At 43.2% G+C, this 97,469-nt stretch carries 83 protein-coding genes, 4 tRNA genes, 6 rRNA genes and 1 other RNA gene; 15 read left to right on the top strand and 79 right to left on the bottom strand.

Going from position 1 to position 97,469, the window contains the following annotated elements; genetic code table 11:
• Position 1 precedes the first annotated feature (1 nt).
• The 8 genes from I2C87_RS09340 to I2C87_RS09305 all read right to left on the bottom strand — a co-directional run bounded on the left by I2C87_RS09340 (position 2) and on the right by I2C87_RS09305 (position 7,991).
• Positions 2-74 (bottom strand) — tRNA-Val (locus I2C87_RS09340).
• Positions 75-201: 127 nt separating this feature from the next.
• Positions 202-317, bottom strand: a 5S ribosomal RNA gene (gene rrf / locus I2C87_RS09335).
• 80 nt (positions 318-397) lie between these two features.
• A 23S ribosomal RNA gene (locus I2C87_RS09330) occupies positions 398-3,296 on the bottom strand.
• A 129-nt stretch (positions 3,297-3,425) separates the two neighbouring features.
• Positions 3,426-3,498 (bottom strand) — tRNA-Ala (locus I2C87_RS09325).
• 53 nt (positions 3,499-3,551) lie between these two features.
• Positions 3,552-5,100 (bottom strand): 16S ribosomal RNA (locus I2C87_RS09320).
• Together the 16S, 23S and 5S rRNA genes with 2 tRNA genes alongside form the textbook arrangement of a ribosomal RNA operon.
• A gap of 291 nt (positions 5,101-5,391) precedes the next feature.
• Complete coding sequence (gene hpf, locus I2C87_RS09315; RefSeq protein WP_006596830.1) at positions 5,392-5,937, bottom strand: ribosome hibernation-promoting factor, HPF/YfiA family; 546 nt, start codon at positions 5,935-5,937, stop codon at positions 5,392-5,394.
• 87 nt (positions 5,938-6,024) lie between these two features.
• Entirely contained in the window at positions 6,025-6,630 is a 606-nt protein-coding gene (locus tag I2C87_RS09310) for a ComF family protein (protein ID WP_229046351.1), read from the bottom strand.
• Between the two features lie 62 nt (positions 6,631-6,692).
• Entirely contained in the window at positions 6,693-7,991 is a 1,299-nt protein-coding gene (locus I2C87_RS09305) for a DEAD/DEAH box helicase (protein ID WP_195324732.1), read from the bottom strand.
• 55 nt (positions 7,992-8,046) lie between these two features.
• Between I2C87_RS09305 and I2C87_RS09300 the strand changes: the two genes are divergently transcribed.
• Positions 8,047-8,679 (top strand): YigZ family protein, encoded by a 633-nt coding sequence (locus tag I2C87_RS09300; protein WP_135783395.1) that lies wholly within the window; start codon positions 8,047-8,049, stop codon positions 8,677-8,679.
• 91 nt (positions 8,680-8,770) lie between these two features.
• Positions 8,771-9,700, top strand: coding sequence for a cysteine synthase A (gene cysK / locus I2C87_RS09295; protein WP_125329919.1), 930 nt, complete (start codon positions 8,771-8,773; stop codon positions 9,698-9,700).
• A gap of 51 nt (positions 9,701-9,751) precedes the next feature.
• Here the strand turns inward: cysK and I2C87_RS09290 are convergent, their stop codons facing one another.
• The 13 genes from I2C87_RS09290 to I2C87_RS09230 form a co-directional block, all read right to left on the bottom strand.
• On the bottom strand, positions 9,752-10,120 hold the full coding sequence (locus I2C87_RS09290; RefSeq protein WP_048715304.1) for a S1 RNA-binding domain-containing protein: 369 nt from the start codon (positions 10,118-10,120) through the stop codon (positions 9,752-9,754).
• On the bottom strand, positions 10,117-11,523 hold the full coding sequence (locus I2C87_RS09285) for a Cof-type HAD-IIB family hydrolase (RefSeq protein ID WP_195324729.1): 1,407 nt from the start codon (positions 11,521-11,523) through the stop codon (positions 10,117-10,119). Before I2C87_RS09285 ends, I2C87_RS09290 begins: the two co-directional genes overlap by 4 nt.
• Before the next feature lie 44 nt (positions 11,524-11,567).
• On the bottom strand, positions 11,568-12,200 hold the full coding sequence (locus tag I2C87_RS09280; protein ID WP_195324727.1) for a response regulator transcription factor: 633 nt from the start codon (positions 12,198-12,200) through the stop codon (positions 11,568-11,570).
• Positions 12,178-13,197, bottom strand: coding sequence for a sensor histidine kinase (locus I2C87_RS09275; RefSeq protein ID WP_048691922.1), 1,020 nt, complete (start codon positions 13,195-13,197; stop codon positions 12,178-12,180). Before I2C87_RS09275 ends, I2C87_RS09280 begins: the two co-directional genes overlap by 23 nt.
• The gene (gene liaF / locus I2C87_RS09270; protein WP_048691924.1) at positions 13,194-13,889 is read right to left on the bottom strand and encodes a cell wall-active antibiotics response protein LiaF; all 696 of its coding nucleotides are present in this window, start codon (positions 13,887-13,889) and stop codon (positions 13,194-13,196) included. Before liaF ends, I2C87_RS09275 begins: the two co-directional genes overlap by 4 nt.
• Before the next feature lie 130 nt (positions 13,890-14,019).
• On the bottom strand, positions 14,020-15,891 hold the full coding sequence (gene pknB / locus I2C87_RS09265; RefSeq protein ID WP_195324725.1) for a Stk1 family PASTA domain-containing Ser/Thr kinase: 1,872 nt from the start codon (positions 15,889-15,891) through the stop codon (positions 14,020-14,022).
• Positions 15,888-16,628, bottom strand: a complete 741-nt coding sequence (locus tag I2C87_RS09260; RefSeq protein WP_048715296.1) for a Stp1/IreP family PP2C-type Ser/Thr phosphatase — start codon at positions 16,626-16,628, stop codon at positions 15,888-15,890. Before I2C87_RS09260 ends, pknB begins: the two co-directional genes overlap by 4 nt.
• 21 nt (positions 16,629-16,649) lie before the next feature.
• Positions 16,650-17,963 (bottom strand): 16S rRNA (cytosine(967)-C(5))-methyltransferase RsmB, encoded by a 1,314-nt coding sequence (gene rsmB, locus I2C87_RS09255; protein WP_048715294.1) that lies wholly within the window; start codon positions 17,961-17,963, stop codon positions 16,650-16,652.
• Positions 17,953-18,888: a methionyl-tRNA formyltransferase gene (fmt, locus tag I2C87_RS09250; RefSeq protein WP_195324723.1), complete on the bottom strand. Its 936-nt coding sequence runs from the start codon at positions 18,886-18,888 to the stop codon at positions 17,953-17,955. The genes rsmB and fmt overlap by 11 nt, the downstream gene beginning before the upstream one ends.
• Positions 18,889-18,899: 11 nt before the next feature.
• Positions 18,900-21,290, bottom strand: coding sequence for a primosomal protein N' (locus I2C87_RS09245; protein ID WP_195324721.1), 2,391 nt, complete (start codon positions 21,288-21,290; stop codon positions 18,900-18,902).
• 62 nt (positions 21,291-21,352) lie between these two features.
• Complete coding sequence (gene rpoZ / locus I2C87_RS09240; RefSeq protein ID WP_006596845.1) at positions 21,353-21,667, bottom strand: DNA-directed RNA polymerase subunit omega; 315 nt, start codon at positions 21,665-21,667, stop codon at positions 21,353-21,355.
• A gap of 28 nt (positions 21,668-21,695) precedes the next feature.
• Positions 21,696-22,325, bottom strand: a complete 630-nt coding sequence (gmk, locus tag I2C87_RS09235; RefSeq protein WP_006596846.1) for a guanylate kinase — start codon at positions 22,323-22,325, stop codon at positions 21,696-21,698.
• Positions 22,326-22,535: 210 nt separating this feature from the next.
• The gene (locus tag I2C87_RS09230) at positions 22,536-24,143 is read right to left on the bottom strand and encodes a ribonuclease Y (protein WP_048715288.1); all 1,608 of its coding nucleotides are present in this window, start codon (positions 24,141-24,143) and stop codon (positions 22,536-22,538) included.
• A gap of 270 nt (positions 24,144-24,413) precedes the next feature.
• On the opposite strand from I2C87_RS09230, the gene I2C87_RS09225 reads away from it, so the two are divergent.
• The gene (locus I2C87_RS09225; protein ID WP_006596848.1) at positions 24,414-24,896 is read left to right on the top strand and encodes an S-ribosylhomocysteine lyase; all 483 of its coding nucleotides are present in this window, start codon (positions 24,414-24,416) and stop codon (positions 24,894-24,896) included.
• Between the two features lie 44 nt (positions 24,897-24,940).
• On the opposite strand, the gene I2C87_RS09220 is transcribed toward I2C87_RS09225, so the two are convergent.
• The 5 genes from I2C87_RS09220 to I2C87_RS09200 all read right to left on the bottom strand — a co-directional run bounded on the left by I2C87_RS09220 (position 24,941) and on the right by I2C87_RS09200 (position 28,943).
• Positions 24,941-26,380: a cell division site-positioning protein MapZ family protein gene (locus I2C87_RS09220; protein WP_195324719.1), complete on the bottom strand. Its 1,440-nt coding sequence runs from the start codon at positions 26,378-26,380 to the stop codon at positions 24,941-24,943.
• Positions 26,377-27,549: a THUMP domain-containing class I SAM-dependent RNA methyltransferase gene (locus I2C87_RS09215; RefSeq protein ID WP_195324717.1), complete on the bottom strand. Its 1,173-nt coding sequence runs from the start codon at positions 27,547-27,549 to the stop codon at positions 26,377-26,379. Before I2C87_RS09215 ends, I2C87_RS09220 begins: the two co-directional genes overlap by 4 nt.
• Before the next feature lie 64 nt (positions 27,550-27,613).
• An RNA gene (rnpB, locus tag I2C87_RS09210) (RNase P RNA component class B) lies at positions 27,614-27,979 on the bottom strand.
• A 22-nt stretch (positions 27,980-28,001) separates the two neighbouring features.
• Positions 28,002-28,346: a cell division regulator GpsB gene (gene gpsB / locus I2C87_RS09205; RefSeq protein ID WP_006597079.1), complete on the bottom strand. Its 345-nt coding sequence runs from the start codon at positions 28,344-28,346 to the stop codon at positions 28,002-28,004.
• A 69-nt stretch (positions 28,347-28,415) separates the two neighbouring features.
• On the bottom strand, positions 28,416-28,943 hold the full coding sequence (locus I2C87_RS09200; RefSeq protein WP_195324691.1) for a DUF1273 domain-containing protein: 528 nt from the start codon (positions 28,941-28,943) through the stop codon (positions 28,416-28,418).
• Between the two features lie 66 nt (positions 28,944-29,009).
• Here I2C87_RS09200 and recU point away from each other — a divergent pair, with 66 nt between their 5' ends.
• Together recU and pbp1a are read left to right on the top strand one after the other, a co-directional pair.
• A complete protein-coding gene (gene recU, locus I2C87_RS09195) occupies positions 29,010-29,603 on the top strand; it encodes a Holliday junction resolvase RecU (protein ID WP_195324689.1) in 594 nt (197 codons plus the stop codon).
• Positions 29,604-31,721 (top strand): penicillin-binding protein PBP1A, encoded by a 2,118-nt coding sequence (gene pbp1a, locus I2C87_RS09190; RefSeq protein WP_195324687.1) that lies wholly within the window; start codon positions 29,604-29,606, stop codon positions 31,719-31,721.
• A 61-nt stretch (positions 31,722-31,782) separates the two neighbouring features.
• On the opposite strand, the gene pepC is transcribed toward pbp1a, so the two are convergent.
• The 31 genes from pepC to I2C87_RS09035 form a co-directional block, all read right to left on the bottom strand.
• The gene (gene pepC, locus I2C87_RS09185) at positions 31,783-33,120 is read right to left on the bottom strand and encodes an aminopeptidase C (protein WP_129270659.1); all 1,338 of its coding nucleotides are present in this window, start codon (positions 33,118-33,120) and stop codon (positions 31,783-31,785) included.
• Between the two features lie 68 nt (positions 33,121-33,188).
• Entirely contained in the window at positions 33,189-33,740 is a 552-nt protein-coding gene (locus I2C87_RS09180; protein ID WP_129270657.1) for a GNAT family N-acetyltransferase, read from the bottom strand.
• 56 nt (positions 33,741-33,796) lie between these two features.
• The gene (nadE, locus tag I2C87_RS09175) at positions 33,797-34,621 is read right to left on the bottom strand and encodes an ammonia-dependent NAD(+) synthetase (RefSeq protein WP_129270655.1); all 825 of its coding nucleotides are present in this window, start codon (positions 34,619-34,621) and stop codon (positions 33,797-33,799) included.
• Positions 34,618-36,075, bottom strand: coding sequence for a nicotinate phosphoribosyltransferase (locus I2C87_RS09170; RefSeq protein ID WP_129270653.1), 1,458 nt, complete (start codon positions 36,073-36,075; stop codon positions 34,618-34,620). Before I2C87_RS09170 ends, nadE begins: the two co-directional genes overlap by 4 nt.
• A gap of 200 nt (positions 36,076-36,275) precedes the next feature.
• Positions 36,276-37,190, bottom strand: coding sequence for a thioredoxin-disulfide reductase (gene trxB / locus I2C87_RS09165; RefSeq protein WP_120701199.1), 915 nt, complete (start codon positions 37,188-37,190; stop codon positions 36,276-36,278).
• Between the two features lie 58 nt (positions 37,191-37,248).
• Positions 37,249-37,476, bottom strand: a complete 228-nt coding sequence (locus tag I2C87_RS09160) for a DUF4059 family protein (protein WP_006596860.1) — start codon at positions 37,474-37,476, stop codon at positions 37,249-37,251.
• Positions 37,477-37,671: 195 nt separating this feature from the next.
• Complete coding sequence (locus I2C87_RS09155) at positions 37,672-38,415, bottom strand: amino acid ABC transporter ATP-binding protein (RefSeq protein WP_195324686.1); 744 nt, start codon at positions 38,413-38,415, stop codon at positions 37,672-37,674.
• Entirely contained in the window at positions 38,412-39,218 is an 807-nt protein-coding gene (locus I2C87_RS09150; RefSeq protein ID WP_129822843.1) for an amino acid ABC transporter permease, read from the bottom strand. Before I2C87_RS09150 ends, I2C87_RS09155 begins: the two co-directional genes overlap by 4 nt.
• Before the next feature lie 224 nt (positions 39,219-39,442).
• Positions 39,443-40,786, bottom strand: a complete 1,344-nt coding sequence (locus tag I2C87_RS09145; RefSeq protein WP_195324684.1) for a DEAD/DEAH box helicase — start codon at positions 40,784-40,786, stop codon at positions 39,443-39,445.
• Positions 40,787-40,912: 126 nt separating this feature from the next.
• Positions 40,913-41,914 (bottom strand): phospho-N-acetylmuramoyl-pentapeptide-transferase, encoded by a 1,002-nt coding sequence (mraY, locus tag I2C87_RS09140; RefSeq protein ID WP_195324682.1) that lies wholly within the window; start codon positions 41,912-41,914, stop codon positions 40,913-40,915.
• Position 41,915: 1 nt separating this feature from the next.
• A complete protein-coding gene (pbp2X, locus tag I2C87_RS09135; RefSeq protein ID WP_195324680.1) occupies positions 41,916-44,201 on the bottom strand; it encodes a penicillin-binding protein PBP2X in 2,286 nt (761 codons plus the stop codon).
• The gene (ftsL, locus tag I2C87_RS09130) at positions 44,194-44,529 is read right to left on the bottom strand and encodes a cell division protein FtsL (protein WP_125336187.1); all 336 of its coding nucleotides are present in this window, start codon (positions 44,527-44,529) and stop codon (positions 44,194-44,196) included. Before ftsL ends, pbp2X begins: the two co-directional genes overlap by 8 nt.
• Positions 44,530-44,541: 12 nt before the next feature.
• Complete coding sequence (gene rsmH / locus I2C87_RS09125) at positions 44,542-45,492, bottom strand: 16S rRNA (cytosine(1402)-N(4))-methyltransferase RsmH (protein WP_006596867.1); 951 nt, start codon at positions 45,490-45,492, stop codon at positions 44,542-44,544.
• A gap of 395 nt (positions 45,493-45,887) precedes the next feature.
• Complete coding sequence (locus tag I2C87_RS09120; RefSeq protein ID WP_023920274.1) at positions 45,888-46,145, bottom strand: DUF896 family protein; 258 nt, start codon at positions 46,143-46,145, stop codon at positions 45,888-45,890.
• A 33-nt stretch (positions 46,146-46,178) separates the two neighbouring features.
• A complete protein-coding gene (glyS, locus tag I2C87_RS09115) occupies positions 46,179-48,215 on the bottom strand; it encodes a glycine--tRNA ligase subunit beta (RefSeq protein ID WP_129270645.1) in 2,037 nt (678 codons plus the stop codon).
• Between the two features lie 208 nt (positions 48,216-48,423).
• The gene (gene glyQ, locus I2C87_RS09110) at positions 48,424-49,341 is read right to left on the bottom strand and encodes a glycine--tRNA ligase subunit alpha (RefSeq protein WP_000038760.1); all 918 of its coding nucleotides are present in this window, start codon (positions 49,339-49,341) and stop codon (positions 48,424-48,426) included.
• Positions 49,342-49,849: 508 nt separating this feature from the next.
• Positions 49,850-54,340, bottom strand: a complete 4,491-nt coding sequence (locus tag I2C87_RS09105; protein WP_125336185.1) for a S8 family serine peptidase — start codon at positions 54,338-54,340, stop codon at positions 49,850-49,852.
• 251 nt (positions 54,341-54,591) lie between these two features.
• Complete coding sequence (locus tag I2C87_RS09100; protein ID WP_048789458.1) at positions 54,592-55,434, bottom strand: aldo/keto reductase; 843 nt, start codon at positions 55,432-55,434, stop codon at positions 54,592-54,594.
• A 1-nt stretch (position 55,435) separates the two neighbouring features.
• Positions 55,436-55,663, bottom strand: coding sequence for a hypothetical protein (locus tag I2C87_RS09095; protein ID WP_006597076.1), 228 nt, complete (start codon positions 55,661-55,663; stop codon positions 55,436-55,438).
• Positions 55,664-55,840: 177 nt separating this feature from the next.
• Positions 55,841-56,992: an N-acetylglucosamine-6-phosphate deacetylase gene (gene nagA, locus I2C87_RS09090; protein ID WP_048789459.1), complete on the bottom strand. Its 1,152-nt coding sequence runs from the start codon at positions 56,990-56,992 to the stop codon at positions 55,841-55,843.
• A 455-nt stretch (positions 56,993-57,447) separates the two neighbouring features.
• Complete coding sequence (locus tag I2C87_RS09085) at positions 57,448-59,079, bottom strand: Na/Pi cotransporter family protein (RefSeq protein ID WP_195324678.1); 1,632 nt, start codon at positions 59,077-59,079, stop codon at positions 57,448-57,450.
• 144 nt (positions 59,080-59,223) lie between these two features.
• On the bottom strand, positions 59,224-59,574 hold the full coding sequence (rbfA, locus tag I2C87_RS09080; RefSeq protein ID WP_006596876.1) for a 30S ribosome-binding factor RbfA: 351 nt from the start codon (positions 59,572-59,574) through the stop codon (positions 59,224-59,226).
• A gap of 73 nt (positions 59,575-59,647) precedes the next feature.
• Positions 59,648-62,371, bottom strand: a complete 2,724-nt coding sequence (gene infB / locus I2C87_RS09075; RefSeq protein WP_195324676.1) for a translation initiation factor IF-2 — start codon at positions 62,369-62,371, stop codon at positions 59,648-59,650.
• A 16-nt stretch (positions 62,372-62,387) separates the two neighbouring features.
• Entirely contained in the window at positions 62,388-62,687 is a 300-nt protein-coding gene (locus tag I2C87_RS09070; protein WP_129270639.1) for a YlxQ-related RNA-binding protein, read from the bottom strand.
• Positions 62,680-62,976 (bottom strand): RNase P modulator RnpM, encoded by a 297-nt coding sequence (gene rnpM, locus I2C87_RS09065; RefSeq protein WP_006596879.1) that lies wholly within the window; start codon positions 62,974-62,976, stop codon positions 62,680-62,682. The genes I2C87_RS09070 and rnpM overlap by 8 nt, the downstream gene beginning before the upstream one ends.
• A 10-nt stretch (positions 62,977-62,986) precedes the next feature.
• The gene (nusA, locus tag I2C87_RS09060; protein ID WP_006596880.1) at positions 62,987-64,132 is read right to left on the bottom strand and encodes a transcription termination factor NusA; all 1,146 of its coding nucleotides are present in this window, start codon (positions 64,130-64,132) and stop codon (positions 62,987-62,989) included.
• Between the two features lie 45 nt (positions 64,133-64,177).
• Positions 64,178-64,666 carry a ribosome maturation factor RimP gene (rimP, locus tag I2C87_RS09055; protein WP_195324734.1) on the bottom strand — a complete coding sequence of 163 codons (489 nt, stop codon included), beginning with the start codon at positions 64,664-64,666 and terminating at the stop codon, positions 64,178-64,180.
• A gap of 164 nt (positions 64,667-64,830) precedes the next feature.
• On the bottom strand, positions 64,831-65,466 hold the full coding sequence (gene trmB / locus I2C87_RS09050) for a tRNA (guanosine(46)-N7)-methyltransferase TrmB (RefSeq protein WP_195324674.1): 636 nt from the start codon (positions 65,464-65,466) through the stop codon (positions 64,831-64,833).
• A complete protein-coding gene (gene ccrZ / locus I2C87_RS09045) occupies positions 65,463-66,257 on the bottom strand; it encodes a cell cycle regulator CcrZ (RefSeq protein WP_023022280.1) in 795 nt (264 codons plus the stop codon). Before ccrZ ends, trmB begins: the two co-directional genes overlap by 4 nt.
• Positions 66,258-66,297: 40 nt before the next feature.
• On the bottom strand, positions 66,298-67,353 hold the full coding sequence (locus tag I2C87_RS09040; protein ID WP_129270637.1) for an ABC transporter permease: 1,056 nt from the start codon (positions 67,351-67,353) through the stop codon (positions 66,298-66,300).
• Positions 67,350-68,081 carry an ABC transporter ATP-binding protein gene (locus I2C87_RS09035; protein WP_125336180.1) on the bottom strand — a complete coding sequence of 244 codons (732 nt, stop codon included), beginning with the start codon at positions 68,079-68,081 and terminating at the stop codon, positions 67,350-67,352. The genes I2C87_RS09040 and I2C87_RS09035 overlap by 4 nt, the downstream gene beginning before the upstream one ends.
• 67 nt (positions 68,082-68,148) lie before the next feature.
• Here I2C87_RS09035 and I2C87_RS09030 point away from each other — a divergent pair, with 67 nt between their 5' ends.
• Together I2C87_RS09030 and I2C87_RS09025 are read left to right on the top strand one after the other, a co-directional pair.
• Positions 68,149-68,562, top strand: coding sequence for an HIT family protein (locus I2C87_RS09030; RefSeq protein ID WP_126403819.1), 414 nt, complete (start codon positions 68,149-68,151; stop codon positions 68,560-68,562).
• A gap of 12 nt (positions 68,563-68,574) precedes the next feature.
• Positions 68,575-68,871 (top strand): hypothetical protein, encoded by a 297-nt coding sequence (locus I2C87_RS09025; RefSeq protein ID WP_129270635.1) that lies wholly within the window; start codon positions 68,575-68,577, stop codon positions 68,869-68,871.
• Between the two features lie 59 nt (positions 68,872-68,930).
• Here I2C87_RS09025 and brpA read toward each other — a convergent pair whose 3' ends face one another.
• The 4 genes from brpA to I2C87_RS09005 all read right to left on the bottom strand — a co-directional run bounded on the left by brpA (position 68,931) and on the right by I2C87_RS09005 (position 72,625).
• Positions 68,931-70,100 (bottom strand): biofilm formation/cell division transcriptional regulator BrpA, encoded by a 1,170-nt coding sequence (gene brpA, locus I2C87_RS09020; RefSeq protein WP_195324672.1) that lies wholly within the window; start codon positions 70,098-70,100, stop codon positions 68,931-68,933.
• A complete protein-coding gene (locus I2C87_RS09015) occupies positions 70,097-70,630 on the bottom strand; it encodes a GNAT family N-acetyltransferase (RefSeq protein ID WP_195324670.1) in 534 nt (177 codons plus the stop codon). The genes brpA and I2C87_RS09015 overlap by 4 nt, the downstream gene beginning before the upstream one ends.
• Positions 70,631-70,632: 2 nt before the next feature.
• Positions 70,633-71,082, bottom strand: coding sequence for a tRNA (adenosine(37)-N6)-threonylcarbamoyltransferase complex ATPase subunit type 1 TsaE (tsaE, locus tag I2C87_RS09010; protein ID WP_006596890.1), 450 nt, complete (start codon positions 71,080-71,082; stop codon positions 70,633-70,635).
• Positions 71,083-71,203: 121 nt separating this feature from the next.
• Positions 71,204-72,625, bottom strand: coding sequence for an NCS2 family permease (locus I2C87_RS09005; RefSeq protein WP_154854892.1), 1,422 nt, complete (start codon positions 72,623-72,625; stop codon positions 71,204-71,206).
• Between the two features lie 254 nt (positions 72,626-72,879).
• On the opposite strand from I2C87_RS09005, the gene I2C87_RS09000 reads away from it, so the two are divergent.
• The 7 genes from I2C87_RS09000 to serS all read left to right on the top strand — a co-directional run bounded on the left by I2C87_RS09000 (position 72,880) and on the right by serS (position 80,044).
• Positions 72,880-73,692 carry a Cof-type HAD-IIB family hydrolase gene (locus I2C87_RS09000; protein WP_154854896.1) on the top strand — a complete coding sequence of 271 codons (813 nt, stop codon included), beginning with the start codon at positions 72,880-72,882 and terminating at the stop codon, positions 73,690-73,692.
• A 287-nt stretch (positions 73,693-73,979) separates the two neighbouring features.
• Positions 73,980-75,002, top strand: coding sequence for an alcohol dehydrogenase AdhP (gene adhP / locus I2C87_RS08995; protein ID WP_129270625.1), 1,023 nt, complete (start codon positions 73,980-73,982; stop codon positions 75,000-75,002).
• Positions 75,003-75,349: 347 nt separating this feature from the next.
• On the top strand, positions 75,350-76,339 hold the full coding sequence (locus I2C87_RS08990; RefSeq protein ID WP_061564766.1) for a PTS sugar transporter subunit IIB: 990 nt from the start codon (positions 75,350-75,352) through the stop codon (positions 76,337-76,339).
• Positions 76,340-76,366: 27 nt separating this feature from the next.
• Positions 76,367-77,170, top strand: coding sequence for a PTS mannose/fructose/sorbose transporter subunit IIC (locus I2C87_RS08985; protein WP_061564765.1), 804 nt, complete (start codon positions 76,367-76,369; stop codon positions 77,168-77,170).
• A gap of 18 nt (positions 77,171-77,188) precedes the next feature.
• Positions 77,189-78,100 (top strand): PTS system mannose/fructose/sorbose family transporter subunit IID, encoded by a 912-nt coding sequence (locus I2C87_RS08980; RefSeq protein WP_006596896.1) that lies wholly within the window; start codon positions 77,189-77,191, stop codon positions 78,098-78,100.
• Between the two features lie 80 nt (positions 78,101-78,180).
• Positions 78,181-78,549: a DUF956 family protein gene (locus I2C87_RS08975; protein ID WP_061564764.1), complete on the top strand. Its 369-nt coding sequence runs from the start codon at positions 78,181-78,183 to the stop codon at positions 78,547-78,549.
• Between the two features lie 217 nt (positions 78,550-78,766).
• Positions 78,767-80,044 (top strand): serine--tRNA ligase, encoded by a 1,278-nt coding sequence (gene serS, locus I2C87_RS08970; protein WP_195324669.1) that lies wholly within the window; start codon positions 78,767-78,769, stop codon positions 80,042-80,044.
• A 42-nt stretch (positions 80,045-80,086) separates the two neighbouring features.
• Here serS and I2C87_RS08965 read toward each other — a convergent pair whose 3' ends face one another.
• From I2C87_RS08965 to I2C87_RS08905, 13 genes are all read right to left on the bottom strand, one after another.
• Positions 80,087-80,857 (bottom strand): acetyl-CoA carboxylase carboxyl transferase subunit alpha, encoded by a 771-nt coding sequence (locus I2C87_RS08965; protein ID WP_061564762.1) that lies wholly within the window; start codon positions 80,855-80,857, stop codon positions 80,087-80,089.
• Positions 80,857-81,717, bottom strand: coding sequence for an acetyl-CoA carboxylase, carboxyltransferase subunit beta (gene accD, locus I2C87_RS08960; RefSeq protein ID WP_061564761.1), 861 nt, complete (start codon positions 81,715-81,717; stop codon positions 80,857-80,859). The genes I2C87_RS08965 and accD overlap by 1 nt, the downstream gene beginning before the upstream one ends.
• Before the next feature lie 88 nt (positions 81,718-81,805).
• Positions 81,806-83,173: an acetyl-CoA carboxylase biotin carboxylase subunit gene (locus I2C87_RS08955; protein ID WP_195324668.1), complete on the bottom strand. Its 1,368-nt coding sequence runs from the start codon at positions 83,171-83,173 to the stop codon at positions 81,806-81,808.
• A 10-nt stretch (positions 83,174-83,183) separates the two neighbouring features.
• On the bottom strand, positions 83,184-83,606 hold the full coding sequence (fabZ, locus tag I2C87_RS08950) for a 3-hydroxyacyl-ACP dehydratase FabZ (RefSeq protein ID WP_006596902.1): 423 nt from the start codon (positions 83,604-83,606) through the stop codon (positions 83,184-83,186).
• Positions 83,603-84,091 (bottom strand): acetyl-CoA carboxylase biotin carboxyl carrier protein, encoded by a 489-nt coding sequence (accB, locus tag I2C87_RS08945; protein ID WP_061564759.1) that lies wholly within the window; start codon positions 84,089-84,091, stop codon positions 83,603-83,605. Before accB ends, fabZ begins: the two co-directional genes overlap by 4 nt.
• A 1-nt stretch (position 84,092) precedes the next feature.
• Positions 84,093-85,325, bottom strand: coding sequence for a beta-ketoacyl-ACP synthase II (fabF, locus tag I2C87_RS08940; RefSeq protein WP_061564758.1), 1,233 nt, complete (start codon positions 85,323-85,325; stop codon positions 84,093-84,095).
• Positions 85,326-85,343: 18 nt separating this feature from the next.
• The gene (gene fabG / locus I2C87_RS08935; protein WP_006596905.1) at positions 85,344-86,078 is read right to left on the bottom strand and encodes a 3-oxoacyl-[acyl-carrier-protein] reductase; all 735 of its coding nucleotides are present in this window, start codon (positions 86,076-86,078) and stop codon (positions 85,344-85,346) included.
• A 12-nt stretch (positions 86,079-86,090) separates the two neighbouring features.
• Positions 86,091-87,011: an ACP S-malonyltransferase gene (gene fabD / locus I2C87_RS08930; protein WP_023027705.1), complete on the bottom strand. Its 921-nt coding sequence runs from the start codon at positions 87,009-87,011 to the stop codon at positions 86,091-86,093.
• 24 nt (positions 87,012-87,035) lie between these two features.
• On the bottom strand, positions 87,036-88,001 hold the full coding sequence (gene fabK, locus I2C87_RS08925) for an enoyl-[acyl-carrier-protein] reductase FabK (protein WP_023027704.1): 966 nt from the start codon (positions 87,999-88,001) through the stop codon (positions 87,036-87,038).
• 110 nt (positions 88,002-88,111) lie between these two features.
• On the bottom strand, positions 88,112-88,336 hold the full coding sequence (locus I2C87_RS08920) for an acyl carrier protein (protein ID WP_195324667.1): 225 nt from the start codon (positions 88,334-88,336) through the stop codon (positions 88,112-88,114).
• A gap of 55 nt (positions 88,337-88,391) precedes the next feature.
• Positions 88,392-89,366, bottom strand: coding sequence for a beta-ketoacyl-ACP synthase III (locus tag I2C87_RS08915; RefSeq protein ID WP_123160937.1), 975 nt, complete (start codon positions 89,364-89,366; stop codon positions 88,392-88,394).
• Entirely contained in the window at positions 89,366-89,800 is a 435-nt protein-coding gene (locus I2C87_RS08910) for a MarR family winged helix-turn-helix transcriptional regulator (RefSeq protein WP_006597415.1), read from the bottom strand. The genes I2C87_RS08915 and I2C87_RS08910 overlap by 1 nt, the downstream gene beginning before the upstream one ends.
• Positions 89,801-89,898: 98 nt before the next feature.
• The gene (locus tag I2C87_RS08905) at positions 89,899-90,690 is read right to left on the bottom strand and encodes an enoyl-CoA hydratase (protein ID WP_195324666.1); all 792 of its coding nucleotides are present in this window, start codon (positions 90,688-90,690) and stop codon (positions 89,899-89,901) included.
• A gap of 213 nt (positions 90,691-90,903) precedes the next feature.
• On the opposite strand from I2C87_RS08905, the gene I2C87_RS08900 reads away from it, so the two are divergent.
• Positions 90,904-92,253 (top strand): aspartate kinase, encoded by a 1,350-nt coding sequence (locus I2C87_RS08900; RefSeq protein ID WP_195324665.1) that lies wholly within the window; start codon positions 90,904-90,906, stop codon positions 92,251-92,253.
• Between the two features lie 72 nt (positions 92,254-92,325).
• Here I2C87_RS08900 and I2C87_RS08895 read toward each other — a convergent pair.
• From I2C87_RS08895 to I2C87_RS08875, 5 genes are all read right to left on the bottom strand, one after another.
• Positions 92,326-92,399: transfer RNA gene (locus I2C87_RS08895), tRNA-Asn, on the bottom strand.
• 5 nt (positions 92,400-92,404) lie between these two features.
• Positions 92,405-92,520: ribosomal RNA gene (gene rrf / locus I2C87_RS08890) — 5S ribosomal RNA — on the bottom strand.
• A gap of 80 nt (positions 92,521-92,600) precedes the next feature.
• A 23S ribosomal RNA gene (locus I2C87_RS08885) occupies positions 92,601-95,499 on the bottom strand.
• 129 nt (positions 95,500-95,628) lie between these two features.
• Positions 95,629-95,701: transfer RNA gene (locus I2C87_RS08880), tRNA-Ala, on the bottom strand.
• Between the two features lie 53 nt (positions 95,702-95,754).
• A 16S ribosomal RNA gene (locus I2C87_RS08875) occupies positions 95,755-97,303 on the bottom strand.
• Positions 97,304-97,469: the final 166 nt, after the last annotated feature.

Raw genomic sequence — 97,469 nt, 5'->3', positions numbered from 1 at the left:
ATGGGAGTTAACGGGATCGAACCGCTGACCCTCTGCTTGTAAGGCAGATGCTCTCCCAGCTGAGCTAAACTCCCAAATGGTCGTTTAACTCACTGGACCCCTGTCGTGCACTGACTTACGTCAGTTTCGACAAAGTCGAACTTACGTTCTCCTTAGCTGAGCTAAACTCCCAAAAAAGGAAGTCTTTTAACTTCCTATCTTGCTAAGCGACTACCATATCTCACAGGGGGCAACCCCCAACTACTTCCGGCGTTCTAGGGCTTAACTTCTGTGTTCGGCATGGGTACAGGTGTATCTCCTAGGCTATCGTCACTTAACTCTGAATGATGAACATTCAAAATTGAATACCTATATTCTAACAAAAATCTAACCAGCTGTAAATATTCTCAGTTACTTTTTGGATAAGTCCTCGAGCTATTAGTATTAGTCCGCTCCATTGCTCACACAACTTCCACTCCTAACCTATCTACCTGATCTTCTCTCAGGGCTCTTACTAACATATAGTTATGGGAAATCTCATCTTGAGGTGGGTTTCACACTTAGATGCTTTCAGCGTTTATCCCTTCCCTACATAGCTACCCAGCGATGCCTCTGGCGAGACAACTGGTACACCAGCGGTAAGTCCACTCTGGTCCTCTCGTACTAGGAGCAGATCCTCTCAAATTTCCTACGCCCGCGACGGATAGGGACCGAACTGTCTCACGACGTTCTGAACCCAGCTCGCGTGCCGCTTTAATGGGCGAACAGCCCAACCCTTGGGACCGACTACAGCCCCAGGATGCGACGAGCCGACATCGAGGTGCCAAACCTCCCCGTCGATGTGAACTCTTGGGGGAGATAAGCCTGTTATCCCCAGGGTAGCTTTTATCCGTTGAGCGATGGCCCTTCCATACGGAACCACCGGATCACTAAGCCCGACTTTCGTCCCTGCTCGAGTTGTAGCTCTCGCAGTCAAGCTCCCTTATACCTTTACACTCTGCGAATGATTTCCACCCATTCTGAGGGAACCTTTGGGCGCCTCCGTTACCTTTTAGGAGGCGACCGCCCCAGTCAAACTGCCCGTCAGACACTGTCTCCGATAGGGATCACCTATCCGGGTTAGAGTGGCCATAACACAAGGGTAGTATCCCAACATCGCCTCCATCGAAACTGGCGTCCCGATCTCTATGGCTCCTACCTATCCTGTACATGTGGCACAGACACTCAATATCAAACTGCAGTAAAGCTCCATGGGGTCTTTCCGTCCTGTCGCGGGTAACCTGCATCTTCACAGGTACTAAAATTTCACCGAGTCTCTCGTTGAGACAGTGCCCAAATCATTACGCCTTTCGTGCGGGTCGGAACTTACCCGACAAGGAATTTCGCTACCTTAGGACCGTTATAGTTACGGCCGCCGTTTACTGGGGCTTCAATTCATACCTTCGCTTACGCTAAGCACTCCTCTTAACCTTCCAGCACCGGGCAGGCGTCACCCCCTATACATCATCTTACGATTTAGCAGAGAGCTGTGTTTTTGATAAACAGTTGCTTGGGCCTATTCACTGCGGCTGACCTAAGTCAGCACCCCTTCTCCCGAAGTTACGGGGTCATTTTGCCGAGTTCCTTAACGAGAGTTCTCTCGCTCACCTGAGGCTACTCGCCTCGACTACCTGTGTCGGTTTGCGGTACGGGTAGAGTATGTTTAACGCTAGAAGCTTTTCTTGGCAGTGTGACATCACTAACTTCGCTACTAAACTTCGCTCCCCATCACAGCTCAATGTTATAGAACTAAGCATTTAACTCAATTCACACCTCACTGCTTAGACGTGCACTTCCAATCGCACGCTTTAGTTAGCCTACTGCGTCCCTCCATCACTACATACTCTAGTACAGGAATATCAACCTGTTGTCCATCGGATACACCTTTCGGTCTCTCCTTAGGTCCCGACTAACCCAGGGCGGACGAGCCTTCCCCTGGAAACCTTAGTCTTACGGTGGACAGGATTCTCACCTGTCTTTCGCTACTCATACCGGCATTCTCACTTCTATGCGTTCCAGCACTCCTCACGGTATACCTTCTTCACACATAGAACGCTCTCCTACCATACCTATAAAGGTATCCACAGCTTCGGTAAATTGTTTTAGCCCCGGTACATTTTCGGCGCAGGGTCACTCGACTAGTGAGCTATTACGCACTCTTTGAATGAATAGCTGCTTCTAAGCTAACATCCTAGTTGTCTGTGCAACCCCACATCCTTTTCCACTTAACAATTATTTTGGGACCTTAGCTGGTGGTCTGGGCTGTTTCCCTTTCGACTACGGATCTTAGCACTCGCAGTCTGACTGCCGACCATAATTCATTGGCATTCGGAGTTTATCTGAGATTGGTAATCCGGGATGGACCCCTCACCCAAACAGTGCTCTACCTCCAAGAATCTTAATGTCGACGCTAGCCCTAAAGCTATTTCGGAGAGAACCAGCTATCTCCAAGTTCGTTTGGAATTTCTCCGCTACCCACAAGTCATCCAAGCACTTTTCAACGTGCCCTGGTTCGGTCCTCCAGTGCGTTTTACCGCACCTTCAACCTGCTCATGGGTAGGTCACATGGTTTCGGGTCTACGACATAATACTAAGACGCCCTATTCAGACTCGGTTTCCCTACGGCTCCGTCTCTTCAACTTAACCTCGCATCATATCGTAACTCGCCGGTTCATTCTACAAAAGGCACGCTCTCACCCATTAACGGGCTCGAACTTGTTGTAGGCACACGGTTTCAGGTTCTATTTCACTCCCCTCCCGGGGTGCTTTTCACCTTTCCCTCACGGTACTGGTTCACTATCGGTCACTAGGGAGTATTTAGGGTTGGGAGATGGTCCTCCCAGATTCCGACGAGATTCCACGTGTCTCGCCGTACTCAGGATACTGCTAGGTATAAAGACTATTTAAAATACGAGGCTATTACTCTCTTTGGCCTACCTTCCCAGGTAGTTCTTCTATAATCTTTAAGTCCACATTGCAGTCCTACAACCCCGAAGAGTAAACTCTTCGGTTTGCCCTCCTGCCGTTTCGCTCGCCGCTACTAAGGCAATCGCTTTTGCTTTCTCTTCCTGCAGCTACTTAGATGTTTCAGTTCACTGCGTCTTCCTCCTCATATCCTTAACAGATATGGGTAACAGGTATTACCTGCTGGGTTCCCCCATTCGGACATCCCCGGATCTAAGCTTACTTACAGCTCCCCGAGGCATTTCGTCGTTTGTCACGTCCTTCTTCGGCTCCTAGTGCCAAGGCATCCACCGTGCGCCCTTATTAACTTAACCTTATTAACCTAATTTCTTAAAAAATTAGAAAACTCATTAAATATTCACAGCGTTTTCGGTTTATTTTCTTGTTACTATTTGATATAGATATTCAATTTTCAATGTTCATCCTTGGTGATCTCTCACCAATGGAGCCTAGCGGGATCGAACCGCTGACCTCCTGCGTGCAAAGCAGGCGCTCTCCCAGCTGAGCTAAGGCCCCACAAGACCTCTCAAAACTAAACAAGACGAACGTGCAGGTTTCCTTATCCTTAGAAAGGAGGTGATCCAGCCGCACCTTCCGATACGGCTACCTTGTTACGACTTCACCCCAATCATCTATCCCACCTTAGGCGGCTGGCTCCTAAAAGGTTACCTCACCGACTTCGGGTGTTACAAACTCTCGTGGTGTGACGGGCGGTGTGTACAAGGCCCGGGAACGTATTCACCGCGGCGTGCTGATCCGCGATTACTAGCGATTCCGACTTCATGTAGGCGAGTTGCAGCCTACAATCCGAACTGAGACTGGCTTTAAGAGATTAGCTTGCCGTCACCGACTTGCGACTCGTTGTACCAGCCATTGTAGCACGTGTGTAGCCCAGGTCATAAGGGGCATGATGATTTGACGTCATCCCCACCTTCCTCCGGTTTATTACCGGCAGTCTCGCTAGAGTGCCCAACTGAATGATGGCAACTAACAATAGGGGTTGCGCTCGTTGCGGGACTTAACCCAACATCTCACGACACGAGCTGACGACAACCATGCACCACCTGTCACCTCTGTCCCGAAGGAAAGCTCTATCTCTAGAGCGGTCAGAGGGATGTCAAGACCTGGTAAGGTTCTTCGCGTTGCTTCGAATTAAACCACATGCTCCACCGCTTGTGCGGGCCCCCGTCAATTCCTTTGAGTTTCAACCTTGCGGTCGTACTCCCCAGGCGGAGTGCTTAATGCGTTAGCTGCGGCACTGAGTCCCGGAAAGGACCCAACACCTAGCACTCATCGTTTACGGCGTGGACTACCAGGGTATCTAATCCTGTTTGCTCCCCACGCTTTCGAGCCTCAGCGTCAGTTACAAGCCAGAGAGCCGCTTTCGCCACCGGTGTTCCTCCATATATCTACGCATTTCACCGCTACACATGGAATTCCACTCTCCCCTCTTGCACTCAAGTTAAACAGTTTCCAAAGCGTACTATGGTTAAGCCACAGCCTTTAACTTCAGACTTATCTAACCGCCTGCGCTCGCTTTACGCCCAATAAATCCGGATAACGCTCGGGACCTACGTATTACCGCGGCTGCTGGCCCGTAGTTAGCCGTCCCTTTCTGGTAAGATACCGTCACAGTGTGAACTTTCCACTCTCACACTCGTTCTTCTCTTACAACAGAGCTTTACGATCCGAAAACCTTCTTCACTCACGCGGCGTTGCTCGGTCAGACTTCCGTCCATTGCCGAAGATTCCCTACTGCTGCCTCCCGTAGGAGTCTGGGCCGTGTCTCAGTCCCAGTGTGGCCGATCACCCTCTCAGGTCGGCTATGTATCGTCGCCTTGGTGAGCCGTTACCTCACCAACTAGCTAATACAACGCAGGTCCATCTGGTAGTGGAGCAATTGCCCCTTTCAAGCAGATATCATGCAATATCTACTGTTATGCGGTATTAGCTATCGTTTCCAATAGTTATCCCCCGCTACCAGGCAGGTTACCTACGCGTTACTCACCCGTTCGCAACTCATCCGCTCGGTGCAAGCACCAAGCTTCAGCGTTCTACTTGCATGTATTAGGCACGCCGCCAGCGTTCATCCTGAGCCAGGATCAAACTCTCATTAAAATAATTGTTTGTCTTAAACTCATTCTGTCACTGACAGATTTATTGTTTTTTTCATTGTTCAGTACTACAACATCAGTTGTAGCGCCCTGCACATTGGTTCGTCTTGTTCAGTTTTCAAAGGTCTTTGTCGCTCTCGCGCGACAACTATATTAGTATATCACGACCATGAAAACTTGTCAATATCTTTTTTCTATTTTTTTAAATTTTTTTGTTTTTTATTTAGAAACTTTATCTTCCTTTAATATAGGAAAGCTCCTGTATGTTCTACAGGAGCTTTCTTATTGTATTAGCTTATTTTTCTTTGACTTCAAGAAGTCCTACATCTCCATCTTCACGACGGTAGATGACGTTTGTTGTGTTGTCTTCCACATCTTTGTAGATGAAGAAGTCATGTCCCAATAGTTCCATTTGTAGAATGGCTTCATCTAGTTCCATTGGTTCAATGTCAATCGTTTTTGTGCGGACAACTTTTTCAAGAGCAACGCTTTCCTCAACCAGAGCGTCTGTAAAGATTTTGCTGGTTGCAGATTTGCTACGATTTTTCTTTTCAATTTTTGTTTTATTCTTTCGAATTTGACGTTCAATCTTATCAACTACCAAGTCGATTGATCCATACATATCTTGAGAAACATCTTCTGCACGAAGTGTAATGGAACCAAGTGGAATCGTGACCTCAACTTTTGCAGTTTTTTCACGATAAACTTTTAGGTTTACGCGGGCATCCAATTCTTGCTCTGCTTGAAAATATTTTTCAATTTTTTCGAGTTTAGAAACGACGTAGTCGTGAATGGCTTCTGTTACTTCTAGGTTTTCACCACGGATACTATATTTAATCATATAAGTACCTTCTTTCTAAACGTTTTTCTTTTTATATCTATATTATAACGCTTTCATTTTGTTTTTGCAAATATATTTTTGAATATTCTATCTTGCTAATGAAAAAGATATTATTTCTTTCACCCCATTTACAATTAACATTTCTTTGGCTCTTTCGATTGTTGCTCCTGTTGTATAGATATCATCTACTATCACTATATTTTCAGGCCAGTTTTGATTTTCTAGCTCTATGCGTTCAAAGACTTGTTCTGCTTTCAATCTTTCCTTTTTATTTTTTTGTGATTGGGCCTTTGTATCCTTTTTTCTCAATAGGTCTTGATAGGAGATTCCCGCAGATTCTAAAATGGCGGTTACTTGATTAAAGCCTCTCTTCTCTTTCCTCTCATCGCTTAAAGGTATGGGAACTATGGTATAGCCTTTATATCTTTTTAGTTCCGCCTTCATTTCTTCAGCAAAGAGACAAGCTAACAATTGGTCACCTTGAAATTTATACCTTTGAAAATATTCCTTCATTTCTTCATTATAATAGTAAAGCGCTCTATGATTTACCTTCTTTCCTTTTCGTTTCCACTCTTGGCAATCTTCACAAAATGTCTCGGTGCTTTTTTTACAACAAGTCTTGCAACTAGCTTCACTAATTGGGTCAAACTTGTTTTTACAGTTGTCACACATTGTTGGATTATCCTTTTTCATTAGGATGAGGCTCTTTAAGGATTCTTGATTGAAAATCTCTTCATCACATAGCAAACAATTACTCAAAAACCTGCCTCCCGATTCATTTCTTTTATTTCTTTAATTGCTTGTGTCATCTCTTTGCTACTACCTTCTGCCAAGTATAGTAATTCCCCTGTGGGTCTTTCCATACTTCTTCCCACACGACCAGCGATTTGAACCAGAGCGCTCTTGGTAAACAATCGATGGTTGGCCTCAATCACGAACACGTCTACTTTAGGGAAGGTGACCCCCCGTTCAAGAATGGTCGTTGACACAAGGATGGTGATTTCTTGATTGCGAAATTTTTCTACCAGTTCCAACCTATTGTCCGTTTTTGAGGTTACCAGTTCGATGATCTCATTCTTGAAGGCCCTTCTTAATAGACTGAGGATTTTTTCTCCTAATTCGATTTCTGATACAAATAGGATCAGGGGGAAAGAGGTTTTCCGTTGTTTTTTTATTAGCTTGAGCAACTTCGTTGGCACTTGTTTCTTCTCTACTTTTTTACGTAGATCTTTTAACCATACTTTTTTAGGGACCACAAGAGGATTGCCATGAAAGCGTCTGGGTAGGCTAACGCGTTTTATCTCCTGTTTTTTGACTTTTTTATCCAATTCTTCTGTGGAGGTAGCCGTCAAATAGATGAGCTTCCCATTCTTGGTTACGGCATTTGAAACTGCATGATAGAGAACGGGGTTGTCAACAAAAGGAAAGGCATCGACTTCATCGATTATGAGGAGATCGAAAGCTTGATAAAATTTGAGTAGTTGATGAGTAGTGGATATGACAAGAGGCGTTCGAAAATAAGGATCTGAATCACCGTGCAACAAGGAGATGGGACAGGAAAAGTCCAGCGTCATCCGTTTATACAATTCAATACACACGTCAATCCTTGGTGTAGCAATGCATACACATGTCCCTTTTTTAATCATTTCCGCCACCACTTGGTACATCATTTCCGTTTTACCTGCTCCTGTTACCGCGTGTACCATCATTGGCTTGCTTTCTGTCAAGGATTGAACCAACTCCTGGGAAACCCGACTTTGAAAGGGAGTTAAGGTACCCTGCCATCTTAAGACTTCTTCTTGCGGAAAGGCTTGTTGGGGAAAGTAGTAGAGTGCTTGGTCACTCCTAACTCTTCCTAATTGAATACAGGCTCTACAATAGTAGCTTCCTATCTGTAGTTTCCATCTAGCCTTATCAATCTGGGTTCCGCACCGATTACAAATCAACGCCGTCTTTTCCTGCACTATAGCTGGTAGTTGCTGAGCCTGCTCAAGCAGGTCATCCTCCAGTTGGTCTTGGGTGAACAAACGTCCATAACAATCTTCAAGTTTCATACTTATATATTCGTAAAAGCTCGCAGTTTTAAGAGTTTTTTTGTAAAATAAATGTATGGAATACAAGACTTTTAAAGAGGACGGTCTCGTCCAAGAAGAAATTAAAAAATCCCGCTTTCTTTGCCATGTTAAACGAGTTTATACTGAAGAGGAAGCTCGCGACTTTATAGCCGCTATCAAGAAGGAACATTATAAGGCAACTCACAATTGTTCTGCTTTTGTCATTGGAGAGCAATTTGAAATTAAACGGACTAGTGACGATGGCGAACCTAGTGGGACTGCTGGCGTGCCCATGCTTGGTGTTTTAGAGAACCACGAACTGACCAATGTCTGTTGCGTTGTCACTCGTTATTTTGGAGGCATCAAGCTTGGAGCCGGTGGACTCATTCGCGCTTATGCTGGCAGTGTCGCACAAGCGGTGAAAGAAATCGGTCTCGTTGAGATCAAAGAGCAGGTTGGTCTAGGGATTAGCTTGACTTATCCCCAATACCAAGAGTTTGCGAACTTTTTATCCGCTCACCAATTAACAGAATACCAGACAGACTTCACCGATGCTGTCTTTAGTCTGATCTATGTAGATAAAGAGCAAAAAGAAAATGTGATTGCGGACCTGATTGATTTTTACCATGGAAAAGTCGAGATTAGTGATCAGGGATTAAAGGAAGTGGAAGTTCCCATCCAGCTATAAAAAAAGGCTATCGCCTCGATAGCTTTTTTATATTTTACAAACCTTCTTACTGGCGGTATACTGGATACACTAACAAAGGAGTGTATATCGTATGCCAATCTATCAAAATATTACAGAATTAATCGGAAAAACACCTATTGTAAAATTGAACCACCTAGTACCTGAAGGGGCTGCTGATGTCTATGTTAAATTAGAAGCCTTCAACCCTGGGTCATCTGTTAAAGACCGGATTGCTCTTAGCATGATTGAAAAAGCAGAACGAGATGGTCTTCTTCAACCCGGTTCTACTATCGTTGAAGCAACCAGTGGAAATACAGGAATTGGTTTGTCATGGGTCGGAGCTGCCAAAGGGTATAAAGTGGTCATCGTCATGCCTGAAACCATGAGTGTTGAACGTCGAAAAATCATTCAAGCTTATGGAGCAGAACTTGTCTTAACTCCAGGTAGTGAAGGAATGAAAGGAGCTATCGCTAAAGCAGAAGAAATCGCTGCAGAACGAAACGGTTTCCTTCCCCTCCAATTTAACAATAGCGCCAACCCAGAAGTCCATGAAGCAACAACAGGACAAGAAATTTTAGAAGCTTTTGGGCCAAATGGATTGGATGCTTACGTCAGTGGTGTTGGAACTGGTGGAACTATTTCAGGTGTTTCTCATGCCTTGAAAAAAGTCAACCCAGCTGTCCAAGTCTATGCAGTCGAAGCAGATGAATCAGCGATTCTTTCTGGTGAAAAACCTGGACCACACAAAATCCAAGGATTGTCAGCAGGTTTCATTCCAGAAACGTTGGATACCAATTCTTATGATGGCGTAATCCGCGTCACTTCTGAACAAGCTTTAGAATTAGGTCGCTACATTGGTGGAAAAGAAGGATTCTTAGTTGGAATTTCATCTGCCGCCGCTATCTATGCAGCAATTGAAGTCGCTAAAGAGCTTGGCGCTGGTAAAAAAGTCTTGGCTTTGGCACCGGATAATGGAGAACGTTACCTTTCAACTACCCTTTACGATTTTGATCAAGAATAAGAAAGAGGCTACGATGTAGCCTCTTTTCTTTCTATCTGCTGAAACAAATTCTTATTTTCCTTGACTAGTGTCACTCAAAAATTCTTTACTTTCTTTAATCCAAATAGGTAATTGTTTGGCTAAAGGAGTAAAACCGATCTTATGGCGATCATTTGAAAAACGATGATGGCGAAAATGCTTTCTGTTCCCAGCTTCTAAGGCTCGAAGGGACAAGCTAGCCTTCCCAGAGTATTCATCTATATCAATAACCTGAGTACAAACTTGATCCCCAATTTTTAAGATATCATGAATGTTGTCGATATATCCACTGCGGATTTCAGAAATATGGATCAAACCGGTTACCCCTGTCTCTAATTCAACAAAGGCTCCATAAGGTTGCAAGCCTGTCACAACACCCTTGAGTTTATCCCCGATTCTCATGCCTCTCCCTCAATGTCAATCGATTCCATGACCACGTCTTCTTTAGGTTTGTCCATGGCACCTGTCTCAACTGCCGCAATTGTATCCAATACTTGATAAGAAGCTTCATCCATCAACTGACCGAAAACTGTGTGACGACGGTCCAAATGAGGAGTCCCTCCTTCTTCTGCGTAAATTTCTGCAATAGCTTCAGGCCAACCACCACGGGCAATTTCCTTTTTAGAATAAGGAAGGTGTTGGTTTTGAACGATGAAGAATTGACTACCGTTGGTATTTGGACCGGCATTGGCCATGGATAACGCACCACGGATATTGTACAACTCTTCTGAGAATTCATCTTCAAAAGACTCTCCATAGATGGATTCTCCACCCATACCTGTTCCAGTTGGGTCCCCACCTTGGATCATGAAATCTTTAATGATGCGGTGGAAAATCACTCCATTGTAGTAGCCATCTTTTGCAAGTGCAATAAAATTTGCTACTGTTTTCGGAGCTTGTTCAGGGAAGAGACGAATCTTCATATCTCCATAGTTGGTATGAATCGTCGCAATTGGTCCTGTTTCTTGATCCATTTTTGTTTGTGGTAAGTGCAATTCTTTTTCAACCATTTTTAACTCCTCTAAGGCATGTAAGATGCCATCTTCTTCTAAATTTTTTGTGACATAATCTGCTTTAGCTTTTAATGCATCCTGGGCGTTTCCCATGGCAATCGCTAAACCAGCATAGTCAAATAGTTCTAAGTCGTTCAATCCATCCCCAAATGTTAAGACATTTTCTGGTTTGAATCCCAATTTTTCGACTACTTTTGAGACACCATGAGCTTTTGATTGCTGATCTAAGACAACATCTGATGAGATTGGGTGCCAGCGAACCAAACGCAATTTTTGCTCCAAATTCTCAGGTAGGGCATCAACTGTTTTACCAGTCTCGAAAGTCCACATCTGATAAATGGGATGTTTGGCAGCAAAATCGGGATCTACTGGTAGCTTTGGATAAATGGGGTCAATAGCCCGACTTATCTCTTCTGTCCGAGTCGAAAGAGCTGCTTGGTGATTCCCAACCAAACCATAATGAATCCCTACCTGCTTAGCCCAAGCAATAAAGTCCTGAACAAGTGGATTTGGTACCCTTTCTTCATAAATGACATGCTCCTTACAATCAATCACGTAGGAACCATTCAAAGTGACATAGAAATCAGGTTGGAGAGCCTTGATTTCTTCTGGCACTCCAAAAATCCCTCTTCCACTAGCAATAGCTGTGTAAATTCCTTTTTCTCGTAATTGAGAGAATACTCGGGTGACCGAAGCCGGAACATAGCCGGTCTCAACGTTTCGTAAGGTATCGTCAATATCAAAAAATACTATTTTAATCTTTTTTGCTTTGTAGCGTGTTTTTGCATCCATGTGGGTCTCCATTCAGTATGCTGTCTATTATAGCATGTTTTTGACTAAAAATCTTCCTGAGAAACCAAGTGATGCTGGAAGGCATAGACCACTGCCTGAGTACGGTCGCTCACTTCTAATTTTGACAAAATATTCGACACATGGGTCTTGACCGTTTTTAATGAAATGAATAACTCATCGGCAATCCGTTGATTTTCATATCCCTTGGTTAGCAAAGCCAAGATATCTCGTTCACGCGCGGTCAAGTCATCATGGAGTTCCACGTGGTTCTTCCGATACTCTACTTTTTGGCTGACCTCTGTCTCAATTGCTAACTCTCCCTGTTCCACCTTGCGAATACCCCGTAAAATTTCCTCTGCACTGGACGTTTTGAGCATGTAGCCCTTGGCACCCGCATCCAAGACAGGATAGATTTTTTCATTGTCCAAATAGGATGTTAGGATCAATATTTTTGCATCTGGCCACTCCTTTAGGATTGCAAGTGTCGCTTCAATCCCGGTCATATGGGGCATGACAATATCCATAATGATGACATCTGGTCGCTCTTGTAAGGCTAACTCTACACCTGCTTGACCATCACTGGCTTCTAGGACTTGATCAATCCCATCTTGCATACTTAAATAGCTTTTCAAGCCTAATCGGACCATTTCATGATCATCTACTAGTAATAATTTCATCATCTTCTCCTTCTACTAACGGCACTTTAATATCAATAGCCACTCCCTTTTTGGGACTGGTCAAAATCTTAATTCTTCCTGCCATGTCATCTACTCGATCCTGAATATTCTTCATACCGTAACTTAGTTCACCCAAAGATTCTGGATCAAACCCCACTCCATCATCTGCTAATTTGAGATGGAGAGATTGTTCTGTTTGCAACAGATAAACATCCAAGCGCTTCGCATGGGCATGTTTTAGTGTATTGCTCACTACTTCTTGTACAATTCGAAAAATATGCTCTTCAATAGTTTTTGGTAACTTTTGAACATCGTGTTCAAAATAAACTTCTAAATTACTCTTTTCTTGTAGTTCTCTAAAAATCACCTGAAGACCTTCTACCAAGTTTCGACCTTCTAATTCTGTCGGCCGCAGGTGTAATAAGAGAATCCGCAAATCATTTTGAGCGGTGTTTAGAATTTCTGTGACCCCCTTCAACTGTTGCCCTACTTTAGGGAGTTGAAGAACTTGATCCTGACTGGCTACACCAGACAAAATCATATTAGCTGCAAATAATTCTTGGCTCACCGTATCATGGAGATCTCGAGCAATTCGCCTGCGTTCTCTCTCCACAATCTCTTCTTCATTTTGCATGACTCGATTTTCTGTTCGTTGTAAATTTTCTGTCAGGCGTTTGAGCTTGCGATCCAAGCGTTGAAACTCTTCATTAATCTCTTTGTTTTCTCCGAGTTTTAGCTTCTTGCCTTCTAGCAAATTTCTCAGGTTTTTTTGGACGGTGTTCATGATTGTAAATTGAATCAATTTTATCAATAGAATCATCAAAATAGTCAGAGCAACCGTCAAGCCAAAGCCGATAAACAGAAAAGCACGCAGTTTGGATAAATCTTCCAATAGATAAGTCCACTGAAAGTCGAAAAGACCAAAAATAGAATGGATAATAACAGCTAGAATTAAGACCGTATAAAGGAAGATTAAAAGATAGTCTGTTCGTTTCATCCTCTGACGACCTCCACATCTCCTACAATCCCCGCAATAACAAGCTTCACTGTTCGATGGGAACTGCGATAATTTGGCGTCTCCATGCTAACTGTCTCATTTCTCAATTTCCTAGGTTTTTGAGAGAAGAGGCGCAATTCTCCATATAAGGTATTCACCTGCAAGCTCAGCTCCACATCCACCGGTAAAATAATTTTCGTATTGCCAAACATCTTTCTCATGATGATGACATTGTCATGATTCACAACAATCACTTCGTCTAAATGGATCGTATCCCGCCCCACTAAACGAGTAATCGTTAAATCACGAAAATGGCAGTTTACCTTTGAAAAATGATGCAGATCCCCAATCCAAGGCGTTTTCTCTTGTCGGATTTCTACATCTTCCTCATAATCTATCTTCACTTCTTCGTTTTCACGGTAAAAATAGGGATAAGCCACCAGCATGGCATAGACGACGGCAAACAAAAGCGCAGCGATGACATAAGGATTTAACATGACAATAAAAAACAGCAGAATGCTGGATGCCACTAAAAGAAAGTTACTCCGCTGTTTTCCGATGTAATAATATAATAGAAGCAAGCACAGAACCACGATTAGGACGATACGAGATATATTTCCCGCTAAAATAGTGATTGCAGCCATGGTGAGTAACAAAGCTTCGACAAACACAAACAATTGAATCTTCCACATAATTGAACCTCTCTATTCTATTTTATCAAAATTCTATAGGATTCGCTTCCGCCTCTAGAAGGATTCATTCCAACTCTCTCTTTACTAAAAAAACCAGACCAATGGGGTCTGGTTTTATAAGGTCATCATGTTAAGATTCTGGTTCAGTAGTAGCCGAAGGTTCCGTATTGGAATGGGATTCTACTGTTGTAGAGGTTGAACTTTCTGATGAACTACTTGAAGCTTTCGTGCTACTTGATGGTTCCGTCTTCGGTTCGTATACAGTCAAGACAATGCGAGTCTTTTTAATATCGATGCTCGATTGAGCTTCTGGAGTCTGACTCACAATATGACCTGGTAAGACTTCTACTCCGTCCGGCAGATGCGATGTAGTCTTCCGTTCAATATTTGCTTCCTTCACCCCGTAGATCTGAACGAGATTAGAGACAGCAAATTCATAATTAGAACCAACATAACTTGGTAACTCGATCGAATTACTTTCCTTCGATACTTTCAGAACAACCTTGGTATTAGAAGTCAAATCATATTTTTGACCAGCAGTAGGAGATTGCTCAAGCACAATTCCTGGCTCCACTTCATCGGTCTCGACTTCTTCAATCGAAATCAGCTTGCTAGACAGCTTATAGTTATTTTTCAGGTCATTTTCAGCATCTTCTCTAGACATTTTTATATAGTTCGGCATGTCAAAGGTGCTTGGTCCTTTCGAGACAACCAAATCAACCTTGCTGTTTTCTTTTTTCTGAGCTCCTGCATTTGGATTGGTACGGATTACATAACCCTCCAGCACCGAATCACTGTATTCTTCTTTTTCGTCTCCCACTTGAAGATCCTGATCTTCAATGATAGCACGCGCTTCTGCTACTGTTTTTCCAGATACATCCGGCACTGTTTTGTTGGCTGGACTCATATAAAGAAGAAAGGCAAAGGCAGCTAGTACCAAAGCTAGGGCGACAAACAAGACCTTGTAGCGCGTCCGCAAACGACGACGTGGCTTATTTTTTGGAGAAACTGGAGCTGTTCGATCCTCTGAAGCCACTGGTCGGTCCTCATGAACTGTAGGACGAGCCTCTGATGTTGGAAGTGGAGCCGGTTTTGGAACCACATTCACCTTTGGTAGGGTCTTAGTATCCGCTTTTGAAGCGTCATCAAAGACTAATTTTTTCTCATTACGGCGTTCATAAGATAGACAACTTGACAAGTCGACATACATTTCAGCTACCGACTTATAGCGATCGGATAGTTTCTTTGCTGTGGCCTTAATCACCACATTTTCCAAAGCCTGCGGAACATTTTTGTTCTCTTCAATGATGGACGGAAGTGGTTTTTGGAAATGTTGGAGCGCAATGGTCACTGCACTATCCCCATCATAAGGGATATGACCCGTCAGCATTTCGTAGAAAATGATCCCCATTGCATAGATATCACTTTGAATAGAAGCTTTCGATCCTCTGGCTTGCTCTGGTGATAAATAATGAACCGAACCCAACATAGAGTTGGTCTGGGTGAGACTGGTCTCTGCAAAGGCTACTGCAATCCCAAAGTCAGAAACCTTGGCATTTCCGTCCGATGTTAGAAGGACATTTTGAGGTTTCAAATCACGGTGAATAATGCCTTGCGTGTGCGCCAAGCGCATAGCAAGGAGGATTTGCCCCATCAAGCGAACAGCTTCTTCATTTGAGAGAGGGGCATTTTCTTTGATATAACGTTTCAAGTCCAAACCAGCGACATATTCCATCGCCAAGTATTGCTGGCCATCCTCTTCACCGATATCCGTGATCCGAACGATATTTGGATGATCCAAATCTGCCATCGCTTTGGCCTCTCGTTGAAAGCGTGCAACTGCAATTGGATCTGTTTGGTAATTGGTCCTCAGTACTTTAACTGCAACTTCTTCACCATCTAAGATTAAATCCCGAGCGAGGTAGACATCTGCCATCCCTCCACGCCCGATTTGACGGATTATCTTATATCGCCCGGCAAAAATTTTGCCGATTTGAATCATGCCACATCCTCCTCAGCAAAGTGAATCAGTACAACTGTAATATTGTCCAAACCGCCAGCATTATTCGCAAAGCGAACCAAGGTTTTTGCCTTTTCTTCAACCGATAAATCGCTGACAACGATATCACGGATTTCATCGCCAGAGATCATATTGGTTAATCCATCACTATTAATAACAATGAAATCTCCCGCTTCAACCGTAACCATACCAAAATCCGGTTGCAATTCATCTTTTTGTCCAATGGATTGGGTGATGATATTGCGTTGGGGATGATGAGCTGCCTCTTCTTCCGTAATCTGTCCGGCTTTGAGCAAGGCGTTTACTAAAGAATGGTCACTGGTTAATTGATGGTATTCCCCATTACGCACGAGTCCAATTCGGGAATCCCCTACATGCGCAAATAAGACTTGGTCATCAATAACGGCAACAGCTTCGAGAGTTGTTCCCATTCCTTTATGTTCTTCATCTTGACCAATGCGATGGATCTGCTGGTTTTCTTTTTCCAGATACTCCGCAAACCACTCTCTGACTTCGTTAATGGTGCTGATTTCAGTCGCTACCCAAGCAGCGCCGAGATCGGTAACAGCCATCTCGCTAGCAATATTACCAGCACGATGCCCCCCCATCCCGTCAGCTAGAAAAACCATGGATTTTCCCGCTTTATTTTTATATTGATTTGCATAGTCTTGGTTATTTGTCCGTCTTTGACCTACATCGGTTAAGATAGAAATTTCCATACTGTCCGTATCCTCCTGAGATTACGATATTCTTCGAAAACGACTAATAAAGAAACCGTCGCTTCCATACAATTCTGGTGTAATTAAAATACAGCCATCTTTCAGAATATCTTTTCGTTCATGATCTAATGGCACGAGTTCAAAATTTGGATGGGTTTTTAAAAACTGGTCAACCACATCAAAATTCTCTTCTCCTATAATTGTGCATGTACTGTAGACTATTATACCATCTTTCCGCACACTTTGACAAACTCCATCCAATATTTCCAATTGAATCGCCTGTAGAGACGCAAAGTCAGCATTATCTTTATTGTACTTGATATCTGGCTTACGGCGGATCAAACCAATCCCAGAGCAAGGTGCGTCTACCAAGATTTTATCAAAGGCATCCGCTCCAAAAGCTTCAAAGACCTGGCTGGCATCCAGTTTTTTTGTCTGAATTTTATCTGCAACTCCCAGACGTTCCGCGTTTTCCTGAATTAATTGGAGCTTATGATCGTACAAGTCCAAGGCTGTGATCTTCCCATCGACTAGATAAGAAGCTAGATGGGTGGTCTTGCCCCCAGGTGCTGCACAGGCATCTAATACCTGGTCTGATGGTTGGACCTCTAAAGCCGGAGCGACCAATTGACTGGTCTCATCTTGAATGGTTAATTTCCCTTGTTTGAAGTAATCAGAGCCCGCAAAATAGCCATTCTCCTTTACGAGGGCAGTTGAAGCCAATAAAGAATCCGAAGCCTGCAATTGCTCCTTGATGTCTTTTTTTTGATCCAGATCGACAACACGAACACTAGCCTTGTTGCGAACATAGAGACTCTCAAAAATCGCAATGGCCCGCTGTTCACCATACTCGTCCATCAACTTTTTCACCAACCAAACCGGAAGAGAATAGCGGATTGAAAGTCGTTTGTTGATTCGTTTAATCTGGTCAATTGATGGAAGCTCCTCTCGTAGCATTTTCCGTAAGAGAGCATTGACATATTTTTCACTCCCCTTCTTCCGTTGCTTGGCAAGCTCTACTGCTTCATGGACAACAGCATGGGGAGGAATTTTCTCCAGATAGACGAACTGATAGAGGCTCATCAATAAAAGATGATAGATCCAGGGATCTACTTGGTCCCGATCAGCGACAAAGTGCGATAGATACCATTCCAAGGTTAGTTTGCGTGAAACCGTCCCATAGACGATTTCGGTTACTAGACTTTTATCCACATCTGACAAGGTTGCCTTGCCCAAGGATTTTTTGAGGGCGATATTTGAAAAAGCACCGTCCTGGAAAATCTCTCCTAGAGTAGATAGGGCCACCCCTCGTGCAGTCTGCATCTTATTTACCAAATTGATCACCTACTTGCAGTTGTCGCCCCAAACCATTTAAGAAATCTCCGACAGCCATCTTGGGTTTACCAGCTGGCTGAACAAGGGTCAAGGCTAAGGCTCCCTCACCCGTCGCAACAACGATTTCATTTTTATGGAGAGCTAAAATTTCCCCTGGTTCTCCTTGACCTTCACACGGTTTTGCTTGGTATATCTTAAGGCGTTCACCCTTCCATAGGGTATGGGCAACTGGCCAAGGATACATGCCTCGAACTTGGTTAAAGAGTTCACGGTTGGTCCGTGTCCAATCCAGGCGTTCTTCTTCTGGCTTGATATTTGGAGAGAAGGTGACTTGTTGGGAATCCTGCGGTTGGGGCTTAAGCTCTCCCGCAAGGTAAGCTGGCAGAGTTTCTAAAAGAAGATCCCGGCCAACAAGAGCCAATTTCTCAAATAGGGTTCCCACATTGTCTTCCTCTAAAATAGGGATGGCGCGAGAAGAAATCATATCTCCAGCATCCATCTCTTTGACCATTTCCATGATGGTCACACCAGCTTCTTTATCCCCATTCATGATGGCATAATGAATAGGCGCTCCACCACGGTATTTTGGAAGAAGAGAAGCGTGCACGTTGACAGAAAACTTCATCGCCTCTAACAAACGACTCGGCAAAAACTGTCCAAAGGCTGCTGTGACAATCCCATCTGCTCCCAAAGCCAATAAGTCTTCTAGTTCTTGGCTTCCAGATAGTTTCTCCGGCTGGTAGATTGGCAAGCCCGCTTCTAAAGCCGCTTCTTTTACTGGTGTCATTCGAATTTCTTTTTTACGACCAACTGCTCGATCTGGTTGGGTCACAACGGCTAGAATCTCATAGCGTTCATCAGAAATCAAGCCTTTTAAGACTGTAGCTGAGAAATCAGGCGTTCCCATAAATAGTATTTTTGTCATTTTTTCTCCTTCTACATAAAACTTTGCGGTTCATTGTCAATGCTGACTCGAAGATCTTGATTTTCCCGCTCTTGAGTATAGTCCAAAATCTGATTTAAAACCTGTGGTAAGTGGTCTTCAAACCGGTACTTCAACAGAATCTGGTAATGGAATAGATTATGCGTACGAGCAATCGGTTTTGGCGTTGGTCCCAAGATTTGGACTTGGTCCGATAGCCCTGCTTTCAACAGGTCCATCACCTGATAAGCTTTTTTAACCACGACCTCTTCTTGTTTGTGAGAGAGGGTCAAACCTACCGTGTAATAATAAGGTGGATAACCCAACTGATGACGCACCTTCATTTCATAGGCATAAAACCCTTCATAATCTTGGCGTTTTGCGTATTCAATGGCATAATGATGAGGATTATAGGTCTGGATTAGAACCTGTCCTTCTTTATCCGCACGACCGGCTCGTCCTGCCACCTGGGTTAACAGTTGGAAGGTCCGCTCTGACGAGCGAAAATCAGGCAAATTTAGGGCTGTATCAGCATTGAGGACACCGACTAGCGTTACATTGGGGAAATCCAAGCCCTTGGCAATCATCTGGGTCCCCAGTAAAATATCCGCTTGCCCTTGACCAAACTGGTCCAACAAGGCCTCGTGACTCCCTTTTTTCCGAGTAGTATCAACGTCCATCCGCAGAATACGAGCCTCGGGGAAAATTTCTTGTAGCTCATCGTAGGCCTTCTGGGTCCCCGTCCCGTAATAACGAATCGATCGACTTTGGCAATTAGGGCAGACTGTTGGGATGCCCTTGTGGTAATTACAATAATGGCAATCCATCGTCTTGGTATCCATGTGAAGGGTCAAGGAGATATCACAATTCGGACAGGTATCTACCTGACCGCACTCCCGACACATAACAAAGCTGGAATAACCCCGGCGATTGAGCATGAGGACGACTTGCTCTTTTCGTTGCAGACGTTCTGCTATCGCTTCCAGCAACTTAGGCGTATAGGTTCCGGATTCTTGCTGGCCAATATAATCCCTGAAATCAATCACTTCCACCTCTGGAATACGGGCAAGAGGATTGGCTCGTTGGGTCAATTGAAGAAATTCATAGACTCCTTTTCCTGCACGGGCTCGTGTTTCTAGACTAGGTGTCGCCGACCCCAAGACCAAAACAGCCTGGTGATACTGAGCTCGTAGTAAGGCCACTTCACGCGCATGGTAGCGAGGATTGCTATCTTGTTTATAGGTAGCCTCATGTTCTTCATCGATAATAATGGCCCCTAGGTTCTTCAGAGGTGCAAAGATAGCAGACCGCGCTCCTACGACCACTTGAGCTTCTCCACGTTCAACACGTCTCCACTCATCGTATTTTTCACCGTTGGATAGACCTGAATGAAGGATGGCCACTCGATCCCCAAAGCGAGAAATGAAGCGATCCGTCACTTGAGGCGTCAAGGAAATTTCGGGAACCAACATAATAGCTGTTTTTCCCTTTTCTAGCACCTCTTGGATGATTTGGAGATAAACCTCTGTCTTCCCACTTCCTGTCACTCCTTCTAGCAAAAAAGGTTTGGAAGGTTGCCCTATTTTGCTGGTTACCGCTTGAACGGCTCGTTCTTGTTCAGCATTTAAAACCAAGGCCTCTGTCGACTCTTTGTCTTTAAAGTAGGCAGCCGCACGATTGACTTCTTTCTCAAAAATCAGTAAGGCTCCCTGATCGATGAAATAGTTCACAACTGGACGAGAGAATTCCGCCAATAAATCACTCAAAGGCGCATCCACTTCTTGACCTTGGACAAAGTCTCGCAAGGCCAAGCGCTTTTTGGCATTCTTGGCGATTTCCAAATTTTCAAGTAGGTGATGATTTACTCGATACCATTTTTCTGTTTTGATATGTTTACGATCCACTGCTTGGTATTCTACTTCCAACTCTCCTTTACGAGTCAGTCGCATCATTCGTGCTTGTGCATCAATATCCAAAGAAGAAAAGGCCAAGCTGGTCGCTGTTCCAAAAATGTCTTCTCGATCCTCTGGCGATAACAATTCTGTCGGATGGAGAATTTTGTCATAGGAAGAATTTAAAACACTCGGTAGCATGGCTTTCAAGAGGGTGATTTTGTAGGCAAAAACCGTCTTTCGCAACTGATCTGCCAGCCAAAATTGCTCCTCTCCTAGAACTGGTTGGTAGTCTAAGACCTCCACGATACTTTTCAATTCTTGGTCTTGAGCTGCTGGAGTGGTCTGTTCAAGGCCAACCACAATCCCTTGAATGAGCCGATTTCCCTTTCCAAAGGGAACATGCACCCGCATTCCTTTTTCCAAGAACGGAGAAAACTCTTCTGGTACTTGGTAACTATAGGGTTTGTCTGTTTGCATCAAGGGAACATCAACGATAACTTGTGCCAGCATGCTTTCACCTCCTTCCTGTCCTAGCGCTAAATAGCAAAAAATAAGATTGAGCGAACCCAACCTTAAATTTTTTCACCATCTTCTTTTTCTTTCGCGATTTGTTCTTTAATTTTACGCTCTTCTTCTTCTTTACGCAAGCGTTCTGCTTCGATTCGACGACGAACAGCTTCACGCTTAGCTTCTGGATCTGGGTGAATCACCACATTTCCTGATTCAATCTCTTCCAAGGCACGCAAGGTAGATTTTACTGATTGAAATTCTTGAGTAGGAGTTGCACCACTCTCTAACTCATGAGCTCGTTTGGCTTCAAGAATAACCAAAGAGTATTTTGACGGTACTTTATCCAACAATGTGTCAATGGATGGTTTTAACATCATAATCTTTTTACCTAATTCCTATTCTAAATTATCGTACCACTTGAGTGGCTTTGGGAAGCATTTCTTGGTAGTGTCCAATGACCCGATCAACACGGAAATGTTCTGCCTCAATCACACGTTTAACACGTTCTGCAGCCAAAGGTACTTGATCGTTGACAATGGCATAATCGTACTCACGCATGAGGGCAATTTCTTCTTTTGCTTTTTCAATCCGCTGGGCAATGACTTCCGCACTGTCTGTGCCACGTCCAACCAGACGGTCTTGCAATTCATCCAAATCTGGAGGAGTTAAGAAAATAAAGACGGCATCTGGTACCTTTTTCTTGACCTGCAAAGCCCCTTGAACCTCGATTTCAAGGAAAACATCGATCCCTTTATCGAGGGTTTCGTTCACATAGGTCAAGGGAGTCCCATAGTAATTGCCAACATATTCAGCATATTCGAGCATTTGACCTTGACGAATCAATTCCTCAAATTCTTCACGTGTCCGGAAGAAATAATCTACTCCGTCCACTTCACCTGGACGTTGTGCACGTGTTGTCATCGATACTGAGTATTGAAATTGATTATCTGAGCTTTCAAAAATCTCACGTCTAACCGTTCCTTTCCCAACACCTGAGGGCCCTGAGAAAACGATTAATAATCCTCGATCCGCCATTTTGTCTCCTTCGCTGTCTTTCTATCTAGTGTAACAAAAATAGAAAGATTTTTCAACAGATTTTTCCTTGAGGCAATGCCCTAACCACTTCTCTACCAATGAACCATTTCATCTGTGCCACCCCATTTTTAACACGACTCACAAAAAAATAGCCAACTAAGGTTGTTCCACCTTCGCTGACTATCTTTTATATATGGCTTTTAACAAGCTCTATTTTGCATAATCAATAGCACGTAATTCACGAATAACGGTTACCTTGATGTTACCAGGGTACTCCAAGTTGGACTCAATCTTCTCACGGATATCATGAGCCAAGATGGTCAACTTATCATCCTTGACTTCTTCAGGGCTGACCATAATTCGAATTTCACGACCTGCTTGCAAGGCAAAGCTGGTCTTAACTCCCTCAAAGCCATTTGCAATTTCTTCAAGGTCTTGCAGGCGTTTGATGTAGCTTTCAAGAGACTCGCTCCGGGCACCTGGACGCGCTGCACTCAAGGCATCCGCTGCTGCAACAATAACTGCGATGACGCTTTCTGGTTCAACATCACCATGGTGACTAGCAATCGTATTGACAACAACTGGATGCTCTTTGTATTTACGAGCTAATTCAGTACCAATTTCTACGTGGCTACCTTCTACCTCACGGTCGATGGCTTTACCAATATCATGAAGGAAACCAGCTCGACGAGCCAAGGTAGCATTTTCACCAAGCTCACTAGCAATAATACCAGATAACTTAGCAACCTCAATGGAGTGACGCAAGACGTTCTGTCCATAAGAAGTTCTGAATTGCAAGCGTCCCATAATCTTCATCAAATCAGGATGTAGATTTGGTGCGCCAATTTCATAGGCTGCTGCTTCACCATATTCACGAATCCGTTGGTCAATTTCCAAACGGTTCTTCTCTACCAACTCTTCAATCCGAGCTGGATGGATGCGACCATCTTTCAAGAGACTTTCCATGGTCATTCGTGCGATTTCCCGACGAATCGGATCAAATGCAGACAGGGTGACTACTTCTGGAGTGTCATCAATAATCACATCCACACCTGTCAAGCTTTCGAAGGTTCGGATATTTCGACCTTCGCGACCAATAATCCGGCCCTTCATTCCATCATCTGGTAAATGAACCGTTGAGTTGGTCTGTTCTGCCACAAAATCCCCAGCCATCCGTTGCATGGCTTGAACCAGGATATCTTTTGCAACTTTATCTGAACGTTCTTTCACTTCCACTTCTGCTTCTCGAATTCGAGTCGCAATCTCTTTGGAAAGTCGTTCTTCTGTTTGCGTTAAGATAATATCACGTGCTTCCGATTGAGTCAGAGAAGCAATTTTTTCTAATTCTTCTTCTTTCTTCTTTTCTAGCTCATGTAATTGTTCTTCACGCGCATCAATGTGTTTAGTTCTATCTGAAAGACTTTGCTCTTTTTGTTCAAGAGCTTGCTCTTTGCTCGTAAGATTGTCATCTTTGCGATCAAGATTATTCGAACGTTCCGCTAAGCGGGTTTCTAATTGTTTTAATTCTTGACGCTCTGACTTAAACTCAGCATCGACTTCTTCTCGATATTTTCTGGCTTCTTCCTTTGCCTCCAAAAGTGCTTCTTTTTTAAGTGAACTAGACTCGTGCTTAGCTTCTTTCAAAATCAAATCAGCTTCGCGCTCTGCCTGTCCACGTAAATTCGTTGCTTCTTGTTCAGCATTTAAAAGAGTAAGTTCTGCAGCCTCTTTCGATGCTTTCATCTTGACTGAGATCCCTACATATCCAATGACTAAACCAATGATTGCGGCAAAAACAATTGCAATTCCAAATTCCATGTTTTTACCCCTAATCTAATGAATAGTTGAATTAAAAAATTCTTTATTATTTTATCATATTTTTACAAAATTAACAAACAAATTTTCTAGCGAAAACTAATCTATTTCTGCTATTATTCTAATGCTTCTTTCCCTTGATTCTAACGGGAAAACACCCTAAAAACAAGCTTCTGAATCTTATTTCAACGGCTACTTGCCTCTCTCTTCTCTTATGTTTTCATCCACTGACAATTGTGCTATAATCAAGAAAAAAGAAATTGAGGAAGATACATGACGAAAGAAGTTATTGTGGAAAGTTTTGAATTGGACCATACTGCTGTAAAAGCCCCTTACGTCCGCCTAATCGGAGAGGAAACTGGACCAAAAGGAGATGTCATCTCAAACTACGATATCCGCTTGGTTCAACCAAATGAAGACTCTATCCCGACTGCTGGTTTACATACAATTGAGCATCTATTAGCTATGTTGATCCGTAAACGCATTGATGGCATGATCGATTGTTCCCCATTTGGGTGTCGTACTGGATTTCATATGATTATGTGGGGACAGCACGATCCAAAAACCATTGCACAAGTCATTAAATCCTCCCTAGAGGAAATTGCTGAAGCGACTAGCTGGGAAGACGTCCCAGGAACGACGATTGAATCTTGCGGAAACTATAAAGATCACAGCCTCTTTTCTGCCAAAGAGTGGTGCAAATTGATTCTCGAACAAGGTATTTCTGACGATCCATTTACACGTCATATCGTATAAAAAAACAAAAGACTTCTCTTTCAAAGAGAAGTCTTTTTTAATTCTTAATAATCCAATGCATCGGAATGGCCTTTTCCGTTTCCGACAAAGTAGCCTGTTTTAGCATTGATACTAAACAAATAAGTTCCATCTGGCTTAAAGAGGTTGTAATAACCATTGCCGTTGATGATATTCACGCGTTCCAAGATGTATTGATCTCCAACGATATGACCACGTTCCCGAGCAATCTTCAGAACTTTCTCCAAAATACCAGGGTTAAAGGTCCATGCAGGATTGTTTACATCGTCAAGCGCTGCTTGGTTGTATGGCACTCGGCTCAAGTTTCGTTGAAGAGGCACACCGGTACTTTGAAGACCGAAGCCAGAATAACCTGGATTCACTCCGCCTGTCGTGTTGCCTTCAGTAGCTGGGGCTGGAGTCGGAGCTGGACTGATAACCGTTCCAGAAGAAGCTACACTTCCTCCGGTAGCACTGCCTCCACCATCTGTCACAGGTGCTGGAGTGGCAACTTGTTGTGATCGTCCTTGAGCTGCAGCATCTTTCAACAATTGGTTCAACTGTGTATTAGCTGTTGACGCATCTGAAAAGACTGCATCACTCTTTACCTGCGCCTTGGTATCAATGGCCCCATCCTTAATAACTGGGCTGGTAAACTGAGAGTTTACTGTTTGAATAGCAGAAACCTGCTTCACCAATTCATCGTATTTACTCTTGGCTGCATCGTATTCCTTGGTATCTTTCAATTTTTCTAAACTAGCTTTTAGTTTTTCCAAATTACCAAAAGAATCATTTTTCAACTTCGTCTGCGTGTCATCTGTAAAGAAAGCTGCATACTGATCGTTAAAATCCTTCAGCAAAGCCTCTGTATTCGCGCTCGTTGAGGAAGAAGAACTAGAGGACTTCTTGCTAGATGAGCTAGTAGAAGAGACCACTGTCGTTTCCCCTTTAGACTGGTTACGGATCCATTGATAAGACAACCAACTAGCCGTAGCAACTGCTGTCAGAGCTAAAGCTGAAAACAAAATTGGTTTGACCCGGCTTTTTTTCGGTTCTTCAGGAATCTCAATTTCTTCATCCACATATGGTTCTGTTGGCTCTGGACCAAACTTAATTTTTGCAGGGCGTTCCCCAGGAATTGGATCTGGAATGCGAGTAGACGCGCCTTCTTTTTGACCTGCTTCAGCCGGTACTGCTTCTTTCACTGGCTCTTCACTTGGAATCGGGTCCGCCGCATCCACAGTGGCTGCTTCCTCTGCCTCAGCCAACATTTCCTTTTGCATGACGATGGTATCAAACTTGTGAGCTTCGATTTCGTCACGGTGCTGTTTGATGTATTTATCAAGGACATTGTCTGTTTCCTTGACGCCTGCTTCGATTTCTTCAGCTTTGCGGTTCGCTTGGCCAATCGTCATCTCTTTGGCGTCCTTAAAATCAAGAACTGACTCTGCCTCTTGGCCCAACTGCTGTTTATCTTCTTTTGTCATATGTTTCCTTTCTCACTAGTCGCTTGTCGACGTACTCGTTCCCCAAAGAACTGATACAAGTCAACCTTTAAGGTTCCGTTATATAATTTTCGTTTTTTATCTGCTTGTCGCCCAAATTTTTTCTCAAAATTTTCATCGCTGGTCAGGATAAATTTGCTCCAAGTCTTCAAAGGCTCAAAGACCTCTCCCATCTCAGCGTACAATTTTGTCACCCCTGCATCATCGGATAAGCGTTCACCATACGGTGGATTGGAGATAATGACCCCATTGATCTTATCCGAGCGCAAATCTTGCACCCGCATTTGCTTAAAGGTGATATCGCTCGCAACTCCAGCTTTTTGAGCATTTTCTTTGGCAATCTCAACCATCCGCGCATCGATATCGGTTCCCATGATGTCTAGGACAATGTCCCGATTGATTTTTTTACTAGCCTCTGTGCGAACTTCTTGAATCAGTCGATTATCCACCCAATTCCACTCTTCAAATGAGAAGGTCCGTCTCAAGCCTGGCGCTATCTGGCGAGCCATCATCGCTGCTTCGATACAGAAGGTCCCTGATCCACAAGTCGGATCAACCAAGGGCTTATCTGGATACCAATTAGAAAGTTGAAGAATGGCTGCCGCCATATTTTCCTTAATGGGTGCGCCCCCTTTTTCCGTCCGATAACCACGTTTGAAAAGGCTGCTACCAGTGGTATCGATTAGAATAGTCGCTTGGTCCTTCAAGATGGAAACTTCAATTTTAAATTCCGGTCCATTTTCAATCAATGGAACGCCTTCCGGGCGGGCATAGTGTTTTTGCAACTTTTTAACAACAGCCTTTTTTGAAATCGCTTGTACACTCGGTTCGTTATGCAGTTTGGATTTGACACATTTTGCTTTGGAGATGGGGAAACGCGCTCCTAAAGGGAGGTATTGGTCCCAATCCAAGGCAAAAACTCCTTGAAAAAGTTCTTCAAAGGTACGAGCAGGAAAGGATCCTACGACGATCTTGATTCGGTCTGCAGCCCGCAACCAAAGATTGGTTTCGATGATTGCACGAACATCGCCTTTGAAACGGACTCGTCCATTTTCCACTTGGCAATCGTAGCTGAGCTCTCGTAATTCACGCCCAACCACTGCTTCTAATCCAGCAGCAACTGTCGCAATTAATTCAAATTGTTTTTTCATTTGTTCCTCATTGTTTAAAAAAGGAGGTTGAGATTTCTCTCCCCCTCACCACCTATATGCAATTTTCTATAAGCCATGTTTTGTTCCAGAAATGACTAGGTACCATTTCCTTCGATAATCATCTGTCTACTGTTTCCAGTCAGAATGCAATGTTCGTTTCCATGCATCCCATGCCCCGACCAAAGTTTGGGTTGCTAGCTTGAGGGGTTTACCGCGTTCCACTTTTTAGGTTTCCCTAAAAACTACGTCACTGTGGCACTTTCAGAGCTAGTAGAACTTATCCTAAGACTTAGCCCGTTCGCTCGCCGTAACTTGAAAATCAAGTCCCTAGGCTTATGGATTCACCTAGCACAAACACTACAGGCATCACAGCCTGTGCTAGCATGGACTTTCCTCATGAGAGAAAGCTCTCACGCGATTATCCAAAAATTGCACGATTCATCTTTTATGTCTTAAAAATCACGATCTACGACTTGTTTCCCGAAGACTTCTTTTTCAAGACGATTTAAGCGTTTCAAAATATCGAAGTTTGTCGTAGTAGTGACCTGAGGAAACTCATGCTTTGGAGCAGATTCAGGAACTGATGGACTCGGAGTTGCTTGGCTCGTTTTCTTCGCTAATTCTTCACGGAGCCGAGCATTTTCTTCTTTCAATTCCTTCACTAAGGCAGCATAGGTTTCATAGTCTTTGATGACATCATCCAAAAACTCATTTACCTCAACTTTACTAAATCCACGAACTTCTTTTTTGAAATCTTGATCAAAAATATCTTTCGCAGTAAAAATAATACTTGCCATCATTCTCTCCGTTCTAGTTAATCATAATCATTATATAAAAAATGAGGAGCAAAAATCAAGGTAAATCACTTATTTTTCGTAAATTTTTTCTGCTACTTCATTTAAGTCATCAAAGTTTAATCTTTTGACCTGATACTGATCCATTTCTAGCATCATTTTGTAAAGATATTTGAGATTTGTTTCGTGTTCTGGATCGTAAAATAAATAAGCGCCATCTGTATTTTCTAACAAAAATGTATTGTATTCTTTAAATTGGCCTGGCTGGCTATAAGAGGGATAGGCATACTTGACAAAATCAACCTGCTTAAAGCGACTAAGGAGTTCTTGGTTGGCCTCATTCCAGTTCTCTCCTTGGTTTTCAAACATAAAAATCGTGGCCAACTGTATCTCGTATTCTTTTCTTAATTCCTGGGCAACCTCCAAGGCCCAGGCTTCAAAACCTAGATTACCCGTAAAAATCAGCCACTTGACCCCCTCTTCCAAAAAACGGACTAAATCCCTGCGAATCGCCTCTTTAATAATGGGAAGTCTAGGGTCCTTTGTTGTCAGAATTCCCAATTCAAATGCCTTGTATCCTGTAATCAGTAAACTATTCATTATTTCCCCTCCCTTCTTCATTTTGTGATATAATAGAGTGATGTAATTGTACCAATAAGGAGAATTATGGTCAACTATCCTCACAAACTTAGCAAGAAATCTTCTTCGCCCATCCAGAGGAAGCAAAGTGTAAACTTTGCCAATCGGGGGATGACATTTGAAAAAATGATTAATGAGAGCAATCAGTACTACCTTTCTAGAGGGCTAGCGGTGATTCATAAAAAGCCGACACCCATCCAGATTGTAAAGGTGGACTATCCTCATCGCAGTCGGGCAAAGATTGTGGAAGCTTATTTTCGCCAGGCGTCTACCACAGACTATTCTGGTATTTATAAAGGACACTACATTGATTTTGAAGCAAAAGAGACCCAGCAGAAACAATCCATGCCGATGAAGAACTTTCATCAGCACCAGATTGATCACATGGCTGCGGTCGTCCAACAGGGAGGAATTTGTTTTGTGCTCTTGCATTTTGCAAAGCTCAATGAGACTTATCTACTGCCCGCTCCTTCCTTAATAGACTTTTACAACATCGATCACGGCAGTAAATCTATGCCATTGACCTATATACAGGAAAATGGTTATCGTATCGAGACAGATTGCCTTCCAAGCGTCCCTTATCTCGATATTATCGAACAGAATCTACTAGGCGGTAATTAAATGAACAAACAAACAGTTATCCAGTGGTTAAAATATGCAGCGATTGCGGCTATTTCCTTATTTTTCCTTTTACTTATTCTGGGTGGATTGATATTTGGATACTATGCCTCAAAAGCACCGACTCTTTCTGAGAAAGACCTCATCGCAACGACTTCCAGTAAAATCTATGACAATCAAAACAATCTGATTGCCGACTTGGGTGCTGAAAAACGAATCAACGTAAAAACAAATGAAATCCCAACCGACTTGGTCAATGCGATTGTGGCGATTGAAGACCACCGCTTTTTCAACCACAGAGGGGTCGACTTTATTCGTATTGGAGGAGCCTTCTTCAGTAACCTCCGAGGAGGTCGCCAAGGGGGATCTACTCTTACACAGCAATTGATCAAGCTCACTTACTTCTCTACTTCTTCGTCCGACCAAACCCTATCTCGGAAAATCCAAGAAGCTTGGCTTGCGACACAATTAGAACAAAAAGCCACTAAACAAGAGATTTTGACCTACTACATCAACAAAGTCTACATGTCTAACGGAAACTACGGAATGCAAACAGCTGCTCGTAGCTACTATGCAAAAGACTTGAAGGACCTTTCTCTGCCACAAGTGGCCCTATTGGCCGGAATGCCTCAGGCACCCAACCAATACGACCCTTATACCAATCCGGAAGCTGCACTCCAACGCCGTAATCTGGTTCTTAAAGAAATGTTGGACATGAAGTCCATTACAAACGAACAGTACGAAAGTGCCGTCAATACACCTGTTACAGATGGTTTACAAAGTCTGACAGGCTCAAGCAACTATCCTGCTTATATGGATAACTACCTTAAAGAAGTCATCCAACAAGTCGAAGAAGAGACAGGCTACAATGTCTTGACAACTGGTATGGATGTCTACACCAACGTCGATACCGCAGCTCAAAAACGTCTATGGGATATTTACAACTCTGACGAATATGTCAATTATCCAGATAATGAATTGCAAGTTGCTTCTACTATCATCGACGTGACAAACGGAAAAGTCATTGCTCAGTTGGGATCCCGTCATCAATCATCTAATGTATCCTTCGGTACCAACCAAGCTGTCGAAACGAACCGAGATTGGGGTTCTACAATGAAACCTATCTCAGATTATGCTCCCGCGATTGAACATGAAGAATATAGCTCCACTGGAGTAACCATTCCTGATACACCTTACAACTTCCCTGGTACAAATACGCAAATTTATAACTGGGATAGACAATACTATGGTAATATCAGCATGGTCTATGCTCTCCAACAATCCCGTAACGTTACTGCGGTCCGGGCCCTTGAAAAAGTTGGTTTGAAGAAGGCTAAGAAATTCTTGAGCAGCATCGGAATCGATTATCCAGAAATGGTATATGCAAATGCCATCTCAAGTAATACCAGCGACTCTAGCAACAAATACGGGGCTAGCAGTGAGAAAATGGCCGCTGCTTATGCAACCTTCGCAAATGGCGGTACCTATTACAAGCCACAATATGTGAATCGGGTTGTCTTTAGCGATGGTACAACGAAGAACTTTGAAACCTCTGGAACACGAGTGATGAAAGAAGCCACAGCTTACATGATGACAGATATGTTGAAATCAGTTATCACAGCTGGTTTAGGATACAATGCAAATATCTCTGGTCTTTATCACGCTGGTAAAACAGGTACCTCTAACTATGCCGACAACGAATTAAAAAAACTGACCAAAGACTACAATTACTCAAGTATTGTGACACCTGATGAATCGTTTGTGGGTTACACCACGCAATATTCTATGGCTGTATGGACAGGATATACCAATCGCTTGACTCCAGTCCTAGATGATGGAATCAAAGTCGCGACGGATGTCTACAAACAAATGATGCTGTATTTGTATGAGCAATACGGATCAGGTAGCGAAGACTGGACCCAACCAAGTGGCGTATACCGTAGCGGTTCCTACCTCTATCTTAATAATGGTAAGAACAACTACAATTACTACTATTATGAGCCAAGCTATACAGCTGAAGAAACGAGCGAATCAACAGAAGACAGCTCAAGTTCATCTAGCTCAGAAGAGAATTCTCAACACACAGAATCATCTTCTAAAGAGAATGAGCAAAATCACTAATTAGACCACACTATATTAATAAAACACGATTGTTCTTAAACAATCGTGTTTTTTATGTATATTATTTAGAAGCCAAAGCCCCCATTGGATCCCAAGGAGCTAGGACAATCGGTTCTGCCTCATAAGCAGCCAATTCTTCCGCCGTCAACAGTTCCTTGCGGACGACGATTTGGTAGGTGTATTCGTCCATCCAAGCGTCAGAAGCTACAAAGTAGCCATCTGTTCCGACTTTCTCTCCCCAAGAATTTTCAACCTTCCATTTAAGAGGACGTCCAGCTTCGTCCAAATCTACACCAGTCAAGACCATGGCATGGGTCATGAGACTTTCCGCATAATCCAAACGCCCTGCCTTATCTTGAGTCAGCTGGATATCCATTCCCGCTTCAAAATCGTAGACATCTATCGCAAGGATTCCAGCTTTCCGGTTGCTGACTTGGCCGACATCTGATCCAAACCAAACAGTTTCCCCAGCTTTCATTTGGGCAATGGCCAATTCTTTCAAGCGCTCCATCGGAACGTTGAGGTAGCGAACTTCCCGGCTACCGACCACATTCCCCAGCATCTCAACCGTATAGGACTGGCCATAAGGCTTGTCTGCCGTTGGCGCATTGATAACAGAAACGTAGTCCTCCAACTGAAGATCCACATATTTTTTGTAAAAACTTTGAGGTGTCAAGCCAGACTCTGTGTGGAAGTTATTGTCCTTATCGCGATAAGAGAAACTAAATGTACGAGGGGGCAAGCCCAGTGACATAGCTAAGAAATTAAAGATTTCTTGGAGGAGCTCTTCTTTCTTGCTTTGAACCGTTACTTGATCTGCTCCACTCGCAAGCAATTCGCGTAGGATCTGCGCATCTTGACGCAACAATTTGTTTAAGTAGGTATTGAGCTCCCGGCTATTGCTAGATGAGATAGATTCTGGATAGACAGACTTGGGTACAACCCCATATTTTTCAAAAAGGGAAACGACCATATCCCATTGACCACCATCTTGTTGAGGGGTTTGAAGGAGGAAGGCCACCTTGCGGCTGGTCAAATCCTGGTCCGCTGTCGCAATGATTTGTTCCAAGAACCAGTTGGATTTTTCGTACTTGTCCCAGAAGAAGGTATGAGCTTGAGACAACTCAAAATCCTCTAATTGGAAGCTGGCAATCATTTTATGACGGAAGGTATTCAGAGCCGCAAACATCCAGCAACGACCTGAAGCTTTCTGGTCCGTCACCTTGTCCTTGGTTAAATCAAGAGAAAAGACGGGTGTATTTTCAACTGCACTTTTGCGTGTCTCTAAAGCTGCATGAATCCCATTGTGGGTGATGGCATTTTCAAGAGCCACAAATTTCACATTTGCTTGGTAATTCGCATAGAGTTGATCTGTAAATTCTTGTGTTAATTCTGACATAAGATTCTCCTTTGTAAAGCTACTTACCATTATAGACCATTGGCTAAAATCTTCAAGTAAAAATTGTTTTAAAGGTCAGAAGAATGGATAGTGTAGATTATTTGATCTCCGACATAGCCTTTTCTGGCAACAGCATTTGGGAGAGTAGCTAGATATTGCATCCCAGCTTTTTCCATAACCCTTCCCGAAGCAGGGTTCAAACTGACATACTTGGCCTGAATTTCCTTGAATCCCACCTCTACCAACAAAAAGTGTAAAACAGTCTGGAGGGCTTCTGTCATCAGACCTTGACCCCAGAAGTTCTTCCCTAGAATATAGCCGACTTCACACAGTTCTTTTTGTGGATTCTGAGAAACGACACTGATATCACCTATCACTTGTGTGGGATCATCTTTCTTGCAAATCGCCCATTTGTATGTGTTTTCCTCTTGGTAATGAAGGAGCCATCTCTCAATTGAAGCTTGAGTCACTTGAGGATTTGTATGGGGATCCCAAGTCACATATTTAAGATTATCTCTATCAGACGCCCAATTTTCAAACATTGCCTTTGCATCCTCTACAACAAAGCGTCTTAATAATAAACGCTTGGTCTCCAATTCAATAGAACCTAATTTCCTCATCCTCTTTCCTCCTTTCCTGTTTTAAAAAAGTCGGCTCAACCGACTTTTCTTTCCTATCAACGCCAAAAGGTGTCAAATACCGTAATCGGTAGATGACGTTTGTGTTGGCCTTTGTGCCACCAGTTTTCAATGGTTGCTTGGGCTTCCGGGCTAACTGATTTCCCTTCTAGGTAGTCATCAATTTCTGCATAGGTCACCCCAAGAGCTACTTCGTCAGCGATACCTGGCTTCTCCTCTTCCAAATCCGCAATCGGTACCTTCTCATACAAGGCTGGATCAGCTCCCAGTGCCTGAAGCAACTGCTTGCCTTGGCGCTTGTTAAGGCGGTAGAGAGGCAGAATATCGGCTCCGCCATCTCCAAACTTGGTAAAGAATCCAGTGATGTTTTCGGCTGCATGGTCTGTCCCAATGACGGCTCCACTATAGGCACCTGCCAAGGCATACTGAGCAATCATCCGGCTCCGTGCCTTGATATTGCCCTTGTTAAAGTCTGAGACATCCGTTCCTGTCGCTTCGACAGCACGCTCCATGGCATCGACCGATTCCTTGATGTTCACGACCAGGCTGACGTCTGGCTGGATGAAGGCCAAGGCCTTTTGGGCATCTGCTTCATCCGCTTGGACACCGTAGGGCAAGCGGACTGCAACAAACTGATAACTGGCATCTCCAGTCTCTGCCCGCATTTCCTCCATGGCTAATTGAGCCAGGCGACCCGCTAGGGTCGAGTCCTGACCTCCTGAAATTCCTAAGACAAAGGTCTTTAGAAAAGGATGTTTTTGCAGGTAATCCTTCAAAAAATCAATCGACCGGCGAATCTCTTCTTGAGGATCAATGACTGGTTTGACCCCTAATTGGGCAATAATGTCTTCTTGTAGGCTCATTCTTCTTCACCTCCCAAGGCTTTCTGACGCATCTGATCAATGAGGTCCATCTTATCTTGCCAAACATCCTTGGCCAAGTCCACTGGATAATGTTGTGGATTGAGGACACGTTTGTACTCATCCCAGAGCTTGTCAAATTCCTTCCGAGCATAGGCTTGGATATCCATCAAAGCTGGCAATTCGTAGACTTGTTCCCCATCTTTGAAAATATCGACCAAGAGCGGGATGGCGTCAAAATCACGAACCGTCTTCTTGATATAGGTATAGGTCGGATGGAACATTTTGATTTCTGTCAGTTCATTGACATCCACTCCATCGTAAGTAATGTAATCCCCTTCAGATTTGCCTTTTTCCCGACTGGTAATACGCCAAACTTGCTTCTTCCCTGGGGTTGAAACTTTTTCAGCATTGTTAGACAGCTTGATGGTATTTCGCATTTGACCATTTTCGTCTTCGATAGCAACAATCTTATAGACTGCTCCGAGGGCTGGTTGATCATAGGCCGTAATCAACTTGGTTCCGACACCCCAAACATCAATTTTAGCCTTTTGCATCTTCAAGTTGAGGATGGTGTTCTCATCCAAATCATTTGAAGCATAGATCTTCGCTTCTGTGAAACCAGCTTCATCCAACTGCTGGCGAACCTTTTTCGAGATGTAGGCAATATCTCCTGAGTCAATCCGGACACCTAGGAAATTAATGCGATCGCCCATCTCACGCGCTACCTGAATCGCAGCTGGAACTCCGATGCGTAACGTATCATAGGTATCCACTAGGAAGACACAGTTGCGATGGGTCTCAGCATAGGCCTTGAAGGCTTTATAATCATCGCCATAGACCTGCACCAAGGCATGGGCATGTGTCCCAAGGACAGGGATGTCAAAGAGTTTTCCTGCACGTACGTTACTGGTCCCGCTAGCGCCTCCAATAACGGCTGCACGGGTTCCCCAAATAGCCGCATCCATTTCGTGCGCTCTACGAGTTCCGAACTCCATCAAAGGTTCGTCTTCGATCACAGCCTTGATCCGAGCGGCTTTTGTAGCAATCAAGGTTTGGAAATTGACAATATTGAGGAGGGCCGTTTCGACCAATTGACACTGGGCTAGCGGTCCTTCTACTTGAACAATCGGCTCATTGGCAAAGACCAGGTCCCCTTCTTTAGCAGAACGAACGGTCAATTCCATTTTGAAATTTTTCAAGTAATCCAGGAAGGCTCCTTCGTAGCCTAAGGATTCTAAGTAGGCAATATCCGACTCTGAAAAATGTAGATTCTTCAAATAGTTGACAATGCGCTCAAGACCTGCAAAGACGGCATAGCCATTTTTAAAAGGTTGCTGGCGGAAATAGGCTTCGAAGACCGCCTTTTTATTGTGGATGCCTTGTTCAAAGTAAACCTGCATCATATTGATTTGATACAAATCAGTATGGAGAGTTAAACTATCATCTGGGTACATGTTTGATCCCTCTTCTTTTTTCTTACGTCATGGCACCAGTCACGCTCTGTCAACTGGCACAGTCCAAAATAATTTTAAACACATTATAGCACATTTTAAGCAGGACCACATGAGTTTAATCCGGGCTAAGCCTCATTTTTTATCGTAAAAAAAAGGGATCTTCGCCTCTTTCCATCAGACGAACATCCCTTTCTTCTCTCTTATTCTTCGTGTTCAGTAATATATTTATAAGCTTCTTGACCGGCGACAGCGCCATCTCCAACAGCTGTGGTGACCTGACGAAGATCTTTTTGGCGGACATCTCCAACCGCAAAGACACCCGGCACGGAGGTCTTCATATGATCATCAGTGATCACCCAACCTTGATCGTCTAGAATACCGAGGTCTTTGGCAAAGTCACTGACAGGATCCAAGCCCACATAGATAAAGACACCACCAGCTGCTTGCTCGCGAACCTCACCAGTTTGAACATCTTTTAAGACCAGACTGGTCACACGGTTGTCCCCTTTGATCTCTTCGACCACTGTATTCCAAGCAAAGTGAATCTTTTCATTGGCAAAAGCTCGGTCTTGAAGAACTTTTTGGGCACGTAGGGCATCGCGTCGATGAACAATGGTAACAGACTTAGCAAACTGAGTCAGGAAGATTGCCTCTTCAACCGCAGAATCTCCTCCACCAACAACCATGAGGTCTTCATCTCGGAAGAAGGCGCCATCACAGACAGCGCAATAAGAAACCCCACGACTATTTAATTCTTCTTCACCTGGAACTCCCAACAAGCGATGGTTAGAACCAGTCGCAATAATAACGGTCTTGGCTTGAAGGAGACCATCATCTGTCGTAATCTCCTTGTAGTTTCCTTGATCCACAATGTTTTCAGCTCTGCCGAACAAGTGTTCCACTCCTAAAGCTTCTAGAGGTTCGAACATCTTTTCAGCCAATTCAGGACCACTGATGTTGGCATAGCCTGGATAATTTTCAATGTCAGACGTGTTGTTCATCTGTCCGCCAGGAATTCCTGCTTCTAACAAGGCAACCTTGAGATTGCTGCGGGCTGCATACAAGGCTGCGGTCATTCCCGCAGGTCCTGCGCCGATAATCAGTGTATCATACATAAGCTTCTCCTTTTGTTGTAACTATCTTGATTCTAACTCCAATTCAATCATTTTGCAATTATCTTGCTCGAAGAATAAACAGAACTCCAATGACTGCAAAGGTAAGAACTGGAATTGTCATAATATCAATCAATAAAATATCATAGAGGTGTAACTGGCGTTCCTTAGCTGTTTTATCCGTCTTACGAGCCGCTCGCAAGCCTATCCAAATAGCTGAAGCAACCAACACCCCAATTGAAGTGATGATTAGGCTCTCGATATAGAGAGATAGCAATTGGTTTAACATAAGATCTCCTTAGTATCCAAGATTGGAATGAGGGGACGAGGTGCCGATTCGTTTCGTTCACTATTGGATCAAGTTGAAACTTCTATCTTCGCGGAAAAATGAACTACTACTATTCATCTTTTCCTGAGGCACCTACTCAAAGAAAAATCCGAGTCTGAAACATCGCGTTCCAGACTCGAGCTCTTATATATTATATCAAACAAATGTTCGTTTGTAACTAGCAAAGAATTCTTTTGTCCGCTCTTCTTTAGGAGCTTTCATGATCTCTTCTGGAGTCCCAGATTCAATAATTTTCCCCTTGTCTAGGAACAAGACCTTGTCTGCCACTTGGGAAACAAAGCTCATATCATGGCTAACCAGAATCATGGTTTGACCTGCCTGAGCTGCTGCTGCGATGGCTTTTTCTACCTCTCCGACCAATTCCGGATCGAGGGCTGAAGTTGGCTCATCCAATAAGAGGACTTCTGGCTTCATGGCTAGGGCACGTGCCAAGGCCACCCGCTGTTTCTGCCCTCCTGACAAATGACGAGGGTAATGGGTTTCGCGGTCCGACAGACCGACTTTTGCGAGTTCTTCTTTGGCAATCTTGGTCGCTTCCTGGTCGGATAAGCCTTTGACGACGATCAGTCCTTCCTTGACATTGTCCAAAGCAGTCTTGCGACTGAAAAGATTAAACTGTTGAAAGACCATAGCTAGCTTTCTTCGAAGGGTCAGGATCTCGTCCTTACTGATGGTTTCAAAGTCTACCTTTTCCCCATTGATCTCAATACTGCCACTATCCGGAGCTTCCAGATAGTTCAAGCTTCTCAAGAAGGTTGATTTCCCAGCTCCAGAAGAACCGATCAAGGCAACGACTTCCCCTTTTTGAACTTCCAGATCGAGATGGTCTAGGACCATTTGACCGGAAAAAGATTTTGATAATTGTGAAATCCGAATCATGCTGCTCGTTCCTCCTCTTGCAAGGTTTGGGTAACAACTTTTGGATCTTTGATAGAGAGTACCTGTTCGATCCAACGTCCCAATTGTTCAATCAAAATATTAATGGCCCAGTAGATCAATGAAACAGAGATAAAGCGCTCGAAGTAGCGACTGTCATTCCCCGACATAATCTTGGCTTGGGCAAAAATTTCCAAAACACCTGCATAAAAGGCCAGGGAAGTCCCCTTGGTCAAACCAATCAAAGAGTTGATCAAGGTCGGAGTCGCAACCACGGCTGCATTTGGAATAATAATCCGACGATAAACTTGAGCATTGGTCATGCCGAGACTCTTCGCTGCTTCGATTTCACCCGCATCAACAGATAAAATTGCTGCCCGAATGGTCTCACTGGCATAGGCTGCCTCATTGAAGGCAAAGGCTACAATGACAAATAAATGGGCTGGCACATCGTTGATATTAAAGGCTGTCCCATATTGTTGGTTAATGGCCTTCAATAGGAGCGGGATTCCATAGTAGGTCAGCATCAACTGGACCAAAATTGGTGTCCCTCTTAAAAAACTCACAAACAAGGCTTGGATCGGGTAGAGGATTTTTACCCGATTGATCTTGACAATGGCAAACAATAGAGCTAGCAATAAACCAAAAAAGGCTCCTGCCAAGGTTAACAAAATCGTATTTGGAAGCTCTTTTAAAATTCCGGGAATAGCTTCAAAAACGACGCGTAGGTTAAAGATTTCTCCTTCTGGTATCCATTTTAAAAACTCTTCGTACCAGCCAGATGCCAGATAAGTAGTTGTAAACATCTTCGTTACTTCCTCCCTCGATAATGAATCATTCTATCATATTTACAGTTAAAATGCTGAGTTTTGCTACTGATCGTTCGTAAATCATGCTTCAGGTCTGATGTGATAACAAGCAAGCATCTCCCCTAAGAGCAAAAAAATAGACTATCTATAGATAGTCTGTCACAAAATAAATCAGCGACCAAATAGTTAATTTTTATGGAAATCTTTAAATTTCTTTATCACTAAAAGGTTTGGCGTTTCGCCTTTCTTTCTGCTCGACCTCGAGCACGATTCTCAGCTCGCTTGGCTTTGCGACGTTTCTCGTCCACAGCCCATTTGATTTTTTTCTTGTAGCCTGGTTTGATTTTTTTCTTTTTCTTCTTGACCAAGCCGATCATCTCAATGTCAAGTTTTTCTTGGCGTTTTTCACGATTAGCCCGGCGATCCCGGTCATAGGTATCTTCGATAGCTCCAGCCTTCAAGACCTTAGGGACAAACTGGATGCCCAATTTTTCAAGCTCCCGAATGTCTGAGTCATCACTCGGTTGATAGAGGGTGATGGCTGTACCAGGAAGACCATTCCGACCAGTCCGGCCAACGCGGTGAACAAAGAAGGATAAGTCCTGTGGAATGGCATCGTTAATGACATGACTGACCCCTTCAATATCAATCCCACGCGCTGCCAAGTCCGTCGCCACGATATATTCAAAATCCAGATTTTTGACTTGGTTCATGATTCGCTTGCGCTCCCGTGGAGGAACCCCCCCATGGATTTTAGCGACCTTGAGCCCCTTCTCTACTAGAAAAGCATGCAAATCGTCCGCTCTGTCCTTGGTATTCACAAAAATCATTGCCAAATAAGGTTGAAGAGCCTGGGTTAGTTGATAGACTTGCTCATTCTTATCTCGCCCTTTTGTCGATACCAACCAGTTATCAATGGTGTCCGAGATCACCGTTTTGGTTTTGATCTGCTCCATGACAGGGTTAGACAAATATTTCTTCAAGAAGGGTTGTAACTTTTGCGGAATCGTAGCAGAGAAGACCAAAAACTGAAGCTTCTTTGGAAGACTGGATGCAATCTTGTCTACAGTCGTCAAAAAGCCCATATCGAGAGTCATATCAGCCTCATCGACCACAAAGGTATGGGCCTTATGAATGGCTAAATCTCCAGAGGCAACCAAATCATAGATGCGTCCTGGTGTCCCAATCACGATATGCGGTTGAGCCACTTGGAGCTTATCAATCTGACGAGCCTTATCAGTTCCGCCAACATAGTTGGCAATCCGAATTTCCTTTTCACAGTGGCTAGCAATCTGACGAGCCGCGTGGTAAATCTGTGTGGCCAATTCCCGACTAGGTGCTGTGATGACCACTTCGACATTACTACTATCCTCATTTAAGGTTTGAAAAATTGGTAAGAGGAAAGTATGGGTCTTCCCTGATCCTGTTTTGGATTCACCGACCAAATCTCGACCTGCTAAAACAATCGGGATGAGTTTTTCTTGAACTTCTGTCGCTTCGATAAAATTAATCTCTTTTAAGGCCTCTTGGATATAGTCCTTAAACTTAAAATCTGTAAATTTCATTCTCTTATCCTTTCATCATCTCTATTATTATATCAGAAAAGTTCTCTTACCGCTCTTCTTTTGAACAGCAATTCCCAGCTAGCAAAAAAGGCTGAGATAGCATCCCAACCTATTATTTTCAATGATTTATGAATTGATCAAAAAGTAGATCAAGAGGGTCAAGGCACTCATCCCAGCACCGAGACTCCAAAGAAAGGCATCGACCTTCCACTCAGACCATTTAGGTCCATTACCAGACAGACCACCCAATTCTAAATGGTGATGGAAAGGCGTCATGCGGAAAATCCGACGTCCTTCCCCTGTCCGTTTCTTGGTCCATTTGAAATAGGACACCTGGAGCATGACAGAGCTAGTCTCAAAGACGTAGACAATCCCAATCAAGAGCAAGGTCCACTCTACGTGGAGAGCCATGGATAGAGTCGCAAGCATCCCACCTAGGGCTAGGCTTCCAACATCTCCCATGAAAATCTTGGCCGGCTTGTGGTTGTATACGAAGAAACCTAATAGAGCTCCAATCATACTAATCGTTACAAAAAGGATATCGATTCGTCTTTGCCAAACAGCGATGATGGAATAAGCGATCAAGCTGATGGTTACCGAAATACTTGCCAAGCCATCAATCCCGTCCGTTAAGTTGACTGCATTTGAAAAACCAACCAACCAGAACAAGGCAAAGACAATATAGAAATGTCCCAAATAGACATCCCAACCAAAGACATTGAGAAGACTACCAGCTCCATGGCGTTCAGAGAAGAGATAGAAAATGATTCCACCCACCAATTGCAGGGCTAATTTTTGCTTGGGATTCAAGCCTTCATTGATCTTACGAAAGACCTTCAAGAAGTCATCCAAGAAACCGACGATTCCATACAAGACCAAAATAAAGAGGATCAATTGAACAGGACGCGTAAAGTTCCCAGTTAGGAAGCTAAAGACAAGGGTGACAAAGACTGAAGTGATCAAGAAGACCACTCCCCCCATAGTAGGAGTACCTGCTTTGGCTTTGTGTTGCTTCACATCTTCGTGCATTTGTTGGCCCGAAATATGGGCCCGTTGATAGAAACGGATAAAGGCAGGAATGCCAATAACCGTTAGAATAAATGATACTACTAGGGTAGCAAGTAACATATCAATCTCCTAATGTAATTGTTATTTTCTTCGTCTTCTTTAAAGCAGTTTCTACTTTGACGTTTTGTTTGCTCACACGAGAACCGTCCCCTTTATAGGTGATCTCAATGCCCGTCCATTCCGCAAATTTATCAACATTTTCCTTGGTCCAGCCATACATATCCGGAACTGAATCCAAGTCATCTGTTAATAATAACACTTGCTCATTTGCCTTTAATTTCGTTCCTGCTGATACAGACATCTTTTTAATATTCTTTCCAGTTCCTAGGACGACAGGCTGGATCAGATTGCGACGCAGTTCATCTGCGAAGCCACCTGGGCTGATGGTCTGCTTCAACTTCAATTCTTTCGACAAGGATTCTGCCGACGGCATCTTATAGGTGTCCTCTTTCGTGACCCCATCCAAGGCTTTGGTTTCAGTTACTAGATTCAACTCATCCTTCAAAGCAACCGCATCTTCCAAGACTGGATTGACCAGTTCTTGCCAGCTCTTTGGACTAAAGCTGACTTCAGGCTGTTGAACTGTCACATACATAATAAAATCTGGGTCTTCAGCAGGTGTCATGACAACAATCGAGTAGATATTATCATTTTCGCCTTCCAAGTAGCCATTAGCTGTCGCAATTTGGGCTGTCCCTGATTTAACAGCAACATTTTGTCCAGCTACTTGGATAATGGGACCATCCGATGAATAGAGGGTACCAAATTGAGGATCAGTCCCTACCGTAATCATGTAATTACGGGTCTGTTGGGCAACTGAAGCGGGTACTGGATTGCCGACAATCTCTCTTTGTGATTTACGAGCAGTTTCATGCTTGCCGTCGTAGATCGCACTGATAAATTTAGGCTCCAACATTTCCCCATCATTTGCAATGGCAGAAAATGCACGTAACATCTGCGTTTGGGTCACCGAAATCCCTTGACCGAAGGAAGACATGGCTTGAGTGACATAGTTATCACCTGGTAGGCCTCCAAAACCTTCGTCCCCCATTCCAAAACGTGTAGGAAGTCCGAACTTAAAGAGTTTGAGGTAATTCATCCAGACATTATTGCCCATCTTCTGTTCAAGCTTGGTCATCCCAATGTTACTTGAATAGGCAAAACCTTGGGCAATATTCATATAGCGACCTTCAGACAGCCCCATATTGACATCCCAGTCTTTGATGGTCGCGTCTTTTACTTGCAACTCGTTATTGTAATATACCTCGTTATAGGCTGGGAAAGTCCCATGATCAATCGCCGCAGCCAAGGTCATGACCTTCATAGTCGAACCTGGTTCATATTGATCCTGGTAAAGAATCGTGTTCCAGGTTCTCAGATTCTTAATATCCAAGCCTTCTTTGGTATCTGCATTATAGGTTGGACGTTGTGTCGTTGCAAGGATTTCCCCTGTTTTGGCACTGACCAACGTCGCACTGACATATTTACCTTTTACCTTTTCTTGGAAAACATCCATTCGCGTTTCGAGATAGGTTTGAAGTTCCGCAGAAAGGGTTGTGTATACATCCTTCCCATCTTCTGTCTTCACGGCAACCTTATCTGATCCTGGCACAATATTTCCGTTGCGATCCTTTTCATAGGTCACCACTCCATCCTGACCACCCAGGATCCGATCCAAGGATTTTTCTATTCCCGTTGTTCCCTGCAGGGTTTTATTGCCTTCTTTATCTTCTATCAATTGAGCTTGACCGATAAATTGAGAGGCAAAGGTCCCATTTTTATAACTCCGGTTTGGACTCGTCGTAAAATCAACACCTTTAATGTTGGCAGCTTCTAGTTCACTCCGGATAGCATCCATATTGCTATAGCTGATATCATTCCCCGCTGCACCAAAAGAAACTTGGTTGAGCTTCTTCTGAGACAGTTGTTGGACGACATAGTCTTTTTCCATGCCCAAATAACGATTAAAAACGTCCGCTACTTGGTTGTATTGACTTTCTTCAACGTATAAAACTTCACCTTTTGCCGATTTATAGGTTTTGTCGATGATCGCATAAACATTATAAGTCGTCGCATCCTCAGCAATAACAGCTCCATTTCGGTCATAAATTGTTCCTCGTTTGGCTGGAACAATCTCTGTTTTCTGATGGACTTGATGGGATAACTCAGATAAATTTTTTCCGAATTTGCTATCTGTGCCTATGATAACTGCAAAATTAATGAGAAATATGAAGAAAACAAGAATGGAAAGCAAACTTAAATTCTTAGCTACTTGCCGACGATTTTGGTCTGGAAGTTTCCTTTTTTTAAGGGAATAACGAATGATTTTCTTTTTTAATTTACTCATCGCTACTTGAACTCACCACTTTTCGATTTTCTTTTTGGAGGGTCATCCCCTGAGAACTAGCTAACTTAGACAAGCGTTCATATCGAGTCAACTCATTGACTTCTTGCCGGATATCTTCTAGTTCAGTCTCTTTTGTTTTTAGTTCCGTATTGAGGTTTGTCAAATCGCTTTGCACTTGTAGAATCCGCGTCTGAATAAAAATAATACTGACAGCGAGAATAATCCCTGTTAGGACAATCGAGCCATAAAAAGCTTTTTCTACTCTGGTAAAGCGACGAATACGATCTTGCAACTGACTGCCCCGAGATCGTAATGGTTGATCTGCCATGTTTATTTCCTCTTACTTATGAATTTTTCGAGCAACCCGCAATTTTGCAGAATGAGCTCGGTTGTTCTTCTCTAACTCTTCTTGGCTTGGAAGAATCGGTTTTCGAGAGACTAATTCCATTTTTGGTTTTAAGTCCTCTGGGATGAAAGGCAAGCCCTTCGGTACTTCTACTGTAGAAGCTTCTTTAAACAATTGTTTGGTCAAACGATCTTCCAAGGAATGAAAGGTAATGACTGAAATACGACCACCAACTGCCAACAAATCCATGGCCTGCTGGATTGATTCATCCGCCGCTCCCAATTCATCGTTGACTTCAATTCGAATCGCCTGGAAAATTTGTTTGGCTGGATGCCCCTTTTTCTTTAGTTCCTTAGCCGGTTTTGCCGATTTGATGATTTCAGCCAATTCTGTCGTCGTTTCAATCGGTTTTACCGCACGCGCTTGTTCGATCTTTCTAGCAATTTGCTTGGAAAACTTATCTTCCCCATACTTGAAAAAGATTCGGACTAGATCGTGGTAATCATAGTTGTTGACCACGTCATAAGCCGTCAAAGAGGCTTCTTGATTCATCCGCATGTCCAAGGGAGCATCTTTTTTATAAGAAAAACCGCGAGACCGCTCATCTAACTGGGGACTAGAAACTCCTAAATCATAACAGATTCCATCAATCTCATTGACTCCCAATTCTTGGAGACGCGCTTGAAGATTCCGGAAATTGTCTTTGATGAAGGTTACCATGCCCTTTTCAACATAAGGAGCTAATCGTTTCTCCGCATTATCAATCGCATGCTGATCCTGGTCAAAAGCATATAAATGCCCTTTTTCACTTAATTGACTTAATAAATATTCGCTATGGCCAGCTCCACCTAGAGTGGCATCCACATAGATTCCATCTGGCTTTACATCCAGCATATCAATCGTTTCATGGAGCAAGACCGTTACATGATGAAATTCTTTACTCATATCCTATCTATTTTACCACAAATCTGACCAGGATGCACTTGAGATTCTCTTCTCTATCTGCTCATCATTTTCGGATAAAAAGTTCCCATTCTTCAAAAGCTCATCCTATCAACCAATAGACCGAGAGAAGCAAATTGTGATACAATAACTCTATGAAAGATAAGAAATACCTCCTCCTTGGCCTGCTAGTGGCCGATCTAATTGCAGTCTACTTTTTCCTACGCACCCCTGTCCCTTGGATTTTTTGGACAGCAGCCTTCGTTCTTGCCATCTCTATTTGGATATTTAAAAATCAATGGAAAAACTACAAAAATAGAGATAAGGATTCAGAGTAGCCCATATAGAACAAGAAAACTCGATCAGTTCAACTTCTGATCGAGTTTTCTATTATCTATTTATGAATTGGGATCATCCAAACTGCGGCCGTGCAAACCTTTCTCTCGTTGTACTTGGCGTAGTTTCTCAGGTGTCACATCGTTACCTTCTTCGTCCACCACTTTAATTCCTTCGATATGGTGACGAACCGAACGACGATAACCTTCAATGTATTCTTCACGAAGTTTTGCTTGCTCCACTTCTTCTTCTGGAGTCAACCCTTCTGTTTTTTTCTTTTTAGCAAGCTCATTGATTCGAGCGATTTTTTCAGGTGTCATAATAAGACCTACTTTCTACCTTTTACCAGGTACTTATTTTGTGTTCAATTGGTTGAAGGCTGCAACAGCGTTAGCTTTCGCTACAAGACCTGCAAGAAGGGCCAAACGGTTGTTTTTAACAGCCTCATCTTCTGCCATCACCATAGTATTGTCAAAGAAGGCATCAATGACTGGGCTAAGAGCAAAGAGTTGAGTCAATTTGTCACTAGCTGCACCAGTCAATTCAAGCTCTTCAATTGCTTTAGCAAGAGCTTTTTCTTGATCATTTTCAAAGAGACTGGCATCGACCGCTACTGAAGCATCTGCTTTTTCTGCCAAGTTGAAAGCACGTGAGAGGGATTCAACAGCTGCCTTGTAACCATCGGTCTTCGTAGCTTCTGAGAGAGCGTCAGCTACTTCCAACATATCTGCCACGACAAAGTTTGAACCAGCAAGAACAGCGTCTTTGATATCTTTTGCTGTGCGTCCCATCATCTTGTCCACACGCGCCTTGATGAAGTTGAGCACTTCTGCTTGATTATCATAAGAAAGGCTATCAAATGAAAGAGCGTAAAGGCTGTCAATCAACTCATCCATAGGGATATGCCAGCCAAAGGCATCCAAGATACGGACAATCCCTTGTGTTGCACGACGAAGCGCATAAGGGTCATTGGAACCTGATGGAATCAAGCCTACTGAGAAGAAGGAAAGGAGGGTATCCAATTTATCTGCAAGGGCAAGGATGGCACCAACCTTAGTCTCTGGAAGGGCTCCGTCTGCTGAATCAGGAAGGTAGTGCTCACGGATAGCTGTCGCTACCGCAGCATCTTCACCAGCAAGGAGGGCGTATTTTTCACCCATGATTCCTTGCAATTCATCGAACTCTCCGACCATACCCGTCAAGAGGTCAAATTTGTAGATTTCAGCTGCACGAGCGACGGCTGCCGTTTCTTCAGCTGTCAAACCAGCTTGCTCAGCTAGTGACGCTGCAATGACACCAGCACGCGCCATGTGTTCTGAAAGAGAACCAATTTTTTCATGGAAGGTCACGTGTGCCAATTTAGCAACCAGGTCTTCAATCTTAAGTTTTTGGTCTTCACGCCAGAAGAATTCACCATCTTCGAGACGTGCCACCAAGACTTTTTCATTTCCTCGAACGACATTTTCCAAGTGCTCAGCGTTACCATTACGGACGGAGATGAAGTTTGGTTTCAGCTGACCATCAAGGTCACGTACAACAAAGTAACGTTGGTGTGTTTCCATTGATGTCACCAAAACCTCTTCTGGAACGTCCAAATATTTAGTGTCAAAACTTCCCATAAAGGCAGTTGGGTATTCGACCAAGTTCAAGACTTCATTCAAAAGGCCTTCTTCGATTTGAACTTGAACACCTTGTTCTGCTTCGATAGCCTTGATTTGCTCACGAATCATGTTTTCACGTTCTTTGCTATCCGCAATCACGTAAACGGTACGAAGGTCTTCTTCATAAGAATCCGCATTGGCAATTTCCACTTCATGTCCAAGGAAACGGTGTCCACGACTCACACGTCCTGACTGGATATCCAAGAAATCAAGGTCAAGCGCTTCATCACCCAAAAGAACGATCAAGGTGTGAACTGGGCGAATGTATTCAAAGGTGTTGTTAGCCCAGTGCATGCTAACAGGGAAGGTCATTGAAGCAAGCACTTCTGGAAGGCCAGCCAAGACTTCTTTGGCAGGTTTTCCAGCTTCGTGCTTCGTAACATAAACGTACTCTTCCCCTTTGACTTCACGGAATTCGATATCGTCAACCGTCAAACCTTTCCCACGGACGAATCCTTGAGCCGCTTTTGAGAAGTTTCCATCTGCATCCAAGGCGATTTTCTTAGAAGGTCCTTTAAAATCTTCAGTCAAATCCGTTTGTTGATCCGCCAAACCAATGACACGGACAGCCAAACGGCGTGGCGTTGAGAAGGTTTGAATGCTTTCGTATGAAAGACGGTTGTCATCCAAGAAGGCTGCCATTTTCTCACCAAGTTGTTTTTCACTTGGTGTGACAACGTAGGCTGGTAACTCTTCAAGTCCAAGTTCTACTAATAAGTTTTTTGTCATGTTTTTTCTCCGAAAAATATCTTTTTTTCCAGTTTGCCTTATGTGATTGGCACGCAAGCAACCGACTTCGTCGTTTCATTGCTAAAATTGGAGCCTAAAGTCTCCAATTTTGCCTGGTATCGTTAGAGAAACTAACGATACCTTTATCACTGCGACAACTGGTCCTGTAGGATTGCTCTATCAGTCAATCCCATCTAATACGCTCTCTTTATTCTTCCTCTTCTGCTAGGAGTTTTGCGCGTGTGGCTTCGTCAAGAAGTGGGTAACCAAGTTTTTTACGTTCTGCGACGAAGGTTTTGGCTACAACACGGGCCAAGTTACGGATACGGGCAATGTATCCGGCACGTTCTGTAACGGATACTGCTCCACGAGCATCAAGCAAGTTGAAGGTATGTGAACATTTCAAAACGTAGTCATAGGCTGGGTGAACAAGGCCCAATTCCAAAGCACGCCCTGCTTCTTTTTCAAATTTTTCGAAGTTTTCAAGAAGCATATCTTGATCAGAAACTTCAAAGCTGTATTTTGAGTGCTCGTATTCTGGTTGAAGGAAGATTTCTCCGTATTTAACACCTGGAGCCCACTCGATATCATAGACTGAGTCTACTTCTTGGATGTAAGAAGCTAAACGCTCCAACCCATAAGTGACCTCAGCGGTAACAGGACCAGTTGCCAAACCACCAACTTGTTGGAAATAAGTGAACTGAGTGATTTCCATACCGTCAAGCCAAACTTCCCAACCAAGACCAGCCGAACCAGTTGATGGGTTTTCCCAGTTATCTTCAACGAAACGAATATCGTGTTCCAATGGGTTGATGCCCAATTTTTCCAAAGACTCGAGGTAGAGTTCTTGGATATTTGAAGGCGATGGTTTCATGACCACTTGGAATTGGTGGTGTTGGTAAAGACGGTTTGGGTTTTCCCCGTAACGTCCATCAGCTGGACGACGTGATGGCTCCACATAAGCCGCGTTCCATGGCTCAGGACCGATGGCACGGAGGAAGGTATAAGGACTCATGGTTCCCGCACCCTTCTCGTTATCATAAGCCTGCATCAGCATACAACCCTGGTCATTCCAGTATTGTTGCAAAGTAAGGATGATTTCCTGGAAAGTCAATTTTTTAGACATGTTTTACTCCTTTTTTCTATAATTTCTTGCGACACGAGTCTGCCTCGTCGATTATACGAGGCAAGACGAGTTAGTACTGCGTCTAGCTCAGGCGCCCTAGTGCTGAGCGTGGGGCAGTCCGACTGTAAGGAGGTCTCTGCCACTAACGCAGTGGAAGGTTAGTTTTTTAGACATCTTCTTCTCCTTTTTATAATTTCTTGCGACTTTGGATACAAAAAAACCGTGTCTTTGCTCCTAAGTCAAGTGACCTAGGGGCGTCAAAAACGCGGTTCCACCCTAATTTATTACTTCATTTTATTCTACTGTACTCAGCTATCTACTGAGAGAAAGCGCCACTTGCTTATCTTGTTCTGCTTGGCTTTCACTATCCCAAGCTCGCTAAAAAAACGCCATAAGCCTTTCTTTCTTGACTAGTATTATAGCAGATTTCTACTCTAGTGTAAACCAAAAACAAGTCCGAAACAGGTGTTTCAGACTTGTTGCAAATCCTTTCAAAGAAAGGTGACTGTTATGGGCGTTTTACAACCTTTGGTTTTTTCCCATTTAATTTTTTCTTAGCAGCTTTAACCTCAGCTAATACCGCCTTGACTTCCTGTTGACTGGCACCAGGATTAGCCAGTACAGCTTGAGCGCGGATAAAGGCTTGTAGGTAGTTTACCTTCACCTTATCTGCTGCATAGATAAACTTCGCATTCTTAGCTTGGAACTGGAGTTCTGCCGCAATCAATTTCTTCAGACTTGAAAAATCAGTTGTTTTTCCATTTAACTGTTGATCAGCCGCCTGGTAGTTCGCAAGTGCTTGGTTGATTTGCTCTTGTGTCACACCTTCACGGACGAGCAAGAGAGCCAATGCCTTAAAGCTTTGGTCAAAGGCACGTCGAGCGGAATCCTTAGCGTTGGCATAGCGACCTGTTTTTGAGGTTACATCATAGGCAGCAATGGCTGATTTTAGCGCTGTAAAATCAGACTCTTTTCCATCTAATTGACTCGTAACCAATCCAAGATTTGAAAAGATTTGGTTAACTTCTGCTTGTGATAACTTAGCCGCAAGAGCTTTCTGAGCTTCTTGATAAGCTGCATCATAGGCTAAACGTTTTTCACTCGTTGCATTAAAGTACTGAGGAGTGCTGGTCAAGTTAGCTTGTTGAGCCAACAATTGCAACAATTGGGTCTTAATGACTACAGAAAGTTTTGCGAGATTGTTTTGGTCTGCTAGAACGGTCACAGTCGGTGCATCCTCAAACAACTCATAACCTGTTGGTAGACTGACTGAAATCGTGTATGTTCCAACTGGGACATCTTTTCCAAAAGCATTCTTGCCATAGCGTTGAACTGGAAGAACAAAGGTTTCACCAGCTTGATTTTTCAAGACAACTGGTGTTGTTCTTGGTACTGCTTGATCAAAGACCAGGCTCAAAGGTGCAGTGACAATCTCTTTGGCCAAGAATTCGATGGTCTTAAAGCTGTCCTCTGCAGTGATTTCAAATTTCTGAGTTCGTTGGCTGACAAGTTTCAGATCTGATTTGTCATAGGCAAAGAGTTCTGCCACATAGCTACCAAACTTAAGGAAATTGATTTCTTTCCCTTTGTCTAAGTTGACATACTGTCCTTGATCATCCTTGATACGGTAGACAAAATCGGTATCTAATTCTTTATGTGTATCGGCATCTAGGACTGACACCTTAATCCGGCCACTATCTTCACTACCAGCAAAATCAGCAAGAGAAGCAAAATCGCGGTTTCCAGCGTAGTCTTCTACCACATAGTAAAGTAAGTCTTTACTGATTCCTTCTGGAAGAGTATAGCCACCATCTTCATTTGCCGTTAAATAGACACGGTTTTCAAAGCGACTAGTCTTCCCTAGGGCATCTTTCCCCTCCTTAACCAGGGTTCCTTCTTCATCAAAGGCCTTGACATAGAAGACTTGCTCTCGTAAGATTCCACCATTGCCAACATCTTTTGTTTTACGAGCATAGAAGGTTTCTACCCCATCCTTCTTGGTCGTATAACCTGAAGTCAAGATTGGTTTTTGGGTGTCAATTTGGAGATTAAAGCGAACAACTTGCTCCTCTGCTCCTGGAACGGCTGGCGTATAGCGAACTTCATAGACATAGTGGCCATCCGCTACCTTTTCACCCTTGGCATCCGTTCCTTCCCAAGCCGTATTGTCGACTAGATAAGATCGTTTCCCACGTCCGTCAAAATAATTCTTACGAGCAGAGAAAGATCCTGTACTTGACCAAATTGGATTAGCAAATGCTTGATCATCTGCCTTGTAGACAGCTGCTTTCATATTTTTTAGGTTTCGCAAGACGACTGCACGATACTGCACGTAATCTTTGTTCCCATCTCCATCTGGAGAAATAGCCAGACGGACATTTCCATCGGCATCCAAATGGAGGACGTTCAAACCTTCTGGTGTTTCCACTGTTCCAAGAACGATTGGGCTTCGTTCTGCTGTTTCCTTCTTAGCAGTCGTATAGAGCACATCATTCGCGTTTGAAACTAAAGAGGTGACGTTCGCATTGGATGGCACGTGTTTGGTTTCTGGAACATCATAGTAGAATCCTGATTTCCCTTCTCTTACCAAGTTGTAGATTGGTTTTTCAACCGCAGGGATATCTTGGAAAGAACCACGGAAGCCCATAAATGGAATGCTAACCACATCGCCATCATCTGCTGGATCCACAAAGCGAACAAATCCTTCTAGGAAGTAACCGTTCGGCATCAATTTAGTCAATTCTTCTGCAAACTTAGATGCATCGACAGTCACCGTCACTGTCTGACTACTATGGGCTTTTACAGTGACATTTGGCCATACAGTCTCTGTTAATTTCCGTGGCTTCAAGGTAAAGTGATCGTCTTTTACATCGTCGGTAGTGGTATTCACAATCATCTTCAACTCTCTATCAGTATCAGAAATATTATGAACAGTCACATCAAAACTGAATCGATCTTCCACATTACCAAGAGTTACGCTTGGGTAAGCATCTTCATTCGTTACATATAAATCTGTTGAGACGGCTGCAGCAGTATCTACAATCCCTGCCCCTTGTTGACGTACCGAAGTGTAGGCGCCCGTTTCTTTGTTGAAGTGCGGTTTTGCAGTTGACATGATCAAGGCCTTAACCGTTGCAGATAGCTCCTCTGGTGAAAGTTCTGGATGATGAGCTTGGAGGTATTCCTTCACCAAAGCTGATACCCCAGCCACATGAGGAGAGGCCATACTGGTTCCGCTGATACTGCCATAGCTATTATCATTTAGTGAAGAGAAGATCGATCCACCAGGTGCTGTGACATCCGGTTTTAATTGTCCATCCGTTGAGACTCCCCAACTAGAGAATTCAGACATCTTCCCAGCATCAGGGTTTGGACGGTTATCCAGACTACCATCAAAGACTATCTTGTAGTCTTTGTCTTTGATCGCTTCTCCATACCGCTTAGAAATAAATACCGCAGGAATCTTTCTCGCATCGCCTTCGAGACCCATTTTGACATTTGCACCTTCGACACTGTTATAAATGAGGGCGCCAATCGCTCCTTTTTTATAGACATTAGCGACCTTATCTGAGAAGGTGATTTCGCCACGTTTGATGAGGGCAACTTTACCAGTCAAATCGAGACCTTCTAAATCACTCTCACGCCCCAAACCAGCATCCACATAGTCATATTCTTTCCCATTTTCGAAATTGGCATCTGTTTCAGCTGCTGTATAGGTAAATTTCCCTTTATCCAAGTCGGCATTGTCTTCCAAACCACGCACTGTAAAGACTTCTTCTGTTACGAATGAATCATTTACTGAGGCAACTGAAATAGACTCTTCTACGGTTGAAGGACTACCCACGACTCCATAATCAGGGTTTTCAGCACTTGGGTTGTTATAACCGTATCCATAAGTATTGCTATTACCTGCCGCGATGACGACACTAACCCCTTTGGCGCGTGCTCGTTGAATCGCTTCTCTGACAGCAGGACTAGCATTCACTGTAGATCCTGTCCCAGATCCTAAACTCATATTAATGACATCGGCTCCCAATGCCACTGCGTCATCAATCGCTTTTACATAGACAACATCGCTGGTGGATCCACTACGATCAGAGAAAACCCGCATAAACATCACTTGGGCTTCTGGAGCAACTCCATATACGTAGTTGCCATCCCCAGCTTTTTTGTCAGGGTTCCCAGTCGCAATCCCTGTTACGTGCATACCGTGTGAATCATGGTCTTTTTCTTTGATATTGTCATCTCCATCCATATAATCATAGGCAAAGACGACCTTATCGTTGTACCATTTTCCGTAGTCAATTCCCGCTGCTTTTTTGGCAGCTTCTAATTCTGTTTGATTTTTGAATTTCCCTTTTGTAGGGTCTGAAATCCGCAATACTTCGTGGTAGACATCTAAACCAGAGTCAATGACCGCAACAACAGTCCCTTCACCCTTGTACCCTTTTTCCCAAGTTTGGGGCACATTAATAATCGTATTGCTGCTAATACTTAATGGTTTATCTTCAGCTTTCTTTTCGGTTCTTGCTTCCGTTACAGGTTTAGCCTCACTCTTCTCCTCTGTTGAAGAAGGTTTTGCTTCTGTTTTTTCCTGTCCTTCGGATGTTTTTTCTGCAGTTTTTTCTTCGGTTTTAGTTACGACTTCCGCTTGCTTTTCAGTAGCTTGAGCCTCTGTTTTTGCTTCCTGCGCAAGGACTTGGCTGTCTGATTCGACAGATGGAGTTGTTGCCCCTTTGTCTGAGGAAGCTAGCTCGTCAACAACTTTACCATTTTCAACTACTGAGCCTGTAGTCTGCTCACTTGCCTGATTCGTTACAGGAGACGCAGACTCACTTGGCGATATTGGATTTGCTTCTGCAGATGCAACGACTGCAGTCTCAGGCTGTTTCGCTTCATCAGCACTTACATTCCCTGCTCCAAAGACAAGAACAGATCCTAACAGCACCGATGCAACACCAAACTTATATTTTCTCAATGAGAAACGCTGTTTACTCATAAAATTCCCCCTATATACTAAATTATTCTTATTATACTCCTAATTTTTCAGAAAATTCACTCAACATTAACTTTGTTATCAAATTGTAATATTCCCGTACAATATCTTTAATTAGTTGTTTTTTGTTTGCTTTTTAATGGTTTTGATATCCAAATATTTAGATATTTAAAACAAATCATTCGTTTTTCATCTCGTTACACAAAAAAAGACAGTAAGAGCAAATTCTCACTGTCTATTAAAAACAAACAATCCTAAAAGTCTTTGGTATCTGGATTCGGTGCTCCTGCCTCTACTGGGATCTTCCGAAGAAGGTCACAATCTTCTGGGGATAATGCAATCGCAGAGCATTGTAGGTTACTTGCAATGCGTTCAGGAGTCACTGACTTGGGCAGAGGTAAAAATCCTTCTGCTAGACTCCAGGCCAACAGAAGCTGGGCTGGTGTCACGTCATACTGTTTAGCCAATGTAAGGACTGTCTCATTTTGAAACAACTCTCCTTGGCCAAATGGCCCCCAAGCTTCCAATAAAATTCCTTTATCACGACAATAACGGACTACTTCCTCTTGATAGACTCCAGGGGCCAAGCGAATCTGATTGACTGCCGGAAGAACTTTTGCACTCTCCAACAAAGCATCCAGGTGATGGGGCAGGAAGTTACTCACACCAATAGAGCGAATCTTTCCTTTTGCCTGCATATCTTCCATGGCTCTCCAAACCTCACGATTCCGTTCTTTCCAGGCCTCATTTTCTCGGTGAGTCACAGGATTCGGCCAGTGGATGAGGTACAAATCGATATAATCTAGTCCCAATTTGTGCAAAGATTCTTCTAGACCATTGACAGCATCCTCATAGGTGTGACGATTATTCCACAACTTGGTCGTTACAAAAAGCTCATCTCTTGGAATACCACTATCTTTGATAGCCTTTCCGATGCTTTCTTCATTTTGATAGATGGCTGCCGTATCAATATGGCGATAGCCCGCTTCTAAGGCTGCTTTTACTGCTTGATAAGCTTCCTCGCCATCTTTCGCCTTCCAAGTACCAAAACCAAGTACAGGAATGTGGCGTCCGTCATTTAGTTTGTAACTCTTCATCTTATTTCCCGTCACTTTCCTTTGTTTTTTCACCAGACTTAGAAGTCTTCGCATTCAAGCGCAACTTTGGCTTAAAGATATTTTCCTTCGGTTGCACCATCGATTTACTAAAAAAGGCATAGAGTAAAAAGGCACTACCTGCCACTAAAATGACGGGACTACGGCGCAACATACCGTAGATAAAGAAAAACAAGCCCATCAATAAAAAACGTACGTTTATCTTATTCATAAAACTACCTCGCGATTCAATTACTTTCATTATACCATGTATCAGAGCAAAGAGACAAATGGCTAGATCAAGGAATCCTATTCAAATAAGCTGAGACTTTCATCTCAGCTTATGGGATACATTCAATTTTTAGTTTGGCGAAAGCAAGCGATTCGTAGTTGAACCTCTTTTTCACCATTAAGCTTCAAATCGTTTTTGACCGTCTAAGAAGGTTGCTACCAACTCTAAATCTTTATCCAATACAATAAAGTCAGCGTCATACCCTTCACGGATTTGGCCACAGACATCATCAATATGGACAGATTTAGCAGGGTTGAGACTCGCCATCATGACCGCTTCATGAGGATTGGCAATGCCCCACTCAACAACATTCTTCAATCCATCTTTAAGCTTCAAGATCGAACCAGCCAGATTCCCTGTCGATTTCAAACGGGCTGTTCCATTTTCTACGACAACAGGGAATTCACCCAACATGTAGTCGCCATCTTCCAAGCCACCAGCTGTCATACAGTCGGTGATCAAGGCGATATTTTCCACTCCTTTTTGTTTGAGAAGGATGTCGCAGGCTTTTGGATCAACGTGATGGCCATCACAGATTAACTCTGCATAAGTATGAGGAAGTTGGTACATAGCCCCAACCATTCCCAACTCACGGTGCGTCAAACCGCGCATTCCGTTATAGGCATGCACCCAGACACTAGCCCCAGCATCCACTGCTTTTTTAGCTTCGTCAAAGGTTGCATTGGAGTGACCAAGCGCAACCGTTACCCCTTCTCCTGTCACTGTGCGGACAAAGTCTTCGACACCATCTCGCTCAGGAGCAAGGGCAATTTTATTGAGCAAGCCGTTGGCTACTTTTTGCCATGCACGGAATTCATCCATTCGAGGATCTTTCATGTAGGCTGGATTTTGTGCCCCTTTGTACTTCTCTGTAAAGTAAGGTCCTTCAAAGTAAATGCCACGAATCTTAGCACCAGATGCTTCTTGGTAGCGTGCTCCAATGTTTTCAGTTACTGCCAATAATTGCTCATAAGAAGAGGTCAAGGTTGTTGGCAAAAAGCTAGTGACCCCTGTGCTCAAGAGACCCTCACTCATAGTATGAAGAGTTCCCTCGATGTTGTTGTCCATAACATCAACTCCACCAAATCCATGGATGTGCGTATCGACCAAACCAGGAGCAATACTATAGCCTGTATAGTCCAAAACAGTAGCTCCCTCTGGTAGCTGATCTACATGTTTCCCAAATTTGCCATCAACTATTTCTAGATATCCTCCCTTACGAATACCATGGGGATAAAAGAATTGATCTGCTTGTATATAAGTTGTCATGGTGATTTCCTTTCTTTTTCTACCGATATATTCATACACATTATAATCCTTTGTACTGTATTTGTAAATGGTCTAGACCTATTTTATTTAAATATATTAATATTTCCTATAAATACGATAAAAAATCCAGTTTTTTTGAGCTGGATTTTAGATTGCATATAAAGTCTTCTTTAAAACTTTCCTTAGGTGAGTACGGACGTTAGGTGAAATTATCCAGTGGATGATTTCAGCAATCCAGGAAGTTCCATGACTTAGTTTTGAACCTACAGTTTCAAAACTCCCGAGTGGCTGAAACTTTAGCGTTTCAGCCACTTTTCTCACAGCGGAAAGTTATAAATTTGCTTAATTAATTAAAAATACAAATTATTTTTTTGAAAAAATTTTCTAGCTATTTTATGAAAAAAGTTTGTCTACATTCTAAAATCCAGTCCTAAAGAACTGGATTTTTCGTTTTTTTAGATCTGCTCTAATTGTACCTTCTCTGCTAAATTCATGGCATGGTCTGCGACACGTGTATAGTGAGAGATGATATCAATAAAGTTGACACCTGCTTGAGGTGTACACTCGCCCTTGTTCAGACGAGAAATATGTGTCTTCCGCAATTTCTTTTCGAGCTTTTCAATCGCCTGATGGCGCTGTTCCAACTCTGCGGCCAACTCTTGACTATCTTCTTCTACACTTCTAAGAGCATCTTTGACAAACGTCGCAGTTTGTTGGTAGATATCTTCTAATTCAGCCAAGGCATTGTCAGAAAAGACAACTTTCTTCCGAATGAGATAATCCGTCAAGTTGATCAAGGCTTCTGCGTGATCTCCAATCCGCTCCAAATCTCGAGAGGAATCCAAAATATTGGTCAAGGATTCGCTTTCTTTTGGACTCAAAGCTTCACTGGACAAGCGGATCAAGTATTTGGTCAACTGATCATCGATGGTATTAATCGCTTCTTCTGTTTTATGACCTTTTTCAGCCAACTTTTCTTCTTGATTCAAAATATAGCGATAAGATAAATCAAAAATCTTTTCAGCATAAGCTCCTAAGTGCAAGAGTTCTTTTTTGGCATTTCCCAAGGCAATCGAAGGAGCTTGAGTAATCAGATTTTCATCCAAGTAAAGTGGCTCGTATTTGACCACTTCATCCTCACCAGGAATCAATTTCGTCACAAAGTAAGCCAACGCCCCAATGAATGGGAATTGAACGATGGTGTTGGTCACATTAAAAGCACCATGTGAAAAGGCAATCGTCATCTCAGGTGAGAGATGCAACTGAGCTTGGAAGAACTCAACCATACTTGTAAATGGTCCCAACAAGATAATACAAAGAATGGTCCCGATGACATTAAATAAGACGTGGGTCGCTGCAACCCGTTTGGCAGAAACATTGGCTCCCATGGCAGCGATGATAACAGTGAGGGTTGTTCCGATATTATCTCCAAATAAGACCGGTAGGGCTCCCTTCAGATCTAAAAATCCTCCTGAGTAGAGACCTTGCAGAATTCCAATGGTTGCTGACGAAGCCTGGATCAAAACAGTAATAATGGCTCCAGCCAGCACTCCGAGGATTGGATTCTTTCCAAGGGTTACCATATATTGGCTAAATTCTGGTAACTCCTTCAAAGGACTCATCCCTGCACTGATGAGGTTTAAGGCATAAAAGATCCCCCCAACCCCAAATAAGATTCGACCGATGTTATTCGCCATCCGATTCTTGGTAAAGAAGAGACAGACTGTACCGACAAACATAATCGGTAAGGCATAAGTTCCCAACTTGAAACCAATGATGAAGGAAGTGACCGTCGTCCCGATATTGGCCCCCATGATGATCCCAATTGCTTGGCGTAGGGTTAAGAGGCCGGCACTTACTAATCCAACCGTAATAACAGTTACCCCTGTACTAGACTGGATAAGGGCAGTCACGACAATCCCTACGAGCACTCCTAGAAATGGATTACTGGTATATTTGTCGATATAGTAACGAAGGCGATCCCCTGCAGCCTGCTGCAAGCCATCACCCATGGTTTTGATACTATATAAAAATAGTCCCAAACCACCTAAGAAGTTAAATAAAATGTTCTGCCAATCAATGGACATTCCTTTTCCTCCATCATCATTCGATAAAAGTTTACTCACTCTATTTTAAAACATCCACCCCTTCGGCACAAGGTTTTTTTGAAATTTCTTCTGAATTTCGCCATAAAAAAACGATAGACTCTACAGAATCTATCGTTTTGTTCATTATTTTTTATCAAGATCGCGTAACATTTGATCAATTTTGTTTCCATATTCAATGGATTCATCTTTGACAAAGGTTAAATCTGGAATTTTGTACAATTTTAAATTCCGACCTAATTCGCGCTTGATGGTTCCTGTTGCTTTTTCCAGCCCTGTCTGAGCCTTTTGATTATCTGAAGCCAGATCACTCATAATCGAATAGTAAACCTTGGCCATCGACAAATCGCCTAGCATTTGAACATCCGTAATGGTGACGCCTTGGACACGCGGATCACGAACTTTCTTTTGCAAAATTTCGTTAACTTCCCGCTTGATTTCCATACCGACTCGGTCTGTCCGAAAATGACTTGCCATAGGAACTCCTTTCTGCTCTGTCTTTAAAAACTAGGAAACAGGAGATTTCTTACCTTCCTTCCTAGTTAACAGTTTATTTTTTAATTTCTTCCATGATGTAAGCTTCGATGGTATCATCAGTCTTGATATCATTGTAGCCTTCGATCATCAATCCACCTTCGCGACCGTTGGTCACTTCTTTGACATCATCTTTATAATGTTTCAAGCTAGCAAGAGCTCCATCATAAATGACGACACCGTCACGAATGACACGAACTTTGGAGTCACGAGTGACCTTACCACTGAGGACCATAAATCCACCGATAGTACCCACTTTAGAGACCTTAAAGGTTTCACGGATAACTGCTTCCCCGATGACTTTCTCTTCGAATTCAGGATCCAACATTCCCTTCATGGCATCTTCCATTTCTTCAATCACTTTGTAGATGATTGAGTGAAGACGGATTTCTACCTCATCAGCTTCTGCTTGCTGACGTGCTTGAGGCGTAGGGCGGACGTTAAATCCAATGATGAAGGCATTTGAAGCTTCTGCAAGGGTGACGTCTGATTCGTTGATGGCACCAACTGCTGAGTGAACGATGGTCACTTTCACACCTTCCACCTCAATCTTTTGAAGGGAAGCAGCAAGGGCTTCAACCGATCCTTGAACATCGGCCTTGATGATGACATTAACGGATTTCACTTCGCCAGCCTTCAAGGTATCAAAGAGATTTTCAAGGCTGACACGGTTGGTTGCTTGACGTTGTTTCATCAGCGCACGTTTCGCACGTTCTTCACCGGCTGCACGCGCAGATTTTTCATCTTCATAAACCGCAAAATGGTCACCCGCCATTGGTGCTTCATTCAAACCAGTGATAGAAACTGGAGTAGATGGTCCAGCTGCTTTCACACGACGGCCAAGGTCATTGGTCATGGCACGGACACGTCCGAAAGTATTACCAACAACGATTGGGTCTTGGACATTCAAGGTACCTTGTTGAACCAGAAGGGTTGCAACCGCACCTTTACCTTTATCCAAACGCGCTTCGATAACCGTACCGATGGCACGAACAGTTGGATCTGCCTTGAGTTCTTGGATTTCAGCCACAAGAAGGACCGTTTCCAAAAGTTCATCGATATTTTGGTTGAACTTGGCAGAAATTTCTACAAACTCAGAATCTCCACCCCAAGCTGTTGACATAACTCCATGCTCTGCCAATTCACCAATCACACGTTCTGGGTTGGCACCTGGTTTATCAATCTTGTTAATAGCTACGATGATTGGAACGTTCGCTGCTTTTGAATGGTTGATGGCTTCGATGGTCTGTGGCATCACCCCGTCATCTGCTGCTACAACCAAGATGGTAATATCCGTAACAGAGGCACCACGCGCCCGCATAGAAGTAAAGGCCGCGTGTCCAGGTGTATCCAAGAAGGTAATCTTCTTGCCATTTTCCACGATTTGGTAAGCACCGATATGCTGGGTGATTCCTCCCGCTTCACCTGTTGCTACACGTGAATTACGAAGGGTATCCAAAAGGGTTGTTTTACCATGGTCAACGTGTCCCATGATAGTGACAACTGGTGGGCGTTCTACCAACTCATCTGGGTTCAAATAACCATCTTCAACGAAGAAGCGTTCGATATCCGCATTGTCCACTTCAACCTTTTTCTTGGCTTCAATTCCATAATCTACTAACAGAAGTTCAATGGTATCACCATCCAAGGATTGGTTTTGTGTCGCCATCACTCCCATCATGAAGAGTTTCTTAACGATTTCCGCAGGCTCACGCTTAATCCGTTTTGCGATTTCCGCAACCGTCATTCCATCTGTGTACTCAAGCTCACTTGGCAACTCATGGAATTTACGCTCTGTTACTGGTTTTGGAGCTTCATTGCGGTTATTCTTTCCTTTTTTATTCTTTTTGTTGTTGTTCCAGTTACTATTTCTTTGATTTCTCACTTGGTTTTGACTACTTCGATTCTTTTGTTGTTTTCTTGGACCATCTTCTTCGCGATCAAAATCTTCACGTTTTTTGTCTGGTCTAGCTTGCTTTTTCCGACGTGTATCAACTGCTGCAGGACTTGGAGCCGCTACCGGAGTTGCCTTCACTGCTTCTGCCTTTGGTTGTGGAGCAACAACTTCAGTCGTAACTGCCTCTTCGCGCTTACGACGTTGTTGACGGTCTTGCTCTACCTTGGCTGCCTGGTTTTGCTTGTAGCGTTCTTCACTACCACGTGCATATTCTGCATTTTGCTCTGCCTTTAATGCTGCCGCACGGGCTTTGAAGTCAATCTTCGGTGCGCCATTTACAGGATTTGGACGTCCTTGACCGTTTCCAGCTTGGTCACGGCGACGATCATTCCCTTGGTTCCGGCGGTCATTTCCTTGATTTTTTCGCTCATTACGATTTTGGAAACGTTCCCCATCCCGACGGTCGTTTTGTTGTTTCTTAGGTCGATTTCCTTGTTGTTGACGACGTTCCGCCTGCTCTTTTGCACGGGCTTCGCGTTCCGCCTTGAAATTACGACTCTTTGGCTTCACAACAGGTGCTGCCGCTGTTTCCGTTGTCTTTTCTGGTTGGTTTGCAACAGGTTCTTTTGCAACCGATGCAGCTTTTACTTGTTTTTCTTCCGTCACTTTAGGAGTTTGGGGCGCCTTTGATGCAAAACTATTGACCAAACGCTCAACCGCTTCACCTTCGATACTAGAAGCGTGACTCTTTACCTCCAACCCTAATTCTTTGGCCCGTGTGACGACTTCTTTACTTTCCTTGCCTAGTTCTTTGGCAATCTCATACAATCTTTTCTTAGACAATTGCTGTCCTCCTCTTCTATTCCATAAGAGACCTCATTTTCTTTGAAAATCCAGCATCTGTCACGGCCGCTACCTTTCGTGAGCGACCAATGGCAGTACTTAATTCTAGTGTTGAAAACACGGTTAATACCGGAATGCCATAATAGTGGCATTTATCTGTGATTTTTTTGGTAAGATTGGGAGCTGCATCATCTGCTAGAAAGACCAAACGAGCCTTTCCTTCTTGAATAGACTTGATGACCAACTCTTCTCCGGAGATGATTTTCCCTGCTCGCTGAGCCAATCCCAATAAATTACTGACTTTTTGCTTATTCAAGGCCTAACTCTCTTCTTTTCACCTTATGATCCACATAAGCAATCAATTCGTCGTAGAAAGCTTCATCCACTTCCATGCTAAAGCTGCGATTGAAGACTTTCTTCTTCTTGGCTTGAAGTGCTTCCTCGTTATCGAGCTTGATATAAGCACCACGACCATTTGCTTTCCCAGTTGGATCGATAAAAACTTGACCTTCTTTATTTTTTACGATTCGCAAGAGATCTCGTTTATCGATGACCTCATTTGAAACGACAGACTTGCGTAAAGGGATTTTTCTTGTTTTTACCATGATTCCCTCCCTATTCGTCTACAGAATTCAAATCACTTTCTACTTCTTCAAAAGCAGGTTCTTGACTTGCTTCCATTTCTTCGTACTCACTAGCTGATTTGATATCAATCCGGTAGCCAGTTAAGTGAGCCGCCAAGCGCACGTTTTGACCACGACGACCGATTGCAAGAGATAGCTTGCTATCTGGTACTACCACAAGGGCATGCTTGCTGTCTTCTTCATCAAAGATGACTTGATCGACCTCAGCAGGCGCGATGGCATTGTAGATAAATTCTGCTGGATCTGGTACCCACTCAATGACATCAATGTTTTCTTCTGTTGGGACCATACGATCCAATTTCTGATCATAACGAGCTGGGTGGAACTTGCTAGTAATCTTTTTGATATTCGATCCACCACGACCAACGATGGTTCCAATCGCATCTACGTTTGGATTATGGCTACGAACAGCCACCTTGGTCCGGTCTCCAGCTTCACGCGCCACGCTCATGATTTCAACGGTTCCATCATAGACTTCAGGGATTTCTTGTTCCATCAAACGTTTGATCATTTCTGGATGGCTACGACTTACGAAAACGTTGACCCCACGAGGATTGTCTTCTACTTTGTAGACAAATACTTCGATGCGATCATGAGATTGGAAGACTTCACCCGGGATTTGGTCTTGTTTAGACAATTGAGCTTCGATAGACCCTAAATTTACATAGATAAAGCGATTATCAAAACGCTCAACCGTTCCACTCATAATTTCATTTTCATGTTCTTTATAAGTGTTGTAGGTAATCGCACGAGTTTGCTTGCGCATTTTTTCCATGATGGTTTGTTTGGCAGACTGGGCTGCGACACGACCAAACTCAGCAGGTGCTTCTTCAAATTTGATTTTGTCTCCCAATTCATAGGCAGAGCTAATCGCAAGAGCATCTTTCAAGCTAATTTCTAACCGGCTATCAAATACTTCATCCACTACTTCACGAACAGTATAAACGCGGAAGTCACCAGTCTTTTCATTAAATTCGATAGCCGCACTTTCTGCTTGACCATACCGTCTCCGATAAGCCGAACGCAATGATTCTGTGACAGCTTCAATGATATCTTCTTTTTTGATTCCTTTGTCTTCTTCCAAGATGCGAAAAGCATCTAGCATTTCTTTACTCATTCTTTTCTTGCTCTTAGGCTACTAAGAGCCTTCCTTTCTTTTCTGCTATAGTTTGACAGCTAGTCTTGCTTTTGAGACAAGACTATAGGGGATTTCAATGGTTTTCTTTCTGGTTTTGTCCATGTATTCCATGGTCAATTGGTCATCTTCGAACTTAAGGAGTGTTCCTTCAATGACCTTTTGTTTGTCAACTGCCTTGTACAAGCTGACATGGATATATTTACCCAGAGCTTTTTCCACTGCATCTTTGGTTTTTAAGGGACGCTCCAAACCAGGACTCGTCACTTCTAGGAAGTACTGTTCTGGGAATGGATCTGGTTGAATCTGATCCAACAGAGGACTAATCACTTCTGTTAAATCTGCTGTATCATTCAGGGTAATACCACCTGGCTTATCAACAAAGATACTTAGAACATAATCTCCTCCCATCTTTCCATATTCCACATCCACCAATTCAAATGGAGCTTGGATGGCTGGTTGAAGAATTTCTGTTACTAATTCAACAATTGTTGCGATAGGACAACACCTCCTCACAGACAAGAGGCGAAGATATGTCTTCGCCTCTCCTTTTCTATTCGTTTTAAACATTCTAGCACAAGTTCCGTCAAAATGCAAGAATTTCGCCTTCCTCATTCATCCAGCTTTTATCCAAAAGAAAAACGCCTCCTTTTCAGGAGACGTCAATCCTTAACTAGACTTTAAAATTGTGCTTCAACCCGATAAATGACCTGACCCTTACTTGAGAATTTCTTTTCATATTCGGTCATGACATTTCCCTCAAAATCACTAGCATGAAGATCTAGCCAGACACCCTTCAAGGTCATTCCATACTGAGAAAAACTCACCAAACTGTATTCAAAGAGTCCTCGATTGTCCGTCTTGAAATGAATCTCACCATGCTTTGGCAAAATCTGTTTGAAGGTATCTAAGAAACTCTTGTAGGTTAGACGACGTTTTTCATGGCGTTTCTTCGGCCAAGGATCTGAAAAATTGAGATACAATTGATCAATCTCACCGTCTTCAAAGTAATTGGTCAAGCTATCCCCGTCTACCCAAAGCAACTTGATATTGGGAACGTTAGCTTCTAACACCTTATCCAAAGCATAACTTAATACTGATTTTTGAATATCAATCCCGATATAGTTAATGTCTGGATTTTGTTTTGCCATTCCAGTGATAAAAGCTCCTTTACCACTTCCCACTTCAATATGAATAGGATGGTCATTTCCAAAAATCTCATGCCACTTCCCTTTGGCTTCTTCTGGCTTCAAAATGACATATTGCGGATTGGCTTCTAATAATTCGGTTGCACCTTTACGGTTTCTAACTCTCATGCTTCCTTCCCATATTTTGACCGGAAATTACGCAAGGCATAAATTTCCCGGTTCACATTCTCTAAATCATTGTTTTCATAGTATTTTACAATCTGACAAAGGAAAGAGTATTGACCAAACCAGTACAATTTACCAAATACAGTTTCATTGTACTTATAGCCGTAATAGACCAACCAATCCTGCCACTGGGAATCTGGAATGTAGTGACTTAAAACATGAGCCACATCCATCATCCGATCTGTTAAGCGGACAGAATCCCAATCAACCAAGTAGATAAATCCACTGTCCGTCTCAATCCAGTTACTGTGGCGTACATCTCCATGAACAATGGTCGCATAATCCTCTCGAAAAGCTGGAACAGTCTGTCGTAAACTCTTTAATACAGATTGCAAATAATTGTTTTGACGCAAAGCAATTGGCAACTGACTGCTCAAAGAATTCAATAAATCCAATGGCGATTCAGCTGTGTAGCCCAACTTTCTCAATTGCGTCATCAAGGGGCGTGAACGGTGCAAACGAGTCAGGATATGAACCACTTGCTTTTTCCCCATCCCATTTGGAGTTAAAATTTCTCCATTTAACCATTCTTGTGCGCTCATCACATTTCCGTCAGGTAAGCGTCGGCTCCATAAGAGTTGTGGAGCAATTTGTTCTTTAGCTAACCCTGCTAATATTGGAGTCGTATTCATTTTGACAAATACTTTCCCCCCATCCGGATAAGTCCCCATAAAGGCTTTTCCGCTTTTACCAGCAATTGGGGTTAACGTTAGCTCTTTTTCGTTCGAGTCCATCTCTTCCTCCGTAAAAAGTTTCCCATCTATTTTACTAATTTTAAAGCGTTTCGTCAACTAATCGTCTCACCTTGAAAGGTGCATAACCATAGGCTAAAAAGGCTGTGAAAGCTAGCAAGGCTAGGACGAGAATTTTCTCTTCAAAGACCAGTAATCCCAGTCCTCCCTCGACAAGAACCACAAACAAAGTCACCGATTGAACTGTTTGAAGAAGCCCTCGTGTTTTAGCACTGATTTCCAAGGGGAAGAGTCGCGTTAAATATTGATAGTCAAAGGCCTTGTAGAGTCCGAGCAATTGAAAAACAAGTAAATAATTCAAGAGCCCCGCGACGGCTACTGCTACTAGCGTTTGCGGGATGAAGACAAAGACAGCGATTGCTATTCCTAATAGACGCAGACTCATGGAAAACAGATCTCCATTTCTGAGATAAGAACGGAGATACAGGTTGTTCCAAGTCTTGAAACTGACTTTCGGAACCATGCTTGTTAGTCTGTCTAAGTAGGCCCGCCGTTTCACGCTATTCGTCATTCCTTTTACTGTGGTAAAAAGGGCGAAAAATCTTAGAATCCTTTGCTTTCTCTGGTTTTCTAGCTCTACGATTCGCTTCCAATCAAGACCCGCCTGGTTATAGAATCTTTTCCCCTTCCCTTGAAAAACAAGAACCTTCAACAAGAAGAGAATAGCCAAATAAACCACTACAATGGTCAAAGACAGTCCTAAAGCCAAAGCCAAAGGGACAAATAGAACAAGCACAAGGGTTTGTACAATTCCCCAGAAAATAGTCGCTCGTAAGATCTGTTGGTTCAAATAGCCTTTCAATTGCTCTTCTTTTGCCAGAAGGAAAATCATGTCTGGCTTCTCAAAATAGGTTGCGATGGAACCAATTGGAAGCAGGAGCAAAGGAGCAAGGGCAAGTACAAGGAGGAGAAGGCTCTTATCTTCTGGTAGGGAGCGCAAAAATTGACTGTACTGAACCGCTAAAAAGCCCAGAAAGATCAGGAGAAAGAGGACAAAGTGATCATTAAACACATAGCGAGAATATTTTAAGCACTGATTGCGAAAGGTCGTCTTCCTCTTTTGTAAAACTTCAATCATCGGTCAGCCTCTTTTGTTAGTGCAAGGTAAATTTCATTCAAATCGGCATCTGCCATTCCAAATTCTGTCCGCAAATCCTCTAAAGTCCCCTGAGCACGGACCTGTCCCTTATGGAGGATGACAAAGGCATCACACATTTTTTCAGCAGAATCCAGAACATGGGTACTCATTAAAATAGATTTCCCCTTCTCTTTTTCCACCTTCAATAATTGAATTAAATCTGAGATCGCAACTGGATCCAAGCCTAAGAAAGGCTCATCGACAATAAACAAACTTGGATCAACAGCAAAGGCACAAATAATCATGACCTTTTGTTTCATCCCCTTAGAAAAATGGACAGGAAACCAATCCAATTTTTCCTCTAGTCGAAATTGCTTCAAGAGAGGAGTCACACGCGCAAAAACCGCTTCCTGATCTAAGTCATAGGCCATCGCCACTGTCTCAATATGCTCACGCAGGGTTAACTCTTCATAAAGGCTCGGTGTTTCAGGAATATAACCAATTTTTTGGCGATAAGCACTTGGAGAAGTAGCTAAAGTCAAACCATCAATCCGGATTTCGCCAGCATAGGGACGTAATAGACCTATAATTTCATTAATGGTCGTTGATTTCCCTGCTCCATTCAAGCCAATCAATCCAATCAATTGACCATCGCCAACCTCAAAACTAACATCTTTTAAGACAGGGATATTGACATAGCCTCCTGTCAGGTTTTTTATTTCTAACATATTTTCTGAGCTTTCTGGTATAATGTTCTTATATTATAACAAAATCTAGCGAAATTGAGGTACATTTATGGTTTCGGATTGTATTTTTTGTAAGATTGTTGCCGGAGAAATTCCTGCTTCTAAGGTCTACGAAGATGACCATTTTCTTGCTTTTTTAGATATCTCACAGGTCACTCCAGGCCATACCCTTGTGATTCCAAAAAAACACGCCCGTAATCTATTGGAGATGACACCAGATGAAACGGCTGCCCTTTTTAACATCGTTTCAAGAGTCACCAAAAAAGTGGAAAGTGCTACACAGCCTCAAGGAATGAATATCATTAGTAACATGGAAGAAATTGCGGGTCAGTCTGTCTTCCACACCCACGTGCATATTCTTCCACGCTACTCTCAAGAGGACGACCTAAAGATTGATTTCATTGCCCACGAACCTGATTTTGACCGCCTTGCCCAATTAGCCAAGGATATCTCAAACCATTAAAAGGAGCTTACTATGAAATTAAGAGATCTATTTTGGTTTGCGACTGGAGCAACCATCAGCTATCAACTTGTTAAACATCGCGAACCACTGAAAAATGAATTCAACGAAACCAAACAACTCACGGATGGAATTCAATCAAACTTTTCTAAAATCAAAAAAAACATTGAAATCATTCAGGAGCAAAGAGTCCTTTTAAATCAATTACTGGAAGACTTCTCCTATAAAGCAAGGATCTTCTCTCAGCAAGCCAATGCTTCTGTAGAACAAATCCAAACTATTTGGTCTGAGAAATCCAATGATCATGAATAAGCAAAAAAGGTTTTGAGATAGTCGTCTCAAAACCTTTTTATTTTTAAAAGTATTTGACTTTAGTTTCCTCCAGCACCAGCTACCGTTGTATCCGTATAAGCTGGCACTGTCGGTTGGTTTGGCGTAACTGCTTCTGAGCTTACAGAAGTTTCTGGAACATAGGAAGGATCATAATATCCTCCACCAGTATCCTGGCTCGCCTCTACTGGACTTTCACCACTTTCTGATGAAACGCTTCCCCCAGTTTCGTCGCCATCCAATAGAACGGCACTTGTTTTGAGCTTGCTTACAGGTGATAAGCCCAGACTTTTACGCAGGATATTCTGCATCTTCAACAGGTGTTCTGAAGTAACGATTTGGTAACTTCCACCATCCGCTAGGGTGGCATCTTCCCCTTTCAACTGTTCCATACGGATGTTCTTCAAGGCATCTCGATACCCCATCAACTGCATCAAGCTATTCGTATCCAAGGAGATATTGGTCTGCATATTATCACTAACTGCTTCAATAATTCCTTGATAGTTGCTCAGACCATCCAAAGTCAATACTTTCTTGATGATCTTTTCGATGACTTCCCGTTGGCGTTTTTGACGGCCATAGTCTCCTTCTGGATCTTGGTAACGCATCCGTGAGTATACCAAGGCTTGCTCTCCATCAATCTCTTGACGACCTGGTGGAATTTTCGCTGTGTATTCCGGTTCATTTTCTTCAATCGAAATATCAAAATCAAATGGATTGTTTACCGTGATACCGCCGACCTTATCAACCAGTTGGACCAGGCCTTTCATATTGATCATCGCATAACGGTCGATATGAATATTCATCAAATCTTGGATGGTTTTAATGGCCAATTCTGCTCCACCTTGAGCATAAGCCGCATTTAGCTTAGCTTGTACAGTTTCTCCATCTTGCGTAATATTGGTCAAGATATCCCGTTCCAAACTCATAATCGTTGTTTCACGCGTCTGTGGATTCACTGTCACGAGAATCATGGTATCACTATTCCCTACCCACTGATCCTCTCTTGAGCCTGATCCAGTATCGACCCCCATGAGCAAGATGGTCATTGGTTTGTTTTCTGCGATGACATTGTTTTCATCGCCAATCCCTTTATAAGTCTTACTCAACGAATTTGTCGACTGATTGAGGATGGTTAGCCCATAGGCTCCAAGCCCGATTGTCGTTACGGCCAACAAACTAAAAAACATTAATAGAATTTTTTTAATCATAGATTCTGTCCATCTATCAGTTTGCCCATTAGGTAAACATCCAGATATTCCCCTTCCTTGTATACGCCCCTCTTGCGGAGACCTTCAATTTCAAATCCTAGCGTTTGGTAGAGATGGATGGCCCGTTCATTTCGAACTTGGACACTGAGGTCTAATTTCCGAAGGAGGTTAGTACCTTCTGCCCATACGATTCCTTCTTCTAGGAGAATACGACCCAAGCCTTTATTCCAATAAGCCTTTCGAACAACGATAAAGAGATCTCCAATATGACGCAAGGCCCTATTTTGATCCGCCGCAATATTTAAGACGCCTACCAAATCCTCACCCAAGTATAACAAAAGACATAATTGGTTGTCTGTTTGTGCTTGTGTTTCAGCAAAGATTTCTAACTCTTGCTTGGTCATCCCAAGCCCTTCTGGAGCCAAGGTCATAAAATCCGATTCAGTCGCCACATCTTTAAAAAAGTCAAGTAAGTGTTGCGCATCCGAAGCCTCAGCCTCTTTTAAAAAGAGATCCAATACCTGTTCCATCTTCAAGCTCCTACAGAAGTTAGAAATGAGTCCTTTAATTGTTCTGCACGTTCACCGACAGCTGACAAGCGTATCTCACGTCCGTCGCCGTCCTTGAGCAGTTCAACCTTTAAATATCCAGCAGGAAGACTGGTCTCTAGCAGTTCGCCCCACTCAATAACGGTCACCCCTTCACCAAATAAAAAGTCATCCAAATCAATCGAATCTGGATCGTCTCCAATACGATAGACATCCAGGTGATACAAGGGCAAGCGACCTTCATATTCTCTCACAATGGTATAAGTGGGACTTTTAATCATCTGACGAATATCCAACCCTTGAGCTAGGCCTTTTGTAAAGGTTGTTTTCCCAGCCCCCAGATCCCCTGTCAGAATCACGACATCCTGTTTTTCTAACCGTTGACCCAACTGTTTTCCAAGGGCCATCAACTCTTGTTCATTTTGACTTTTCATTGCTCCATTATACCAAAAATAATTGATTCTTGCCCACTATTTTTAGTCGATTACCTTCAGCCTCACCTGAGACAATCAAAAAAGCTTGGACGATTTGTCCAAGCTTTCTTCTATGTTCATTCTAGTGCAAGGCCATACTGATAAAGTTCAGAATAAACAAGGCATCTAGAATCCAAATCATACTGTGAACCTCTTTGGCTTCACCTTTGACAAGTTTAGTTACTGTATAAGTAATAAAACCTGCTGCAATCCCATTTGTGATGGAATAACTGAATCCCATAAAGATAGAGGTAAAGAAGGCTGGTACAGCTTCTGCCATATCATCCCAATGGATGTTTTTCAAGCTACTCAACATCATGATCCCAACGATGATCAAAATCGGTGCTGTCGCTGCTGTCGGTACAATAGCAAGAAGGGGACTAAAAATACTTGACACTGCAAAACAGAGGGCTACGACAAGGGCTGTCAAACCAGTCCGTCCACCAGCTCCGATACCCGCAGCTGACTCAACATAAGTCGTTACATTCGAAGTACCTGCAATAGCACCAACAGATGTCGCTACGAGGTCTGAATAAAGGGCTTTATCCAATTTAGCGGATTGATGATTTTCACCATTTGTGGCAACAATACCAACTTTTTCACCAGTTCCAATCAAGGTACCAATCGTATCAAAGATATCTGTCAAGGAGAATGCCAAGATGGCCATCAAGGTTTCAGGAAGACGAGAAGTATTGGTAATCAAAGAACCTAATCCTTCTGAACCAAGTGCAGCTCCAAAAATTTTGCCAAGATCATTGACAGCTGCTCCAAGATGGGTACTACCAAAGTCAATCGTTGAAAGATCAACAATTCCAAACACAATACCGAGGATTGTTGTCGTAAGGATAGAAAGGATAATTCCTCCTTTAATGCCCTTGATGACAAAGAAAACAGTAATGGCTAAGCCAGCCAAGGCAAGGAGGACTGTCGGACTATTGAAACTAACAAGTCCTGGGACCGCTGCAGAATTTGCTGTAATCGCTGCATTCGCTTTGTCAGCCCCTTCTCCTGCCACCGTATAGGTATGCGGATCAATCGAAAACTTCAACAAGCCAGCATTTTTAATTCCGACATAGGCCAAGAAAATTCCGATACCAGCTGAGATAGCTGAACGCAAAGCATTTGGAATGGACTCAATAATCATTTTCCGAACATTGGTTAATGTGATAATCAATGAAATTAGTCCGCAAATAAAGACCATTCCCAAGGCTTCTTTCCAAGAATAGCCCATCCCAAATACCACTGTAAAGGTAAAGAAGGCGTTCAAGCCCATCCCTGGTGCTTGGGCATAAGGCAGATTCGCATAGAAAGCCATCATGAGAGTCCCAACGACTGAACCAATAATGGTTGCTAGAAATACTCCTTGAGCAGGCATTCCTGTTTGGGAAAGCATTTGAGGGTTTACAAACAAGATATAAGACATGGCAAAGAAGGTCGTTAAACCAGCTAATACCTCTGTACGAACCGTCGTTCCGTGTTCAGATAGTTTGAAAAACTTATCCATTTTTCCAATAAACTCCTTAAAAAAAAATAAATCTGCTCGCGACTCAATCACGAACAATACCAATATTTTATCAAATATTATTCACTTTTACAAGAGATTCATCTGGACAATCTTTCGTGTCATATCATCTTCTATCCGAAAGACTGAAATTTTCCTGTTTATCTGGTATAATGGTAGCATTCTTCTTAAAATATGGCACTTCTATACTCCTCATTTAGAGTAAGATAAACCATACAAATGAAAGGAATCTTCCTATGAATAAAAAACTAATCGCTGTCGATTTAGATGGCACCTTATTAAATTCTGAAAGCAAATTATCGCCTTATACGATTGACACCATCCAGAAAGTCAGTGAACAAGGTCACCGGGTCATTATTACAACTGGGCGTCCCTATCGAATGGCAGATCACATCTATAAGGAATTGGGATTGGAAAGTCCCATGATTAACTTTAACGGCGCTCTCACTCATATTCCAAATAAAAAATGGTCGAAAGAACTATCCATGACCCTTGATAAAAAATACCTCCTAGATATGGTCGAGAGAGAAAATGACATCCAGGCAGACTTTATTGCAGGAGAGTATCGCAATAAGTTCTATGTCACCCACACCTACCACCATACGATTGATCCCGCCTTATTTGGGGTTTCTAAAATCTCCTCCAAAACAAAATTCGAAGCTCGTAAAGTTACCGAAAACCCAAACGCCATCCTCTTTCAAACACGCGCTGAAGACAAGTATGCTTTAGCCGAAGAAATGCGTGACTACTACCATCATGAGTTGGAAATCAATAGTTGGGGCGGTCCCCTCAACATTCTGGAATGTGCTCCAAAAGGCGTCAATAAGGCCTTTGCCCTCAACTATCTCCTCGAGACTTACGGACTTGATCAGAAAGATCTGATTGCCTTTGGAGACGAACAAAACGATACAGACATGTTGGCTTTCGCAGGAACTGGTTATGCAATGAAAAACGCCAATCCTGTCCTCCTCCCCTATGCCGATAAACAAACAGAGTATACAAACGATCAGGACGGCGTTGCTCGTCAACTAGAAAAACTCTTCCTATAAATAGAGAATCGCTTGAATCACCTTTTACAAGAAAGGATTCAAGCTTTTTGTTTTCTCAAACATACGGAACCTTATTGGGGCCTTTCCTGAAAACAATTTAACTGGTTAAGTTTATTTTCAGAAAATTTTCTATGTAAACGCTTGCTGACTGATAAAGTTTGTGATAAAATTAACATAACAAAAATAAAAAAGGAGCCTAGCTCATTTCATACGATAATGATTCAAGTGATGTTACTTCTCGTTTTATTACCGTCTCTAATCCAACTAAGCTCTTGAGGAGGAAAACTATGAAAGCTGTTGTTGTAAATCCAGAAGGTACTGGTGTTGAAATCGTTGCAAACAAGGAGATGCGCCCATTGGAAACAGGGGAAGCACTTGTTCAAATCGAATACTGTGGTGTCTGCCACACGGACTTGCACGTTGCTCACGGAGACTTCGGTAAAGTTCCAGGCCGTGTTCTTGGACATGAAGGAATCGGAATTGTTAAAGAACTTGCTCCAGATGTCAAGAGCCTCAAAGTTGGTGACCGCGTCAGTGTTGCTTGGTTCTTCGAAGGATGTGGCACTTGTGAATACTGTACAACTGGTCGCGAAACCCTTTGCCGTACTGTAAAAAATGCTGGTTACTCTGTTGATGGAGGAATGGCTGAACAATGTATCGTTACTGCAGACTACGCAGTGAAAGTGCCAGAAGGATTAGATCCAGCCCAAGCTTCTTCTATTACCTGTGCCGGTGTTACAACCTACAAAGCTATCAAAGAAGCCAAAGCTGAACCAGGCCAATGGATCGTTATCTATGGAGCTGGTGGCTTGGGTAACTTGGCTGTTCAATATGCCAAGAAAGTCTTCAACGCTCATGTCATCGCTGTTGATATCAACAATGATAAACTCGAATTGGCCAAAGAAGTTGGGGCAGACTTTGTCATTAATGGTCGTGAAGTCGAAGATGTTCCAGGATTGATCAAAGAAAAAACAAATGGTGGAGCTCACTCTGCTGTCGTAACAGCCGTTTCTAAAGTAGCTTTCAACCAAGCAGTAGATTCTGTTCGTGCAGGTGGCCGCGTGATCGCAGTTGGTCTTCCTTCTGAAATGATGGACCTCAGCATTGTAAAAACAGTATTAGATGGTATCCAAGTCATCGGTTCTCTTGTAGGAACTCGTAAAGACTTGGAAGAAGCCTTCCAATTTGGAGCAGAAGGCTTGGTCGTTCCAGTCGTTCAAAAACGTCCAGTAGAAGATGCTGTCAAAGTCTTTGACGAAATGGAAGCCGGAACCATTCAAGGACGTATGGTACTTGACTTCACCAACTAATCAACTCAACCTATTAGACCAGCCCAAATGGGCTGGTCTTTTTTAGTTTCTCACAAACAGGACCTGCAAGGGGTTGCTATATTTTTATTTTACCTATTAGAACCTACTACTACTCTTTTCAGAAAACATAGAATCCCCTTCATTCCCCTCTTGTCAAGGAATTCCAAAGGATTTTCGAATTTAACAGCTAGATATAGATGTTAACAATTTAATATATCAAGACCTCTCTTTTTCCTTTAATTTAGTACTGAAAAATTGACTTTATCATGAAAACGTTTTATAATAGATAAGCTTAAAGTTTTCTTAAACTGAAAGTCAAACAAATTTTATAAGGAGGAATGTCAATAATGAGTATTGGTATCATTATTGCTAGCCACGGTGAATTTGCAGCTGGAATCCACCAATCCGGCTCGATGATCTTTGGGGATCAAGAGAAAGTTCAAGTGGTTACGTTCATGCCAAGTGAAGGCCCAGATGATCTCTATGCTAAATTCAATGCTGCTGTTGCCGCATTTGATGCAGAAGATGAAGTCTTGGTTTTGGCTGACCTTTGGAGTGGTTCTCCATTTAACCAAGCGAGTCGCGTTATGGGAGAAAATCCAGATCGTAAATTTGCGATCATCACTGGATTGAACCTGCCGATGTTGATTCAAGCTTATACAGAGCGTTTAATGGATGCAACTGCTGGCGTTGATCAAGTTGCTGCAAACATCATCAAAGAATCTAAAGATGGAATCAAAGCTCTTCCAGAAGAATTGAATCCAGTCGAAGAAGCAAGCACTGCTTCAGTTGCTCCTGTTGCCCAAGCCGCTATTCCAGAAGGAACAGTGATCGGTGACGGAAAACTCAAAATTAACCTTGCCCGCTTAGATACTCGTCTACTTCACGGACAAGTCGCAACTGCTTGGACACCTGATTCAAAAGCGGATCGAATTATCGTAGCTTCAGACTCAGTTGCCAAAGATGAGCTCCGTAAAGAGTTGATCAAGCAAGCAGCACCGAATGGTGTGAAAGCAAACGTTGTCCCAATTCAAAAATTGATCGACGTTGCAAAAGATCCACGCTTTGGTGAAACACATGCTTTGATCTTGTTTGAAACACCTCAAGATGCCCTTCGTGCCATCGAGGGTGGTGTTCCGATTAAAACCTTGAACGTTGGTTCAATGGCCCACTCAACTGGTAAAACCATGGTTAACAATGTCTTGTCAATGGACAAAGAGGATGTGGCTACATTTGAAAAAATGCGTGATCTTGGAGTGGAATTTGATGTCCGTAAAGTACCAAATGACTCTAAGAAAGATTTGTTTGACTTAATTAACAAAGCTAACGTTCAATAACCGATTACTTACGAAAGGATTTTAAACATGTCTATTATTTCTATGGTATTAGTGGTCGTTGTTGCCTTCTTAGCAGGTCTTGAAGGTATCCTTGACCAATTCCAATTCCACCAACCACTTGTTGCTTGTACCTTAATCGGTTTGGTAACAGGTAACTTGACTGCCGGTGTTATGCTTGGTGGTTCCCTTCAATTACTTGCACTTGGCTGGGCCAACATTGGTGCCGCAGTTGCACCCGACGCTGCTCTTGCATCAGTCGCTGCTGCCATCATCATGGTACTTGGGGGAGACTTCAGTGCAAAAGGAATCGCTGTGGCTCAAGGTGTAGCTATTCCACTTGCAGTTGCTGGTCTTTTCTTGACCATGATCGTCCGTACTCTCTCCGTTGGTTTGGTCCACACTGCCGATGCTGCTGCTAAAAAAGGTGATATCAAAGGCGTAGAACGCGCTCACTTTGTAGCCCTTCTCCTTCAAGGTCTTCGTATCGCCATTCCTGCAGCCCTTCTTTTGATGATCCCTGCTGACACTGTTAAAGGTGCTCTTGAAGCGATGCCTGCTTGGTTGTCAGACGGTATGCAAATCGGTGGTGGTATGGTCGTAGCCGTTGGTTACGCCATGGTTATCAACATGATGGCAAGCCGTGAAGTTTGGCCATTCTTTGCTATTGGTTTTGCTCTTGCTGCCGTTAGCCAATTGACCTTGATTGCTCTTGGTGCAATTGGTGTTGCACTTGCCTTGATCTACCTTTCTCTCTCTAAGAAAGGTGGCAATGGAGGTGGCGGAGTTGCTACTTCTAATGACCCAATCGGCGATATCCTTGAAGACTATTAAGAAAGGTGTGACACTATCATGACTGAAAAATTACAATTATCTAAATCAGATCGTCAAAAAGTTTGGTGGCGTTCAACCTTCTTGCAAGGTTCTTGGAACTATGAACGGATGCAAAACTTGGGTTGGGCTTACTCATTGATCCCAGCTATCAAAAAACTTTACACGAAGAAAGAAGACCAAGCGGCTGCTCTTGAGCGTCACATGGAGTTCTTCAACACTCACCCATACGTAGCTGCTCCAATCATCGGGGTAACTCTTGCCCTTGAAGAAGAAAAAGCAAATGGCGCTGCGATTGATGATGCCGCTATCCAAGGGGTTAAGATTGGTATGATGGGACCTTTGGCGGGTATCGGAGATCCTGTCTTCTGGTTTACAGTTCGTCCAATCCTTGGAGCACTTGGTGCATCTCTTGCCTTGACTGGTAATATCCTTGGTCCACTTATCTTCTTCTTTGCTTGGAATGCGATTCGTATGTCCTTCTTGTGGTACACCCAAGAACTTGGATACAAAGCAGGTTCTGAAATTACCAAAGATATGTCTGGTGGGATCTTGCAAGACATCACTAAAGGAGCTTCTATCCTCGGGATGTTCATCCTTGCTGTCTTGGTAGAACGTTGGGTATCTATTAAATTCATCTTTAATGTTTCTTCTGTCAAATTAGACGACAAAGCTTATATCCACTGGGATAAACTTCCTGAAGGATACAAGGGTATCCAAGAAGCCTTCGCTCAAGTTGGTTCAGGTCTATCTCAAACACCTGAAAAAGTTACGACTTTCCAACAAAACTTGGATTCATTGATTCCTGGTTTGATGGGATTGCTTCTTACTTTCGCTTGTATGTGGTTGCTTAAGAAGAAAGTATCTCCAATCACTATCATCATCGCCCTCTTTGTAATCGGTGTCTTGGCACACGTTGCTGGCTTGATGTAAGCAAAGATCAACAAAAAAGAAGGTTTCGACCTTCTTTTTATTATGGTATAATGAAATGAACATTGTTACAGGAGGATCACATGGCGCAATCACAGAATAAAACCGTGGAATTCCATACCACTGGTGTCTCTTATCTAGGTGTTGGTGGAAAGGTTGGAAAAATGTTAGTTGGAGATGTGGCTTTTGAATTTTACGCAGATGCTAATGTAGAAGACTACGTCCAAATTCCCTGGAAAGAAATCGAACAGATTGGAGCCAACGTATCCGGGCGTAAAATTAGCCGCCATTTTGAAATTTACACCAAGGAAAGTAAGTTCCTCTTTGCTTCTAAAGACTCGGGTAAAATCTTAAAAATTGCCCGTCAACACCTTGGAAATGATAAAATTGTCAAGCTACCGACCTTGATCCAAACCATCGCAGCTAAAATTAAAAATCTATTTGCAAAATAGCTCCTTTTCTTGTATAATAAACGAAAACGGATAAGTAAATTAAAGAAATCTTTCAGAAAGTCTGCGGTTGCTGCGAGCAGATAGAAATCTTAATTGAAATTCTACCGTTTAGTTAAAATACAATATCGAATCAAGTGCACACCTGTGAAGTTGGATGGAACCGTGGCTCTGCCACTCCAACACTCTGACAGGTGTGTTTTTTGTTAAAGGAGAAGCTATGTTAGATATTAAACGGATTCGTACAGACTTTGATGCAGTTGCTGAAAAATTAGCGACACGCGGTGTAGATGCTGCCATCTTGAACGAAATGAAAGAAATCGATGCCAAGCGTCGTGACATCTTGGTCAAAGTAGAAGGCCTCAAGGCTGAGCGTAACACAGTATCTGCTGAAATTGCCCAAGCCAAACGCAACAAAGAAAATGCAGATGATAAGATTGCTGCCATGCAAACTCTTTCTGCAGAAGTCAAAGCACTCGATGCAGAATTGGCAGAAATCGATGCGAAATTGACAGAATTTACTACAACCCTTCCAAACATTCCTGCTGATAGTGTACCTGTTGGAGCAGATGAGGATGACAACGTAGAAGTTCGCCGTTGGGGAACTCCTCGCGAGTTTGACTTCGAACCAAAAGCTCACTGGGACCTTGGAGAAGACTTAGACATCCTTGACTGGGAACGTGGTGGTAAAGTCACTGGCGCTCGTTTCCTCTTCTACAAGGGGCTTGGAGCTCGCTTAGAACGTGCTATCTACAATTTTATGTTGGATGAGCATGGCAAGGAAGGATACACAGAAGTCATCACACCTTACATGGTCAACCACGATTCTATGTTTGGTACTGGTCAATATCCAAAGTTCAAGGAAGATACTTTTGAACTCAGCGACACCAACTATGTCTTGATTCCAACTGCCGAAGTGCCTCTGACCAACTACTACCGTGACGAAATCATCGATGGCAAGGATCTCCCAATCTACTTTACTGCCATGAGCCCTTCTTTCCGTTCAGAAGCAGGTTCTGCTGGTCGTGACACTCGTGGTTTGATCCGTTTACACCAATTCCATAAGGTAGAAATGGTCAAATTTGCCAAACCGGAAGAATCATATGAAGAATTGGAAAAGATGACAGCCAACGCTGAAAACATCCTTCAAAAACTCAACCTTCCATATCGCGTAGTTGCTCTTTCTACAGGAGACATGGGCTTCTCAGCTGCTAAGACTTACGACTTGGAAGTATGGATCCCAGCACAAAATACCTATCGTGAAATCTCAAGCTGTTCAAATACGGAAGATTTCCAAGCACGTCGTGCCCAAATCCGCTATCGTGATGAAGCTGACGGTAAGGTTAAACTTCTTCACACCTTGAATGGTTCTGGATTGGCTGTTGGACGTACAGTGGCAGCTATTCTTGAAAACTATCAAAACGAAGATGGTTCTGTAACTATTCCTGAAGTCCTTCGTCCATACATAGGTGGCGCTGAAGTCATCGCACCAAAATAAAGTTTTAAAAAACTGAGTCTTGCAAATTGCAAGCTCAGTTTTTTAATATTTACGAAAACGTTGGTAACGTTGCTCTAGAAGTTCTTCGAGAGGCAAGGCTTGTAGCTCCTTCAATTCTGCTTGGATTTCCTTCTTCACTTGAGCTAGTAATTCGCCATTGGAAAAACCATGCTCCGGAATCACCTTGTCCACAATGTCCATATTCAACAACTCATGCGAAGTAATCTTCATCAATTCAGCTGCTTCCATGGCACGGCTTCCGTCTTTCCAAAGAATAGAAGCAAACCCTTCTGGACTCAAGACTGCATAGATGGAGTTCTCCAGCATCCAGACCTTATCTGCTACACCAAGAGCTAGGGCACCACCTGAGCCACCTTCTCCGATGATAATCGCGATAATCGGAACTTTTAAATCACTCATTTCCATGAGGTTGCGGGCAATAGCCTCACCCTGTCCCCGCTCTTCAGCACCAACACCCGGATATGCACCCGCAGTGTTGATGAAGGTTACTACTGGACGACCAAATTTCTCCGCCTGTTTCATCAAACGCAAGGCTTTTCGATAGCCTTCTGGGTGGGGTTGGCCAAAGTTTCGACTGAGGTTGTCCTGAAGATTCTTTCCTTTTTGAATCCCGACAACCGTTACCGCTTGATCCCCTAACCAGCCAATTCCACCAATCACTGCACCATCATCTCGGAAATTTCGATCTCCATGCAATTCGATAAAGTTATCAAAAATTCCATGAGCATAATCGAGAGCAGTCAAACGTCCTTGGTCACGAGCTTCTTTAATAATTTGTGTTATTCTTGTCATTACTTCCCTCCATGAAAGGCTAACAAGTCTGCGATTGTTGAACGCATCTCACTACGCTGGACAATCACATCCACAAAGCCATGCTCCTGCAAAAATTCAGCCTTTTGGAAATTATCCGGCAACTGTTCCCGTACAGTAGACTCGATCACTCGTCGACCTGCAAATCCCACAAGGGCCTGGCTCTCTGCAATGATAATATCCCCTTCCATTGCAAATGACGCCGTTACCCCACCTGTTGTTGGGTCTGTTAGAACTGTCAGATAAAATAAGCCTGCTTTTGAGTGTCTTTGAACAGCTGCAGAGATTTTAGCCATCTGCATCAAACTGACGATTCCTTCTTGCATCCGAGCGCCACCAGAAGCGGTAAAGAGCACAACTGGGAGCTTTTCTTCTGTCGCCAATTCAAATAGACGCGTAATCTTTTCACCGACCACAGAGCCCATAGAAGCCATGATGAAATTAGAATCCATAATACCAAGAGCCACTTGATGGCCACCGATCTTTGCAGTTCCTGTTAGCACAGCTTCATCAAGTCCTGTCAATTCACGAACAGCCGCCAATTTCTTCTTGTAGTTTGGAAACTTAAGCGGGTCCTTGGTCTCAATACCCGTAAACAATTCAATAAAGCTTCCTGGATCAATCGTCAATTGAAGTCGCTCAACCGCAGTGATGCGGAAGGTATAACCACACTTAGGACACAGACGTTCACTTCCAAGATCCTTTTGGTAAATCGTATGTTTACAGCCCGGACACTGAGAAAACAACTCATCTGGAACCTCTGGTTTTGGCTGAGGTGCTTCAATGGCCGACCGATTGGGATTAATTCGAATGTACTTATCTTTTTTAGAAAATAAAGCCATCAACTTCTCCTTACTTGGTAAAAGAACTTTGTAATTGTGCGCGTTCATTCCTTGTGAAAATGAATCTCACATTTACAAAGTTCAATGCTTATTGATTTTTCTGATAATTTGGTAAAAATGTCTCCATCAGAAAGGCGGTATCGTAGTCACCAGCAATCACGTTCGAATCTGAAATCAAATCCAATTGGAAATCACTGTTAGTCATTACACCGTCAATTTCCAACTCATAGAGGGCGCGTTGCATCTTCATCAAGGCATCAAAACGATTCTCTCCATGGACAATGATTTTGGCAATCATACTATCGTAGTAAGGTGGAATCGTATAGCCAGGATAGACAGCTGAATCCACGCGCAAGCCGACTCCTCCACTTGGAAGATAGAGATTGGTGATTTTTCCTGGGCTAGGTGCAAAGTTAAAGGCAGGATTTTCTGCATTGATCCGGCATTCAATGGCATGACCAGAAATTTGAATATCTTCTTGGCTTACAGACAATTCTTGCCCAGTAGCAATTTTAATTTGCTCTTTTACGATATCAATTCCTGTGACGAATTCTGTCACGGGATGCTCTACTTGAACCCGAGTGTTCATCTCCATGAAGTAAAATTCGCCTTTACCTTCATCGTAAAGAAACTCGATGGTCCCAGCATTTTCATAGCCAACAGATTCTGCTGCGCGGACGGCTGCAGATCCGATTTGGTCTCGAATTGTCTTACCGATTGCTACGGATGGAGATTCTTCGAGGACTTTTTGGTTGTTTCTTTGAAGGGAACAATCCCGTTCACCCAAATGAACCACATGTCCAAATTGGTCAGCCAGGATTTGAACCTCAATATGACGAGCTGGGTAGATGACGCGTTCAAGGTACATAGCTCCATTGCCAAAGGCCGCCTTAGCTTCTGTCGAAGCAGATTCAAAAGCTGGAACTAGGTCTTCTGCCCGTTCTACTTTACGGATCCCTTTACCGCCACCTCCAGCTGATGCCTTCAGCATGACAGGATAACCAATCCGTTCGGCAACTTCCAAGGCTTCTTCAGCTGTATGAACTTCACCATCTGATCCTGGAATCACAGGTACGCCTGCTTTGATCATTTGTGCTCGGGCATTAATTTTATCACCCATCATATCCATAACAGACCCTGATGGTCCAATAAACTTAATCCCTACTTCTTCACACATGGTGGCAAACTTCGAATTTTCACTCAAAAATCCAAATCCTGGGTGAATCGCTTCTGATCCAGTCAAGACAGCTGCAGATAAAACAGCATTCATGTTCAAATAAGATTCGGTTGACTTGGCAGGCCCAATACAAACTGCTTCATCCGCTAGTAAGGTATGCAAGGCTTCTTTATCAGCCGTTGAATAGACAGCGACTGTTTCAATTCCTAATTCACGAGCAGCTCGAATAATCCGGACCGCAATTTCACCACGATTCGCGATTAAAATTTTTCGGAACATAGAAACCTCCCTAGTTACCAATTGCAAATGTTAGGGTCCCGCTAGCAGCTAATTTCCCATCGACTTCCGCTTTTGCTTCCACGACCGCAATCGAACCACGACGCTTGACAAAGGTAGCCGTCATCACGAGCTGATCTCCCGGAACGACTTGTTTTTTAAATTTAACCTTATCCATTCCAGCGTAAAAGACTAATTTCCCTTTATTTTCTGGTTTGGATAATTCTAAGACACCGGCAGTTTGTGCCAAGGCTTCCATAATGAGGACACCTGGCATTACTGGGTAGCTTGGAAAGTGCCCATTAAAGAAGGGCTCATTGATCGTCACATTCTTAATGGCTACAATCGTATCCTCACTTGTTTCAAGGACGCGATCCACCAACAACATCGGATAGCGATGCGGAAGAGCCTCTTTAATAGCTTGAATATCGATCATTTAATCCGTACCAATCCTTTCCCAAACTCAACCATTTCTTCATTTGAAACAAGGATTTCAGTGACAATTCCATCCCTTGGTGCAGGAACTTCGTTCATAACTTTCATCGCTTCAATAATCAATAGGGTTTGGCCTTTTGAAACGCTATCTCCAACCTGAACAAAAGCTGGTTTATCTGGACCTGAAGCTAAATAAGCTACACCAACAAGAGGACTTTCAACCACTTCCCCTTCTGCTGCTACTGCTGGACTTGCTTCAGGAGCTGGTGCTGAAGGAGCAACTGGTTCTTCTGCAAGAACAACAGGGCTCTCAACAGCAGGTGCCACTTCCTGAACTACAGGAGCTGGCGTAGCAGGTTGTGGGCTAGCTACACTGCCAGTATTTTTACTAAATGATAGCACATCAGTTGCATTTTGATAGCTAAATTCACGAAGACTAGATTGGTCAAATTGACTCATTAGGTCTTTAATCTCTTGAATATTCACTTTATCCCTCCCAACGTTTAAAGGCTAAGACAGCATTGTGTCCTCCAAATCCAAATGTATTGGAAATAGCATAGGAAATCGGACGTTCTTGCCCTTCACCAAAGATGACATTGGCTTCAATATAATCTGATAACTCTTGTGTTCCAGCAGTTTTTGGAACATATTGATGGCGAATTGCTTCAATCGTCGCAATAGCTTCAACTGCCCCTGCTGCCCCCAAGAGGTGACCTGTAAATGATTTTGTAGAAGATACTGGAACTTCTGTACCAAATACAGAAACGATTGCACCACTTTCTCCTTTTTCATTTGCTGGAGTAGAGGTACCATGAGCGTTGACATAATCAACTTGAGCTGGTTCAATTTCTGCCTCATCCAAAGCCAACTTCATTGCTTTAATAGCACCTTGACCTTCTGGATGTGGAGAAGTCATATGGTAAGCATCACAAGTATTTCCGTAGCCCACGACTTCAGCAAGAATGGTTGCACCACGTTTTTCAGCGTGTTCCAAACTTTCAAGTACCAACATTCCTGATCCTTCACCCATTACAAATCCATTCCGATCTTTATCAAATGGAATAGAAGCACGAGTTGGATCTTCTGTTGTTGAAAGAGCTGTCAAGGCTTGGAAACCGGCGATTGCAAATGGCGTAATAGAAGCTTCTGAACCACCAACCAACATCAAATCTTGGAAACCAAACTTAATAGCGCGGAAAGCATCCCCAATCGCATCATTGGAAGAGGCACAAGCAGTATTGATCGATTTACAAATTCCATTAGCTCCAAAACGCATGGCAACATTACCAGATGCCATATTTGGCAAAGCTTTTGGAAGGGTCATTGGTTTGACACGTTTTGGTCCTTTTTCATGCAAACGAATCACTTGATCTTCGATTTCTTTGATACCACCAATACCAGAAGCAACAATGACACCAAAACGATCTTTATCAATAGCTTCTACATCTAAACCTGCATGATTCACAGCTTCTTGAGCGGCATACAAGGCATACAAAGAGTAGTTGTCAAAGCGGTTTGTATCTTTCTTGATAAAGTACTTATCAAATGGGAAATCATGGATTTCAGCTGCATTATGAACAGCAAAGTCACTGTGGTCAAATTTTGTAATCGGACCAATCCCAATCTTTCCTTCTTTTAAACTATTCCAAAATTCTTCTGGAGTGTTTCCGATTGGAGATGTCAAGCCATAGCCTGTTACAACAACACGATTTAATTTCATTTCAAAACCTACCTCTTTTTATTGCATGGTTAAGCCACCATCAATTGCGATGACTTGCCCTGTTAGATATTCTTGAGTCGCAAGAAAGACTGCAACATCTGCCACTTCTTCTGTATTTCCAAATCGTTTCATTGGAATTTGAGCGAGAGACATTTCTTTAATTTTTTCAGGAAGTCCTTCTGTCATATCAGACTCAATGAAGCCCGGCGCAATGACATTGACACGGACATTTCTACCAGCTACTTCACGTGCTACAGATTTAGAAAAACCAATCAAACCAGCTTTTGAGGCTGCATAGTTGGCTTGTCCAACATTTCCTGTCAGACCGACAACACTCGACATGTTAATGATAGCACCTTCACGTGCTTTGGTCATCGGCTTTAAGACTGATTGTGTCATATTAAAAGCACCAGTCAAATTCACCTTCAAGACTTGCTCAAAATCTTCTTCCGTCAATTTTAACATGAGCTTATCATTGGTAATCCCAGCATTGTTAACAAGGATGTCTACTGAGCCAAGTGCTTCAATCGCTTCCGCGACCATTCGTTTCGCTTCCGTAGCTTGGGATACATCCCCAGTAACGCCAACTACCTTCACACCGTATGAGGCAAATTCATCCACTAGACCTGCAGGGAGCTCTCCACGACTATTTAAGACAATGTTGGCACCTTTTGACGCAAATTTATGTGCAATAGCCAATCCAATGCCTCGACTTGAGCCAGTAACAAATACATTTTTATTCTTCAGTTCCATAGTCACCTCATCTTATTCGTTCAGTAAGGCATCAAGGCTTGCTTGATCCTCAACATTTTTCGTTGGAAGAGTTTTATCAATTTTTTTCAAGAAACCAGTCAAGACCTTACCTGGACCAATTTCAATCACTTCATCTACTCCAAACTCTTGAATCGTTGCAATCGAATCATAGAAACGAACAGGCTCCATCACCTGGCGAGCTAATAAAGCTTTGATTTCGTCTGATTTCATGATCTTTGCTTCTGTATTCCCAACCAAAGGCAAGCTAAAGTCCTTAAAAGTAACTTTTTCAAGTTCAGTCGCTAGTTTTTCACTAGCAGAAGCAAGTAAGGCCGTATGGAAAGGACCAGAGACATTTAGAGGAATCAACCGTTTTGCCCCTGCTTCTTGTAAGAGTTCAACTGCATAATCCACAGCTTCAACCTCTCCACCAATCACAATTTGGGCAGGAGTATTGTAGTTAGCTGGTGTTACAACTCCCTTTTCAGAAGCCTGTTGACAGATTTCTTCAATCAAGGCAGGATCAGTATTCATGACAGCTACCATCTTCCCGCTTCCAGCAGGCGCAGCTGTTTCCATAAATTCACCCCGCTTGGCTACCAAAGCGACTGCTTCTTCAAAAGAAAGAGCACCTGCAGCAACCAAAGCAGAATATTCTCCTAGAGAAAGACCGGCAACAATATCCGGTGTCATGCCCTTTTCTGCTAATAGACGATAAATAGCTACTGAAGTTGTCAAAATAGCCGGTTGGGTAAAGCGTGTTTGATTGAGCTTGTCTTCATCAGAATCAATCAATTCTCGTAAATCATAGCCCAAAATCTGACTTGCAGTATCAAATGTCTCCTTAACAATCGGATAAGTTGCATACAAGTCACTAGCCATCCCCAATTTTTGGGCACCTTGACCAGCAAATAAGAAAGCACGTTTTGTCACTGTCCTCTTCCTTTCCTTTACTTGTTAGAATTTGACATCTGCCCAGCGAGCTGCTTCTTTCTGAATGACTTTAGCAGCTCCAAAATAGATATCTTCCAAGATTTCAGCACAGGTTTCTTCTTTACCTACGAGACCTGCAATTTGTCCTGCCATCACAGATCCGTTATCAACGTCTCCGTCCACAACAGCATTGCGAAGAGCACCTGCTCCTAATTCTTCAATTTCTTCTTGAGTCTTCTTACCTGCCAAGAAATCTTTTTCCGCTTGGTTATAGGCAGAAGCCAATTTATTCTTAATCGCACGAACTGGATGGCCAACAACTGACGCAGACACTACTGTATCAATGTCTTTAGCTTTCAAGATTTTATTCTTAAAGTTTTGGTGAGCATTTGATTCTTTAGCTACGACAAATCGTGTTCCCACTTGAACAGCAGCTGCTCCAAGCATGAAGACTGCAGCTGCTCCAGCACCATCAGCCACACCACCAGCACCAATAACGGGAATAGAAACAGCTTCGACCACTTGACGAACCAGGGTCATGGTAGTCAATTTACCAATATGCCCACCTGCTTCCATTCCTTCAGCAATCACAGCATCCGCACCTAGTTTTTCCATCCGTTTTGCTAAAGCTACTGAAGGTACAACTGGAATAACGGTAATGCCAGCTTCGTGGAAACGATCCATATATTTCCCAGGATTCCCTGCACCAGTGGTAACAACTTTAACCCCTTCTTCGATAACCAAGTCAACAATGTCATCTGCAAAAGGAGAGAGGAGCATGATATTCACTCCAAAAGGTTTGTCAGTAATGGATTTGACACGATCAATATTCGCTTTGACAACTTCTTTAGGTGCATTTCCTCCACCGATGATCCCAAGACCACCTGCATTGGATACAGCTCCAGCAAGATCTCCATCTGCTACCCAAGCCATACCACCTTGGAAAATTGGATATTTAATGTTTAATAATTCTGTAATTCGTGTTTGCATAGTACCTTCCTCATTTTCGCTTAAGTAATAGTTTGAAAGCGGTTCTTTGCTTTGAGCGTCAAACTATTACCTAAACAAGAGAGAATATCTTTCGATACTCTCATCCATTATTATTTAGTTTTTTCTTCTACGTAAGTAACAAGGTCACCTACAGTAGACAATCCTTCTTCAGTTTCAATTTGAATGTCGAATGCATCTTCAATTTCTGAAATCACTTGGAACAAATCCAATGAATCAGCTTCAAGATCTTCAAAAGTAGACTCAAGTGTTACTTCTGATGGTTCTTTACCAAGTTCTTCAACGATAATTTCTTGTACTTTTTCAAATACTGCCATGATTGGCCTCCTTAAAATAATAAAAAATTTTTAAAATGTGTTACCACATGTTTAACTAGATTGTAACAAGAAGTGAGCCCCATGTCAAACCTCCACCAAATCCAGACAGAAGAATTGTTTGACTTCCATCCAATTTGATCAGTCCTTGGTCGACACACTCCGATAATAAAATTGGAATACTTGCGGCACTCGTGTTACCATATTCCATCATGTTTGCAGGAAGTTTTTCCCGATCAACCCCGATTTTCTTAGCCATTTTATCTAAGATACGGTCATTTGCTTGGTGCAGAAGAAAAAAATCAATCTCTTCAACAGGCACTGGAGCATCTGCTAACGTATTTTTAATACTCTTAGCCACATCCCGAATGGCAAAATCAAAGACTGCTCTCCCATCCATTGACAAATATTTTTTATCTTCTTCCTTATCAGAATATGGTGAAGATAAACCAACAGATGATGATTGAAGAACTTCTCCACGGGAACCGTCTGAAAACAGACTTTCTGCTAAAAAAGTTTGTTGCTCGGAAGCTTCCAATAAAACACCGCCAGCACCATCCCCAAACAAGACTGCTGTTGTCCGATCTTCCCAATCGATCACTTTCGATAAGGTTTCACTTCCGATAACGATTCCTCGTTTGTACTGGCCAGAGCGAATATACTTTTCAGCAGTCGCAAGCGCAAATACAAATCCACTACAAGCAGCGGTCAAATCAAAAACAAAGGCTTTAGAGGCACCAATTTTAGCTTGAACACGAGCAGCTGTAGATGGCATCATGGAATCCGGTGAAATCGTAGCAACAAAGATAAAATCCAACTGATCCGCTTGTAAACCACTTTTTTCAAGCAAGCGACGAGCCACTTCCGTAGCTAAATCGCTGGTTGATTCTGATTGAGAAATATGACGCTTCCGAATTCCTGTCCGACTAGCAATCCACTCATCACTGGTATCCATCCGTTCAGAAAGATCCTGATTGGAAATCACTTGGATTGGCGCATAATGGGCTGCCTGACTAATTTTTGCAAAAGTCATTATTTCAACTCCTCCAAGAAACGATAAAGGTTCTGCAACCCTTTTTGCATCACTTTCCGTTCATCTGGAGACATTCCATCGATAATTTGATTGACCATCCGCTTGTGAAATTGTTGGTGAAGCCGATACAAGAGCTTGCCTCTTTTGGTTAAACTCAAATGGACAACCCGACGATCGACTTCAGATCTGGTTCGTTCAATATAACCTTTTCGTTCAAGATTATTTAAACTGGTAGTGACTGTACCTAACGTTACCATTAACGAACGCGAAATATCACTTGGAGTTGCGTTTGGTGTTGAGCCGATGACATCTATTGTGTGCATTTCCTTGATGGAAACATCATTAAATCGACTGCTACGTAAACTAGTTTCTTCGATGACTAATACGTTGTTAAAAATGGATGTAAGGTAATCATTGACTAGTTGAAAATTCAAAAACCACACCCCCTATTCATTACTTTGATAATCGAATTTTATCAAAAATCAAACCAAATAGCAAGCCTCAGTAACAAAAACATAAAAATTTTACGTTTTTATTTTCCTTGGAATTTTGGGCGCCGACGCTCTGAATAGGCAATAACTCCCTCTTTAAAGTCTTCCTTTAGAGAAAGATTTCTCTGCAATCTCAACTCAATTTCAGCATAACGATCCCAGTCAGTCAGCATGCTAGACCAAGCCAACTCTTTAATCGCAGCAAATGAATTGTCTGAGCTACGCCTTAACTTCATGAGTAGTTGGTTGACAGTCTTGTCTAATTTTTCTACTTCAGAAACCTTGTACACAACACCATATTCCAGAGCCTTTTCAGCACCTAATGGTTCACCAGTCATTGCTAACTGAGTTGCTCTAGTCAAACCAATGGCTCTTCCTAAAAGGAATAGACCACCGGCATCAGGAGCCAAACCGACTCCAACAAAGGCTTGAATAAACTTCGCTTTATCAGATGCAATACAAAAGTCAGCCGCTACTGCCATATTAGCAGTTGCTCCTGCAACTGCACCATCTGCAACCATAATCACAGGTTTTGGAATTTGCTTCATTTTTTTAGAGATTTGATTGACCAATTCCGCAATTTGCGTTAACGAATCGATATCATCAGCATCAACAGCCCGTTTCATCTCAGCTAAATCACCACCAACTGAAAAAACCTTACCGACTGCTTTAAATAAAATAAAACGAACATCTGGATTATTCTCAGCTAATTCTAATGCTTCAAGGATTTCCTGACACATTGGAATGTTAAAACCATTTGAAACCTCTGGTCTATTTAAAATAATAGATGCGAGATCCTCTTCTACAGAATAAATAATCGTTTCGAACACCATAAGCCACCTCTTTACTAATTCGCTATTCAAATTGTTTGATAGTTGAACTTATTTATTTTTATATTATTTTAGCACAACTACTTTGATAAGTAAATTACATTTTCATAACAAAGTGTCTCACCCGAAAGACTCGCTTGATAACAGTGCTTTTTTAGATTGTAACCAAGCTCTATCTTTGGTATAATTTAAAGAAAGTTGTGTAAAGGAGTCCACATGAAAGTAGTTAAATTTGGTGGTAGTTCATTAGCTTCTGCTACCCAGTTAGAAAAAGTATTCAATATCGTTAAAGAAGATGAAGCCCGTCAATACGTGGTCGTTTCTGCTCCAGGGAAACGCAATGCGGAGGACACAAAAGTCACAGATGCCCTCATCAAGTATTTTAAAGAATATACCAACGGAAAAGATACGAACCAAAGTCAAGAATGGATTATCAATCGCTATCGATCTATTACAGAGGAGTTAGACTTAGACGAGGAAATTATCGAAGAGATTGCTAGAGATATCAAATCCCTTGCAACACTTCCCAAGTCTGACAACACTTTCTTATATGATACCTTCTTAGCAGCAGGAGAAAACAACAATGCGAAACTCATCGCAGCTTACTTTGTAAAAAAAGGTTTAGAAGCAAAATATATCCATCCAAAAGATGCAGGTATCTTTGTAACAAGTGAACCTTGCAATGCTCGCATTCTTCCTTCTAGTTACGATAAGATTGAAGAACTGAGAAACCATAATGAAATTTTAGTGATCCCTGGATTCTTTGGAATTACTAAAGAAGGCCAAGTCTGTACTTTTTCAAGAGGTGGTTCTGATATTACAGGATCAATTATCGCAGCGGGAGTTAAAGCAGATCTCTACGAGAACTTTACAGACGTCGATGGTATTTTTGCAGCTCACCCAGGCATTATCAAACAGCCACATTCTATTCCTGAATTAACCTATAAGGAGATGCGGGAATTAGCCTATGCTGGCTTTAGTGTCCTCCATGATGAAGCACTGGTACCAGCCTATCGTGGAAAAATTCCAATGGTGATCAAGAACACAAACAATCCAAAACATCCAGGTACGAAGATTGTGCTGAACCATACCGATGAAAATGTTAAAGTTGTTGGAATTGCTGGAGATTCGGGATTTGTCAGCATTAATACCACCAAATATCTAATGAATAGAGAAGTCGGTTTTGGTAGAAAATTATTGCAAATTTTAGAAGATTTGAATATTAGTTGGGATCATATGCCAACAGGTATTGACGACTTATCAGTAATTCTTCGGTCAAAAGAATTGACTCCAATTAAAGAACAAGAAATCTTAAAACATCTAATCCAAGATTTACAAGTGGATTATGCCGAAATTGAACATGATCTTTCCATTATTATGATTGTCGGAGAGAATATGAAAAATCAAATTGGTGTAACAGCTACAGCCACAAAGGCTTTATCAAAAAATAACATTAATATCCAAATGATTTCGCAAGGATCCAGCGAAGTTTCCATCATGTTTGTCGTCAATCAAGAACAAGAAAAACAGGCTATTAAAGCTCTATACGATGTTTTCTTTAAATAAGAAAAAAGGTTCGAAAGAACCTTTTTTAATTTATTAATAAAAGAGAAATAAAAAAACCCTTTCGGGTACTGACTCCGCCAGTAGGACTCGAACCTACGACATCATGATTAACAGTCATGCGCTACTACCAACTGAGCTATGGCGGAAAAAAGCTAAGCGACTACCATATCTCACAGGGGGCAACCCCCAACTACTTCCGGCGTTCTAGGGCTTAACTTCTGTGTTCGGCATGGGTACAGGTGTATCTCCTAGGCTATCGTCACTTAACTCTGAATGATGAACATTCAAAATTGAATACCTATATTCTAACAAAAATCTAACCAGCTGTAAATATTCTCAGTTACTTTTTGGATAAGTCCTCGAGCTATTAGTATTAGTCCGCTCCATTGCTCACACAACTTCCACTCCTAACCTATCTACCTGATCTTCTCTCAGGGCTCTTACTAACATATAGTTATGGGAAATCTCATCTTGAGGTGGGTTTCACACTTAGATGCTTTCAGCGTTTATCCCTTCCCTACATAGCTACCCAGCGATGCCTCTGGCGAGACAACTGGTACACCAGCGGTAAGTCCACTCTGGTCCTCTCGTACTAGGAGCAGATCCTCTCAAATTTCCTACGCCCGCGACGGATAGGGACCGAACTGTCTCACGACGTTCTGAACCCAGCTCGCGTGCCGCTTTAATGGGCGAACAGCCCAACCCTTGGGACCGACTACAGCCCCAGGATGCGACGAGCCGACATCGAGGTGCCAAACCTCCCCGTCGATGTGAACTCTTGGGGGAGATAAGCCTGTTATCCCCAGGGTAGCTTTTATCCGTTGAGCGATGGCCCTTCCATACGGAACCACCGGATCACTAAGCCCGACTTTCGTCCCTGCTCGAGTTGTAGCTCTCGCAGTCAAGCTCCCTTATACCTTTACACTCTGCGAATGATTTCCAACCATTCTGAGGGAACCTTTGGGCGCCTCCGTTACCTTTTAGGAGGCGACCGCCCCAGTCAAACTGCCCGTCAGACACTGTCTCCGATAGGGATCACCTATCCGGGTTAGAGTGGCCATAACACAAGGGTAGTATCCCAACATCGCCTCCATCGAAACTGGCGTCCCGATCTCTATGGCTCCTACCTATCCTGTACATGTGGCACAGACACTCAATATCAAACTGCAGTAAAGCTCCATGGGGTCTTTCCGTCCTGTCGCGGGTAACCTGCATCTTCACAGGTACTAAAATTTCACCGAGTCTCTCGTTGAGACAGTGCCCAAATCATTACGCCTTTCGTGCGGGTCGGAACTTACCCGACAAGGAATTTCGCTACCTTAGGACCGTTATAGTTACGGCCGCCGTTTACTGGGGCTTCAATTCATACCTTCGCTTACGCTAAGCACTCCTCTTAACCTTCCAGCACCGGGCAGGCGTCACCCCCTATACATCATCTTACGATTTAGCAGAGAGCTGTGTTTTTGATAAACAGTTGCTTGGGCCTATTCACTGCGGCTGACCTAAGTCAGCACCCCTTCTCCCGAAGTTACGGGGTCATTTTGCCGAGTTCCTTAACGAGAGTTCTCTCGCTCACCTGAGGCTACTCGCCTCGACTACCTGTGTCGGTTTGCGGTACGGGTAGAGTATGTTTAACGCTAGAAGCTTTTCTTGGCAGTGTGACATCACTAACTTCGCTACTAAACTTCGCTCCCCATCACAGCTCAATGTTATAGAACTAAGCATTTAACTCAATTCACACCTCACTGCTTAGACGTGCACTTCCAATCGCACGCTTTAGTTAGCCTACTGCGTCCCTCCATCACTACATACTCTAGTACAGGAATATCAACCTGTTGTCCATCGGATACACCTTTCGGTCTCTCCTTAGGTCCCGACTAACCCAGGGCGGACGAGCCTTCCCCTGGAAACCTTAGTCTTACGGTGGACAGGATTCTCACCTGTCTTTCGCTACTCATACCGGCATTCTCACTTCTATGCGTTCCAGCACTCCTCACGGTATACCTTCTTCACACATAGAACGCTCTCCTACCATACCTATAAAGGTATCCACAGCTTCGGTAAATTGTTTTAGCCCCGGTACATTTTCGGCGCAGGGTCACTCGACTAGTGAGCTATTACGCACTCTTTGAATGAATAGCTGCTTCTAAGCTAACATCCTAGTTGTCTGTGCAACCCCACATCCTTTTCCACTTAACAATTATTTTGGGACCTTAGCTGGTGGTCTGGGCTGTTTCCCTTTCGACTACGGATCTTAGCACTCGCAGTCTGACTGCCGACCATAATTCATTGGCATTCGGAGTTTATCTGAGATTGGTAATCCGGGATGGACCCCTCACCCAAACAGTGCTCTACCTCCAAGAATCTTAATGTCGACGCTAGCCCTAAAGCTATTTCGGAGAGAACCAGCTATCTCCAAGTTCGTTTGGAATTTCTCCGCTACCCACAAGTCATCCAAGCACTTTTCAACGTGCCCTGGTTCGGTCCTCCAGTGCGTTTTACCGCACCTTCAACCTGCTCATGGGTAGGTCACATGGTTTCGGGTCTACGACATAATACTAAGACGCCCTATTCAGACTCGGTTTCCCTACGGCTCCGTCTCTTCAACTTAACCTCGCATCATATCGTAACTCGCCGGTTCATTCTACAAAAGGCACGCTCTCACCCATTAACGGGCTCGAACTTGTTGTAGGCACACGGTTTCAGGTTCTATTTCACTCCCCTCCCGGGGTGCTTTTCACCTTTCCCTCACGGTACTGGTTCACTATCGGTCACTAGGGAGTATTTAGGGTTGGGAGATGGTCCTCCCAGATTCCGACGAGATTCCACGTGTCTCGCCGTACTCAGGATACTGCTAGGTATAAAGACTATTTAAAATACGAGGCTATTACTCTCTTTGGCCTACCTTCCCAGGTAGTTCTTCTATAATCTTTAAGTCCACATTGCAGTCCTACAACCCCGAAGAGTAAACTCTTCGGTTTGCCCTCCTGCCGTTTCGCTCGCCGCTACTAAGGCAATCGCTTTTGCTTTCTCTTCCTGCAGCTACTTAGATGTTTCAGTTCACTGCGTCTTCCTCCTCATATCCTTAACAGATATGGGTAACAGGTATTACCTGCTGGGTTCCCCCATTCGGACATCCCCGGATCTAAGCTTACTTACAGCTCCCCGAGGCATTTCGTCGTTTGTCACGTCCTTCTTCGGCTCCTAGTGCCAAGGCATCCACCGTGCGCCCTTATTAACTTAACCTTATTAACCTAATTTCTTAAAAAATTAGAAAACTCATTAAATATTCACAGCGTTTTCGGTTTATTTTCTTGTTACTATTTGATATAGATATTCAATTTTCAATGTTCATCCTTGGTGATCTCTCACCAATGGAGCCTAGCGGGATCGAACCGCTGACCTCCTGCGTGCAAAGCAGGCGCTCTCCCAGCTGAGCTAAGGCCCCACAAGACCTCTCAAAACTAAACAAGACGAACGTGCAGGTTTCCTTATCCTTAGAAAGGAGGTGATCCAGCCGCACCTTCCGATACGGCTACCTTGTTACGACTTCACCCCAATCATCTATCCCACCTTAGGCGGCTGGCTCCTAAAAGGTTACCTCACCGACTTCGGGTGTTACAAACTCTCGTGGTGTGACGGGCGGTGTGTACAAGGCCCGGGAACGTATTCACCGCGGCGTGCTGATCCGCGATTACTAGCGATTCCGACTTCATGTAGGCGAGTTGCAGCCTACAATCCGAACTGAGACTGGCTTTAAGAGATTAGCTTGCCGTCACCGACTTGCGACTCGTTGTACCAGCCATTGTAGCACGTGTGTAGCCCAGGTCATAAGGGGCATGATGATTTGACGTCATCCCCACCTTCCTCCGGTTTATTACCGGCAGTCTCGCTAGAGTGCCCAACTGAATGATGGCAACTAACAATAGGGGTTGCGCTCGTTGCGGGACTTAACCCAACATCTCACGACACGAGCTGACGACAACCATGCACCACCTGTCACCTCTGTCCCGAAGGAAAGCTCTATCTCTAGAGCGGTCAGAGGGATGTCAAGACCTGGTAAGGTTCTTCGCGTTGCTTCGAATTAAACCACATGCTCCACCGCTTGTGCGGGCCCCCGTCAATTCCTTTGAGTTTCAACCTTGCGGTCGTACTCCCCAGGCGGAGTGCTTAATGCGTTAGCTGCGGCACTGAGTCCCGGAAAGGACCCAACACCTAGCACTCATCGTTTACGGCGTGGACTACCAGGGTATCTAATCCTGTTTGCTCCCCACGCTTTCGAGCCTCAGCGTCAGTTACAAGCCAGAGAGCCGCTTTCGCCACCGGTGTTCCTCCATATATCTACGCATTTCACCGCTACACATGGAATTCCACTCTCCCCTCTTGCACTCAAGTTAAACAGTTTCCAAAGCGTACTATGGTTAAGCCACAGCCTTTAACTTCAGACTTATCTAACCGCCTGCGCTCGCTTTACGCCCAATAAATCCGGATAACGCTCGGGACCTACGTATTACCGCGGCTGCTGGCACGTAGTTAGCCGTCCCTTTCTGGTAAGATACCGTCACAGTGTGAACTTTCCACTCTCACACTCGTTCTTCTCTTACAACAGAGCTTTACGATCCGAAAACCTTCTTCACTCACGCGGCGTTGCTCGGTCAGACTTCCGTCCATTGCCGAAGATTCCCTACTGCTGCCTCCCGTAGGAGTCTGGGCCGTGTCTCAGTCCCAGTGTGGCCGATCACCCTCTCAGGTCGGCTATGTATCGTCGCCTTGGTGAGCCGTTACCTCACCAACTAGCTAATACAACGCAGGTCCATCTGGTAGTGGAGCAATTGCCCCTTTCAAGCAGATATCATGCAATATCTACTGTTATGCGGTATTAGCTATCGTTTCCAATAGTTATCCCCCGCTACCAGGCAGGTTACCTACGCGTTACTCACCCGTTCGCAACTCATCCGGAAAGAGCAAGCTCCTTCCTTCAGCGTTCTACTTGCATGTATTAGGCACGCCGCCAGCGTTCATCCTGAGCCAGGATCAAACTCTCATTAAAATAATTGTTTGTCTTAAACTCATTCTGTCACTGACAGATTTATTGTTTTTTCATTGTTCAGTACTATAACCTTAGTTATAGCGCCCTGCACATTGGTTCGTCTTGTTCAGTTTTCAAAGGTCTTTGTCGCTCTCGCGCGACAACTATATTAGTATATCACGACCAT

The sequence above is a fragment of the Streptococcus sp. 1001283B150225_161107_H12 genome (assembly GCF_015552665.1).
Lineage (GTDB): Bacteria > Bacillota > Bacilli > Lactobacillales > Streptococcaceae > Streptococcus.
This window is presented reverse-complemented; position numbering and strand designations above follow the sequence as displayed.

Excerpts from the sequence above, each read along its gene's own strand:
- ftsL (WP_125336187.1), bottom strand. The coding sequence starts at position 44,529 with ATGGCAGATCAACCATTACGATCTCGGGGCAGTCAGTTGCAAGATCGT.
- I2C87_RS09095 (WP_006597076.1), bottom strand. The coding sequence starts at position 55,663 with ATGAATAAGATAAACGTACGTTTTTTATTGATGGGCTTGTTTTTCTTT.
- I2C87_RS09305 (WP_195324732.1), bottom strand. The coding sequence starts at position 7,991 with ATGAAACTTGAAGATTGTTATGGACGTTTGTTCACCCAAGACCAACTG.
- I2C87_RS08900 (WP_195324665.1), top strand. The coding sequence starts at position 90,904 with ATGAAAGTAGTTAAATTTGGTGGTAGTTCATTAGCTTCTGCTACCCAG.
- serS (WP_195324669.1), top strand. The coding sequence starts at position 78,767 with ATGTTAGATATTAAACGGATTCGTACAGACTTTGATGCAGTTGCTGAA.
- I2C87_RS09085 (WP_195324678.1), bottom strand. The coding sequence starts at position 59,079 with ATGTCCATTGATTGGCAGAACATTTTATTTAACTTCTTAGGTGGTTTG.
- rpoZ (WP_006596845.1), bottom strand. The coding sequence starts at position 21,667 with ATGATGTTAAAACCATCCATTGACACATTGTTGGATAAAGTACCGTCA.
- gmk (WP_006596846.1), bottom strand. The coding sequence starts at position 22,325 with ATGGCGGATCGAGGATTATTAATCGTTTTCTCAGGGCCCTCAGGTGTT.
- I2C87_RS09035 (WP_125336180.1), bottom strand. The coding sequence starts at position 68,081 with ATGTTAGAAATAAAAAACCTGACAGGAGGCTATGTCAATATCCCTGTC.
- rnpM (WP_006596879.1), bottom strand. The coding sequence starts at position 62,976 with ATGGTAAAAACAAGAAAAATCCCTTTACGCAAGTCTGTCGTTTCAAAT.
- glyQ (WP_000038760.1), bottom strand. The coding sequence starts at position 49,341 with ATGTCTAAAAAATTGACTTTCCAGGAAATCATCCTTACTTTGCAACAA.
- pknB (WP_195324725.1), bottom strand. The coding sequence starts at position 15,891 with ATGATTCAAATCGGCAAAATTTTTGCCGGGCGATATAAGATAATCCGT.
- recU (WP_195324689.1), top strand. The coding sequence starts at position 29,010 with ATGGTCAACTATCCTCACAAACTTAGCAAGAAATCTTCTTCGCCCATC.
- liaF (WP_048691924.1), bottom strand. The coding sequence starts at position 13,889 with ATGTGGAAGATTCAATTGTTTGTGTTTGTCGAAGCTTTGTTACTCACC.
- I2C87_RS08990 (WP_061564766.1), top strand. The coding sequence starts at position 75,350 with ATGAGTATTGGTATCATTATTGCTAGCCACGGTGAATTTGCAGCTGGA.
- rbfA (WP_006596876.1), bottom strand. The coding sequence starts at position 59,574 with ATGGCAAGTCATTTTCGGACAGACCGAGTCGGTATGGAAATCAAGCGG.
- fabG (WP_006596905.1), bottom strand. The coding sequence starts at position 86,078 with ATGGAACTGAAGAATAAAAATGTATTTGTTACTGGCTCAAGTCGAGGC.
- I2C87_RS09005 (WP_154854892.1), bottom strand. The coding sequence starts at position 72,625 with ATGGATAAGTTTTTCAAACTATCTGAACACGGAACGACGGTTCGTACA.
- trxB (WP_120701199.1), bottom strand. The coding sequence starts at position 37,190 with ATGTATGATACACTGATTATCGGCGCAGGACCTGCGGGAATGACCGCA.
- I2C87_RS09150 (WP_129822843.1), bottom strand. The coding sequence starts at position 39,218 with ATGTTTACAACTACTTATCTGGCATCTGGCTGGTACGAAGAGTTTTTA.
- I2C87_RS09025 (WP_129270635.1), top strand. The coding sequence starts at position 68,575 with ATGAAATTAAGAGATCTATTTTGGTTTGCGACTGGAGCAACCATCAGC.
- I2C87_RS09310 (WP_229046351.1), bottom strand. The coding sequence starts at position 6,630 with ATGAAAAAGGATAATCCAACAATGTGTGACAACTGTAAAAACAAGTTT.
- I2C87_RS09290 (WP_048715304.1), bottom strand. The coding sequence starts at position 10,120 with ATGAGAATCGGGGATAAACTCAAGGGTGTTGTGACAGGCTTGCAACCT.
- I2C87_RS09180 (WP_129270657.1), bottom strand. The coding sequence starts at position 33,740 with ATGAGGAAATTAGGTTCTATTGAATTGGAGACCAAGCGTTTATTATTA.
- glyS (WP_129270645.1), bottom strand. The coding sequence starts at position 48,215 with ATGACAAAAAACTTATTAGTAGAACTTGGACTTGAAGAGTTACCAGCC.
- I2C87_RS09200 (WP_195324691.1), bottom strand. The coding sequence starts at position 28,943 with ATGAATAGTTTACTGATTACAGGATACAAGGCATTTGAATTGGGAATT.
- adhP (WP_129270625.1), top strand. The coding sequence starts at position 73,980 with ATGAAAGCTGTTGTTGTAAATCCAGAAGGTACTGGTGTTGAAATCGTT.
- I2C87_RS09260 (WP_048715296.1), bottom strand. The coding sequence starts at position 16,628 with ATGGAAATTTCTATCTTAACCGATGTAGGTCAAAGACGGACAAATAAC.
- I2C87_RS08955 (WP_195324668.1), bottom strand. The coding sequence starts at position 83,173 with ATGTTCCGAAAAATTTTAATCGCGAATCGTGGTGAAATTGCGGTCCGG.
- nagA (WP_048789459.1), bottom strand. The coding sequence starts at position 56,992 with ATGACAACTTATATACAAGCAGATCAATTCTTTTATCCCCATGGTATT.
- cysK (WP_125329919.1), top strand. The coding sequence starts at position 8,771 with ATGCCAATCTATCAAAATATTACAGAATTAATCGGAAAAACACCTATT.
- accD (WP_061564761.1), bottom strand. The coding sequence starts at position 81,717 with ATGGCTTTATTTTCTAAAAAAGATAAGTACATTCGAATTAATCCCAAT.
- I2C87_RS08965 (WP_061564762.1), bottom strand. The coding sequence starts at position 80,857 with ATGACAAGAATAACACAAATTATTAAAGAAGCTCGTGACCAAGGACGT.
- I2C87_RS09230 (WP_048715288.1), bottom strand. The coding sequence starts at position 24,143 with ATGGAATTTGGAATTGCAATTGTTTTTGCCGCAATCATTGGTTTAGTC.
- I2C87_RS09000 (WP_154854896.1), top strand. The coding sequence starts at position 72,880 with ATGAATAAAAAACTAATCGCTGTCGATTTAGATGGCACCTTATTAAAT.
- I2C87_RS09155 (WP_195324686.1), bottom strand. The coding sequence starts at position 38,415 with ATGATTCGGATTTCACAATTATCAAAATCTTTTTCCGGTCAAATGGTC.
- pbp2X (WP_195324680.1), bottom strand. The coding sequence starts at position 44,201 with ATGAGTAAATTAAAAAAGAAAATCATTCGTTATTCCCTTAAAAAAAGG.
- brpA (WP_195324672.1), bottom strand. The coding sequence starts at position 70,100 with ATGATTAAAAAAATTCTATTAATGTTTTTTAGTTTGTTGGCCGTAACG.
- I2C87_RS08905 (WP_195324666.1), bottom strand. The coding sequence starts at position 90,690 with ATGGTGTTCGAAACGATTATTTATTCTGTAGAAGAGGATCTCGCATCT.
- I2C87_RS08975 (WP_061564764.1), top strand. The coding sequence starts at position 78,181 with ATGGCGCAATCACAGAATAAAACCGTGGAATTCCATACCACTGGTGTC.
- I2C87_RS09100 (WP_048789458.1), bottom strand. The coding sequence starts at position 55,434 with ATGAAGAGTTACAAACTAAATGACGGACGCCACATTCCTGTACTTGGT.
- pbp1a (WP_195324687.1), top strand. The coding sequence starts at position 29,604 with ATGAACAAACAAACAGTTATCCAGTGGTTAAAATATGCAGCGATTGCG.
- pepC (WP_129270659.1), bottom strand. The coding sequence starts at position 33,120 with ATGTCAGAATTAACACAAGAATTTACAGATCAACTCTATGCGAATTAC.
- I2C87_RS09015 (WP_195324670.1), bottom strand. The coding sequence starts at position 70,630 with ATGGAACAGGTATTGGATCTCTTTTTAAAAGAGGCTGAGGCTTCGGAT.
- I2C87_RS09280 (WP_195324727.1), bottom strand. The coding sequence starts at position 12,200 with ATGAAATTATTACTAGTAGATGATCATGAAATGGTCCGATTAGGCTTG.
- trmB (WP_195324674.1), bottom strand. The coding sequence starts at position 65,466 with ATGAGAGTTAGAAACCGTAAAGGTGCAACCGAATTATTAGAAGCCAAT.
- nusA (WP_006596880.1), bottom strand. The coding sequence starts at position 64,132 with ATGAGTAAAGAAATGCTAGATGCTTTTCGCATCTTGGAAGAAGACAAA.
- I2C87_RS08980 (WP_006596896.1), top strand. The coding sequence starts at position 77,189 with ATGACTGAAAAATTACAATTATCTAAATCAGATCGTCAAAAAGTTTGG.
- fabK (WP_023027704.1), bottom strand. The coding sequence starts at position 88,001 with ATGCAAACACGAATTACAGAATTATTAAACATTAAATATCCAATTTTC.
- I2C87_RS09300 (WP_135783395.1), top strand. The coding sequence starts at position 8,047 with ATGGAATACAAGACTTTTAAAGAGGACGGTCTCGTCCAAGAAGAAATT.
- I2C87_RS09285 (WP_195324729.1), bottom strand. The coding sequence starts at position 11,523 with ATGGATGCAAAAACACGCTACAAAGCAAAAAAGATTAAAATAGTATTT.
- I2C87_RS09030 (WP_126403819.1), top strand. The coding sequence starts at position 68,149 with ATGGTTTCGGATTGTATTTTTTGTAAGATTGTTGCCGGAGAAATTCCT.
- gpsB (WP_006597079.1), bottom strand. The coding sequence starts at position 28,346 with ATGGCAAGTATTATTTTTACTGCGAAAGATATTTTTGATCAAGATTTC.
- I2C87_RS09105 (WP_125336185.1), bottom strand. The coding sequence starts at position 54,340 with ATGAGTAAACAGCGTTTCTCATTGAGAAAATATAAGTTTGGTGTTGCA.
- mraY (WP_195324682.1), bottom strand. The coding sequence starts at position 41,914 with ATGTTACTTGCTACCCTAGTAGTATCATTTATTCTAACGGTTATTGGC.
- I2C87_RS09225 (WP_006596848.1), top strand. The coding sequence starts at position 24,414 with ATGACGAAAGAAGTTATTGTGGAAAGTTTTGAATTGGACCATACTGCT.
- fmt (WP_195324723.1), bottom strand. The coding sequence starts at position 18,888 with ATGACAAAAATACTATTTATGGGAACGCCTGATTTCTCAGCTACAGTC.
- I2C87_RS09160 (WP_006596860.1), bottom strand. The coding sequence starts at position 37,476 with ATGTTAAACCAATTGCTATCTCTCTATATCGAGAGCCTAATCATCACT.
- I2C87_RS08920 (WP_195324667.1), bottom strand. The coding sequence starts at position 88,336 with ATGGCAGTATTTGAAAAAGTACAAGAAATTATCGTTGAAGAACTTGGT.
- I2C87_RS09275 (WP_048691922.1), bottom strand. The coding sequence starts at position 13,197 with ATGAAACGAACAGACTATCTTTTAATCTTCCTTTATACGGTCTTAATT.
- fabF (WP_061564758.1), bottom strand. The coding sequence starts at position 85,325 with ATGAAATTAAATCGTGTTGTTGTAACAGGCTATGGCTTGACATCTCCA.
- I2C87_RS09220 (WP_195324719.1), bottom strand. The coding sequence starts at position 26,380 with ATGACAAAAGAAGATAAACAGCAGTTGGGCCAAGAGGCAGAGTCAGTT.
- I2C87_RS09145 (WP_195324684.1), bottom strand. The coding sequence starts at position 40,786 with ATGAAATTTACAGATTTTAAGTTTAAGGACTATATCCAAGAGGCCTTA.
- nadE (WP_129270655.1), bottom strand. The coding sequence starts at position 34,621 with ATGAGCCTACAAGAAGACATTATTGCCCAATTAGGGGTCAAACCAGTC.
- tsaE (WP_006596890.1), bottom strand. The coding sequence starts at position 71,082 with ATGAAAAGTCAAAATGAACAAGAGTTGATGGCCCTTGGAAAACAGTTG.
- I2C87_RS08915 (WP_123160937.1), bottom strand. The coding sequence starts at position 89,366 with ATGACTTTTGCAAAAATTAGTCAGGCAGCCCATTATGCGCCAATCCAA.
- fabZ (WP_006596902.1), bottom strand. The coding sequence starts at position 83,606 with ATGATCGATATTCAAGCTATTAAAGAGGCTCTTCCGCATCGCTATCCG.
- ccrZ (WP_023022280.1), bottom strand. The coding sequence starts at position 66,257 with ATGGACTCGAACGAAAAAGAGCTAACGTTAACCCCAATTGCTGGTAAA.
- I2C87_RS09170 (WP_129270653.1), bottom strand. The coding sequence starts at position 36,075 with ATGTACCCAGATGATAGTTTAACTCTCCATACTGATTTGTATCAAATC.
- I2C87_RS09245 (WP_195324721.1), bottom strand. The coding sequence starts at position 21,290 with ATGCTGGCACAAGTTATCGTTGATGTTCCCTTGATGCAAACAGACAAA.
- I2C87_RS09215 (WP_195324717.1), bottom strand. The coding sequence starts at position 27,549 with ATGAAAAAACAATTTGAATTAATTGCGACAGTTGCTGCTGGATTAGAA.
- I2C87_RS08985 (WP_061564765.1), top strand. The coding sequence starts at position 76,367 with ATGTCTATTATTTCTATGGTATTAGTGGTCGTTGTTGCCTTCTTAGCA.
- rsmH (WP_006596867.1), bottom strand. The coding sequence starts at position 45,492 with ATGAGTAAAGAATTTCATCATGTAACGGTCTTGCTCCATGAAACGATT.
- hpf (WP_006596830.1), bottom strand. The coding sequence starts at position 5,937 with ATGATTAAATATAGTATCCGTGGTGAAAACCTAGAAGTAACAGAAGCC.
- I2C87_RS09040 (WP_129270637.1), bottom strand. The coding sequence starts at position 67,353 with ATGATTGAAGTTTTACAAAAGAGGAAGACGACCTTTCGCAATCAGTGC.
- I2C87_RS09120 (WP_023920274.1), bottom strand. The coding sequence starts at position 46,145 with ATGACACCTGAAAAAATCGCTCGAATCAATGAGCTTGCTAAAAAGAAA.